General features: G+C 62.0%; 103 protein-coding genes, 2 other RNA genes and 2 pseudogenes (2 of these 107 running past the window's edge). 71 read left to right on the top strand and 36 right to left on the bottom strand.

The genetic code is table 11. The annotated features are described in order from the left end of the window. Positions 1–170, top strand: partial view of an ArsR/SmtB family transcription factor gene (locus tag J3R84_RS11270; protein WP_057211113.1) — the 3' portion only. 850 nt of this gene lie to the left of the window's left edge; the window shows 170 of its 1,020 coding nt (coding positions 851–1,020); its start codon lies off the left edge, out of view; the stop codon is at positions 168–170. Between the two features lie 2 nt (positions 171–172). Then, complete coding sequence (metF, locus tag J3R84_RS11265; RefSeq protein ID WP_025427750.1) at positions 173–1,114, top strand: methylenetetrahydrofolate reductase [NAD(P)H]; 942 nt, start codon at positions 173–175, stop codon at positions 1,112–1,114. Positions 1,115–1,626: 512 nt separating this feature from the next. Here the strand turns inward: metF and J3R84_RS11260 are convergent. The 5 genes from J3R84_RS11260 to J3R84_RS11240 all read right to left on the bottom strand — a co-directional run bounded on the left by J3R84_RS11260 (position 1,627) and on the right by J3R84_RS11240 (position 7,212). Then, a complete protein-coding gene (locus J3R84_RS11260) occupies positions 1,627–2,565 on the bottom strand; it encodes a DMT family transporter (RefSeq protein ID WP_025427749.1) in 939 nt (312 codons plus the stop codon). Between the two features lie 412 nt (positions 2,566–2,977). Continuing rightward, positions 2,978–4,171 carry a lytic murein transglycosylase gene (locus J3R84_RS11255; protein WP_025427748.1) on the bottom strand — a complete coding sequence of 398 codons (1,194 nt, stop codon included), beginning with the start codon at positions 4,169–4,171 and terminating at the stop codon, positions 2,978–2,980. 153 nt (positions 4,172–4,324) lie between these two features. Further along, positions 4,325–5,110, bottom strand: coding sequence for a glycoside hydrolase family 25 protein (locus tag J3R84_RS11250; RefSeq protein WP_025427747.1), 786 nt, complete (start codon positions 5,108–5,110; stop codon positions 4,325–4,327). A gap of 120 nt (positions 5,111–5,230) precedes the next feature. Further along, on the bottom strand, positions 5,231–5,965 hold the full coding sequence (locus tag J3R84_RS11245; RefSeq protein WP_203528242.1) for a class I SAM-dependent methyltransferase: 735 nt from the start codon (positions 5,963–5,965) through the stop codon (positions 5,231–5,233). Beyond that, on the bottom strand, positions 5,962–7,212 hold the full coding sequence (locus J3R84_RS11240; protein WP_025427745.1) for a BtaA family protein: 1,251 nt from the start codon (positions 7,210–7,212) through the stop codon (positions 5,962–5,964). Before J3R84_RS11240 ends, J3R84_RS11245 begins: the two co-directional genes overlap by 4 nt. 177 nt (positions 7,213–7,389) lie before the next feature. On the opposite strand from J3R84_RS11240, the gene J3R84_RS11235 reads away from it, so the two are divergent. Together J3R84_RS11235 and J3R84_RS11230 are read left to right on the top strand one after the other, a co-directional pair. Beyond that, a complete protein-coding gene (locus J3R84_RS11235; RefSeq protein ID WP_203528244.1) occupies positions 7,390–8,952 on the top strand; it encodes a putative bifunctional diguanylate cyclase/phosphodiesterase in 1,563 nt (520 codons plus the stop codon). Positions 8,953–9,016: 64 nt separating this feature from the next. After that, positions 9,017–10,372: a serine hydrolase domain-containing protein gene (locus J3R84_RS11230; protein WP_057211116.1), complete on the top strand. Its 1,356-nt coding sequence runs from the start codon at positions 9,017–9,019 to the stop codon at positions 10,370–10,372. A gap of 38 nt (positions 10,373–10,410) precedes the next feature. Here the strand turns inward: J3R84_RS11230 and J3R84_RS11225 are convergent, their stop codons facing one another. The 3 genes from J3R84_RS11225 to J3R84_RS11215 form a co-directional block, all read right to left on the bottom strand. Further along, positions 10,411–11,403: a lytic transglycosylase domain-containing protein gene (locus J3R84_RS11225; RefSeq protein WP_025427743.1), complete on the bottom strand. Its 993-nt coding sequence runs from the start codon at positions 11,401–11,403 to the stop codon at positions 10,411–10,413. Positions 11,404–11,519: 116 nt separating this feature from the next. Then, positions 11,520–12,155, bottom strand: coding sequence for a LysE family translocator (locus tag J3R84_RS11220; protein WP_203528246.1), 636 nt, complete (start codon positions 12,153–12,155; stop codon positions 11,520–11,522). 94 nt (positions 12,156–12,249) lie between these two features. Continuing rightward, a complete protein-coding gene (locus J3R84_RS11215) occupies positions 12,250–13,464 on the bottom strand; it encodes a pyrophosphate--fructose-6-phosphate 1-phosphotransferase (RefSeq protein ID WP_025427741.1) in 1,215 nt (404 codons plus the stop codon). A 406-nt stretch (positions 13,465–13,870) separates the two neighbouring features. On the opposite strand from J3R84_RS11215, the gene J3R84_RS11210 reads away from it, so the two are divergent. The 18 genes from J3R84_RS11210 to J3R84_RS11125 all read left to right on the top strand — a co-directional run bounded on the left by J3R84_RS11210 (position 13,871) and on the right by J3R84_RS11125 (position 33,539). Next, positions 13,871–14,578, top strand: a complete 708-nt coding sequence (locus J3R84_RS11210; protein WP_025427740.1) for a J domain-containing protein — start codon at positions 13,871–13,873, stop codon at positions 14,576–14,578. Next, a complete protein-coding gene (locus J3R84_RS11205; protein WP_025427739.1) occupies positions 14,575–15,339 on the top strand; it encodes an N-acetylmuramoyl-L-alanine amidase in 765 nt (254 codons plus the stop codon). Before J3R84_RS11210 ends, J3R84_RS11205 begins: the two co-directional genes overlap by 4 nt. 228 nt (positions 15,340–15,567) lie before the next feature. Next, on the top strand, positions 15,568–16,095 hold the full coding sequence (locus tag J3R84_RS11200) for a lytic transglycosylase domain-containing protein (RefSeq protein ID WP_025427738.1): 528 nt from the start codon (positions 15,568–15,570) through the stop codon (positions 16,093–16,095). Positions 16,096–16,426: 331 nt separating this feature from the next. Continuing rightward, positions 16,427–17,617 carry an NAD(P)/FAD-dependent oxidoreductase gene (locus J3R84_RS11195; RefSeq protein ID WP_025427737.1) on the top strand — a complete coding sequence of 397 codons (1,191 nt, stop codon included), beginning with the start codon at positions 16,427–16,429 and terminating at the stop codon, positions 17,615–17,617. A gap of 97 nt (positions 17,618–17,714) precedes the next feature. Then, positions 17,715–18,114, top strand: an RNA gene (rnpB, locus tag J3R84_RS11190) — RNase P RNA component class A. A 588-nt stretch (positions 18,115–18,702) separates the two neighbouring features. Further along, positions 18,703–19,143, top strand: coding sequence for a division/cell wall cluster transcriptional repressor MraZ (gene mraZ / locus J3R84_RS11185; protein WP_025427736.1), 441 nt, complete (start codon positions 18,703–18,705; stop codon positions 19,141–19,143). Positions 19,144–19,157: 14 nt separating this feature from the next. Next, complete coding sequence (rsmH, locus tag J3R84_RS11180) at positions 19,158–20,183, top strand: 16S rRNA (cytosine(1402)-N(4))-methyltransferase RsmH (RefSeq protein WP_025427735.1); 1,026 nt, start codon at positions 19,158–19,160, stop codon at positions 20,181–20,183. Between the two features lie 7 nt (positions 20,184–20,190). Continuing rightward, complete coding sequence (gene ftsL, locus J3R84_RS11175) at positions 20,191–20,574, top strand: cell division protein FtsL (RefSeq protein WP_025427734.1); 384 nt, start codon at positions 20,191–20,193, stop codon at positions 20,572–20,574. Continuing rightward, the gene (locus J3R84_RS11170) at positions 20,574–22,322 is read left to right on the top strand and encodes a peptidoglycan D,D-transpeptidase FtsI family protein (RefSeq protein ID WP_025427733.1); all 1,749 of its coding nucleotides are present in this window, start codon (positions 20,574–20,576) and stop codon (positions 22,320–22,322) included. The genes ftsL and J3R84_RS11170 overlap by 1 nt, the downstream gene beginning before the upstream one ends. A 67-nt stretch (positions 22,323–22,389) precedes the next feature. Next, positions 22,390–23,853 carry a UDP-N-acetylmuramoyl-L-alanyl-D-glutamate--2,6-diaminopimelate ligase gene (locus tag J3R84_RS11165; RefSeq protein ID WP_025427732.1) on the top strand — a complete coding sequence of 488 codons (1,464 nt, stop codon included), beginning with the start codon at positions 22,390–22,392 and terminating at the stop codon, positions 23,851–23,853. 1 nt (position 23,854) lies between these two features. After that, complete coding sequence (locus tag J3R84_RS11160) at positions 23,855–25,294, top strand: UDP-N-acetylmuramoylalanyl-D-glutamyl-2,6-diaminopimelate--D-alanyl-D-alanine ligase (protein ID WP_025427731.1); 1,440 nt, start codon at positions 23,855–23,857, stop codon at positions 25,292–25,294. 236 nt (positions 25,295–25,530) lie between these two features. Next, positions 25,531–26,631 carry a phospho-N-acetylmuramoyl-pentapeptide-transferase gene (mraY, locus tag J3R84_RS11155; protein WP_025427730.1) on the top strand — a complete coding sequence of 367 codons (1,101 nt, stop codon included), beginning with the start codon at positions 25,531–25,533 and terminating at the stop codon, positions 26,629–26,631. Between the two features lie 7 nt (positions 26,632–26,638). Then, complete coding sequence (murD, locus tag J3R84_RS11150) at positions 26,639–28,030, top strand: UDP-N-acetylmuramoyl-L-alanine--D-glutamate ligase (protein ID WP_025427729.1); 1,392 nt, start codon at positions 26,639–26,641, stop codon at positions 28,028–28,030. Between the two features lie 99 nt (positions 28,031–28,129). Beyond that, on the top strand, positions 28,130–29,284 hold the full coding sequence (ftsW, locus tag J3R84_RS11145) for a putative lipid II flippase FtsW (RefSeq protein ID WP_025427728.1): 1,155 nt from the start codon (positions 28,130–28,132) through the stop codon (positions 29,282–29,284). Positions 29,285–29,287: 3 nt separating this feature from the next. Further along, entirely contained in the window at positions 29,288–30,412 is a 1,125-nt protein-coding gene (gene murG, locus J3R84_RS11140; protein ID WP_203528248.1) for an undecaprenyldiphospho-muramoylpentapeptide beta-N-acetylglucosaminyltransferase, read from the top strand. Continuing rightward, a complete protein-coding gene (murC, locus tag J3R84_RS11135) occupies positions 30,409–31,818 on the top strand; it encodes a UDP-N-acetylmuramate--L-alanine ligase (protein ID WP_025427726.1) in 1,410 nt (469 codons plus the stop codon). The genes murG and murC overlap by 4 nt, the downstream gene beginning before the upstream one ends. A 2-nt stretch (positions 31,819–31,820) precedes the next feature. Further along, positions 31,821–32,795, top strand: a complete 975-nt coding sequence (gene murB, locus J3R84_RS11130) for a UDP-N-acetylmuramate dehydrogenase (RefSeq protein ID WP_025427725.1) — start codon at positions 31,821–31,823, stop codon at positions 32,793–32,795. Between the two features lie 297 nt (positions 32,796–33,092). After that, positions 33,093–33,539, top strand: coding sequence for a hypothetical protein (locus tag J3R84_RS11125; RefSeq protein WP_025427724.1), 447 nt, complete (start codon positions 33,093–33,095; stop codon positions 33,537–33,539). Positions 33,540–33,657: 118 nt separating this feature from the next. Here the strand turns inward: J3R84_RS11125 and J3R84_RS11120 are convergent, their stop codons facing one another. Continuing rightward, positions 33,658–34,968, bottom strand: a complete 1,311-nt coding sequence (locus tag J3R84_RS11120) for an MFS transporter (RefSeq protein WP_025427723.1) — start codon at positions 34,966–34,968, stop codon at positions 33,658–33,660. 323 nt (positions 34,969–35,291) lie between these two features. Here J3R84_RS11120 and aqpZ point away from each other — a divergent pair, with 323 nt between their 5' ends. The 10 genes from aqpZ to ligA all read left to right on the top strand — a co-directional run bounded on the left by aqpZ (position 35,292) and on the right by ligA (position 48,785). Further along, positions 35,292–35,978, top strand: a complete 687-nt coding sequence (gene aqpZ / locus J3R84_RS11115) for an aquaporin Z (RefSeq protein ID WP_025427722.1) — start codon at positions 35,292–35,294, stop codon at positions 35,976–35,978. 332 nt (positions 35,979–36,310) lie between these two features. Continuing rightward, a complete protein-coding gene (locus J3R84_RS11110) occupies positions 36,311–37,237 on the top strand; it encodes a D-alanine--D-alanine ligase (protein WP_025427721.1) in 927 nt (308 codons plus the stop codon). A gap of 32 nt (positions 37,238–37,269) precedes the next feature. Beyond that, a complete protein-coding gene (gene ftsQ, locus J3R84_RS11105; RefSeq protein WP_225906334.1) occupies positions 37,270–38,175 on the top strand; it encodes a cell division protein FtsQ in 906 nt (301 codons plus the stop codon). Next, positions 38,172–39,503, top strand: coding sequence for a cell division protein FtsA (gene ftsA / locus J3R84_RS11100; RefSeq protein WP_025427719.1), 1,332 nt, complete (start codon positions 38,172–38,174; stop codon positions 39,501–39,503). The genes ftsQ and ftsA overlap by 4 nt, the downstream gene beginning before the upstream one ends. A gap of 207 nt (positions 39,504–39,710) precedes the next feature. Continuing rightward, on the top strand, positions 39,711–41,480 hold the full coding sequence (ftsZ, locus tag J3R84_RS11095) for a cell division protein FtsZ (protein WP_025427718.1): 1,770 nt from the start codon (positions 39,711–39,713) through the stop codon (positions 41,478–41,480). Positions 41,481–41,817: 337 nt separating this feature from the next. Then, positions 41,818–42,771, top strand: a complete 954-nt coding sequence (gene lpxC / locus J3R84_RS11090) for a UDP-3-O-acyl-N-acetylglucosamine deacetylase (protein WP_025427717.1) — start codon at positions 41,818–41,820, stop codon at positions 42,769–42,771. Positions 42,772–42,943: 172 nt separating this feature from the next. Continuing rightward, on the top strand, positions 42,944–43,810 hold the full coding sequence (locus tag J3R84_RS11085) for an outer membrane protein assembly factor BamD (RefSeq protein WP_025427716.1): 867 nt from the start codon (positions 42,944–42,946) through the stop codon (positions 43,808–43,810). A gap of 20 nt (positions 43,811–43,830) precedes the next feature. Beyond that, positions 43,831–45,504, top strand: a complete 1,674-nt coding sequence (recN, locus tag J3R84_RS11080) for a DNA repair protein RecN (RefSeq protein WP_025427715.1) — start codon at positions 43,831–43,833, stop codon at positions 45,502–45,504. Between the two features lie 83 nt (positions 45,505–45,587). Beyond that, positions 45,588–46,550, top strand: a complete 963-nt coding sequence (locus tag J3R84_RS11075; RefSeq protein WP_203528250.1) for a hypothetical protein — start codon at positions 45,588–45,590, stop codon at positions 46,548–46,550. 81 nt (positions 46,551–46,631) lie between these two features. After that, on the top strand, positions 46,632–48,785 hold the full coding sequence (gene ligA, locus J3R84_RS11070; protein ID WP_025427713.1) for an NAD-dependent DNA ligase LigA: 2,154 nt from the start codon (positions 46,632–46,634) through the stop codon (positions 48,783–48,785). Between the two features lie 34 nt (positions 48,786–48,819). On the opposite strand, the gene J3R84_RS11065 is transcribed toward ligA, so the two are convergent. The 3 genes from J3R84_RS11065 to J3R84_RS11055 all read right to left on the bottom strand — a co-directional run bounded on the left by J3R84_RS11065 (position 48,820) and on the right by J3R84_RS11055 (position 50,411). Further along, positions 48,820–49,473: a CatB-related O-acetyltransferase gene (locus J3R84_RS11065; protein ID WP_198956844.1), complete on the bottom strand. Its 654-nt coding sequence runs from the start codon at positions 49,471–49,473 to the stop codon at positions 48,820–48,822. A 211-nt stretch (positions 49,474–49,684) separates the two neighbouring features. Next, complete coding sequence (locus tag J3R84_RS11060) at positions 49,685–50,095, bottom strand: VOC family protein (RefSeq protein WP_025427711.1); 411 nt, start codon at positions 50,093–50,095, stop codon at positions 49,685–49,687. A gap of 124 nt (positions 50,096–50,219) precedes the next feature. Beyond that, positions 50,220–50,411, bottom strand: coding sequence for a hypothetical protein (locus J3R84_RS11055; RefSeq protein ID WP_144239155.1), 192 nt, complete (start codon positions 50,409–50,411; stop codon positions 50,220–50,222). Positions 50,412–50,482: 71 nt separating this feature from the next. On the opposite strand from J3R84_RS11055, the gene J3R84_RS11050 reads away from it, so the two are divergent. The 6 genes from J3R84_RS11050 (at position 50,483) to J3R84_RS11025 (ending at position 54,689) form a co-directional block, all read left to right on the top strand. Further along, entirely contained in the window at positions 50,483–50,869 is a 387-nt protein-coding gene (locus J3R84_RS11050; protein WP_203528252.1) for a VOC family protein, read from the top strand. Between the two features lie 196 nt (positions 50,870–51,065). After that, entirely contained in the window at positions 51,066–51,941 is an 876-nt protein-coding gene (gene panC / locus J3R84_RS11045; protein WP_025427709.1) for a pantoate--beta-alanine ligase, read from the top strand. A 2-nt stretch (positions 51,942–51,943) separates the two neighbouring features. Beyond that, positions 51,944–52,765, top strand: coding sequence for a 3-methyl-2-oxobutanoate hydroxymethyltransferase (gene panB / locus J3R84_RS11040; RefSeq protein WP_025427708.1), 822 nt, complete (start codon positions 51,944–51,946; stop codon positions 52,763–52,765). 418 nt (positions 52,766–53,183) lie between these two features. Beyond that, positions 53,184–53,903 (top strand): AzlC family ABC transporter permease, encoded by a 720-nt coding sequence (locus tag J3R84_RS11035; RefSeq protein ID WP_025427707.1) that lies wholly within the window; start codon positions 53,184–53,186, stop codon positions 53,901–53,903. Between the two features lie 3 nt (positions 53,904–53,906). Then, the gene (locus J3R84_RS11030; protein WP_025427706.1) at positions 53,907–54,221 is read left to right on the top strand and encodes an AzlD family protein; all 315 of its coding nucleotides are present in this window, start codon (positions 53,907–53,909) and stop codon (positions 54,219–54,221) included. A gap of 228 nt (positions 54,222–54,449) precedes the next feature. After that, positions 54,450–54,689: a PA2433 domain-containing protein gene (locus J3R84_RS11025; RefSeq protein ID WP_203528254.1), complete on the top strand. Its 240-nt coding sequence runs from the start codon at positions 54,450–54,452 to the stop codon at positions 54,687–54,689. A gap of 259 nt (positions 54,690–54,948) precedes the next feature. Here J3R84_RS11025 and J3R84_RS11020 read toward each other — a convergent pair whose 3' ends face one another. After that, positions 54,949–56,784, bottom strand: coding sequence for an aminopeptidase P family protein (locus tag J3R84_RS11020; protein WP_203528256.1), 1,836 nt, complete (start codon positions 56,782–56,784; stop codon positions 54,949–54,951). 736 nt (positions 56,785–57,520) lie between these two features. On the opposite strand from J3R84_RS11020, the gene J3R84_RS11015 reads away from it, so the two are divergent. Continuing rightward, the gene (locus J3R84_RS11015; RefSeq protein ID WP_025427703.1) at positions 57,521–59,284 is read left to right on the top strand and encodes an adenylate/guanylate cyclase domain-containing protein; all 1,764 of its coding nucleotides are present in this window, start codon (positions 57,521–57,523) and stop codon (positions 59,282–59,284) included. Between the two features lie 66 nt (positions 59,285–59,350). On the opposite strand, the gene J3R84_RS11010 is transcribed toward J3R84_RS11015, so the two are convergent. The 4 genes from J3R84_RS11010 to J3R84_RS10995 form a co-directional block, all read right to left on the bottom strand. Beyond that, complete coding sequence (locus tag J3R84_RS11010) at positions 59,351–60,226, bottom strand: 50S ribosomal protein L11 methyltransferase (RefSeq protein ID WP_025427702.1); 876 nt, start codon at positions 60,224–60,226, stop codon at positions 59,351–59,353. A 155-nt stretch (positions 60,227–60,381) separates the two neighbouring features. Then, positions 60,382–60,981, bottom strand: a complete 600-nt coding sequence (locus J3R84_RS11005) for an SCO family protein (RefSeq protein WP_203528258.1) — start codon at positions 60,979–60,981, stop codon at positions 60,382–60,384. Positions 60,982–61,167: 186 nt separating this feature from the next. Then, a complete protein-coding gene (locus J3R84_RS11000; RefSeq protein WP_025427700.1) occupies positions 61,168–61,326 on the bottom strand; it encodes a hypothetical protein in 159 nt (52 codons plus the stop codon). A 64-nt stretch (positions 61,327–61,390) separates the two neighbouring features. Then, positions 61,391–62,590, bottom strand: a complete 1,200-nt coding sequence (locus tag J3R84_RS10995; protein WP_025427699.1) for an FAD-dependent oxidoreductase — start codon at positions 62,588–62,590, stop codon at positions 61,391–61,393. Between the two features lie 148 nt (positions 62,591–62,738). Here J3R84_RS10995 and J3R84_RS10990 point away from each other — a divergent pair, with 148 nt between their 5' ends. The 4 genes from J3R84_RS10990 (at position 62,739) to J3R84_RS10975 (ending at position 66,478) form a co-directional block, all read left to right on the top strand. Next, complete coding sequence (locus J3R84_RS10990; protein WP_309141651.1) at positions 62,739–63,152, top strand: MarR family winged helix-turn-helix transcriptional regulator; 414 nt, start codon at positions 62,739–62,741, stop codon at positions 63,150–63,152. 179 nt (positions 63,153–63,331) lie between these two features. Further along, positions 63,332–65,467, top strand: a complete 2,136-nt coding sequence (locus J3R84_RS10985; protein ID WP_225906330.1) for a methyl-accepting chemotaxis protein — start codon at positions 63,332–63,334, stop codon at positions 65,465–65,467. A 2-nt stretch (positions 65,468–65,469) separates the two neighbouring features. Beyond that, the gene (locus J3R84_RS10980; RefSeq protein ID WP_018326507.1) at positions 65,470–65,934 is read left to right on the top strand and encodes a chemotaxis protein CheW; all 465 of its coding nucleotides are present in this window, start codon (positions 65,470–65,472) and stop codon (positions 65,932–65,934) included. A gap of 247 nt (positions 65,935–66,181) precedes the next feature. Then, positions 66,182–66,478: a hypothetical protein gene (locus J3R84_RS10975; RefSeq protein WP_025427696.1), complete on the top strand. Its 297-nt coding sequence runs from the start codon at positions 66,182–66,184 to the stop codon at positions 66,476–66,478. An 82-nt stretch (positions 66,479–66,560) separates the two neighbouring features. Here the strand turns inward: J3R84_RS10975 and J3R84_RS10970 are convergent, their stop codons facing one another. After that, positions 66,561–67,061: a CreA family protein gene (locus J3R84_RS10970; RefSeq protein WP_025427695.1), complete on the bottom strand. Its 501-nt coding sequence runs from the start codon at positions 67,059–67,061 to the stop codon at positions 66,561–66,563. 107 nt (positions 67,062–67,168) lie between these two features. Then, complete coding sequence (locus J3R84_RS10965) at positions 67,169–68,413, bottom strand: GGDEF domain-containing protein (RefSeq protein ID WP_025427694.1); 1,245 nt, start codon at positions 68,411–68,413, stop codon at positions 67,169–67,171. Positions 68,414–68,661: 248 nt separating this feature from the next. Between J3R84_RS10965 and J3R84_RS10960 the strand changes: the two genes are divergently transcribed. The 4 genes from J3R84_RS10960 to J3R84_RS10945 all read left to right on the top strand — a co-directional run bounded on the left by J3R84_RS10960 (position 68,662) and on the right by J3R84_RS10945 (position 71,258). After that, positions 68,662–69,336, top strand: coding sequence for a phosphoribosyltransferase (locus tag J3R84_RS10960; protein WP_025427693.1), 675 nt, complete (start codon positions 68,662–68,664; stop codon positions 69,334–69,336). A gap of 130 nt (positions 69,337–69,466) precedes the next feature. Further along, positions 69,467–70,108, top strand: coding sequence for a cysteine hydrolase family protein (locus J3R84_RS10955; protein ID WP_225906331.1), 642 nt, complete (start codon positions 69,467–69,469; stop codon positions 70,106–70,108). 190 nt (positions 70,109–70,298) lie between these two features. Beyond that, a complete protein-coding gene (locus J3R84_RS10950) occupies positions 70,299–70,760 on the top strand; it encodes a GNAT family N-acetyltransferase (protein WP_025427691.1) in 462 nt (153 codons plus the stop codon). Between the two features lie 51 nt (positions 70,761–70,811). After that, entirely contained in the window at positions 70,812–71,258 is a 447-nt protein-coding gene (locus tag J3R84_RS10945) for a DUF488 domain-containing protein (protein WP_025427690.1), read from the top strand. Positions 71,259–71,292: 34 nt separating this feature from the next. Here the strand turns inward: J3R84_RS10945 and J3R84_RS10940 are convergent, their stop codons facing one another. The 4 genes from J3R84_RS10940 to J3R84_RS10925 form a co-directional block, all read right to left on the bottom strand. Further along, positions 71,293–71,595 carry a hypothetical protein gene (locus tag J3R84_RS10940; RefSeq protein ID WP_128090488.1) on the bottom strand — a complete coding sequence of 101 codons (303 nt, stop codon included), beginning with the start codon at positions 71,593–71,595 and terminating at the stop codon, positions 71,293–71,295. Between the two features lie 382 nt (positions 71,596–71,977). After that, positions 71,978–74,422: an ATP-dependent helicase gene (locus tag J3R84_RS10935; RefSeq protein ID WP_203528262.1), complete on the bottom strand. Its 2,445-nt coding sequence runs from the start codon at positions 74,420–74,422 to the stop codon at positions 71,978–71,980. Positions 74,423–74,557: 135 nt separating this feature from the next. Further along, positions 74,558–74,962: a carboxymuconolactone decarboxylase family protein gene (locus tag J3R84_RS10930; RefSeq protein ID WP_025427687.1), complete on the bottom strand. Its 405-nt coding sequence runs from the start codon at positions 74,960–74,962 to the stop codon at positions 74,558–74,560. A 133-nt stretch (positions 74,963–75,095) separates the two neighbouring features. Further along, entirely contained in the window at positions 75,096–75,917 is an 822-nt protein-coding gene (locus J3R84_RS10925) for a cyclase family protein (protein ID WP_025427686.1), read from the bottom strand. Positions 75,918–76,233: 316 nt separating this feature from the next. On the opposite strand from J3R84_RS10925, the gene J3R84_RS10920 reads away from it, so the two are divergent. After that, entirely contained in the window at positions 76,234–77,418 is a 1,185-nt protein-coding gene (locus J3R84_RS10920; RefSeq protein WP_025427685.1) for an efflux RND transporter periplasmic adaptor subunit, read from the top strand. Then, a complete protein-coding gene (locus J3R84_RS10915; RefSeq protein ID WP_025427684.1) occupies positions 77,415–80,555 on the top strand; it encodes an efflux RND transporter permease subunit in 3,141 nt (1,046 codons plus the stop codon). The genes J3R84_RS10920 and J3R84_RS10915 overlap by 4 nt, the downstream gene beginning before the upstream one ends. A 76-nt stretch (positions 80,556–80,631) precedes the next feature. Here J3R84_RS10915 and J3R84_RS10910 read toward each other — a convergent pair. Further along, a pseudogene (locus J3R84_RS10910) lies at positions 80,632–81,068 on the bottom strand (anthrone oxygenase family protein). A 320-nt stretch (positions 81,069–81,388) separates the two neighbouring features. Here J3R84_RS10910 and J3R84_RS10905 point away from each other — a divergent pair. Then, complete coding sequence (locus tag J3R84_RS10905; RefSeq protein WP_203528264.1) at positions 81,389–82,795, top strand: FAD-binding oxidoreductase; 1,407 nt, start codon at positions 81,389–81,391, stop codon at positions 82,793–82,795. Between the two features lie 167 nt (positions 82,796–82,962). Further along, positions 82,963–86,700, top strand: coding sequence for an AsmA family protein (locus tag J3R84_RS10900; RefSeq protein ID WP_025427682.1), 3,738 nt, complete (start codon positions 82,963–82,965; stop codon positions 86,698–86,700). Between the two features lie 389 nt (positions 86,701–87,089). Here the strand turns inward: J3R84_RS10900 and J3R84_RS10895 are convergent, their stop codons facing one another. After that, positions 87,090–87,881, bottom strand: coding sequence for a hypothetical protein (locus tag J3R84_RS10895; protein WP_025427681.1), 792 nt, complete (start codon positions 87,879–87,881; stop codon positions 87,090–87,092). A gap of 401 nt (positions 87,882–88,282) precedes the next feature. Between J3R84_RS10895 and J3R84_RS10890 the strand changes: the two genes are divergently transcribed. Next, the gene (locus tag J3R84_RS10890; protein ID WP_025427680.1) at positions 88,283–89,167 is read left to right on the top strand and encodes a GGDEF domain-containing protein; all 885 of its coding nucleotides are present in this window, start codon (positions 88,283–88,285) and stop codon (positions 89,165–89,167) included. On the opposite strand, the gene J3R84_RS10885 is transcribed toward J3R84_RS10890, so the two are convergent. From J3R84_RS10885 to ssrA, 4 genes are all read right to left on the bottom strand, one after another. After that, complete coding sequence (locus J3R84_RS10885) at positions 89,147–89,383, bottom strand: ribbon-helix-helix domain-containing protein (RefSeq protein ID WP_025427679.1); 237 nt, start codon at positions 89,381–89,383, stop codon at positions 89,147–89,149. The two genes, J3R84_RS10890 and J3R84_RS10885, sit on opposite strands and share 21 nt — an antisense overlap. Positions 89,384–89,595: 212 nt before the next feature. After that, complete coding sequence (locus J3R84_RS10880; RefSeq protein WP_025427678.1) at positions 89,596–89,805, bottom strand: DUF4169 family protein; 210 nt, start codon at positions 89,803–89,805, stop codon at positions 89,596–89,598. 20 nt (positions 89,806–89,825) lie between these two features. Next, on the bottom strand, positions 89,826–90,341 hold the full coding sequence (locus J3R84_RS10875) for an SspB family protein (protein ID WP_025427677.1): 516 nt from the start codon (positions 90,339–90,341) through the stop codon (positions 89,826–89,828). A 111-nt stretch (positions 90,342–90,452) separates the two neighbouring features. After that, positions 90,453–90,816: a transfer-messenger RNA gene (gene ssrA / locus J3R84_RS10870) on the bottom strand. A gap of 144 nt (positions 90,817–90,960) precedes the next feature. On the opposite strand from ssrA, the gene J3R84_RS10865 reads away from it, so the two are divergent. From J3R84_RS10865 to thyA, 3 genes and pseudogenes are all read left to right on the top strand, one after another. Further along, entirely contained in the window at positions 90,961–91,269 is a 309-nt protein-coding gene (locus tag J3R84_RS10865; protein ID WP_025427676.1) for a DUF2853 family protein, read from the top strand. 163 nt (positions 91,270–91,432) lie between these two features. Further along, positions 91,433–91,954: pseudogene (locus J3R84_RS10860) on the top strand (thymidylate synthase); the annotation flags it as partial. 132 nt (positions 91,955–92,086) lie between these two features. Then, positions 92,087–92,998, top strand: coding sequence for a thymidylate synthase (gene thyA, locus J3R84_RS10855; RefSeq protein WP_203528266.1), 912 nt, complete (start codon positions 92,087–92,089; stop codon positions 92,996–92,998). A gap of 60 nt (positions 92,999–93,058) precedes the next feature. Here the strand turns inward: thyA and J3R84_RS10850 are convergent, their stop codons facing one another. Next, complete coding sequence (locus J3R84_RS10850) at positions 93,059–93,466, bottom strand: helix-turn-helix domain-containing protein (protein ID WP_203528268.1); 408 nt, start codon at positions 93,464–93,466, stop codon at positions 93,059–93,061. 622 nt (positions 93,467–94,088) lie between these two features. Here J3R84_RS10850 and J3R84_RS10845 point away from each other — a divergent pair. From J3R84_RS10845 to J3R84_RS10835, 3 genes are read left to right on the top strand one after another with little or no spacing between them, the layout of a single operon-like run. After that, entirely contained in the window at positions 94,089–94,877 is a 789-nt protein-coding gene (locus J3R84_RS10845) for a metallophosphoesterase (protein WP_203528270.1), read from the top strand. Beyond that, on the top strand, positions 94,870–96,801 hold the full coding sequence (locus J3R84_RS10840) for an AAA family ATPase (RefSeq protein WP_225906332.1): 1,932 nt from the start codon (positions 94,870–94,872) through the stop codon (positions 96,799–96,801). The genes J3R84_RS10845 and J3R84_RS10840 overlap by 8 nt, the downstream gene beginning before the upstream one ends. Positions 96,802–96,803: 2 nt before the next feature. After that, entirely contained in the window at positions 96,804–97,178 is a 375-nt protein-coding gene (locus J3R84_RS10835) for a hypothetical protein (protein ID WP_203528272.1), read from the top strand. Between the two features lie 160 nt (positions 97,179–97,338). Here J3R84_RS10835 and J3R84_RS10830 read toward each other — a convergent pair whose 3' ends face one another. The 4 genes from J3R84_RS10830 to J3R84_RS10815 form a co-directional block, all read right to left on the bottom strand. Continuing rightward, the gene (locus J3R84_RS10830; protein ID WP_239637556.1) at positions 97,339–97,827 is read right to left on the bottom strand and encodes an NADPH-dependent FMN reductase; all 489 of its coding nucleotides are present in this window, start codon (positions 97,825–97,827) and stop codon (positions 97,339–97,341) included. Positions 97,828–98,035: 208 nt separating this feature from the next. Next, positions 98,036–98,920 carry a beta-keto acid cleavage family enzyme gene (locus J3R84_RS10825; RefSeq protein ID WP_203528275.1) on the bottom strand — a complete coding sequence of 295 codons (885 nt, stop codon included), beginning with the start codon at positions 98,918–98,920 and terminating at the stop codon, positions 98,036–98,038. A gap of 22 nt (positions 98,921–98,942) precedes the next feature. Beyond that, positions 98,943–99,665, bottom strand: coding sequence for an SDR family NAD(P)-dependent oxidoreductase (locus J3R84_RS10820; RefSeq protein ID WP_203528276.1), 723 nt, complete (start codon positions 99,663–99,665; stop codon positions 98,943–98,945). A gap of 125 nt (positions 99,666–99,790) precedes the next feature. Further along, complete coding sequence (locus J3R84_RS10815) at positions 99,791–100,705, bottom strand: LysR family transcriptional regulator (RefSeq protein ID WP_203528277.1); 915 nt, start codon at positions 100,703–100,705, stop codon at positions 99,791–99,793. Positions 100,706–100,841: 136 nt separating this feature from the next. Between J3R84_RS10815 and J3R84_RS10810 the strand changes: the two genes are divergently transcribed. The 11 genes from J3R84_RS10810 (at position 100,842) to J3R84_RS10760 (ending at position 111,192) form a co-directional block, all read left to right on the top strand. Next, the gene (locus J3R84_RS10810) at positions 100,842–101,915 is read left to right on the top strand and encodes a 2,3-butanediol dehydrogenase (RefSeq protein WP_203528278.1); all 1,074 of its coding nucleotides are present in this window, start codon (positions 100,842–100,844) and stop codon (positions 101,913–101,915) included. A gap of 313 nt (positions 101,916–102,228) precedes the next feature. Then, positions 102,229–102,528 carry a Dabb family protein gene (locus tag J3R84_RS10805; protein ID WP_203528280.1) on the top strand — a complete coding sequence of 100 codons (300 nt, stop codon included), beginning with the start codon at positions 102,229–102,231 and terminating at the stop codon, positions 102,526–102,528. Positions 102,529–102,551: 23 nt separating this feature from the next. After that, positions 102,552–104,090 carry a sugar ABC transporter ATP-binding protein gene (locus J3R84_RS10800; protein WP_203528282.1) on the top strand — a complete coding sequence of 513 codons (1,539 nt, stop codon included), beginning with the start codon at positions 102,552–102,554 and terminating at the stop codon, positions 104,088–104,090. 2 nt (positions 104,091–104,092) lie between these two features. Further along, positions 104,093–105,097: an ABC transporter permease gene (locus J3R84_RS10795; protein ID WP_225906335.1), complete on the top strand. Its 1,005-nt coding sequence runs from the start codon at positions 104,093–104,095 to the stop codon at positions 105,095–105,097. Continuing rightward, the gene (locus J3R84_RS10790) at positions 105,094–106,095 is read left to right on the top strand and encodes an ABC transporter permease (protein WP_203528286.1); all 1,002 of its coding nucleotides are present in this window, start codon (positions 105,094–105,096) and stop codon (positions 106,093–106,095) included. Before J3R84_RS10795 ends, J3R84_RS10790 begins: the two co-directional genes overlap by 4 nt. A 73-nt stretch (positions 106,096–106,168) precedes the next feature. Continuing rightward, positions 106,169–107,152 (top strand): sugar ABC transporter substrate-binding protein, encoded by a 984-nt coding sequence (locus J3R84_RS10785; protein WP_225906333.1) that lies wholly within the window; start codon positions 106,169–106,171, stop codon positions 107,150–107,152. 59 nt (positions 107,153–107,211) lie between these two features. Further along, positions 107,212–107,502 (top strand): YciI family protein, encoded by a 291-nt coding sequence (locus tag J3R84_RS10780; protein WP_203528287.1) that lies wholly within the window; start codon positions 107,212–107,214, stop codon positions 107,500–107,502. A 44-nt stretch (positions 107,503–107,546) separates the two neighbouring features. Then, on the top strand, positions 107,547–108,617 hold the full coding sequence (locus J3R84_RS10775) for a maleylacetate reductase (RefSeq protein ID WP_203528288.1): 1,071 nt from the start codon (positions 107,547–107,549) through the stop codon (positions 108,615–108,617). Positions 108,618–108,638: 21 nt separating this feature from the next. Continuing rightward, entirely contained in the window at positions 108,639–109,553 is a 915-nt protein-coding gene (locus tag J3R84_RS10770) for an intradiol ring-cleavage dioxygenase (RefSeq protein WP_203528289.1), read from the top strand. A 12-nt stretch (positions 109,554–109,565) separates the two neighbouring features. Continuing rightward, on the top strand, positions 109,566–110,363 hold the full coding sequence (locus J3R84_RS10765) for an SDR family NAD(P)-dependent oxidoreductase (protein ID WP_203528290.1): 798 nt from the start codon (positions 109,566–109,568) through the stop codon (positions 110,361–110,363). Positions 110,364–110,394: 31 nt separating this feature from the next. Continuing rightward, the gene (locus J3R84_RS10760) at positions 110,395–111,192 is read left to right on the top strand and encodes an SDR family NAD(P)-dependent oxidoreductase (RefSeq protein ID WP_203528291.1); all 798 of its coding nucleotides are present in this window, start codon (positions 110,395–110,397) and stop codon (positions 111,190–111,192) included. A 42-nt stretch (positions 111,193–111,234) separates the two neighbouring features. Here J3R84_RS10760 and J3R84_RS10755 read toward each other — a convergent pair whose 3' ends face one another. Next, positions 111,235–112,143, bottom strand: a complete 909-nt coding sequence (locus J3R84_RS10755; RefSeq protein WP_203528292.1) for a LysR family transcriptional regulator — start codon at positions 112,141–112,143, stop codon at positions 111,235–111,237. A 160-nt stretch (positions 112,144–112,303) separates the two neighbouring features. Between J3R84_RS10755 and J3R84_RS10750 the strand changes: the two genes are divergently transcribed. Next, positions 112,304–113,188, top strand: coding sequence for a sugar phosphate isomerase/epimerase family protein (locus tag J3R84_RS10750; RefSeq protein WP_203528293.1), 885 nt, complete (start codon positions 112,304–112,306; stop codon positions 113,186–113,188). A gap of 252 nt (positions 113,189–113,440) precedes the next feature. Here the strand turns inward: J3R84_RS10750 and J3R84_RS10745 are convergent, their stop codons facing one another. After that, entirely contained in the window at positions 113,441–114,346 is a 906-nt protein-coding gene (locus tag J3R84_RS10745) for a LysR family transcriptional regulator (protein ID WP_203528295.1), read from the bottom strand. 107 nt (positions 114,347–114,453) lie between these two features. On the opposite strand from J3R84_RS10745, the gene J3R84_RS10740 reads away from it, so the two are divergent. After that, positions 114,454–115,343, top strand: partial view of an NADP-dependent oxidoreductase gene (locus tag J3R84_RS10740; protein ID WP_203528297.1) — the 5' portion only. The gene runs 115 nt beyond the window's last position; the window shows 890 of its 1,005 coding nt (coding positions 1–890); its start codon is at positions 114,454–114,456; its stop codon lies beyond the right edge, outside the window.

Below are 115,343 nucleotides of genomic sequence, written 5' to 3'. Positions count from 1 at the left end.
TGACCGACTGGCTGGCAAAGGCCGGGCTCGCCCTGGAAAAGACGACCGATCTGTCGCCGGAAGGCACGGACGGAGGAAAACTGACGGTGACGATCTGGCTTGCGCGCGATCAGCGGGCCGTCGAGGAGAGCGAAGCGCCACATCAGCGCATGCAAGCAGGGGGAATTTGAGAATGACGGCACAGACGCTTTATCCCGCCGAGCGCGGCAATCTGCGGCTTTCCTTCGAATATTTCCCCCCCAAGACCGACGAGATGGAAGCACAGCTCTTTCAGACTGCGGAAGATCTCTCGGTCTTTTGTCCCGCCTTCGTCACTGTCACCTATGGGGCCGGCGGTTCGACCAAGGCGCGGTCTCTGACAACAGTCAGACGGATGATCGAGGAGAAGGGCTTTGCCAACACGGCCGCGCACCTGACCTGCGTCGGCGCGCCGAAGGCCGAGGTGGACACTGTTATCGACGAATTTCTCGCTTTCGGCGTTCGGCACTTCGTCGCATTGCGCGGCGATCCGCAGGGCGGCATCGGCAGCACCTATCAGCCCTTTCCCGGTGGTTACGAGAGCAGCTCCGACCTCGTGCGGGCGCTTCGCGATCGTGGTGACGTCGAAATCTCTGTGTCGTCCTATCCGGAAAAGCACCCGGAAAGCCCTGATGTGGCGGCTGACATCGACATGCTGAAGCGCAAGGTGGATGCGGGCGCGACGCGGGCGCTTACCCAGTTCTTCTTCGACAACGACGATTTCGAGCGCTACCTCGAGCGCGTCCGCCGGACCGGCATCGAGATCCCGATCGTGCCCGGCATCCTGCCGATCAACAATCTCGGTCAGGTGCAGAAGTTCGCCGGTCTTTGCGGCGCCAGCGTGCCGGAGGTGATCGTCACCCGCCTTTCGCATCTGGAAGGCCAGCCGGCCGAGCGCTTCAAGGAGGCGACGCATATTGCTGCCGAGCAGATCGTCGATCTTGCCCGCCGCGGCGTCAGGGACTTCCACCTCTATACGATGAACCGTTCGCCGCTGATCACGGCCGTCTGCGATCTCGTCGGGTTCGAGCGTGCGGACGAGGCGTCGCGGGGCGAGGATATCTCGCTGAAGGCGTTTGCCGGTGCGGCGGCGTAGAACGCAAAACAATCCGAAAAAGCGAAAGCGCATGAAGGTGTCCTTCATGCGCTTTCTTTTTTCCTGCAGCGTCGGGGCAGATTGCTCTTGTCGATCTAGCCCAAAAATTTCTGCCGCAAATTGGATTTCCGGAAAATTAAAGTCCCTATTTCGGTTTGGACTCTCAGCGGCCTGACTTCAGATGAAGAGCATTGTGGCCACGAATACGAACGCTGCACTAATCATGAGGACATTCAACGAATGTGTAAGTCCCATCGAAGACCCTCCTTGCGCTGACGGTTAAAACATAGGGCGAATTAACGGCGCTTGAAAGGGAAACTTGTGCTGCAGTGCGAAAACGCGTGATCACAATTGCCTTGTCAACAGGGCTAATGTTTTGAAATTAAATCGCATTTTATGCCGCCACATTTTTTTCACAATCACTGCCGGAAGGTTAATGTAAACGCTTGTAACCGTGCGTGAGTGCTTCTAAAGGGCACGCTTTCTGCCGTATCCGGCTTGTTCGATTCCTCTTATGCGGCGCGCTTCATCCGCAAGATCCTGCCGTCCAAAACGGCAAGGCCGGCGGCAATCAGCGCCATACCGCCCACATCCGCTGGCTGCAGCGTCTCACCCAGAAAGAGATAGCCGAGCAGGATTGCGCTTGGCGGGACGAGAAGCGTGACCAGCGAGGCGTTGGTGGCGCCGGCTTCGCCCATGATGCGGAAGAACAGGATGTAGCCATAGGCGGTGGAGACGAGCGCCAGCGCCAGGATGGCAAGCGTCGCGTCAAGCGGCGGCATCGGCAGGGCCCAGGGCGTATCGACGAGGGCTGCGACCGGCAGCATCATCAGCGTCGAGGCGGTCAACTGGCCGGCCGCGGTGACCGGCGGGGCAAGGCCGCGAAAGCGCTTGCCATAGGTTGCCGCCAGGCCATAGCTGACGGCGGCAAGCACCGGCAGCATCAGCGCCCAGAGCGGCACGCTGCTGGCGTTGCCGAAAAGCCCGGCGATGGCGCTTGGCCCGATGAGCACGATGGTGCCGGCGAGGCCGAGCAAACAGCCGCCGATCTTGGCGGAGCTGAGTTTCTCGTCGTCGGTCGCCATGTTGGCGATGATCACGGTCCAGACCGGCGTGGTTGCATTCAGGATCGCCGCCAAGCCGGCGCCGATCTGGGTTTGCCCGAGAAAGATGAAGGCATGTGGGATGGCGTTGTTGATCAGGCCCATCAGCAGGAATTCGCGCCAGCGGCTGGCGAGCGCCTGATAGATGCCGAAACGCCTGCGGATGTAGAGATGCAGCGCCAGGGCGGCGAGGCCGAGCCTCAGGAACACCAGGGTGAACGGCGGCACGTGCGCGACGGCGACACGGGCAAAGAAGAACGATCCGCCCCAGATGAGCCCAAGCAGGGCGAGAAGCGCCCAGGTCCGCATCGTCATCTGCTGGCTGCCGGTCTGTCCTAGTGCGTTCATGGGTCTGCTCGCGCTTTCTGCGCGGCCGCTGTCGGTCAAATCGACCAGTCGGGATGCGCAATCGAATTGGGCGCTTTCTCCGCTGCATGCCTCCGGCGTCTGAAAGGCTGCATGAAAAGGCGTCACACAGATCTAGCGCGGCGCGTTGAAGTGCACCACCCACTTCTTGCCATCCGCGGTGCGCGAAAGCGCCAAGCATCGATGTCTACTGCATGTTTCCTTAAATCCTATTCGATTTAAGGACAAAGACATGCAGCAATTCAAAGTGCGACAGCGACCTTTGCGCGTCCAATAAGACGCGCGGCGCTGTAGGATCGTTCGATAAGGGAGAACGTCTGTCCACTTCGGCCGGTTTCGATCGAAGCGGACAGACGAATGGTCGCCCGGCCAAAATCCGGCCGGAAGATCGCGTTTACAGCGAGTTCAGCAGTTCCAGGGTTGCCCAGCCGTCGGCGGGACGGCCGAGACGCAGCTGTTCCTTCTGCAATGCTGCGCGGGTGCCCGAGCCGAGGATGCCGTCGACCTTGCCGACGTCGTGGCCAAGGGTCTGCAGCTTGGCCTGCAGCGCCTTCATGCCGGTGTCGTCGAGGCCCGGTTCCGGATTGCCGCCCTCATAGGTCGGGGCGCCGCCAAGGCGGGTCGCGAAATAGGCAGCCGAAGTCGTGTAGATGAACGACTGGTTCCACTCGAGATAGACGTTGAAGTTGGGGTAGGTGAGGAAGGCGACGCCCTTGCGGCCCTGCGGCAGCACCAGAGAGGCTTCGAGATTGCCGAAGGCGGTGTCACCGTTGCGCGGCTTGACGCCGAGCGCGAACCAGTCGCTCGCCTTCATGCCCGGCTGCAGGCCGGTCTTTTCCCAAGGCAACTGCTCGGGAACGCTGACTTCCTGGATCGCCGGCTGGCCGGCCTTGAAGCCAAGGCTCTGGATGAACTTTGCGGCGGTCAGGATTGCGTCCGGCGAGCTCTTCTTGAGATTGACGTGGCCGTCGCGATCGCCATCGACGCCATAGGCGATGATATCTTCGGGCAGCATCTGCACCTGGCCGATTTCGCCGGCCCAGGCGCCTGTCGTCGTTGCCGGGTCGAGGTCGCCGTGCTGAACCATCTCGATGGCGGCGATGAGCTGCGGGCGGAACATTTCCGGCCGGCGGCAGTCATGGGCAAGGGTCACCAGCGCATTGCGGGTGTTAAAGTCGCCCTGAACGGCGCCGAAGTCCGTCTCCATCGCCCAGAAGGCGGTGATGACGGGGGCCGGCACGCCGTATTCCTTTTCGGCACGGGCGAAGACGTCGGCATATTCCTTCATCTTCTGCGCGCCGATATCGAGCCGCGACTTGCTGACGGTGCGTTTGGAGAATTCGGTGAAGGTCTGCTTGAACACGCCCTGGGCGCGGTCGCGGCTCAGCACTTTCTGGTCGATGGCGGCACCGGCGAGCGCACGGTCGACGACGTCGGCCGGAACGCCCTTGGCGACCGCCTCCGCCTTGACGCCTTGCAGGAAGGCGCCAAGATCGCCGCCGCATGCCGGCGCTTGCGCGAGAACGGGGGAGGCTGTCAGCGCGAGGAGCGCGACGGATGCAAGAGCATGCCGGGCTTTGAGGATCATCATAATTCCTTTCTGTCGCCGCAGGGCGCGAAGCGCCGCCGCTGGCGGTCAATGTACCAAAGATGCAATCTGCTGCTGCTCTCTCAGAGCATTATGACGGAAAGAAGAAAATGGGTCGGTTTGCCGCGCTTCTGCACAGAACCGTGGCTGTCGTCATCCCGGCTTGGAAACGGCGGCGACCCAATTCTTCCAGTTCTTGGCCGAGCCGGCAAAGACGTTGATATCGGTGGTGCCGTCAATGCCCGGTATCACGCCGGTGCTGGTATATTGCCAGAATGCCCAGCGGCGCTCGACATAGACTTCGCCCGGATGCTTGGCGACGGAGCGAACCCAGAAGTGGTGCTCCTTGAACTGGTCGACGAGATTGTCGCGGTGGAAATCCACAGAGGTATAGATGATCGGCCGCTTGCCGTAATGGGCCTCCAGCCGGTCCATGAAGCGCTTCATCTCGACGCGGACCTCGTCCGGCGATGGGCGGTGGCGGCAGGTCTTGGATTCGCCGTTCCACTCGACGTCGAGGACCGGTGGCAGGTAGACGGCGCTCTTCGGCACATTGGCGATGAACCAGTTGGCCTGGGCATCCGCGGTCGAGCAGAAATAGTAGAAGTGATAGGGCGCATAGGGAATGCCGGCGGCGCGAGCGCGCTGCCAATATTCGTTGAAGCGCGTATCCACCCTGTCCTTGCCTTCCGTCGCCTTGATGAAGGCGAACGAGACGCCGGAATTCTTCACCTTCATCCAGTCGATATCGCCGTTCCATTTGGAGATGTCGATGCCGTGGATGTTGTGGTGGTGCGGCGTGCGGCCACCGAAATCCTGCGGGTCGGTATCGCTGAAGCGCGGCGGGATCGATGCGGTCTGCAACAGATCGTAGTCGGTCGACGAACAGGCGGAAAGGAGAGTGGCAATGGGCAGCAGTGCCAGAAGAAGCCGGCGCATGGAGGTCCTGTTTCGAAACGAACGACGATCCTGCCTCACACGATGGCTTTCATGATGGTGATGTCCCCCAGTGAGGCGTGAACCTCATTTTCACCATATCATCGTAAAAATTGAGTTAGCTCAAGCGGGAATTGCGGCAGCACTTCGGTCGCCAAGCCGTGCAGCGGCCGGATTTGTCACTGACGCCGCTGTTACGGCCGGGCGGTGGTAGACCGCAAGCCAGGCATAACCCCGGCCGATGGCCCGGCGCTCGAGCTGTGCGCCGTCGCGTCTTGCCCGCTCTCCCAGCACCTCGAACAGTGTTTCGCGCGGGGTCACATGGAAGCGCGTCAGCCAGCCGCGCAGCAGGCGGCGGAAGCTTGCCGGCAGCCGCTCCTGCTGGCCGAAATCGGCAATATGCAGCGAGCCGCCGGGGTTCAGCGCGTCGATCGCCGCTTCGATCGCGCCCTGCCAGTCCGGTATCATTGACAGGGAGTAGGAGATGACAATCCGGTCGAAACCGGTTTCGCCGAAAAGCTGGGGCTGGAAGCTGGTGGCGTCGGCGATGCGCAGCGTGGCCGCCGAACTGCCGCGGCGGCTGAGCTTGGTTTCCGCCGAGGCCAGCATCTCCGCGGAGACGTCGAGGCCGAAGAGCCGGGCCTTGGGAAAGCACGTTCCGATGAGCGCGAGGTTGCGCCCCGTGCCGCACCCGACTTCGAGCACGGAGGCGCCCGCGCCCGCGTTCAGCTCGCGGATCAGCGTGTCGCGGCCGAAGAGATAATACTTCCGCGTCAGATCGTAGACGTGCCTTTGATAGCGATACATTTGGTCCATGCGCCGCTGGTGGCTGATCTCGGCGTGCTCCACCCCGCTCATGCTTTCTTCCGGTAGATGTGGAAGCCGCCATAGATGGCCGAGCGATCGGCGTTGCCGAGCTTCAGCGATGTCTCGGCATCATAGTGCCACTGCTCCATCAAAGCCGTGGAGAGGCGGCCGGGAAGGATGCTCTCTTCAGCGGCCGTGCGGAAGATCACTGTCGCGGCTGCGTCTGCGGTGCGGGTGATCTCGGTCCAGAGATCGTTCAACTGCTGGTCGTTCATCCAGTCCTGGGCGTCGAGCAGCACGTAGCGGTCGACCGATCCTGCCGGCTTCTTCGCCAGAAGCTCGGTGAAATTGGCGTGGTGGACCTCGACGCATTCGGCACGATCGCGGACCGTCTCGTAGTTGCCGGCATGCAGGTAGGCCGGAAGCTCGCCTTCGTGCGGCAGGGGATAGCGGCGTGCGAAGGCCTGCCAGGCGAAGTAGTTTTCCTTGAGCGGGAAATGACAGGTCAGCTTTTCCAGGCGGTGGCGAAGCACGGAGGCAAGCGACTTGTCGTTGCTCAGGCTCGCCAGCTCGTCGAACTGCTGCGGCGGGATGCCGAGGCCGAACAGCGAGCTCTTCTGGCTGGTGATCCAGCGAATGAACGGGCGCTCGAACAGCGGCGCCAGTCGCGTGTCGAAGAACTGGCGCTGCTCGCGCATGGAGCTGGCCTGGACGAACTCTTCCGGATTGACGCCATGCAGTCGCGCCAGGATGTGGCTTGCGGCGATGAAGCGGCCAAGCAGGCCGGTGCGATAGATGTTGCGGCCGAAGACGCCGATGCGCCGGCGCCCGGTGACGCTGCGGCCGTTCCAGTAGCTGCGGGTGGCCTGATCGACCTTCGGGGCGATGAACAGGTCGAAGGCCTGCACGTTCGATGGCGTGCCCTGCGTTGCCAGGAACCGGATAACGTCCTTGTGAGCAGGCAGATGGCGGAAGGCGGCAAGCTTCAGCCGGTTGAGCGCGATGTGGTGCGGATTGAGATCGACCACGTCGATGCGACCAGGGCCGGCGGACAGGTAGGTCAGCATGTTGCAGCCGCCGGAACCGATGGTGACGATGCGGTGTCCAGGGCGAAGCTGCATTGCTTCCATGTCGACGATTGGGTCTTCCCAGATCTGCGGATAGACGAGGCCGGAGAAGAGCAGGCCAAACAGGCGCTCGGACAGGCCGGCAAGCGAAAGGGTCTTGTGTTGCAGGAGGGCGTTTTTTAGCTTGGGATTTTTTCTGCCAAAGCCGACGTCAGGGGCAAGTTCGGTCATCTCTGCCGCTCATCCAGTTGAAACTTAGCCGCTTCTAAAGTGACTCGGCTACACTTTGATGACGGGTTTTTTCACAGCTGCTGCGCCGCACAAAAAATGCCGACTACGATTTTTCACCCATAAGAATTCATTAAACCCTGGCGTGCTAGCTCCTCCCTATATTCGGGGGGCGTCGACATGATGTTAAGAACGTTTCTGCCGAAGCCCGAGCAGCGATTTGCAGCTGCCGGCACGGCACTGGGGGCACTGTTTCCAGCGATCTGGCTGACCACGGAAACGTTGTTCACGGATGGATCCTTTACACATTGGAATTTTTCCGGAGCACTTGCGGCGGGCGTCATGCCCTTCGTCGCCGGTGCCTCTTTCTACCGCTGGTCCTATTCACGACGGCTGGAGCGCGAGTTGCGCGCCGCGCGCCGCGCCGAGCGGCGGCTGCGCAACGAGGTTCACCGCGACCGGTTGACCGAGCTTGAAAACCGCTCGGCGCTGGAGGCCGATGTGCTTCGCGCGCTTCGCTCCGATGGCACGGCATTCGAGCGCAGGCCGCTGCTGCTCATCGACCTCGACCGGTTCAAGGCGGTCAACGACACGATGGGCCATGATGCCGGTGACCGGTTGCTGAGCGGCATCGGCACTCGGCTGCGGCGGGCGTTTTCCGGCGAGGCGACGGTCTATCGGCTCGGTGGCGACGAATTCGTGCTGCTTGGTCCGGGTTCTCCGTCGGATGCCGAGGTCGCGGCGCTTGCCGGCCGGGTGAAGGCGCTGTTCGACGCGCCGTTCGATCTTTCGGACGGCCAAGTGGCATCCGGCTGCAGCATCGGCGTTACGTTCCTGGAACCAGGCGACCTGTCGACCGGCTCCGTGTTGAAGCGGGCGGACCTGGCGCTCTACGAAGCCAAGGAAATGCGCGGTAACAGCCATGTCATCTACGCGCCGCACCTTGCGCGAGCCGCGGAAATGCGCGCCGAGGCCGAGCGCGACCTTGCCCGCGCGGTCGCCCAGCGGGAATTCTTTCTGGAATACATGCCGATCGCCGGTGCAGCGAGCGGCGCCATCCGCGGCTTCGAAGCATTGCTGCGCTGGCTGCACCCGGTCCGCGGCGTCATCGACATGGAGGCTTTTGTTGAGCCGCTCGAACAGGGAGCACTGGCACTCTCGGTCGGCAACTGGGCCCTTCGGCAGGCCTGCAGGCAGGCGGCGAGCTGGCCATCGCCGGTCGGCCTGACGGTGGCACCCCTCGCGCTGCAACTGCGGGATCGCGATTTCCTCGGCCATATCAAGGCGTGCCTGGACGAGGCGGGACTGGCGCCCGGCCGGCTGACGATCGAGGTGGCAGAAGCGTCCTCGACCGGCGATATGGGGCTGATCAGTGAAAATCTGCACGGTCTGCGTGCGCTCGGCGTGCGCATCGCGCTGAGCGGTGGCGCTGCTGCCTCGCTGCCGCTCAACCTTGTCGGGGAGCTTAAGCCGGACCAACTGACTGTGGATTTGCCGGCGATCCGCAGGTCGCATGGCAGCGAGCGCAGCGTCGCGCTGCTCGCCTGCCTCGTCAAGACAGGGCAGGTGCTGCGGCTGCCGATGGCGGTGCGCGGCATCGCCAGGGAAAGCGAAATGGACTGCGCCCGCACCGCAGGCGCTGTAGAAGCCTGGGGGCCATGGATATCCCCGGCATTGCCCGCGCGCGACCTCTCAGCCCTGTTGCGCGATAGGGACGGCGAAGACGCCCGTCGGCTCGCATAAAGGCAAGGGCTTTTCCTTTCGTTCAAATGCTGCTTCTCTCTCTCGCGTCAGACGGGAGAATGCGATGGCACGCGTATTGAAAACTGTCGGGGCTGCTGTTGTCGTGGCCATTGCCTGCGTCGGTGGGTGGCTGGCCGTGGCGCCGCCGGGGCTGCTGAAGGTCGGCGATGGCTACGCCGCCAAGATCGTCTGCTCGAATGTCTTCATCGCCGGGCGTGACGGGCAGGCGGTGCTTGCCGACGACGTCCAGGCGCCGGGCCATCCGTTGTTGAAATTCATCAGCGTCTCGGTCGACCGGGAGAAGCGGCTGGTGTCTGCCCGCATCTTCGGCTTTGCCGCCCCGGCCCATGCGGTCTATCGCCCAGGGCTCGGCTGCGCCAACGTTTCCGACGACGATCTCGCTGCCCTGGCTCCAGCGGTGGAGCCGTCGACGCCTGACATCGCCCGATCGGCCGATGTCTCCTGGCCGGACGGCGACAAGGCGGATATCGATCCGGCCGTTCAGGCATTGATCGAGGATGGCAACCTTGCCGGTCCTGGCATGCGCGCGATCTCGGTGGTGCGCGACGGACATCTGATTGCCGAGACCTACGGCGCGGGCTTTAATCGCTCGACGCCGCTTCTCGGCTGGTCGATGACCAAATCGGTGACATCAGCGCTGATCGGCATGCGCGTCGCCGAAGGGCACATGGACGTGACGCGCGCCGGCCTGCTGCCGGAATGGAGCGGCGACGCGCGCGCCAAGATCAGGCTTGCCGACCTCATGGGAATGGAGAGCGGCCTCGAGTTCAACGAGGGCTACGGCAATGTCAGCGATGTAACGCGCATGCTCTATCTCGAAAGGGACATGGCGGGCTTCGCCGCAGCCAAGCCGGCGACATCGAAGCCGGGCTCGACCTTCAGCTATTCCAGCGGCACGAGCACGCTGTTGTCGCGGCTCTGGATGCAAAGCTTCGACGACCCCGCCGCAGCGCTTGCCTATCCGCGCGATGCCCTGTTCCTGCCGCTCGGGATGACGAGTGCGGTGCTCGAGACCGATGCCAGCGGCACCTTTGTCGGATCGTCCTACATGTATGCAACGGCGCGCGACTGGGCGCGTTTTGCGCAATTCCTGCTTCAGGACGGCAACTGGAAGGGTAGGGGGCTGTTGCCTAGGGATTATGTCGCTTTCATGCGGACGCCGACCAAGGCATCCGGCGGCGAATATGGCGCGGGCCAGGTGTGGCTGCAGGAGAATGGGGTTCGCGCCGGCACAGGCGTCTTTCCTGCCGATGCCTTCTGGATGCTCGGGCATGACGGGCAGGCGATCTTGCTGGTGCCTTCGCTTCGCCTTGCGGTCGTGCGCCTGGGGCTGACGCCGTCACGCGGTGGTTACGACGTGCAGCAGCTCAACGCCAAAATAATAGAGGCGCTCGATTGAGCGCCTCCTGAAACGTTCACCAAAACGATCCGGCGTCGTTATTTCATGCCGAGTTCTTCGAGCAGGCCCTTGCGCTTGGCGTGGTAGTAATAGCCGCTGGCATAGAGCTTGACCGCGCCGTCGTGCTTGTTGTCGGCAACCATCCAGGCGCCGTGCAGGTACTTGGTCGCATACATCAGGTTGGTTTCCGCATCGAACAGGCCTTCGGCCGGGCCTTCGTAGCCGAGCCCCTTGGCGGTGTTGTAGCGGATCTGCATCAGACCGTAATTGCCCTTGCTGTAGGCGCGCGGGTTGTAGTTGCTCTCGCGCTTGACGACGCGGTGCACGAGCTCGACGGGAATGCCGTTGAGGTCGGCGTAATGCTTGATGAGCTTGTCGAGTTCCGGGCGCGAGCTGGTCGGCGCCTTGGTCAGCTTCATCGAATCGGGAATGACGCTGGCAACGGCGGCGACGCTCGAACCGATCACGCCCATCTTCGGCTTTTCGGTGGGCACGATCATGCGGTTGGCGACGAGCGTTTCGAGGCCGACGGGCTCGCCGGTGTCGAAGTCCGATTCCATCGCGGCAGCAACGGCAAGCGTCGAAACGGGAAGATCCTGGACGCGGCTCGTCTTCGGCGAGACGAGGGCGGATGCGCTTTCCGGCAGGACAGCGGCATTGGCAGAAGCTGCTACCGGCGTCGCCATGGCGACGGCCTGCGCTGCGCCCGGCTTGCCGCCGGGAACGGCGACGACCGTCGGTGCCGGACCGGCGGCCTGCGCGAGATCAGTGCCGACGGGAAAGGTGGTTGCCATGCCGGCCGTTTGTGCCGACAGGGCAGCGGATGCCGCGGTTGCCGCGCCATCCGGTGTCGGAAGGGCATAGGCCGTCATTTCGCTGCCGGGTTTTGCAAGCGGGGTGACCGTCTGCACGGCCGTAAGCTCTTCCACCGAGGTATGCTCGACAGTCGAGCACCCGGAGACGAGTGTCGCCGACAGAATAGCTGCCACGCCAAACGTCTGTTTTGAAAGGGAAATACGGAATTTCGGCATGCTGTCACTTTCGTGCTTCTGGGCCCCGCAGCCCCGGCAAATCAACGGCGATTAGCCGCCATGCGTGAATCTCCATTAACCCATGGGGCGTCGCGCAGCAAGCGCACGAGCGAATTTCAGGCCGACGCCCGCTTCATGGTTGCCGTCAGAAGCCCGGCGCCGATGAGCAGCGAGCCGCCCGTGCGGTTGACGATCCGCCTGATATTCGGCTTCGAAATCGTGCTTTTGGCGGCGGTCGCAAGCGCTGCATAGAGGCTTGCGTTGAGGATGGCGAGCGTCAGGAACGTTACCTCGAAAATCGCCATCTGGGTAAAGAGCGGCTGCGACAGATCGAGGAACTGCGGCAGGAAGGCGACGAAGAAGACGATGCTCTTCGGGTTGAGTGCGGTGACGGCATAGGCATGGAAAAAGATGCGCAGCGGCCGTTCCTTGGCGGGCACATGCTCACCGGTACCTTCGCTTCCGGCAACCGGTGCCCGCCAGAGCTGGATGCCGAGCCAGACGAGATAGGCGGCCCCCACCCATTTCAACACGGTGAAGACCGCAGCGGAGGTGGCGAGCAGTGCGCCGAGCCCGAGCATCGATGCGGTCATGGCGGTGAAATCACCGAGCGCCACGCCGGCAACCGTCGCGCCCGCCGTCTTGCGGCCATGGCCGAGCGCATAGGAAATGACGAGCAATATGGTCGGGCTGGGAATGGCGAGCAGCACTGCAGAGGCAGCGGCAAAGGCAAACCAGTGTTCGAACGACATGAAAAAGGCTCCGCGCTTGAGGGCTTTCCGAGACTGATCTCGGGAGGGAGCCACCAAGGCGCGGAGCCGTCAACTGTTAATCAGAGATCTCTGATCAGTCTTCCGCCTGCCACTTCTGGCCAATGACATCCATGACGTTGCCGAACCACTTCGTCGAGGTGTCGAAGTGCTTGCCGCCCTTGATGCGCGGGAACTCGATGGTGCGCAGCTTGCCGCCCTGATCCTCGTCGTGGCCGGTGACGCCGGAGACCTTGTTAAGCGCGCTTTCGACCGCCAGGTCGACCATGCTCTGGATCAGGCGGAGATCGTCGACGTTTGCCGGCGCGGAGCGGGCGTAGTAGCCCGACTTCTGCACCATCGACCGCTCGGCGCCGAGAAGGGCCGCGAACTGCTTGGAGAACCAGTTGCCGACATTGATGGTGTCGATCTTCACGTGGCCGAAGGCGTCGCGCTTGACGGTTTCGCCGGCAGCTTCCCGCTCAGCGACGATCGCGTCGAGGCAGGCGCCTTCGCTGACGAACAGCGTGACGAAGCCCGAGTGGTTCATGACGGCGCGCAGCCGCTCGGCCTCGGCCTCGAGGTCGAACTTGATCTCGGGCAGGTAGAGGCCGTCGATGTTCTTCAGCTGCTTGTTCATCATGAAGCCGTCGACGAACTGCTTGTCCTCAGTCATCTGGACATAGGAGCGGGCGGTTGCCGCCGTCAGCCAGCCGCAGTGACGGCCCATGACTTCATGGACGACGAGCGTGCGCGGGGCAGCGCTCTGTTCGTTGCTGACATGATCGAAGAAGCGGGCGCCATGTTCGGCGGCCGTCCAGGCGCCGAGTGACTGGCGGATCGGCACCACGTCGTTGTCGACCGTCTTCGGCAGGCCGACGACCGTCAGGTCGTAGCCATTGGCGCCGAGATAGGCGGCAAGGTCGGCGGCGGTGGTGTTGGTGTCGTCGCCACCGATCGTGTGCAGGATGCCGATGCCGTCGGAGGCGAGGCGCTCGGCAGCGACGCGCAGCGGGTTTTCACCCTCCTTGACCAGGCCGCGCTTGACGCAGTCGGCAGCGTTGGTGAGCTTGACGCGGCTGTTGCCGATCGGTGAGCCGCCGTGGCGGTGCAGGATATGCGCATTTTCGCGCATGTCCCTGGTGATCTCGATGCGGTCGCCAAGCAGCACGCCCTGGTAGCCGGAGCGGTAGGCCACCAGCTCGTAGTCGGGCGCGATGTCGGTGTAGCGTTCGATCAGGCCACCAACGGCGGATGACAGGCAAGGCGCCAGCCCGCCGGCCGTCAGCATTGCGACTTTCTTCTTGGCCATGTTTCCTCCTCGGGATTCGGCATGCAATTGGTGGGGCCTCTCTAGCGTAAATCCGATGGAAGTTAAATGACAGGTCTGTGGATGTCCGGTCGGCAAGTGCTTGGGTTTTGTCGCCTCGGTCTCGAAAACGACCGTGGACATGATGCCGCGCAAACCGCGGCGGCAAGAGGCAGGCTCGGCGCCAACCCGCTGTGGGGCAGGGGGTTGAGCCTCTTCCCGAAGGTGCTGACCTGTTCCCCAGGGAACAGATGGGAACCCTCGCGCTGGCGCAACGTTACCGCAACGGATTGACAATAGTGAGGGGCCATCACAAATTCGTCATTCCCGTGGTTCGCCGCAGGCCACCGCTTGCAATTTGCCACCACAATAGTCCATGCTATAGGCTGGAGAGACAGGAAAATCGTGCATGTCATTCTGGGATAGCCTCCTCAAAATCGTCACCGCCACCGGCAACGCACTTGCCGGTGTGGTCGAGGCCGTGCGCACACTGTTCGAAGGCGACCCGGAAACCCGGCGCAAGGTGGCTTTCTCCGTGGCGATGATCGCGCTTTCGGCCAAGATGGCGAAGGCCGACGGCGTCGTGACCGAGGCGGAGGTCTCGGCCTTTCGCGATATCTTCGAGTTTCCCGCCGATCAGGCCCAGAATGTTGCCCGTCTCTATAACCTCGCGCGCCAGGACGTCGCCGGTTTCGAAGCCTATGCCGAGAAGATGGCGTCGCTCTGCTCGTCCTGCGAGAGCAATTGCCCGATCCTGGAAGACATCATCGACGGGTTGTTCCACATCGCCAAGTCCGACGGCGCGGTGCATGAAAAGGAACTGGCCTTCCTGATGCGGGTCGCCGAGATCTTCCACATGGACGAAGCGCATTTCGAACGGATCATGGCGCGCCACGTGCACAGCGACGGCCGCGATCCCTATCAGGTGCTCGGCGTTTCGCCCAAGGACGACTTTGCTAAGATCCGCAAGCACTACCGCGTGCTGGTGTCCGAGAACCATCCGGACATGCTGGTTGCGCGTGGCGTGCCGCAAGAGTTCCATGCGATCGCCAATGACCGCATGGCCGCGCTGAACGCCGCCTATGAGGCGATCGAGAGAGAACGCCGCGCCGCATGACGTCGAAATACTGCGACTACTCGGGTGCACGTTTCATGCCGTCGCCCAACTTCGGCGACCGTGCGGATGCGCGGGTGCCCGATATGATCGTGCTTCACTACACTGGGATGCCGACGGCGAAATCTGCGCTCGAATGGCTGTGCCGCCAGGAAAGCCAGGTTTCGAGCCACTATTTCGTCCACGAGGACGGTCGCGTCGACCAGCTCGTGCCGGAGACGCTGCGGGCCTGGCATGCGGGCAAAAGCTTCTGGAAGGGCGAGACGGACATCAATTCCTGCTCGATCGGCATCGAGATCGCCAACGCCGGTCACCCCGGCGGGCTACCGGATTTTCCCGAAAAACAGATCGCTGCGGTCGTCGAATTGTGTCGGGACTGTGGCGAACGGTGGTCGATCGCCCCGGAACGGGTCCTCGCACACAGCGATATTGCGCCAATTCGCAAGGTCGATCCGGGTGAAAAATTTCCGTGGGATCGCCTGCATCGCGAGGGCGTCGGGCACTGGGTGGAGCCGGCGCCGATCGGCGGCGGTCGCTTTTTTCAGCGCGGCGATCACGGCCAACCGGTCGAGGCGATCCAGTCCATGCTGTCGCTCTATGGTTACGGCATTGAAGTCACTGGCGAATTCTGCGAAAAAACCGAGGGCGCCGTCGCCGCCTTCCAACGGCATTTTCGCCAGGAAAGGGTCGACGGCATCGCCGATATCTCGACCCTCGATACGTTGCACCGTCTGCTTGCGGGACTACCGCAGTTTGGTGCCTGACGCGCAAAATTTTTGCGTGCTAAATTAGCTTTCCCGGTCTTTTGTCGCACAAATTTGCTGCGTTGCCACATGTTTACCATGATGCGGCATTCATTTGCCGCTGATTGGAACTGCAGGGAACGTCAGGGCGCAACGCTCATTTCCTGTCAATGAAACGATCGGGAAGTGAGGCTTGAACGGCGGGGTGCGCCGTGCCGCCCATTCCCCAGACCGGAGACTTCAAACTACATGAGAATATCGTCTGTTGCTGCGGTGGCGGCATGCTTTGGCATGTTCTTCGCCGGGATTGGTACGTCGTATGCGGGGAATATCGACAAGACCATCAAGACCTCATCCCTCAAGTCAGTTACACGGACGACAGGTTACCCGAAACCGGAAATCTTAGAAGGCACGCAGTACACAATCCTGATCCAGTCCTACGCCAAGCAGTACGGCGTTCCGGCGGACCTGGCCCATGCGGTGGTCAAGGTCGAAAGCAATTTCAATGCCATGGCGCGCGGCAGTGCCGGCGAAATCGGCCTGATGCAGATCAAGCCGGCGACGGCGCGCATGATGGGCTATTCCGGCTCCTCCAAGGGTCTCTACGATCCCGAAACGAACATCAAGTTCGGCATGAAGTATCTTGCTGTGGCGCATGAGCTTTCCGGCGGCACCACCTGCGGCACCATCCTGAAGTACAATGCCGGCCACGCTGCCAAGCGCATGAACCCGGTCTCCAAGCGTTACTGCGGCAAGGTCCAGAGCATCATCGACTAAGTGATGCCGTCCGTATGGCGCGCACCAGGTCGTGCGCGCAAAGCATGTTTTACAGCGCCGCGCGTCTTATTAGACGCGCAAAGGTCGCTGTAGCACTTTAAACTTGCTGCATAATTTCGTCCTTAATCGGATCCGATTTAAGGAATTATGCAGTAAGGGGCATTGTATTCTATCGAATACCGAGCATCATCCGCTGACCGTCCTTGAGCGGTGGCAGATGCTCCAGCCGGACAGGTCTCGCGTTCCGGCGATCTTCGAAATGTGATGCCCCCGCAGTGTCATAACTGCACTGACATGCTATCTCCGCCTGATCGAGATGATGGGGACGGACATGTCGGAAAGCTTTGATTTCATCATTGTCGGCAAGGGCATGATGGGGGCGGCCGCAGCACGGTACCTGGCGCTTTCCGGCGCACGGGTGGCCTTGGTCGGGCCGGACGAGCCCAGCGACTGGGCCAATCACGGCGGCGTCTTTTCCAGCCATTACGACAATGCCCGAATCACCCGCACGATCGACGACGATCCCGTCTGGGCGCGTCTCGCCAAGCGTTCCATCGACCGTTACAGAGAGATCGCCGGGCAAAGCGGCATCGATTTCTATGCGGAAGTCGGCTGCCTGATCGCCGGCCCGGCGCCGGGCGGAAGCTACGACTATATCGAGAAGGTCGCCAAGGCTCGCGACGCGCTCGGCGTCGAGGCGCCGCTTCTGGACGAAGATGCACTGTCCGAACGCTTTGCCTGGTTCCGTTTCCCCCAGGGCTTTGCCGGCATCCACGAGGCGCAAGGGGCCGGCTACATCAATCCACATGCGCTCGTTCTGGCGCAGACGATCTGTGCGGAAAAGGCCGGCGCCCGGATTGTCCGCAGCGAAGTGGCGTCCGTATCCGAGGCCGGCGACCGCGTCGTCGTCACGACGACAGAGGGCGCAACACTCACTGCGGGACGCGTGATCGTTGCCGCCGGCGGGTTTTCCCTTTCCGACACGCTTCTTCCCCGACCGATCGACCTCGTCGTCAAGGCGCGCACCGTGTTCTTCGCGGAGGTCGCGGCTGACGATCTGCCAACCTATGACCATATGCCATCGCTGATCGGTGCGTCGCCGGAGCAGGCGAAGAGCTACTACCTGCTGCCGCCGGTCGCCTATGCCGACGGCAAGCATTACATCAAGATCGGCGGCGATCCGACCGACCGCATTCTCAAGAGCGAGCCCGAGGTGCGGGCGTGGTTCCGGGGCAGCGCCGGCGCCGGAGCAGCGGAACACATGGGCGGATTGCTCGCCGAGGTGATGCCCGGCTTCAAGCCCGCTTCGACGCATTTCCGCCCCTGCGTGACGTCGTTCACCCGCCACGGCTTTCCCTATATCGGCTTTGCCGGCGGCGATCGTATTGCCGTCGTCACGGGTGGTAACGGCCAGGCGGCGAAAAGCTCCGACGAGATCGGTCGGCTTGGCGCCAAGCTGGTGATGGATGGTCGGATCGACGATCCGGCCTATGAAACGGATTTCGCCGTCTCGTTCCGCTAAGCACTGAAGTAAAAGTGTGGCGGCGTGCCAAAGCCGAAACGTCGAGATCGCCGTTTTTCTCTGGCGCTCGGCTTCCCGGTCGGTTAAGGACCGCCTGCCAGTTGGCCGGGCAGCCGCGCTCCGCAAGTGCCGAAAGGCCGCGGGGGGAGGAAAGTCCGGGCTCCACGGAAATACGGTGCCGGATAACGTCCGGCGAGGGCGACCTCAGGGAAAGTGCCACAGAAAGCAAACCGCTCCGCTTGCGGAGTAAGGGTGAAAGGGTGGGGTAAGAGCCCACCGCGGACATGGCGACATGGACGGCACGGCAAACCCCACCGGGAGCAAGACCGAATAGGGATGACGCGGGCGCGCAAGCGTCCAGCCTGTTTCCGGGCCAGTCATCCGGGTGGGTTGCAAGAGGCTGCGTGCAAACGTAGTCCCAGATGAATGGCTGCCACGTTCCGTTGTCTTCGGGCAATGGGGCCATACAGAACCCGGCTTACAGGCCAACTGGCGATTTCTTCCTTCTATAGCGCCGCGCGTCTTGTTAGACGCGCAAAGGTCGCGGTAGCACTTCGAATTGCTGCATGTATCCTTAAATCGAATACGATTTAAGGATACATGCAGTAGACGGCGATGCTCTTAGCAGCAGCGAGGCTTTGGGCAGCGCAAGTTCGGCTGACGTCCTTTGCTCTTTGTGCCAGCTAGGACGCGAAAACCATGGCCGCAGCGCCGTCCGCCCGCTTGGCTGCAATCTTGCTGATATTCCGATTTCCCAACGATTTGAAGCCGTTTGGCCGTCGCATTGCGAGGCATCGGGGGTGCTTTCGTAACCCTTCGTTAAACTTAACAACCTATCAATATTTGATCAGCTACCCAGCTGTTCAAGAGCCAATCCCATTGACGCCCATATGGTCCCATGATATCCCATAATGGTACTGCGCAAGGGCCGCGTCGTGGCCCGTCATCGCAAAATTCCAGTGTCTCCCGGCTTCGGGAGATGGGCGGACATGTTGGTGTCCGGCGGGGGCGTTTTGTGGGTGTGGTCGAGTGTTCCCGCGGGTCGATGATAATGGCCCGTCAGTCTTGGGCGGCCGTTTCGCGTCATGAACCGCTTCTTGTCAAATGCTACCAATCGGATCGATGCAAAGGGGCGGGTGTCCGTGCCTTCGGCGTTTCGTTCCGTGCTGTCGGATGGAGGCGTTCGAGAGCTATACTGCTTCCAGGATTTCGTCTTTCCGGCGATCAGCGTCGGTGGGCCGGAGCTCCTGGATCGGTTCGAGAGGCAGATGGCGGCCGAGGATCCTTTTTCTCCGGCGGCCAACGAGATGTCGCTGCTCGTTCACGGGGGCGGGGTCTTCGTCAAGCTCGATCCGGAAGGTCGGTTGATGGTGACGGATTTCATCCGCGACTTCACCGGTATCTCGACCGACGTGATGTTCGTCGGGCGGGGCGATTATTTTCAGCTCTGGGAGCCGCAGGCCTTTGCAAAGGCGCAAGCGGCGGCCCGGGAAGGGCGCAAATCACGGGGGTTGCGTCCGGAATAGAATGGAGAGGCGGAATGGTGACGGAACAAGGCGGAGGAACTTCTGAAGCCGATGGCGGACCGGTCCGTCACATTCCCGTCCTCCTGAGCGAGGTTCTCGCGGCGCTCGATCCGGCCCCCGGCAAGGTCATTCTCGACGGCACGTTTGGTGCCGGCGGTTATGCATCCGCCATCCTCGATGCTGGCGCCGATGTGATCGCGCTCGATCGCGATCCGACGGCGATCGCCGCGGGCCAGTCGATGGCTGCGGCCGCGGGTGGTAAGCTCAAGCTCATTCACTCCCGTTTTTCGCAGCTCGCCGAGCATGCGCCCGCCGGCAGTCTCGACGGCGTGGTGCTCGATATCGGCGTGTCGTCGATGCAGATCGACGAGGCCGAGCGCGGCTTCTCCTTCCAGAAGAAGGGCCCGCTCGACATGCGCATGTCGGCAGCCGGCGTTTCTGCCGCCGACGTCGTCAACCGGGCCAAGGTTTCCGATCTCATCCGCATCTTCGGTTTCCTCGGCGAGGAAAAGCAGTCGGGCCGCATCGCCCGCGCCATCGAAAAGCGCCGGGCCGAAACGCCGTTCGAAACCACCCGCGATCTCGCCGGGTTGATCGAAATCGTCACTCCGCGCAAGGCCAAGGACAAGATCCATCCGGCAACCCGCGTCTTCCAGGCGCTGCGCATCTTCGTCAACGATGAACTCGGCGAACTCGCCCAGGCGCTTTTTGCCGCCGAGCGGGCGCTGAAGCCGGGCGGCCGTCTCGTGGTCGTCACCTTCCATTCGCTCGAAGACCGGATCGTCAAGGCTTTCTTCCAGGATCGCTCGGGCAAGGCTGCGGGTTCGCGCCATCTGCCACTGGTGACCGCGCGTGCGGCAACCTTCACACCAGTTGGAAAGCCTATGGTGGCCGCCAGCGAGGAAGAAGCGTCCCTCAATCCGCGCGCCCGGTCTGCCAAGCTCAGAGCCGGTATCCGCACGGAAGCGCCATCGCCGGGAAACGATCTATCCATTTTCAATCTGCCGGAACTGGCGAGCCTTGCACGGTTGGGGGGCTGAGAGAGATATGCTGCGAACACTCGACATAGTCCTGATCGTCGTCATGACGGCAGCCGCCACGGTCACCTACACGATCAAGCATCGTGCCGAAAACAAGCTGGAAGAGGTGCGCAGGCTCGATGCCGCCATCAAGCTGGAAGAAGACACGATCGACCTTCTGCGCGCCGACTGGGCGCTGCTGACGCAGCCGAACCGGCTGGAACGTCTGGTTGGCGCCTTCGGCGCTGATCTGCAACTGGCACCGACGCCGTCGACGCAACTCGTGCGCCCGCAGGAGCTGCCGATGCTGAAGGCCGACGTGCCGCCGACGGAAGAAGAAAAGAAGCTCGCCGCCGCCAAGGCGTCGGAGAAAAAGACCGATAATATCGCAACAGGTTCGGTGGCGCGCTGATGTCGTTTCTCTCCCGCATCATGGTCTTGAAGAGCAAGGCGCATTTCTCCGCAGGCGGCAACAACCTGCCGGCCGAGGCCAAGCTCAACGTCACCTTCCAGGGCACACGCAAGAAGACCACCAATCAGGCGAAGAACCGCGTGGCGATCATCATCGCCAGCTTCGGCATCGTCTATGCGGTCATCGGTGGCCGCCTGGTGCAATACGGCATGGCGCAGCCGGAGACGGTTTCGAGTATCGGCCGCGCCGACAATCTGATGGCCTCGCGCCCGGATATTCTCGACCGCAACGGCGAGATCCTCGCCACCGACATCCGCACGGTCTCTCTCTATGCCGAGCCGCACAAGATCGTCGATGCGGATGAGGCGGTCGAGCGGCTTGCAACCGTGCTGCCCGATCTCAACGCCCGCGACATCTACAACAAGCTGAAGTCGAAATCGCGCTTCCAGTGGCTGCGCCGCCAATTGACCCCGAAGCAGCAGAGCGAAATCCTGGCGCTCGGCATTCCCGGCGTCGGTTTCCGGCCGGAAAAGCGCCGCTTCTATCCGGGCGGCCCGACCGCCGCCCATGTTCTCGGCCACGTCAACATCGACAACCGCGGTGTTGCCGGCATGGAGCGCTACATCGACGGGCAGGGGCTCGCCGATCTCGCCGCCATCGGCATGACCAGCGATGCCAAGCTCGAGCCGGTCAAGCTGTCGATCGACGTTCGGGTGCAGAACATCGTGCGCGACGTCATCGATGCCGGCATGAAGAACTACCAGGCGCTGGCCGCCGGGGCCGTGGTGCTCGACGTCAATACCGGCGAAGTGCTGGCGTTGGCGTCGGTCCCCGATTACGACCCGAACAAGCCGGCCGAAGGTGCCGAAGAGGGCTGGATGAACCGCATGTCGAACGGCACGTTCGAGATGGGCTCCACCTTCAAGACGTTCACGATCGCCATGGGTCTCGATTCCGGCAAGGTAACGCTCAACGACAGCTTCGACGCCTCGGCACCGATCCGCATCGGCGGCTTCACCATCAAGGACTTCCACGGCAAGCGCCGGGTGCTGACCGTTCCGGAAATCTTCCAGTATTCGTCGAACATCGGCACCGCCAAGATCGCCGACCTGATCGGCATTCCCGGCCACAAGGAATTTCTGACCCGGATCGGCCTGCTGTCGAAGCTGCCGACCGAGCTGCCGGAAGTCAAATCCCCGAGCCAGCCGCGCGAATGGAAGAAGATCAACTCGATCACCATCTCCTTCGGCCACGGCGTTTCGACGACGCCGCTGCAGACGGCTGTCGCAGGTGCCGCGCTCGTCAACGGCGGCAAGCTGATCCCGCCGACCTTCCTGCCACGCTCGCAGGAGCAGGCCGATGAACTGGCGACGACGGTCGTCAAGAAAAGCACCAGCGACGACATGCGCTTTCTGCTTCGCTGGAACGGCATCGCCGGTTCGGGCAAGCGCGCGCAGGTGCCGGGCTTCAACGTCGGCGGCAAGACCGGCACGGCCGACAAGGTCGTCAACGGCCGCTATGCCAGCGACCAGAACTTCAACGCCTTTCTCGCAGCGTTTCCGATCGACAATCCGAAGTACATCGTGCTGACTTTCATTGACGCGCCGAAGACCGGCGAAGGCGGCGGACGGACCGCCGGCTCGAATGCCGCGCCCATGGTTCGCGACATCATCAGCCGCTCCGCACCGCTTCTCGGCGTCGAACCGAAGTTCGGAGAAGATGGTTCTGCCATGCTTGTGTCTTATTAGGCATGAAATGAGAATGCGGACGATTCGCGATTCCGGCGAATTGAGAGCGATGTGAGACGTGCGGTTCATGAAGATAAAAGACCTGGCGGGAACGAGCTTCCCTGAACTTTCTGCGCAACTGGATGGCGCTTCCTCGCAGATCGAGGTTGCCGGCATTACGGCCGACAGCCGGCATGTGCAGCCAGGAGATCTTTTCGTCGCCGTCTCCGGCACCAAGGCAAACGGCACCAGCTATATCGTCGACGCGCTTGCGCGCGGCGCCGTTGCCGTCGTCGCTGAATCCGGCGTCAAGCCTGATGGATCCTCCGCACCCGTTCTTTCGCTCGGCAACCCGCGCGCCTTTCTCGCGCGCGCCGCCGCCGCGTTCTACGGTCGCCAGCCTGAGACGATGGTTGCGGTGACGGGCACGGCCGGCAAGACCTCGGTCGCCTCCTTCACCCGGCAGATCTGGGCGCATTCGGGCCTTGCTGCCGCGATGATCGGCACGACAGGCGTGGTGGCGCCCGGCCGCAACGACTACGGTTCTCTCACCACGCCCGATCCGGTTTCCCTGCACAAGCTTCTTGCCGAACTCGCAGATGCCGGCGTCACCCATGCGGCGATGGAGGCTTCCAGCCACGGCCTCGACCAGAGCCGGCTCGACGGCGTCAAGCTTTCGGCTGCGGCCTTTACCAATCTCGGCCGCGACCACATGGACTACCATCCGACGGTCGAGCACTATATGGCGTCCAAGATGCGGCTGTTCGAAGCGTTACTGCCGAAGGGCGCGCCCGCGGTTGTCTTTGCCGACGACCAGTGGTCGGAACAGGCGATTGCGGCTGCCCGCAAGGCCAAGCTCGACGTGCGCACCGTCGGCCGCAAGGGCGAATTCATCTCGCTGAAGCGGGTCGAACATTTCCGCCACAAGCAGTCGGCCGAAGTGCATGTCGGCGACGACATCTTCGAAATCCATATTCCGCTTGCCGGCGATTTCCAGGTTGCCAACGCGCTTGTCGCGGCGGGACTTGCGATCTCCACCGGCATCAGCGCCAAGGCGGCGTTCTCCGCGCTTGAAAAGCTGCAGGGTGCCTCCGGCCGCCTCGAACTGGTCGGCCAGACCAGGGACGGCGCGCTTGCCTATGTCGACTATGCCCACAAGCCCGATGCGCTCGAAAATGTGCTGGCCTCGGTGCGGCCGTTCACGACGGGCCGCGTTATCGTGGTCTTCGGCTGCGGCGGCGACCGCGACAAGGGCAAGCGACCGATCATGGGCGAGATCGCCACGCGGCTTGCCGACGTCGTGATCGTCACGGATGACAATCCGCGCTCGGAAGTGCCTGAGGTGATCCGCTCGGAAATCATGGCTGCGGCTCCAGGTGCAACCGAAATCGGCGACCGCGCCGAAGCGATCCGTGCCGCCGTCGGCATGTTGACAAGCGGCGACACGCTGATCGTCGCCGGCAAGGGACATGAGGAAGGCCAGACGGTCGGTTCCGTCACGCTGCCGTTCTCGGATCATGCGGAAGTCCGCAAGGCATTGGGAGGTCTGTGATTTGAACTGGCTCTGGACAAGCAGCGATCTTCTGGCCGCAATGAACGGCCGTCCGGTTGGAAACCTGCCCGAAGGAGTAAGCGGCATATCGATCGACAGCCGCTCGGTCGGCAAGGGCGAAGCCTTCTTCGCGATCAAGGGCGACCGGGTCGATGGCCACGACTATGCGGGCCTTGCGCTCGCCAATGGCGCCGCACTCCTCGTTGTCAGCGAAGGCAAACTGCCGGCGCTCGGCCGCCTCAGCGCGCCACTGATCGTCGTCGACGACGTGCTTGAAGCGATGATTCGGCTCGGTTGCGCGGCGCGCGACCGCAGTGCTGCGAAGATCATCGCCGTCACCGGTTCCGTCGGCAAGACCACCACCAAGGAGATGCTGCGGCACGTGCTGGTGCCGCAAGGGCGCGTGCACGCCTCCGTGGCCTCGTTCAACAATCATTGGGGCGTGCCGCTGACGCTTGCGCGCATGCCCGAGGCCACCGATTTCGGCATCTTCGAAATCGGCATGAACCATCCGGGCGAGATCCGGCCGCTGACGAAGATGGTCCGCCCGCATGTGGCAATCGTCACCAGCATCGCTGCCGCTCATCTCGGAAACTTCGACAGCCTGGACCAGATCGCCGAGGCCAAGGCCGAGATCTTCGAGGGCGTCGTCAATGGCGGCCACGCGGTCATCAACCACGACAGTGCCCAGTACAAGCTGCTCGAAAAGGCCGCGGGTACGGCTGGCGTCAGCTATATCCACTCCTTCGGCGTCAACCCGAAGGCGGAGTTCCGCCTCGTCGAGTTTGCCGGTGCGGCGGACGGTTCAGTGCTTTGGGCCGCCCTTGGCGGCCGGACGATGGAAATCACCATCGGCGCTCCTGGACGTCATATCGCCGAGAACGCGCTGGCCGTGCTCGCGGCGGTGAAGCTGGTCGGCGCCGATGTCGACTACGCCGCCTCGTCGCTGGCGACGATGCAGGCCGAAACGGGCAGGGGCCGCCGGCACCAACTGTTGATCGGCGCGGGCACACTGACGCTGATCGACGAGAGCTACAACGCCAATCCGAGCTCGATGCGCGCGGCGATTTCGCTGCTGCAGGATTCAGCACCGGCGCCGGGCGGGCGCCGCATCGCCGTGCTCGGCGACATGCTGGAGATGGGCGAACACGCCGCCGGCGTTCATGCCGCGCTCGCCAAACCTCTCGTCGAAGCCGGCATCACCGATGTCTGGCTTGCCGGGCCGTTGATGGCCCACCTGCGCGACGCGTTGCCGCCGGAAATCTCCGTCGTCTACCGCGAAACGGTGGACGAACTGAAGGCCTATGCACTCGGCGCGGTTGCGACCGGCGACGTGGTGATGATCAAGTCTTCGAAGGGCACGGGCTGCGGCAAGATCGTGCATGCGCTGATCGAAGCCTATCCGGAGCCCGAGGCCGAGGGGGACGAAGCAACTGCGTGATTGCCGGACTGCAAGCGGTTCAGCGGCAATGATGCAGTCGACCAAATGACGACAACGATCTTCGCGTGCCTCAAGCGGCGCGCTGCGTTGTAGTGGTCGTCGCCGATGCTGGCGGCGGTGGATACAGCCTTGGGTTAGGCAGCGCGGCCTAACACTTTCGCATACAAGCGCGTATCGTTTTTCAGATGATTCTGTTGGACGGTGTCCGATTTTAAACCTTTGGGGAAAGGTCCCTTATGCTCATCTGGCTCGTGGAACTGGCGGACCACTTTCAGTTTTTCAATCTCTTTCGCTACATCACGTTCCGTACCGGTGCAGCGCTTTTCACTTCGGCCTTGATCGTTTTCCTTTTCGGTCCGCGCATGATTGCCTCCCTCCGCATCCGTCAGGGCAAGGGTCAGCCTATCCGCGCCGATGGTCCGCAGACGCATTTCAAGAAGGCCGGCACGCCGACGATGGGCGGGTTGATGATCCTTGCGGGCATCGTCGTGTCATCGCTTCTGTGGGCCGATCTTTCCAGCGTCTATGTGGTCTCGACCCTTCTCGTCACGCTCGGTTTCGGCGCCATCGGCTTTTATGACGACTATCTCAAGGTCACCAAGCAGTCGGACAAAGGCTTTTCCGGCAAGGCGCGTCTCGGCTTCGAGTTCATCATCGCCGCGATTGCCGTGTTCTTCATGATGCAGGCGTCGCTTTCGGGCGGTGCTGCCGGCTCGACCTTCGGCTCCTCGGTCACCTTCCCGTTCTTCAAGGACCTCGTGATCAATCTCGGCTATTTCTTCGTGCTGTTCGGTGGCTTCGTCATCGTCGGCGCCGGCAATGCCGTGAACCTGACGGATGGTCTCGATGGGCTTGCCATCGTGCCCGTCATGATCGCGGCGGCCGCCTTCGGCCTCATCGCCTATCTCGCCGGTAACGCCGTTTTCGCCAATTACCTGCAGATCCATTTCGTGCCCGGCACGGGCGAGCTCGCCGTCATCCTCGGCGCCGTCATCGGCGCCGGCCTCGGCTTCCTCTGGTTCAACGCGCCGCCCGCCGCCATCTTCATGGGTGATACCGGTTCGCTGGCGCTCGGCGGCCTGATCGGCACCGTTGCCGTCGCGGTCAAGCATGAATTTGTCATGATCATCATCGGTGGCCTGTTCGTCATGGAAACGCTGTCGGTGATCATCCAGGTGTTCTGGTTCAAGCGCACCGGGCGCCGCGTCTTCCTGATGGCGCCGATCCACCACCACTTCGAAAAGAAGGGCTGGACGGAAAGCCAGGTCGTGATCCGCTTCTGGATCATCGCCGTCATCCTTGCGATGGTCGGCCTGTCCACCCTCAAGCTGCGGTGAGCGGACGATGATCGCGGTCAGCACATTCAGGGGCAAGAAGGTCGCTCTTTTCGGGCTTGGTGGTTCGGGGCTGGCGACTGCGCAGGCGCTCGTCGCCGGCGGCGCCGAGGTGACGGCCTGGGACGACAATCCCGACAGCGTCGCCAAGGCCGGCGAGGCGGGTGTGCCGACAGCGAACCTGCACGGCATCGACTGGCGTGCCTTTGCCGCCTTCGTGCTTTCGCCCGGCGTGCCGCTGACCCATCCGAAGCCGCATTGGACCGTCGACCTCGCGCATGCCGCTGGCGTCGAGATCATCGGCGATGTCGAGCTTTTCGTGCGCGAGCGCCGGGCGCAGGCGCCCGATGCCCCGTTCATCGCCATTACCGGCACCAACGGCAAATCGACGACCACGGCGCTGATCGCCCATATCCTGAGGGAAAGCGGCCGTGACACCCAGCTCGGCGGCAATATCGGCACGGCCGTACTGACGCTTGAGCCCCCGAAGGCCGGCCGCTTCTATGTGGTCGAGTGCTCGTCCTACCAGATCGATCTGGCGCCGACGCTCAACCCGACGGCCGGTATCCTGCTCAATCTCACGCCCGATCATCTCGATCGGCACGGCACCATGCAGCACTATGCCGATATCAAGGAGCGGCTGGTGGCCGGCAGCGGCACGGCGATCGTCGGTGTCGACGACAGCTTCTGCGCACTGATTGCCGATCGCGTCGAGCGGGCGGGCACCAAGGTGGTTCGCATCTCGCGCCGGCATGTTCTGGCCGACGGGATCTATGCCGAAGGCTCGCGCGTCCTTGAGGCGCACGGCGGAACGTCGCGGCTCTTCGTAGATCTCGATGGCATCCAGACGCTGCGCGGCGGCCATAATGCGCAGAATGCTGCCGCGGCAATCGCCGCATGCCTTGCCGTCGATGTCAGCGAAGACGAGATACGCCAGGGGCTGAAAAGCTTCCCCGGCTTGAAGCATCGCATGCAGCCGGTCGGCCGCAAGGGTGCTGTCGTATTCGTCAACGACAGCAAGGCGACCAATGCGGATGCAGCGGCCCCGGCGCTGTCGAGCTACGAGCGCATCTACTGGATCGCCGGCGGCCTTCCGAAGGAGGGCGGCATCACTTCGCTGTCGCCGTTCTTCCCGAAGATCGTCAAGGCCTACCTGATCGGTGAGGCCGCACCGGCCTTTGCCGCAACGCTCGGCGAGGCGGTGCCCTTCGAGATTTCAGGCACGCTGGAAAAGGCCGTGGCGCATGCCGCAGCAGATGCCGAGCACGATGACAAAGGCGCGTCGGCGGTGATGTTATCCCCGGCTTGCGCAAGTTTCGACCAGTATAAGAACTTTGAAATACGCGGCGATGCCTTCGTGACGCACGTCAAGGCATTGCAGGGCGTGACGATGCTGATCTGACGCTCGCCGTCCGCGCGCCCATCCGGCGCGCGACGGGTGGCGGTGATGCCGGGGTTTCGGACGTTTGGCGCAGGCGCGCCTGATAAAGGGGACTGACAGATGGTAAGCCGAGCCGAACGTGGCCCTGTGGCCGACTGGTTCTGGACGATCGACAGGTTCTTCCTGGCGACCTTCATCCTGTTGATGGGCGTGGGCTTCATGCTGTCGTTTGCGGCAAGCCCGGCGGTCGCCGAGCGCATCGGCCTCGACAGCTTCCACTTCGTCAAGCGCCACGCCGTCTTCCTCTTGCCGTCGCTGGTGGTGATGGTCGCCATCTCCTTCCTGTCGCCGAGGCAGGTGCGCCGCGCCGCGATCATCCTGCTCGGCGTGTCGCTCGCGATGATGGTGCTGGTGCTGTTCATCGGCCAGGAGGTCAAGGGCTCGATGCGCTGGATCTCAATCGCCGGCATTTCCATCCAGCCCTCGGAATTCATGAAGCCAGCCTTCGTGGTCGTCTGCGCCTGGTTGTTTTCGGAACATGCGCGCCAGCCGGAAATTCCCGGCAATCTCTTTGCCATCCTGCTCTTCGGCATTGTCGGCGCGCTGCTCGTCGCCCAGCCCGACCTTGGCCAGACGATCCTGACGACCGCGGTCTGGGGCGGCATGTTCTTCATGGCCGGCATGCCGTGGCTGTGGATCATCGTGCTCGCCGGCGCTGCCTTCGGCGGCTTCTTCGTCGCCTATACCATGCTGCCGCACGTGGCCGGCCGTATCGACAAATTCCTGACCGGGGAGGGCGATACCTTCCAGATGGACACGGCGCGCGAGGCGATCATCCGCGGCGACTGGTTCGGCCGCGGTCCGGGCGAAGGCATCGTCAAGCGCATCATTCCCGATAGCCACACCGACTTCGTGTTCTCGGTGGCGGCTGAAGAATTCGGCATCGTCTTCTGCATGCTGATCGTGATGATCTTCGCCTTCCTGGTGCTGCGCGGCCTCAACCACGCCTTCCGCGAGCGCAACGACTTCAACCGCTTCGCCGTTGCCGGCCTCGTGCTGCAGATCGGCATCCAGTCGATGATCAACATCGGCGTGAACCTCGAACTGCTTCCGGCCAAGGGCATGACCCTGCCGCTGATCTCCTATGGCGGCTCGTCCATGGTGGCGATCTGCGTCACCGCCGGCTTCATCCTGGCGCTCACGCGCCATCGCCCAGAGAAGCGCGCCGTGGAGCGTAGCCTGTTTCGGTCCGGCATTGGCGTGCCGGCGGAGTAAAGAATGACCAAAGGCATTATCCTTCTTGCCGCCGGGGGTACCGGCGGCCATCTGTTCCCGGCCGAGGCGCTCGCCCATGAGCTGAAGGCCAACGGCTATTCGGTGCATCTGGTGACCGACAGTCGCGCCGAGCGTTTCGCCGGCAAGTTCCCGGCAGACGAGGTGCATGTGGTGCCGTCGGCAACCATCGGCTCGAAGAACCCCATTCATGTCGTGCGCTCGCTGTGGACGCTCTGGACCGGCATGCGTGCCGCGCGCCAGCTGATCGCCCGGCTGCGGCCGAAGGCCGTCGTCGGTTTCGGCGGCTACCCGACCGTGCCGCCGCTGCTGGCGGCAACCGGCATGGGCGTGCCGTCGATGATCCATGAACAGAACGCTGTCATGGGTCGTGCCAACAAGGCGCTCGCCTCCCGCGTCAAGGCGATCGCCGGCGGCTTCCTGCCCGAGGGCACCGGTACCTTTGCCGCCAAGACGGTGACGACGGGCAACCCGGTGCGTCCGGCCGTGCTCGATGCTGCCAAGGTGCCTTATGTCGCGGCGGCGGGCGAAGCGCCGTTCCATCTCGTCGTCTTCGGCGGTAGCCAGGGCGCGCAATATTTCTCGAAGGCGATCCCCCAGGCGATCTGCCGTCTCGACGACGCACTTCGCCAGCGGCTGACGGTGACGCAGCAGGCGCGTCCGGAAGATCGCGACGGCGTCATCGCCACCTATGAGAAGCTCGGCGTTCCCGCCGAGGTCTCGCCGTTCTTCACCGATATGGCCGAGCGCATCGCCGGCGCCCAGCTGGTCATCTGCCGCTCGGGCGCCTCGACGGTTTCCGAGCTTGCGGTCATCGGCCGGCCGGCGATCCTCGTTCCCTATCCTTATGCGCTCGATCACGATCAGGCGGCCAATGCCGCGGCGATTGCCGCCAAGGGCGGCGCAAAGGTGATCGCCCAGGCGGAGCTGACCGCCGAGCGCCTTGCCGGCATTCTTGCTGAGGCCATGGCCAATCCACAATCGCTGGCGCAGATGGCCGCCAATGCGCGCGAAACCGGAAAGCCGGACGCCGCGCGCTTGCTTGCATCGATGGTAGAGGCTATTGCCAGCGGTTTGACAGTCGAGACATTCAAGGAAAAGCGCTCATGAAAATGCCGAAGACGATCGGTCTGGTTCATTTTATCGGTATCGGCGGTATCGGCATGAGCGGTATTGCCGAGGTGCTGCACAATCTCGGTCACCGGGTGCAGGGCTCCGATCAGTCTGATAGCGCCAATGTCCAGCGGCTGCGCGAAAAGGGCATCGAGGTCTACGTCGGCCACAAGGCCGAGAACATCGGCGATGCCGAAGTGGTCGTCGTGTCGACCGCGATCAAGAAGGACAATCCCGAACTGATCGCCGCCCGTGAAAAACTGCTGCCGGTCGTGCGCCGCGCCGAGATGCTGGCCGAGCTGATGCGCTTCCGCAATGCGATCGCCATCGGCGGCACCCACGGCAAGACGACGACGACCTCGATGGTTGCTGCCCTTCTCGATGCCGGTGGGCTCGACCCGACCGTCATCAACGGCGGCATCATCAATGCCTACGGCACCAATGCCCGCATGGGTGAGGGCAAGTGGATGGTGGTCGAGGCCGACGAGTCCGACGGGACCTTCCTCAAGCTGCCTGCCGATGTCGCCGTCGTCACCAACATCGACCCTGAGCATCTCGACCACTACGGCAATTTCGACGCCGTGCGCGCCGCGTTCCGCCAGTTCGTCGAGAACGTGCCATTCTACGGTTTCGGCGTGCTCTGCCTCGATCACCCCGAAGTGCAGACCATGGTCAGCAAGATCGAGGACCGCAAGGTCATCACCTACGGCGAAAACCCGCAGGCCGACGTTCGTTTCCTCAACATCCGCATGGACGGTGCCACTTCCGTCTTCGATATCGAGATCCGCCGTCGCCGCACCGGCCAGGTGATCTCGATGAAGGATCTGCGCCTGCCGATGCCCGGCCGCCACAATGTGTCGAACGCCACGGCCGCGATCGCGGTCGCCCAGCGCCTCGGCGTCAGCCCCGAGGCGATCGCCAAGGGGCTTGCCTCCTTCGGCGGCGTCAAGCGGCGCTTCACCTTTACCGGCGACTGGAACGGCGTGCGCATCTATGACGACTACGGCCACCATCCGGTCGAGATCAAGGCCGTGCTCAAGGCGGCGCGCGAGGCATGCCAGGGCCGCATCATCGCCGTGCACCAGCCGCACCGCTACTCGCGCCTTGCGAGCCTGTTCGAAGATTTTTCAGCCTGCTTCAACGACGCCGACACGGTTCTGATCGCGCCTGTCTATGCGGCCGGGGAGGAAGCGATCGACGGCGTCAACGCCGAAGAGCTCGTCAACCGCATCAAGGCCGGCGGTCATCGCGACGCCCGGCATGTGGTCGGACCCGAAACAATCGCGCCGGTTGTCAGCAAGATTGCGCAGCCGGGTGATTTTGTGGTTCTCTTGGGGGCTGGCAGCATCACCTACTGGGCCGCTGCCCTGCCACGGGAACTCGCAGACATTTCAGGAAATTGAGCATGAAACAGGTCAACGGTCAGAAACTACTCGAAGCACTCGGAAGCGGAGTCAGCGCCGTTCGCGGCCGCATCACGCCCGATGCGCCGATGGATCGCGTGACCTGGTTCCGCGCCGGCGGTCTTGCCGAGCTGATGTTCCAGCCGCACGACACTGACGATCTCATCACCTTCCTGAAGCTGGTTCCGGCTGATGTACCCGTCATGGTCATGGGTGTCGGCTCGAACCTTTTGGTTCGTGACGGTGGCATTCCTGGTGTCGTCATCCGGCTTTCGGCCAAGGGTTTTGGCGATCTCGAACTCGTCGGCGAGAACCGCATCAAGGCCGGCGCGATCTGCCCGGACAAGAACATTGCGGCGATGGCGCTCGATAACGGCATCGGCGGCTTCTATTTCTACTACGGCATTCCTGGCGCGATCGGCGGCGCATTGCGCATGAACGCCGGCGCCAACGGCTCGGAGACCCGCGAGCGCGTCGTCGAGGTGCACGCGGTCGATCGTCAGGGCAATACGCATGTGCTGTCGAATGCCGACATGGGCTATGGCTATCGCCATTCCGCGGCGGCTAAGGACCTAATCTTCACGCACGCCATCTTCGAAGGTTATCCCGAGGACAAGAACAAGATCCGCACCGACATGGACGCCGTGCGCCAGCACCGCGAAACCGTGCAGCCGATTCGCGAAAAGACGGGGGGATCGACCTTCAAGAACCCGGAGGGACATTCGGCCTGGAAGCTGATCGACGAAGCGGGTTGCCGCGGCATGATGATTGGCAGCGCGCAGATGTCGCCGCTGCATTGCAACTTCATGATCAACACCGGTCAGGCGACGGGCTACGAGCTCGAATATCTCGGCGAAACCGTGCGGAACCGCGTGCTCGAACATTCCGGTGTTCGGCTGGAGTGGGAAATCAAGCGCATCGGTACCTTCATGCCGGGCTACGAGATCAAGGAATTCCTCGGCCGCGGCATCGCCTGAGGCTTATGGGAATAGTTTTATGAAGGGCCGCAGCGGCAACGCTGCGGCCCTTTTCGCTTTTCTGGCGTCCTCAGCCGGAGTCTCTTTCTCTCGCCGTCATGCTTGGGCTTGATCCTCGCATCCACGGGTCCAGGTCGGCATCTTTGCGCGGAGGCTGGATCCAGGAAATTGGATTCAGGGAGACAAGATCAGAGCTTGCTGGCAACGAGGGTCGCGGGCTAAAGCCAACTTGTCATGACGTGCCGCAACCAAGCTGGCACCTGCTAACTTCCGCATACTCTAACGTCTGGACTAACAATGGATCAGGGAACTCTGGGAAAAATCGCTGCCATTTTGAATGCTGGTTCAACAAATTATTCCGTTTTTCTGAAGTTGTACGAGGTGCAACTGGGGAGCCAGATAGATTCAACTGCAATTGTTCAGATGGTGTTGGGGACAGGAGCTGTGTTGGGCGGAATAGAAGAAGTACAAAGTGGGTCGGTGTGGCCGGAGGTTATGGAAGCCGTGCTGTATGTTGGTGACTCTAGCGCTGGTCCATCAAGTACAGCACTTAAATCCGGACAATTCACTTCCTTAGTTGAGCTGCTCAAGGCGCAGGTCGACACGATGGTCAAGACATCAGCAACAATCGAGACCTTCTGGCTTAGCAACGGGCATCCCGCCTATCCCGTGTTTTGGGACTTCGCGTTTCTCTTCAGAACGGATGCAACTGCAACTATCTTCATCGGAGCAAGTTCGGACTAGGCAACTGGTCGGAGACTTGGCTACCAGAACTGGCCCACGGAAAGAGCCGCAGCGTTGTCGCTGCGGCTCTTTCGTTTTTTGTGGAACAGGCCGCGTGTGTGGCGAGGCGCAACAGAAATCAGGCCGAAACCTCTTCTTCCGTCGACAGCACCAGGCAAACGAGCGTGATCGCAGCGGCCCCCAGCAGATAGTAGCCGACATGGTCGAGGCTGTAGTTGGTCGCAAGCCAGGTGGCGATGTAGGGCGCGAGCGACGCGCCGAAGATGCCGGCGAGGTTGAAGGTCATCGACGCGCCGGTATAACGCACCGAGGTCGGGAAGGGGGCGGCGAGTGCTGCGCCAATCGGACCATAGGTGAGCCCCATCAGGCCGAGGCCGAGGATGGAGAACAGGAAGGCGCCGCCGAGACCGCCGGCCATGAGCGGTGCCATGACCAGGCCGAAGGCGCCGATGCCGATGGTGGTGATGATCAGCACCAGGCGGCGGCCGTAGCGGTCCGACAGGATGCCCGAGACCGGGATCATCAGGCCGAAGAAGACGACACCGGTCATCTGCACGACGAGGAACTGCTCACGCGAATAGCCGAGCTTGGCCGTGCCCCAGGACAAAGAGAACACCGTCATCAGGTAGAACAAGACGAAGGTGGCAAGCGCCACGAAGGTGCCGAGCACGAGGCTGCGCTTGTGGAACCGGAAGATCTGCGCGATCGGAACCTGGACGCGCTCGTGCTTGTCGATCGCCTTCTGGAATTCCGGCGTCTCGGTGATCTTCAGGCGGACATAGAGGCCGACGATAACCAGCAGGATGCTGGCAATGAAGGGCACGCGCCATCCCCAGGCGAGGAAGGCCTCATCTGTCATGACTTCGCCGAGGATGAGGAAGGTACCGGCCGACAGGATGAAGCCGATCGGGGCGCCGAGCTGCGGGAACATGGCATACCATGTGCGCTTGCCCTCGGGCGCGTTCTCGGTTGCGAGCAGCACGGCGCCGCCCCATTCGCCACCGAGGCCGAGGCCCTGGCCGAAGCGGCAAAGGGCGAGCAAGAGCGGGGCCGCGACGCCGATCGACGCGTAGGTCGGCAAGAGGCCAATGACGACGGTGGAAATGCCCATGGTCATCAGCGCTGCGACCAGCGTCGCCTTGCGGCCGACCTTGTCGCCGAAATGGCCGAAGATCACTGCGCCGAACGGGCGGGCGAAGAAGGCGATGGAGAAGGTGGCGAAGGATTGCAGCATGGCCGATGTCGGGTCGGACGTCGGAAAGAAGAGATGCGGGAATACGAGCACCGCTGCGGTGGCGTAAACGTAGAAGTCGAAGAATTCGATGGTGGTGCCGACGAGGCTGGCGAACAGCACCCGGGCAGGGGAGTTCACTGCCGGCGTCTGCAACGCGCTATCCTTCGGCGACAGGGAGGTTGTCGCGTCTGTCATTGTTGTCGTTCCTGATATGGATGTCATGCCGTCTTGGGAGGCGGTCGGGGCGTCTTAACGCAAGTTTCCGCATGTTGAAACCCTGAATTCGTAAGAAATGCGAACGAATCCGAGGGGTGGCGCAGCATTATTCCGAGGGTGCATGGCTCGCGCGAATCATAGGCACGGCTGCTCCTAAAATAGGCAGACAAGTGAAGGCCCGGCGTGCGGTTTCGTGTTTTGCGGGCGATGACATCCCTGTCACAACCGGGGTTGACCGGAATCAAAATGTGGCAAACTCTGGGCGATTGAAGCGATCAGCTTCGGTTTTCGGGAGCGAATGCATGTTCAAGAAGCTTTCTGCGGAATTTCTCGGTACATTCTGGCTCGTTTTCGGCGGCTGCGGCAGTGCGGTGCTGGCGGCTGCGTTTCCGGCTGTTGGGATCGGCCTGCTCGGCGTTTCCTTCGCCTTCGGCCTCACCGTTCTCACCATGGCCTATGCCGTCGGCGGCATTTCCGGCGGCCATTTCAACCCGGCCGTTTCTGTTGGTCTGACCGTTGCCGGCAAGTTCCCAGCCTCCAGCCTCATCGGCTACATCATCGCCCAGGTGCTGGGCGCGATCGTCGCTGCAGCCGTGCTCTACGTCGTCGCCAGCGGCAAGGCGGACTTCCAGCTCGGCGACTTTGCCGCCAATGGCTATGGCGAACATTCGCCCGGCGGCTATTCGCTGACGGCCGCGCTGGTGATGGAAGTGGTGATGACCTTCTTCTTCCTGTTCATCATTCTCGGTGCCACCCATGGCCGCGTGCCCTCAGGCTTTGCGCCGATCGCCATCGGCCTGGCGTTGACGCTGATCCATCTGGTGTCGATCCCGGTCACCAACACATCGGTCAATCCGGCCCGCTCCACAGGGCAGGCGCTATTCGTTGGAGACTGGGCGCTTTCGCAGCTTTGGCTCTTCTGGCTGGCTCCGATCGTCGGCGCCGCGATCGCGGGAATCGTCTGGAAAATCGTCGGTGAAGACGATTAATCGCTTCGGCAAAAACGACTGATCGTTAAGCCGAAAATACCGCCAATCGTTAAGGCCTCGCACCGAATTGGTGCGGGGCCTTCATTTTTTAGCGGTTTGTGTTTTGTGTAAACAGGCCGCGCCAACGCGCTGATTTCGTGCCAGAAAGCGTTGTAATCGCAACGTTTTCGAGCACGGCTGCCGATCGTTTCCCGACTAAGGTTAATAAAAGTAAACGGTTCATTAACTATAATGCCGTTCTAGTGCCTCCGATGGCCACCGGTGACTCGCGTTGCCGGATTCAGCCAGGCGCAAGCAAGCGTTGCGATAGTGACGTATTTTCGGGGGTATGAATGAACGGCAAGCATGTAGCTGTCCTTATGGGCGGATTTTCTTCGGAGCGACCGGTGAGCCTGTCGTCCGGGGCTGCATGCGCCGATGCTCTGGAAGCGGAAGGTTTCCGCGTTACGCGTGTAGACGTCGCGCGCGATGTCGCTTCGGTTCTGGCCGCGCTGCGCCCGGACGTCGCCTTCAACGCCCTTCACGGTCCGTTCGGCGAGGATGGCACGATCCAGGGCATTCTTGAATATCTGGAAATTCCCTACACCCATTCTGGCGTTCTGGCCTCCGCACTCGCCATGGACAAGGCGCAGGCCAAGCACGTGGCCGCCGCCGCCGGTGTTCCGGTTGCCGAAGCGCTGGTGATGGATCGCCGGGGCTTTGGTCCGAAACATCCGATGCGCCCGCCATACGTCGTCAAGCCCGTCAGCGAAGGCTCGAGCTTCGGCGTCGTCATCGTCAAGGAAGATCAGTCGCATCCGCCGCAGGTCGTTACCTCGAGCGAGTGGCGTTATGGCGACCGAATCATGGTCGAACGTTATGTCGCCGGCCGCGAACTCACCTGCGGCGTCATGGGCGATAAGGCGCTTGGCGTCACCGAAATCATCCCGCAGGGCCACGCCTTCTACGATTATGATTCCAAATACGTAAAAGGTGGCTCGCAACACGTCATTCCGGCACAGGTTTCACCAAATATTTACCAAAAAATACAAACACTCGCATTGAAGGCGCATCAGGCAATCGGTTGCCGGGGCGTCAGCCGATCCGACTTTCGCTTCGACGACCGTACCTCCGGTGAAGGCGAATTGATCTGGCTGGAAATCAACACCCAGCCCGGCATGACCCCAACCTCCCTGGTGCCCGAGATGGCTCAGCATGCTGGCCTTGGTTTTGGCGAGTTTCTGACTTGGATGGTGGAGGACGCTTCGTGCTTGCGGTAAGGGGCAAAAGGGGCAAGAGAGTTCGTGACCCGCTGGGCGCAGTTGCTGCCGAGGCGGATGGCGCACGCGTTCTGCCGCGGCCGCTTCGCAAGGCCGTTCGCTTCCTGGTCAGCCTCGGCAGCGGCCGCGTCCGCTTTCCAGCCCATACCGGCACGATCGCTGCCGTCGCGTTTTTCGCCGCCACCGGCTTTTACGGCATGTCGCTCGGCGGCCATACACAGAACGTCGCGCAGGCATCGACGACGGCGGCCGGCTTTGCCATCGAGGACGTGCGCGTCTCCGGCAACGAGCAGACCTCCGAGATCGATATCCTGCAGCAGCTCGGCCTTGACGGCACGACGTCGCTGGTGGCGCTCGACATCATCGAAGCGCGCAAGCTGATCGCCGAACTGCCCTGGGTGCAGGGCGTTACGGTTCGCAAGGTCTATCCGAGCACGATCGAAGTCACGCTCACCGAGCGCAAGGCCTTTGGCATCTGGCAGCACGGCTCCGACCTGTCGCTGATCGAGCGCAGCGGCAGCGCGATTGCGCCGCTGCGCGACAACAAGTTTGCAGCCCTGCCGCTGTTCGTCGGCCGCGACGCCGAGACGGCAGCGGCCGATTTCTACGACGAGTTTTCCCGCTGGCCGGAGATTCGCTCGCGGGTGAGGGCCTTCGTGCGCGTCGCCGGCCGTCGCTGGGATCTGCGCCTCGACAACGGCATCGTCGTCAAGCTGCCGGAACACGATGTCGCCCGTGCGATGAAGGTTCTGTCGGAGATGGAAAGCGAGCACCAGCTGCTCGAGCGCGACATCGCCGCAGTCGATCTGCGGCTGGAAGATCGAACCACAGTTCAATTGACGCCGGATGCGGTCACCCGGCGCGAAGTTGCCTTGAAGGCGAGGGACAAGATGCTGAAGGCGCAGGAGACGGAGAGAAAGAAAGAGGGGCGGATATGAGTTTGTTCGGTTCCTCCAGCTTTGGCCTGCCGCGCCTGAAGCCGCTTTCTTCGAAGCGGTCTCATGTCGTCTCGGTGCTGGATATCGGCTCGACGAAGATCGTGTGCATGATCGGCCGGCTGACGCCGCGCGCCGAAAGCCAGATCCTGCCGAACCGCACGCATAGCGTCGAGATCATCGGCATCGGCCACCAGAAATCCCGCGGCGTGAAGAACGGCGTCGTCGCCGATCTCGATGCGGTCGAAAGCGTCGTGCGGCTCGCCGTCGATGCGGCCGAGCGCATGGCCGGCCTCACCATCGACAGCCTCATCGTCAACATTTCCGCAGGCCGCCTGCAGAGCGACGTCTATACCGCGACCATCGACCTCGGTGGCCAGGAAGTCGATGCCAGCGACCTGAAGAGAGTGCTGTCGGCCGCCGGCCAGCAATCGCTGCGTTCCGACCGCGCCATCCTGCATTCGCTGCCGACTGGCTTCTCGCTCGACGGCGAGCGCGGCATCCGCGATCCGCTCGCCATGTTCGGCGACGTGCTCGGCGTCGACATGCACGTGCTGACCGCGGAGCGGGCGGCGCTGAAGAATCTCGAACTTTGCGTCAACCGAGCGCATCTCTCGGTCGAGGGCATCGTTGCGACGCCCTATGCCAGCGGTCTGGCGGCTCTTGTCGATGACGAAGTCGAACTCGGCTGCGCCGCGATCGACATGGGTGGCGGCACGACGACGATCTCGGTCTTTGCCGAGGGCAAGCTGGTTCACGCCGACGCGGTCAGCCTCGGCGGCCACCATGTGACGACGGACCTGGCGCGCGGTCTTTCGACCCGCATCGAAGACGCCGAACGGCTGAAGGTCGTGCACGGCTCGGCCCTGCCCAACAGCGCCGACGAGCGCGACATCGTCTCGGTCCCGCCGATCGGCGAGGACGACCGCGACCAGCCGACCCACGTGCCGCGCGCTCTGGTGTCGCGGATCGTACGCGCCCGCATCGAGGAAACGCTGGAGCTCATCCGCGACCGCATCCAGCGCTCGGGCTTCAGCCCGATCGTCGGCAAGCGCATCGTGCTGACGGGTGGCGCCAGCCAGTTGACCGGCCTGCCGGAAGCGGCACGCCGCATCCTGGCGCGCAATGTTCGTATCGGCCGTCCGCTCGGAGTTTCCGGGCTGCCGGCTGCTGCCAAGGGACCGGCGTTCTCCACGGCCGTCGGTCTGATGATCTATCCGCAGGTCGCCGACCTCGAAACGCATGCGGCCCAGGGCGGCATGTTCTCGTCGATCGGCAACGGCAACGGCCGCATCGCCCGCATGGGCCAGTGGCTGAAGGAAAGTTTTTAGAGCGCCGCGCGTCCGGATGGACGTGCAAAGCGCGCTCTAAGGTTTGTGACGTGCATAAGCCTTTCCGAAAATCGCAGACGATTTTCGGGGTTATGCGCGGAGTACGGCCGGCACCGAACAGGGACGATGCCGGACGAAGACAAAGTTGGAATTTCAAGGATTTGGTCGGCTCGGCAAGGCGGCCAGAAAACAGAAGGAACGGGTACTATGACTATCAACTTGCAGAAGCCGGATATCACGGAGCTGAAGCCCCGCATCACCGTCTTTGGTGTTGGCGGCGGCGGCGGCAATGCCGTCAACAACATGATCACAGCGGGTCTTGAAGGCGTCGACTTCGTCGTTGCCAACACCGACGCGCAGGCGCTGACCATGACCAAGGCAGAACGGGTCATCCAGATGGGTGTCGCCGTGACCGAGGGTCTGGGCGCCGGCTCGCAGCCGGAAGTCGGCCGCGCGGCTGCTGAAGAGTGCATTGATGAGATCATCGATCACCTGCATGGCACCCACATGTGCTTCGTCACCGCCGGCATGGGCGGCGGCACCGGCACCGGTGCAGCCCCGATCGTCGCGCAGGCCGCCCGCAACAAGGGCATCCTGACTGTCGGCGTCGTCACCAAGCCTTTCCATTTCGAAGGCCAGCGCCGCATGCGGCTCGCCGACCAGGGCATCGCCGAACTGCAGAAGTCGGTCGACACCCTGATCGTCATCCCGAACCAGAACCTCTTCCGCATCGCCAATGACCGCACGACGTTTGCCGATGCGTTCGCGATGGCCGACCAGGTCCTCTATTCGGGTGTTGCCTGCATCACCGACCTCATGGTCAAGGAAGGCCTCATCAACCTCGACTTCGCCGACGTCCGCTCGGTGATGCGCGAAATGGGTCGCGCCATGATGGGCACCGGCGAAGCCTCGGGCGAGGGCCGCGCAATGGCCGCTGCCGAAGCTGCGATCGCCAACCCGCTGCTCGACGAAACCTCGATGAAGGGCGCACAGGGCCTCTTGATCTCGATCACCGGTGGTCGCGACCTGACCCTGTTCGAACTCGACGAAGCTGCGACCCGCATCCGCGAAGAAGTCGATCCGGACGCCAACATCATCCTCGGCGCCACGTTCGACGAAGAACTTGAAGGCCTGATCCGCGTATCGGTCGTTGCCACCGGTATCGATCGCACGGCCGCGGAGGTAGCCGGTCGTTCGGCCGACTTTCGTTCGGTAGCAGCGCAGAAGCCGATCATCCGTCCGTCCGCAGCCATTCCGGCACAGCAGCCGGCGGTTGCCCAGCACCAGCCCGCTCCGGTCCAGCAGCCGGTCGCCCAGCCGGTGCAGCAGCAGAACTCCGTCGACCAGATCGCGCTTGCGATCCGCGAAGCGGAAATGGAACGCGAACTCGACATCGCAACCCGCGCCGCCACCCAGGCTCCGGCTCCGATGCAGCAGGCTCACGACGACTTTCGTCCCCAGAGCAAGCTCTTTGCCGGTGCCGCACCGGTAGAAGCCGCTCCGGTCATGCGCCAGCCGGCTCCAGTTCAGCGTCCGGTCGAAATGCCGGTTCACGCACAGGTCCAGCCGCAGCCGGTTCAGCGCCAGGAGCCGATCGCTCCGGTGGTGCGCCAGCAGGCCGAGCCGGTTCGCATGCCGAAGGTCGAGGACTTCCCGCCCGTCGTAAAGGCCGAGATGGACCAGCGCGCCCAGCCGGCGCCGCAGTTGCAGGAAGAGCGCGGCCCGATGGGTCTTCTCAACCGCATCACCAGCTCGCTCGGCCTGCGCGAAAGGGAAAGCCCCAGCGTCAACGCCGACATGACGGCCGGTGCGCCGAGTGCGGCTTCCCAGCAGCGCCGTCCGCTTTCGCCGGAGGCCAGCCTCTATGCGCCGCGTCGCGGCCAGCTTGACGATCACGGTCGCGCCGCACCGCAGGCGCGCTCGCACGAAGATGATCAGCTCGAGATCCCGGCGTTCCTGCGCCGTCAATCGAACTGATTTGAAGGCCCGTTCCTTCACCTTGCCGAATGCCCGGGCTACCGCCCGGGCATTTTTGTATTTCTAGCATTCTTTCAATAGGTTGCCGGCGTCGAACGGCGTGTTACAGATGCGTAACAAAACGAAACGAACAGTGATTTGGAATGGTGCCTCAGAACCACTATTTTCAAGCTCGGAATTGGGGATGCATGCGATTCGATCACGCGCTGTCTGTTCGAAACGCAGAGTTCCGGCCTTTGGGCCGAAACTCTCGGGCGCCTTTCTTGCGCCCTGAAAACCGCTGCATCCGCCTGATGTTTGGGCCTTATGGCCATAGGTATTGAAAGTGACGACGAGAATGGGAATCGAACTGCTCGGATTTCAGACCACGATTGCTAGCCCGGTAACGCTCAAGGGAATTGGCGTTCATTCGGGCGCCGAGGTGGAAATCACCTTTCATCCGGCCGAAGCCGATGCGGGCATCGTTTTCCAGCGCGTTCTCGCCAACGGCCGCCTGAGCGAGTTCAAGGCGGTTTCCTCGCAGGTCGGCAACACCGATCTCTGCACCGTTCTCGGCATGTCGCCGGCCACCTCGATCGCAACCATCGAGCATGTGATGGCCGCCATCTACGCGCTCGGCCTCGACAACCTCACCATCGAGGTTCATGGCGCCGAGATGCCGATCATGGACGGCAGCTCCGAACCCTTCATCGATGCGATCGAGCAGGTGGGCGTTCGCGCGCTGGCGGTCAAGCGTCGTTACATCCGCGTGATCAAGCCGGTGCGGATCGAATCAGGTGCGTCCTGGTCGGAATTCACGCCCTATGACGGCATGCGCTTCGAGGTCGAGATCGATTTCGACTGCCCGCTGATCGGTCGCCAGGCCTGGAAGGGCGACATGACGCCTTCGGTGTTCAAGCGCGAACTGTCGCGTGCCCGCACCTTCGGCTTCATGCGCGACGTCGAGCGCCTCTGGGCTGCCGGCTACGCGCTGGGCTCGTCGCTGGAAAACTCGGTCGTGATCTCCGATGACGATTCGGTCATCAATGTCGAAGGCCTTCGCTATACGGACGAATTCGTGCGCCACAAGACGCTCGACGCCGTTGGCGACCTTTCGCTTGCCGGCGCACCGTTTATCGGCTGCTACCGTTCTTATCGCGGTGGTCACAAGATGAACGCAAATGTGCTCAAGGCTCTGCTCAGTGATCCCTCGGCCTACGAGGTCGTCGAAACCGCCACGCCACGTCAGCGCACCCGTGCGCGCGACATGGTTGCGGTTGCAGTTCCGGGCTTCGCGCCCTGGTCCGCATAACAACAAAAAGACACTCTCCTCCAGTCGCCGGCCGAAAGGCCGGCATTTTCATGTCGGCGCCGCCATAAATTTGCATGAATCACCGATCATGACGTTGCGGCATTGAGGCAACTTGCTCTAAAAGCGCATGTCTGGCGGGGTCGATGCCCGCAGAATGGAACGGGAATATCCGATGGTTCTTGCAGTTTCTGTTGATTTGAAAAAGTCAGCGCGTGTGTTCGCCGTGGTAGTCGCGGCCGTTGCCGGCAGCGCCCTGATTACCGCCTGCCAGAACGATCCCGATATCGACATCACCAAGCTGACGGCCGAGACCGATCCGCCGGAGGTGCTGTACAACCAGGGTCTCGCCAACCTCAATGCCGGCAAGACCACGGAAGCGGCGCGCAAGTTCGAAGCGCTCGACCGGCAGCATCCTTTCTCCGAATACGCGCGCAAGGCGCTCGTGATGAACGCCTTCGTCAGCTATCGCAACGGCCAGTACCAGGAGGCGATCAATTCCACCGGGCGCTACCTGAACCTCTATCCGCAGTCGGAAGATGCGGCCTATGCGCAGTACATTCAGGGGCTTGCCTATACCAAGCAGATCCCGGGCGTGACGCAGGACCAGAAGCCGGCCTTTAAGGCGATCGAGGCGATGCAGGCCGTCGTCGACAAGTATCCGGACTCGCAATATGTCGAGGATGCCCAGGCGAAGATCCGCTTTGCCCGCGACCAGCTCGCCGGCAAGGAAATGCAGGTCGGCCGCTATTATCTCGAGCGCAAGGAATACCTCGCCGCCGTGTCGCGTTTCCGCACCGTCGTCGAGAAGTATCCCAATACCAACCAGGTCGAAGAAGCACTGGCCCGTCTGGTCGAAGCCTATTACGCAATGGGCGTGGCCTCCGAAGCGCAGACCGCTGCCGCCGTTCTCGGACACAACTATCCGGACAGCCAGTGGTATGGTGATTCCTTCAAGCTGTTGCAGTCGGGTGGCCTCGAGCCTCGCGAAAGCGGCAATTCCTGGATTGCGCGCGCAGGCAAGAAGCTGATCGGCGCCTGACACGGAAGATTTGACCCCGGATGCTCGCCCAGATCTCGATCCGCGATATCGTCCTGATTGAACGGCTTGATCTGGCGTTCGAGGCCGGCCTGTCCGTGTTGACCGGTGAGACAGGTGCCGGAAAATCGATCCTGCTCGACAGCCTGTCGCTGGCCCTTGGCGGGCGCGGCGACGGCTCGCTCGTGCGTCACGGCTCGGACAAGGGCCAGGTGACGGCGGTCTTCGACGTGCCGATGGGGCACTCGGCACGGCTGATGCTGCGTGACAACGGCGTCGACGATGATGGCGATCTGATTTTCCGTCGCGTGCAGTCGGCCGATGGCCGCACCAAGGCTTTCGTCAACGATCAGCCGGTCAGCGTTCAATTGATGCGGCAACTTGGCCAGACACTGGTCGAAATCCACGGGCAGCATGACGACCGCGCGCTTGTCGATATCGACGCGCACCGCACGCTTCTCGACGCCTTTGGCGGCACGACCGACGAGGCAGAGCAGGTCTCCGGCCTCTACCGCGCCTGGAAAGATGCCGAACGCGGACTGAAGAAGCATCGCGAGCGCGTCGAGGCGGCAGCACGCGAAGCGGACTATCTGCGCTCCTCTGTCGAAGAACTGGAAAAGCTCAGCCCGCGCGATGGCGAAGAGGACGAGCTTGCCGAAAAGCGCGCGCGGATGATGAAGTCCGAGCGGATCGCCGGCGACATCAACGAAGCCTCCGAATTTCTCAACGGCAACGGCTCGCCGGTTCCATTGATTGCCTCGCTGGTGCGCCGGCTGGAGCGCAAGAGCCATGAGGCGCCGGGGCTGCTGGAAGAAACCGTCGAGCTCTTGGATGCCGCGCTGAACCAGCTTTCGGATGCGCAAATGGCCGTCGAGCGAGCGCTGCGCAACACCGAATTCGACCCGAAGGAATTGGAGCGGGTGGAGGAGCGCCTGTTTGCGCTTCGTGGCGCCAGCCGAAAATATTCCGTGCCGGTCGCCGAGCTTCCGGCGCTGGCGGTGCGGATGATTTCCGACCTGGCCGACCTCGATGCCGGCGAGGAGAAGCTGAAGCAACTCGACATGCAGGTTGTTGCGGCACGGGTGGCTTTCGACGCTGCGGCGCGCACCTTGTCCGACAAGCGACAGAACACGGCGTCGGCGCTGTCTGCTGCAGTCATGGCCGAGCTGCCGGCGCTGAAGCTCGAACGTGCCCGCTTCATGGTCGAAGTGCAGAGCGATGCGGCCCAGCCGACCGTCGACGGCATCGATCTGGTCGAATTCCATGTCCAGACCAATCCGGGCACCCGGCCGGGGCCGATCATGAAGGTGGCTTCGGGCGGCGAACTTTCGCGCTTCCTGCTGGCGCTGAAGGTGGCGCTTGCCGACCGCGGCTCGGCGCCGACCCTCGTCTTCGACGAAATCGACACCGGAGTCGGTGGCGCGGTCGCGGATGCCATCGGCCAGCGACTGAAGCGCCTTTCCGGCACGGTGCAGGTGCTTTCGGTCACCCATGCGCCGCAGGTTGCCGCACGCGCGGCGACGCATCTGCTGATCTCCAAGGGACCATCGACCGAAAAGGCCGAGATGATCTCGACCCGCGTCGCCCGAATGGACGACAAGGCCCGCACCGAGGAAATCGCCCGCATGCTCGCCGGTGCCTCGATCACCGAAGAGGCGAGGGCGGCCGCCGCCCGATTGCTTTCCGGCAACGGTTAGTGCCCGCTACGCCTTCTCGCCAAGTTGTCTCCCGGTCGAGCGCGTGTCTTTATTAGGCGTTGCGCGGATATGCGAGCTTTGGCATGTGGGAACAGCTCCAGCAGCGAATTCAGCTTCGACTGGACCAGATGCGCAAGCATCCGGAACTGATCCTGCTCTATTCTCTCGCCTTCGTCGGCTACATCCTGACGATGAAGGAAGCCAACAAACAGCTGGGGGTGATCGGCATCCTGGCGGTGGTGGCCGGCACGGCGCTCATCCCCTATCTGGTCGCGCGACTTCGCGGCGCGCGCAGCATCGAACTGCCGGACGAGAAGGACGATGGCGCCGCACCGCTCGGGTTTCTGCGCTCCAGCGCTGAGGATGACCGCCCGTACCTGGTGCGTGTCCCGCCATCGACGGCGGTTGCCTATGATGTCATCCGCAAGGCGCAGGACGTCTTTCAGAGCGACGCGATCGATCCGGAGGAGGATATGAAAGCCTTCTTCTCCGATCCCTACAGCCTGATCTGCCTGCAGGACTCCGACGACAATATCTACGGTTTCACCGACTACTACGCCTTCGAGAAGAAGCACTTCAAGCTGTTCCTGCAAGGTGACTATGGCTTCGACGACCTGCTTGCCAACGGGTTGCTTGTCCATCCGAAGGCGCGCAAGGCCAAGGTGGTCTATCTCGCTACCATCCTCAATCTCAGCTACCTGCTCGATTCCATGCGCAGCGAACGCCGGCGGCAGAACGGCATCCTCGTCTGGGCGACGGTGTCGGCGATCCTGGAGTACCAGGAGTTTCCGCCCGAAGGTATCGACCTCTATGGCATCGGCTGGTACAAGGGCGGCGCCGCCATCCTGAAAATGTTCGGCCTCGATCCGGTTGGTCGCGTCATGCGCGGCCTTGCGGAAGGCAAATGGATCTACACCAGACGCGGCGTCCACCGGCAGGATTTGGAAGGGATACGCGCGCGCTACCAGAAGCGATACGAGCGCTGGTGTGAGTTGGAGATCCGCCGCTGCGCCCACGTCGAGCCAAGTGTCGCTCCGGCCGGATGATCAGGGGAGACCGATAACGGCCGCTCTTTTCTTTCCCGACAGTTGCTCTAAAAAACGACTCCCAATCCGGAGTCGTCGCGCATGTCCAGTGAACTGAAACCCGTCGAGAAGCTGAACGAAACGGAAGCCGCCGAGGAGCTGGCCTTTCTCGCCTCCGAGCTTGCCCGGCACGACGCGCTCTATCATGGCAACGACGCGCCGGAGATCACGGATGCGGACTATGACGCGCTGAAGCGGCGCAACGATGCGATCGAGGCGCAGTTTCCGGCGCTTGCGCGCGAGGACAGCCCATCGAAGAAGGTGGGGGCAGCGCCATCCGTTACCTTCCAGCCGGTCGTTCATGCCCGGCCGATGCTGTCGCTCGACAACACGTTTTCCGACGAGGACGCCCGCGATTTCGTCGCCTCGGTCTACCGCTTCCTCGGGCAGCTGCCGGATAATTCGATCGCCTTTACCGCCGAGCCGAAGATCGACGGCCTCTCGATGTCGCTGCGCTACGAGAACCGGCGGCTGGTGACGGCGGCGACCCGTGGCGACGGCACAACAGGTGAAAACGTCACCGCCAATATCCGCACCATCGGCATGATCCCGCAGACGCTGCCGGCCGGCGCTCCTGAGATCGTCGAGGTGCGCGGCGAAATCTACATGGCGAAGTCCGACTTTGCCGCACTCAACGCCGAGATGGCAGCGCTCGGCAAGCCGCTCTACGTCAACCCGCGCAACACCGCTTCCGGGTCGCTCCGCCAGCTCGACGCCAAGGTGACTGCCAGCCGCAAGCTGCGCTTCTTTGCCTATGCCTGGGGCGAAATGTCGGAAATGCCTGCCGATACCCAATTCGGCATGGTCGAGGCATTCAAGGCCTGGGGTTTCCCGGTCAATCCACTGATGCAGCGGATTTCGTCGGCCGACGAGCTGCTGACGCATTACCACCATATCGAGCGCGAACGGCCTGATCTCGACTATGATATCGACGGCGTCGTCTACAAGGTCGACCGGCTCGACCTGCAGGCGCGGCTCGGTTTCCGCTCGCGCTCGCCCCGCTGGGCGACGGCGCACAAGTTCCCGGCCGAGCAGGCATTTACGCGGCTGACGGCCATAGACATCCAGGTGGGGCGCACCGGCGCGCTGACGCCGGTGGCACGGCTGGAGCCGATCACCGTCGGCGGCGTCGTCGTGACCAATGCGACGCTGCACAACGAGGATTACATCAAGGGGCTCGGCAACAGCGGCGAACCGATCCGCGAGGGTCGCGACATCCGTATCGGCGACATGGTGATCGTCCAGCGGGCGGGCGACGTCATCCCGCAGATCGTCGACGTGGTGATGGACGAGCGCAAGGAGGGGAGCGAGCCCTATCGTTTTCCGACGACATGCCCGGTCTGCGGCAGCCATGCGGTGCGCGACATCAACGAGAAGTCCGGCAAGGTGGATGCAGTGCGCCGCTGCACCGGCGGCTTCGTCTGCCGGGCGCAGGCGGTCGAGCATCTCAAGCATTTCGTCTCGCGCAATGCCTATGACATCGAAGGCCTCGGCTCCAAGCAGATCGAGTTCTTCTTCGAGAGCGAGGATCCGACGCTGTCGATCCGCACGGCGGCCGACATCTTCACGCTGGAAAAGCGCCAGGAGACGTCGCTGACAAAGCTCGAAAACATCGACGGCTTCGGCCGCGTCAGCGTGCGCAAGCTCTATGACGCGATCAACACCCGCCGCTCGATCGCGCTGCATCGCTTCATCTACGCGCTTGGCATCCGCCATGTCGGGGAGACCACGGCCAAGCTGCTCGCGCGCTCCTACGGCACCTACGAGGCCTTCGGCGCAGCCATGAGCGAAGCCGGCACCTTTACGGGTGATGCCTGGAACGAACTCAACAGTATCGACGGCATCGGCGAAGTCGTCGCCCGCGCCATCGTCGAGTTCTACAAGGAGCCGAGGAACCTTGAAGTGGTGACGCGACTGCTTGCCGAAGTGACGCCCGAAGGGGCGGAGATACCGGTTGCGAGCGACAGCCCGGTCGCCGGCAAGACCGTGGTCTTCACCGGTTCGCTCGAAAAGATGACGCGCGATGAGGCCAAGGCCAAGGCGGAAAGCCTCGGCGCCAAGGTGGCAGGTTCCGTGTCGAAGAAGACCGATATCGTCGTCGCCGGCCCGGGAGCGGGCTCCAAGCTCGACAAGGCGCGCGAACTCGGCGTGCAGACGATGGACGAGGACGAGTGGCTGGCGCTGATCGGGGGCTGATGCCCACGATCAGGGGCGCTGGCAGGCGTTGTCGTTATGCCTGTTCCGCGTCGTAGGCTTCGGATGCTGCCTTCAGCGCGGCGATGTCGTCGGCGCAGATGACATTGCGCAGCGCGTCGAACTTCGACCTCTCCCATCGGTAGATGCCGAGTGAGAGCAACGTCTCGATGTCTGCTTCGGGAAAGCGCTGGCGAACGGGGCGGGCCGGATTGCCGGCAACGATGGTGTAAGCCGACACGTCTCTGGTGACGATCGCGCCCGAAGCGATGACGGCGCCTTCACCAAGGGTGACTCCCGGCATGATCATGGCGCGCATGCCGATCCAGGCGCCGTCGCCGATGATCGTGTCGCCCTTGCCGATATAGGCTTCGCCAATCATATCGATGAACGGATAGAGGCTGACCCAATCGGTGCGGTGGGTGTGGTTGCCACCCATCAGGATTACCGCCTCGGCACCGATCGCGACGTAGTCTCCGATCCGCAACTGGTCGATCGGCCATTGCGGCTCCCAGGCCTTGAGGCTGTAGTCGTCGCCATAGAGGTAGCGAACGACGCTCTCCTCGAAGGAACCCGTCCAAGCGTTGCTGTAGTAGCTGTTGGTGCCGCGCACATGGATATTCGGGTTGCGCACGGTCTCGTGCAAAAGCTCGACCTTGGACCAATGCTTGGCTTCGACATTCATGGACATGGGGCTTCCTCATTCTGCTCATTGCAAGCGTCAGCGACGGCTCACTCGCCTTCTCGACGTATGGGTTCCCCAACTATCCGGTTTTTCGGGCAATTTCTCCCCAAAACCTCTGCGGCCGATAGCCTCGCTCATAGTTGCGTGCACCGGATCAGACAAAAAAAAGCGCCCGCCGCGAAACGCGGCGGGCGCAAGGCAAGGGGATTGCGTCAGATCAGGAGGCCTGCTGCTGGGCGGCTTCCATGTCCATCCACATGAATTCCCAGACGTGGCCGTCGAGATCCTGGAAGCTGATGCCGTACATGAAGCCGTAGTCGAGTGCCGGCTTCCAGGGCTTGGCACCGGCAGCGAGTGCCTTGGCGAGCATGTCGTCGCATTCGGCGCGGCTCGAGGCGGAAAGGGCGGTGATGACCTCGGTGCCCTTGCTGGCATCGCTGATCTCGCCGGTGATGAAGCCGCGGAACTTCGGTTCGGTCAAAAGCATGACGAAAATATTGTCCGAGATCACCGTGCAGGCGGCCGTGTCGTCGGAGAACTGCTCGTTGAAGGTATAGCCGAGTGCCGCGAAAAAGGCCCGGGACGCCTTCAGGTCCTTGACGGGCAGGTTTACAAAAATCATGCGCATGGAATGCTCCTCGTAGGGATTTTCTTGATTGAACATAACTAGGACGTTCGGCGTGACACGCAGCCGACAGCCGTTCAGACATTTTTTGAGAAATGCGAAGTGTCCCCGCTGATGTGGTGTGCAATCATAGGTTTTCAAGCATTTCCGGTTCACCCGAGATTACTGGCAATTCGCTCGGCAAGGTGCCGGCGGCGCGCTCGAAATGGGCGAGCACATCTGGAACGGCGGCGAGTGCCACACGAGGCCGATCAGAGTTTGGCGGTCCATGCTGAATCCGCATCGTTTGCACCTCGCACATTTCTGGCGGATGTTCCATGGTCTCCGGACCTCGTGAAGAGGTGCGGCGAGCAACGATGACTGTCGGCGCCCGGGATGTGAGGAGACACGATGCGTTTGAACCAGGTGACGGTGACGATGCCCGATCTCGATGCGGGGTGGGAGTTCTACCGCACGCTCGGGCTGCAGCCGATCGTCGATGCGCGGCCGCATTATGTGCGCTTCGTCTGCCCGGATGGCGGCAGTTCGTTTTCGCTGCATCAGGGCGAGGCGGGCGGCAGCGGCACAACCGTCTACTTCGAGTGCGACGATCTGGATCTGACCGTCAGCCGGCTGATCGAGGCCGGTATCCTGTTTGCGAGCAGTCCCGCCGACAAGAGCTGGCTGTGGCGGGAAGCCGAAATCTTTGATCTCGCCGGCAACCGCATCGTACTTTATTTCGCAGGCGCCAACAGGCTCGATCCGCCCTGGCGGGTGCCGAGTTCCGCCCACAGCTGAGCTTGCCCGCCCGGACCGTGCGATAATTGGCTTGGCTCTATTCGCAGCGGCACCAATTCCGTTTGTCTTTTTGCGCTGCACAAGATAGAGGTTTGCAGCCAAATTTTGTGCAATTGCCTTTTCGCGGAGCGGGCCAAGAGCCACAGGCCGCGGGGCGGGGCGCTAGCGGCGCCTTCGCGGATTGGAGGGTCCGGATTTGAAGACCATCACCACCATCACCGAGCTGCGCGCAGCCCTTGCCGAATACCGGCGGGCAGGCAAGACGGTCGGGCTCGTGCCGACCATGGGCTATCTGCATGTCGGCCATATGGAGCTTGTGCGCCGTGCGCGCGGGCAAAATGACGTCGTCGTTGCCAGCATCTTCGTCAATCCGCTGCAGTTCGGCCCCAACGAAGACTTGAGCAAATATCCGCGCGATCTCGCCCGCGATCAGGCGATGCTGGAAGAGGGCGGCGTCGACTTCCTGTTTTCGCCAGGGGTGTCCGACATGTATCCGCGACCGATGGAAACGGTGGTCGACGTGCCGAAGCTCGGCTCCGAGCTTGAAGGTTCCGTGCGTCCCGGCCACTTTGCCGGCGTTGCGACTGTCGTCACCAAGCTGTTCAACATCGTGCAGCCGGACCGCGCCTATTTCGGCGAGAAGGATTTCCAGCAGCTGCAGATCATTCGCCGTATGGTCGATGATCTCGCCCAGCCGGTGGAGATCATCGGCGTGCCGACGGTGCGCGAGGCCGATGGGCTCGCCTGTTCGTCGCGCAATGTCTACCTCAGCGCCGCTGAGCGTGAAGCGGCTGCCATCGTGCCGAAGGCACTTGCCGAGGCCGAGCGGCTGGTCGCGTCCGGGATCACCGATGCCGTCGAAGTGGAAAGGGCCGTGACGGCTTTTCTTTCCGCCGAACCGCTGGCTCGACCCGAAGTCGTGGCGCTGCGCGATCCTGGCACGCTCGAAACAATTCAAGAGATCGGTGACAAGCCGGTGCTGCTGCTGCTCTTCGTGCGCTTCGGCACGACGAAGCTGCTCGACAACCGCGTGATTGCCGCCAAATCCGCCCATTTTGCAAAGGTTGCCTGAGAATGAGCGTACAATCTGCCAGACGCCGCCTGAGCCCTGCCAATATCGAGGCGCTGAAGGGCGAGCGCCCGATCGTCAGCCTGACGGCCTATACGACACCGATTGCCCGGCTGCTCGATCCGCATGTCGATTTCCTGTTGGTCGGCGATTCGCTCGGCATGGTGCTCTACGGTCTCGACACCACCGTCGGCGTCACGCTCGAGATGATGATCGCCCATGGCCAGGCGGTCATGCGCGGCTCGGAGCGCTCCTGCATTGTCATCGACCTGCCGTTCGGCTCCTACCAGGAATCCAAGGAACAGGCCTTCCGAAGTGCTGCACGCGTTTTGAAGGAAACCGGCTGTAGCGCCGTGAAGCTCGAGGGCGGCGCCGAGATGGCCGAGACGGTCGAGTTCCTCGTCAGCCGCGGCATTCCGGTTCTCGGCCATGTCGGGCTGATGCCGCAGCTCGTCAACACCACCGGCGGCTATCGCTCGGTCGGTCGCAACGAGAAGGAAGTGGCCAAGATCCGCCGCGACGCCAAGGCGATCGACGATGCCGGCGCTTTTGCGATCGTCGTCGAAGGCACCGTCGAGCCGGTTGCGCGCGAGATCACCGGGGAATTGCGCTCGCCGACCATCGGCATCGGCGCATCGCCGGCCTGCGACGGCCAGATCCTCGTCTCTGACGATATGCTGGGCCTGTTCAACGACTTCAAGCCCCGCTTCGTCAAACATTTTGCCGAACTGGCGCCGGCGATCTCGAAGGCTGCGGAGGAATACGCCAACGAGGTCAAGGCGCGCACGTTCCCGGGTGTCGAGCATACGTTCCAGGTCAAGCGCTGACACATCTCTTTGCACGACCTGGCCGCGCCAACGAGCACACGGCGACTTTGAACAGGAGGGCGCAGGTCATGCGGCTTGCGCCCTATCCCACTGGGGGAGCGATCTTCGGATAAATGCCCCACCGCCAGGTGGTCGGTGGCGAGGCGGCGGTGAAAAAACGGCGATCGCTTATCGACCCGTGCGCATTTCGTTCAAGCCTGCCGCGGTCAGGCATCATAAAATTCAATCATTGTATAAGCGCAATTGAATTGTTGGTCGGGGCGGGAACGCCTATCTGTCCGGCACAGGACGACAGCCGCGCGCGCCTTGAGGTGCACAGTCGCTGTCGCAGTTTTGAAATGCTGCATGTGGCCTTGATCGATCCCGATTAAAGACGGCATGCCGCGGGCGCCCATTGCCGGCGCCGCGGGAGGATTCCATGAGAAAAGACGAATTCTGGGAAGGCGTGCGCGGCGGCTTCCCGATCATGCTAGCGGCGTCACCCTTTGGCGCGCTGTTCGGTGCGCTTGCGGTCGACAATGGTTTTACCATCGCCGATACCGTGTTCATGAGCGCGACGGTTTATGCCGGCGCCAGCCAGATGGTCGGCATCGAGCTGTTCGGCAACCATGTCCAGCCATGGCTGGTGGTGCTTTCGGTCTTCGCCGTCAACTTCCGCCACGTGCTCTATTCCGCCTCGATCGCCAAATACATCCGGCATTTCACCCCGGTCCAGAAGTTCTTTGCCTTCTTCCTGCTGGTCGATCCGCAATATGCCGAGACCGAGAAGCGCGGCGAGCGTGGCCTGCCGGTGACCTTCCCCTGGTATCTCGGCTTCGGCCTGGTGATCTATTTCCCCTGGATCTTCAACACGCTGCTTGGCGCGATCTTCGGTCAGTTGATCGGCGATCCCAAGGCCATCGGCCTCGACGTGCTCTTGCCGATCTACTTCCTCGGCCTGGTGATGGGTTTTCGCAAGCGTGACCGCTTTTTGCCGATCGTTGCGGTTTCTGCCGTGGCGTCGGTTGCCGGCATGCATCTCGTCGGCTCGCCCTGGCATGTCAGCATCGGGGCGCTGGCGGGCGTGCTGCTCGCCGCCTGCCTGCCGCCGACCGAGACGGTTTCGGCACCGCCCGTCGCCATCGAGAAGGAGGCCTGAGCCATGGACCCGCAACACCTCAATCTCATCTATCTGATCATCGCGGCGGCCGTTGCGACCTTCATCACCCGCATCGGTGGCTATGTGCTCATCACCCAGATGAAGCAGATCCCGCCGCGGCTCGAATCGGCATTGAACGCCGTTCCGGCGGCGGTGCTGACGACGCTGGTGGCGCCGGCCTTCGTCTATGGCGGCTTCGACGTCGCGGTCTCGATGTTCGTCGCCTTCGCCATTGCGCTCGGGCTTAATCTCTCCACCTTGCGCATGCTCGTCATCGGCTGGGTGGTGGTGATGCTGATCCGGCATCTCGTCCTGTAGGTTCCTCACCGCCTTTGTGCGGGCAATCCCTGTCGCTGGTCGTGTCGTCGAAGACGGCGCGGGCAGGGCAGGGTGCGCTGAACGCTCCGGCGTTGGCTTCGGGCGCGTCCTGGATTATCATCCTCTGATTGCCGGAGAGGTACGGCTGCGCCGCGCGCCCTGTCTGACGCGCAAAGGTCGCGGTTGCACTTTGACTTGCTGCAGCCTCCCGGTGGTGGAGGAGCGACCATGATTACCAGGATCTCGATTGCCCTTTTTCTCGCGCTTGCGCCTGCGACGGCCTTTGCCAACCAGTGCCCCACCATGATGGCTGCGATCGATGCGGCCATCCCGACGGCCTCTCTTTCCGAGGCCGACATGGCGAAGGTCACGGCGCTGCGCAAGCAGGGCGAAGACCAGCACAAGGCCGGCGATCACGCCGCGTCGGAGGCAACGCTCGGCCAGGCCAAGAAACTGTTGGGAATCTGAAAGGAAAAGCCGGGGCTTCCCCCAAGCCTTTGTGCTTCTTCTTGAAAGCCGGCGTCAGAGCGGGATGAGGAAAACTGCGTGCGGTTTTCCGGCCGCATCCCGCCCCAATTTGCTACAGCGCCGGGCGCTCTCCCGGATTCGCTTGTTGCGCTTTAAGCTCTTGTTTTTGCGCATGTCGTTATCGCAAAACCACTGCGCACCTTTGCGCGACATGCTTTGGGGACTGGAAACGCGCTTCAGCCCCTTCGCAATGCCCCACTCAGCGTGTGATGGCTTTCGTCGCGGTCTTCAGCCAGTTGCGGGTCTCGTCGCCCACCAACAGCGGCATCAGCTTTTCGCGCGTCTCGGCGTGGTAGGCGTTGAACCAGCCCAGTTCCTCGTCGGTCAGCAACGCCGGCAGCACCAGGCGGCTGTCGATCGGGCAATAGGTGATCGTGTCGAAGCCGAGCATCGCCAGGTCGCCGCCGGCGATCTCTTCGGCCGGTTGCACCACGATGAGGTTTTCGATGCGGATGCCGAAGGCGCCGGGGCGGTAATAGCCGGGCTCGTTCGACAGGATCATGCCGGGCAGCAGTTCCTGGGTTGAAAGCCGGGCGATGCGCTGCGGTCCCTCATGCACCGAGAGGTAGGAGCCGACGCCGTGGCCGGTGCCATGGGCGTAGTCGGCGCCAGCCTTCCACAGCGCGATGCGGGCCAAGGGGTCAAGGTCGACACCGCGCGAGCCCTTGGGGAAACGCGCGGTGCTGATGGCGATCATGCCCTTCAGCACCAGCGTGAAGAAGCGCTTCTGCTCTTCCGGAACCGCGCCGACCGCCACCGTGCGGGTGATGTCGGTGGTGCCGTTGATGTATTGCGCGCCGGAATCGATCAGGAACATGGTGCCTGCTTCGATCGCGCGGTCGGTTTCGGTCGTCACGCGGTAGTGCATGATCGCCGCATGCGAGCCGGCACCGGAGATGGTGTCGAAGGAAATGTCCTTGAGTGGGTTTTGCATGCGCTCGCCGACGGTGGCACGGGCGGCTTCCAGCTGGTTGGCAGCGCCGATCTCGGTGACGGTGCCGGGCTCGGCCTTGTCGAGCCAGGCGAGGAATTCGACCATCGCGGCGCCATCCTGCAGATGCGCGCGGGTCGAGCCCTCGATCTCGGCCCTGTTCTTCTGGGCGCGGGGCAGGCGGGCTGGGTCGACGGCCTCGACGATCTTGCCGCCCTTGGAGCGGATCAGCTCGGAAATGGCGAAGGAGGCAAGGTCCGGGTCGAGCATGACGGCAGCACCCGCAGTACTGAGCGTCGACAGGCGGTCGTCGAAGGTCGAGGGTGCTGCGATCTCGGCGATCTGGGTGAGATAGGCTTCCTGCTCGATGCCGGTCTTGCGCTTGTCGAGGAAGATCTCGGCGCGGCCGTCGGCATGGATGATGGCGCGGGCGAGCGGATGCGGCGTGTGCGGCACGTCGGTACCGCGGATATTGAAGGTCCAGGCGACGGAGGAGGGGTCGGTCAAAACCACGGCGCTGGCACCGGCCTTTTCGAGGCCGCCAGCGATGGTCGCGATCTTGTCCTTGGCAAGCTCGCCGGCCTGCTCGATCGGCTGGATGGAGACGCGGCCGAGCGGGGCTGCCGGGCGACCGGTCCAGATGCGGTCGAGCGGGTTGTGGTCGAGGAAGACGAGCGAGCCGCCGAGGACGGCAAGCGCCTTTTCCAGCCGGCGCACTTCAGCGCCTGTGTGCAGCCACGGGTCGATGCCGAGCCTGAAGCCCTTGGTGCCGTTATTTTCCAGCCAGAGATGCGGCGGCTCGCCGATGAGATCGCCGCCGATAAAGACCTGGCCGTCGACCTGTTCCTTCAGCTGGGTCACGTAACGTCCATCGACGAAAACGACAGCCTGACGCTGCGTAATGAGGGCGACGCCGGCGGAACCGGTAAAGCCGGTGAGCCAGGAAAGCCGCTCCGACGATGCCGGCACATACTCGCCCTGGAACTCGTCGGCACGGGGTACGAGAAACCCGTCGATGCCGAGGGCGGCGAAGGTGGCGCGCAAGGCTTCTGTGCGCTCCTTGCCGAACTGGGGCGTGGAGGTGACTTCAAAGGACTGAAACATGAGGGATTTCCGGTAAATTGGGCGGAGAACCGCGGGAAAGATGCGCGATCTTAGCGGAAACGTCCATGGGGAGGAAAGAGGCGAGATCCCGCCGGGCATGCCGGCGGCAGGACGTGCACAGAATCAGAGCATTTCCAGGAAAAGTGCGAAGCGGTTTTCCGTCAGGAAATGTGTAAAAACAAAGAGATAGAGCGTTTTTGCGATTCCGCATAAATCGGAAATGCTTTAGAGGGCAATTGCTCATTTACCATACATATGCGCTTTCTGCATGGCTCCTATGCCAAGAAGCTGCTATCTCTATCGGAATAATAGTTTATAAGCCGCCTCAACGAACACGGACGAACATCCGGTGGTTCAAAAGCCTGCAGTTCCGAGAATAGTTGATCACTCTGTTCTCCTCCTCCCTCAAGGGTGGTCAATTTCGGAACGGTAGACGCCCGCTCGAGCGCTCCTCCTCCTCAGGCTCGCGGGCATGGTTCGGTCTCAAGCCGAACCAGCAGGCGATGCCCCTGGCATCGCCTTTGTTTCGAAGGGCCGCCCGTCATGAAAGACGTGGCGGCCTTTTCGTTTTTCTTCGGCTTGGCTTTTTGGCGCTGGCACCCTGACATCAACGGCTCTTTCGTGCGCCGTTATGGAGCACGTGCCACAAGATGATTTTGCACAAGGTCACAATCCCGATATTGTGGACGAGTTCGGTTTCCCAACAGAGTGCGCCACCCGAAGGAGACGTGGGAGCGTGGTCGAGAAATCAATCCACCGCCGCCTTGTTGCGATCCTCGTCGCCGATGTGGTCGGCTATTCCCGCATGATGGAAGCCGATGAAGCCGGGACGTATGAGACGCTGAAGGAGCGGCGAAGTCATGTGCTCTACCCGGTGGTGCGCGCCCATGGAGGACGCATCGTCAAGCTGATGGGCGACGGCGTGCTGGTCGAATTCGCCAGCGCGATTGACGTCGTCGAGGCCGCGCTCGAGCTTCAGCGGAAGATGGCGGAGGCGAATGCCGGTGTTCCAGAACCCAGCGAGATCCTGCTCCGCATCGGCATCAACATCGGCGATGTCATCGGCGAGGGTTCAGACATTTATGGCGAGGGGGTCAACATCGCAGCGCGACTGGAAGCGCTGGCCGAGCCGGGTGGCATCTGCATGTCCGAGAAGGTGCACAATGAAGTCCGAGGCAAGATCCCCGTCGTGATGAAAGACCTCGGACTGGTGCAGCTCAAGAACATTGCTGCGCCGGTCAGGATCTTCGGAATGGAGACGGCCCGGGCACTGCTCCAAACGACACTTTCTCGCGGCAGGGAATTTACCACCATCGCCGTTCTGCCTCTCACGAACATGTCGGGAAGCACAGAGCAGGACTACTTCGCCGACGGCCTCACCGAGGACATCATCACCGAGCTGAGCCGCTTCCGGAATCTCTCCGTCGTCGCCAGAAACACCACGTTCAGCTACAGGGGCCAATCGGTGAACGTGGCGGAGGTGGGCCGGCAGCTCGGTGCGGAATTCGTCCTCGAAGGCAGTGTCCGGCTGGCTGGCCAGCGCCTGCGCGCCTCGGTGCAATTGATCGACACACAGACAGGGGCGCATGTCTTTGCCGAGAGATTCGATCGCGAAATGGCGGACATCTTCGCGGTCCAGGATCAAATCGTCGATGCGATCATAGGTCGCCTGTTTTTCAATCTTCAAGAGGTGGCCGGGGCCGTTCGCGCAAGGAGTTCGACGACGGATATCTCCGCCTATAGGTCCTGGCTCCGGGCAGGGGCTGCCTGGCGCAACGGTGACGAACAGGGTGCACGCGGGCACATGCAGGAGGCGATCCGCGTCGACCCGACCTATGCGCCCGCTCTCGCCTCGCTAGGATTGCTCTACGCATACTGGCGGTTCAGTGAGCCTGATGCTGCGACAGATGCCGGGCTTGAGGTTGAGTGCCAGGAATATGCCGCGCGGGCGATCGCTGCCGACAGAAACGATCCATTCGTCCTCACCAGCGTTGCTGCATGCTTTCTGTTGGTCGGGAAAATTGACGAGGCCCTGCGCTACTCCGACATTGCGATCTCGATGAGCCCGCGCGACATGAACGTCCTTGTCGCCCGAGGCATGATCCTTTCCTATGCGGGAATGCATGAAGAAGGCTTGGCGCTTGTCGAACGGGGCTGCAAGTTCGAGCCGCTCCTGCCGCCGGCGTTCCTCTCCAGTCTCGGGGACTGCTACTATCTCGCGCGCAGGTTCGATGCGGCATTGACCGCCTACGGAACCCTGATCGATCCGCCATATTTCTTCCGATTGAACCAGGCGGCCTGTCTCGCCCAGCTCGGCAGGGCGGAGGAGGCGGCAATCATAACGCGCGCGATGCCCGCGGCGTTCGATGCAGACGTCTACGCCCGAAACACCGCGAAGATTTGCTCCTTGTCAGAGGATGCAGAGCTCTGGCTGAACGGCTTCCGCAAAGCCGGCATATCCATCGCTCAGTTCTCCCACCGCCGTCCGGCGAAGGGATAGGCTGCAAACCGAGACCAGGTCAGGCTTTGCGAAGAAACCCTGCGGCTGTCGCTCCGGACGCGTGCCTCACTTCTCCAGGTGGATCGTCACCCAGCCGTTGCGCCAGATGGTGCGGACATGGCGCAGGTGCTGCCCGTTATAGGCGGCAAGCACCTTCCAGCGCTGCTCGGCAAGAATGCCCGAGAGGATCACCGAGCCGCCGGGGGCGAGGTTGGCGGTCAGTTGCGCTGCCATCTTCATCAGCGGACGGGCGAGGATGTTGGCGATGATCAGGTCGAAGGGGCCGTTGCCGCTGAAGGCGGTGGAGTGAAAGCCGGGGGCCGTCGCAAAGGTCATGCCGGTGACGACGCCGTTGCGGCGGGCATTTTCCTCGGCAACGCGGGTGGCAATCGGGTCGATGTCGGTGGCGAGCACCGTCACATGCAGGAGCTTCCAGGCAGCGATCGCCAGCACGCCGCTGCCGGTGCCGAGGTCGAGCACGTTGCGCACCGTGCGGGTGCGCGCCACGGTCGCCAGCACTTCGAGGCAGCCGGCGGTCGTGCCATGGTGGCCGGTGCCGAAGGCCTGGCCGGCCTCGATCTCGATGGCGATCTCACCGGTGCGGACCTTGTCGCGGTCATGGGAGCCATGCACGACGAAACGGCCGGCGCGCACGGGCGCCAGCCCCTCGAGCGACTTGGCGATCCAGTCGATATCCGGCAGCACTTCGCGTTCGATGGCAAGATGGGAAAAGTCGTCGGCAAGCGCCTCCGTCAGCCGCTCGTTGACGCTCTCCTCGTCGGCCGCCATCATGTAGATCGAGGCTTCCCAGACGTCGCGCTTTTCGTCGACTTCCGTCGTGCCGATGGCAAAATCCTCTTCGCCGAAGACCTCGCTCATGCGGTCGAGCACGGCTTCCGCCTGCTTCTCGGTGGTGGTGACGAAAAGTCTGATCTCGCTCAAGGCTCTGTCCTTCGGCTGGCTCTGCATAATCGCCGCACGCCCTATCCGACGTGCGCCGCTGCAAGCCCCCGCCGCTAGCATGAAAGCTTGGCAAACGCAAAGCGCCGGGCGATGCCGGCGCTAGCAAAGATGTTCGATTGGGGCAGGAGCGGTCCTCAACCCTTGGTGAGGTTCTCGAGCTTCTTGATCGCGGTTTCGGGGTTTTCCCCGTAGGCGATGGTGCCGGAGAAGCTGCCGTCGGCGTCGAGCAGGAACACCGAGGCGGTATGGTCCATGGTGTAGTCGCCGTCAGGCTTTTCGGCGTCGAGCGGCACCTTTTTGGCGTAAACGCGGTAGCCCTTGACCATCTCCAGCACCTTGTCGGCCGGACCGGAAATGCCGGTGATGCGCTTGGACACGTTGGAGACGTACTGGCCGAGAATTTCAGGCGTGTCGCGCTCAGGGTCGACGGTGATGAAATAGGCCTGCAGCTTGTTGCCTTCCGGGTCGACCTTTTCCAGCCAGCCGTTCAGCTCGAACAACGTCGTCGGGCAGACCTCCGGGCAATGGGTGAAGCCGAAGAACAGCGCGGTCGGTTTGCCGGAGAAAGCCTTCTCGGTGATCTCCTTGCCATCCTGCGCCACCAGCGTGAAGGGCACGCCGAAGGGGCCGGAGGCGCCCTGCTGCTTCGACTGGGTCATCTCGCAGGTCAGCCAGCCGAGAACGCCGGCCATGACGACGACGGCGGCCCAAAGGGCGATGCGAATGGTTTTCATGCGTGCTACCGATTTAGTTGGGGCCTTGGCCGGCCATATCAGGTTGATCGGCTTTTGATACCGTCTCCGCCGCAGCCACGCAAATGGGACAATTGCCGCAGGCAATCTCTTTGTGTTGAAGCATTTCCGGACGGAAAACCGCTTCGCACTTTTCCTGGAAATCCTCCGGCAGTAATGCCCGTCAGCTCAGATGCACCAGGCAAGGCCGGACTGGGCGAGCGCCAGGAAGATATCGGCGCCGTTCGCCATCCAGCCGCGGAAGGCGAGAAGCGTCACGACGGCAAGCGCCATCGCAAGACCCGCAAGCAGCGGAAGCCGGATCGATCTCTGCGTTCTCGTGTTCATGACCCTATCATAGCATCCGGAGCGCCAAGGGGAAGGGATCTCCGGCCGGGCCGGAGATCGGCGTTCAGGCGGCCGGCAACACCAGCGGGTCGAGATCGGCGCGGTAGCGCTGGACGGCCTGGGTCGTTTTCGCGTCGAAGGGCAACAGAAGCGGCAGGAGAAGATCGCGCAGGAACAGTGCGACCGGGCCCTTTGCCTGCTTCTTGGCGCCACGGCGGCGGCTGATGCGGACGATGTGTTCCACCCGGTCGCGCCGGAGCGTCTCATAGGCCCTGAAGGCCCGGCTCGGCGCGCCATAGGCGGTGAGGCAGGCGGCGAGCACGACGGCATCCTCGATCGCCATCGAGGCGCCCTGGCCGGCATGGGGAGAGACCGCATGGGCGGCATCGCCAAGCAGCACGACGCGATCGTCGAACCAGCGCGGCAGGTGGCCCATGTCGAAGACCGGATAGGCGCGCGGCACCGAGGTGACGGCCGCGGCGATGTCGCGGACCGGGGCGGCGTCGCCGGCGTGCTGGGCGCGGGTGCGGGCGGCAAGGGCTGCCGGATCCGGCCGGCCGATCGCCGTCTCCTCGTCGAGCGTGAAGGAATCGAACCAGAACACCGGCCCTTCCTGCGCCTTGATGTAGCCGAAGAAGGCGCTTTCGCCGAACATCAGGCGCAGCACGCCGCCGCTCGACGGCACGTGAGGACAATCGAGAAAGCCGCCGGTGCCTGTCAACCCGGTATAGAGCGGCTCGGGCGAGGCGGGCAATGCGAGGCGCCGCGTGCGCGACCAGACCCCGTCGCAGCCGGCGAGCCAATGCGCATGCGCACTCTCGCCGTTGCCGAAGCGCAAGGTCACGCCGTCCGCTTTCCGCTCGATGTCGATGAGCGCGTGGTCATAGCGAATGTCGACGCCCTGCGCCGACGCTGTCTGGCGTAGCGCCTCCAGCAGGTCGGCGCGACGCAGGGTGATGCTCGCGGCGCCCGCCTGCCGTTGGGCTTCCCGCTCATCGAGCAATGCCAGCCGTCGGCCAGCGGCGTTGAGGATTTCAATGCCGGTCGTCGGGATGCCGAGGGAAGAGACACGCTCGGCAAGGCCGAGCGCGCGCAGCGCATTGATGCCGTTCGGCGCCAGCGTCAGGAAGGCGCCTTCGCCGGACGCCTCCCGCGGCCGCGCCTCGAAGATCTGGACTGAGTGGCCGGTCTGGCGCAGGCGAATGGCGAGGGACAGGCCGGCAATGCCGGCGCCTGTTATCGCGATGGAATTCTGCTTTGGCATATGCGTCTCCAAGGCTTGCGTCCGCTGCAAGCGAAGTTCATATTGTTGCGATGAATGAAAAGTACGATGGATTAATATTTAGATGATCGAAGTAAATTCGTCAAGCCCGGCGCCGGACGGGCTCGTCCGAGCAATTGGCGGCGCCGTGATGCGCTGGCAGGATGCGACCCAAGCCTATGACGAGGCGGTGGGCGAGCGGCTGCAGCTCAATGCCGCCGAGCGCCGCTGCCTCGCGTTCTTGCATGCCGGCCCGCGACCGGCCGGCGCGATTGCCGAGGAGACGGGACTGACGCCAGCGGCGGTGACGGCGCTGATCGACCGGATGGAGGCACGCGGCCTCTTGCAGCGGACGCGCAGCGCCGAAGACCGGCGCAAGGTGATGGTGGAAAACACCGATGCAGTGGAGATGCTGACGGCGCCCTATTACCGGCCGATCGCCGAGGAAGGTGCCGGCTTCCTCGCGACCTTTTCAGCCGAGGAGCAGGCGGTTCTGCTGCGCTTTCTCGAAGGGGCGACCGCGCTCCAGCAAAAGCATCTCGCCGCGCTGCGTTTCTCCCCATGATTCGGGGGTCGGCTTAGCGAATGCTTAAGGTCTGTTTGCCAGTGTTTTGCCAACGCGGGTGAAGTGCTTCACCTCTACATGACATGACGTCATCCGGTTTGATCGAGCCCGGCTTTCCGCATCGATTTTAACGGAGGACTTCGCCTGGTTTTGGCAGGTCCGTGACCATGGACTGCCCTATGACCGCAACGTCTGCGCCCCTGAAAAAGAACCTCACCGTCAGCCAGCGGCTTGCCACGCTCGCCGGTGCCGCCTTCGTTGGCTTCGGCTCCGTGCTCGGCGTCGGCTGGTATGAGGACATGCGCTCGAACGAGGCGCTGAACGGGGCGATCACCGCGCAGCGCGGCCTGACCGCCGTCGACGAGATGCGGCTTGCCACCACCAACCTCGTGCTCAACGCCATGGATACCATCGTCGACCGTAACGAAGGCGTGATCCATCCGGAGCGCGCCGCAGGCATCGCAACCACGCTTAGCCTTCTCGAAGCCAGCAAGGCGGATATCAAGACGCTGGCGACGCTGCTCGGCCGGACTGACGCGCTTTCGACCTTCGACGCGGATCTCACCGAACTTCGCCAGGCAATCGGCGTCGACCTGAAGACGCTGGTCGAAGGCAAGGCTTCGACGGAAGAATTCGGCAAGATCGACGACGCGATCGACGGTGCCGGCGAACGGCTTGGTAAAGCACTTTCGCAGCTCTCCGAGGCTGCGACACAACTGGTTCAGACGCGGGTCGACGAAGCGCGCGCCGTTTCGGCCGATGCGCTTCTGCTGCAGACTATAGCCGGTCTCGTCGCCATGGCGACCTTGCTCGGCCTGCTCTGGTTTCACGGGGCGACGTTGCGCCGCGGCATCCTCGGGCTTCGCGACAGCATGCAGCGCATCCAGAAGGGCGAGCTCGGCTCCAAGGTCGAGGCGCTTGACCGTGGCGACGAGATCGGCGTCATGGCCCGCTCCGTCGATCTCTTCCGTGCCTCGGCCATAGAAAAGCAATCGCTCGAGCAGAATGCGGCGGCAAGCCGCCGCGAAATCGAGAAGGAACGCGAACAGCAGCAAAGCGAGCGCGACGAAGCGGTTCGCCGCATCCAGGCTGCGGTCGACAGCCTCGGCCTGGCACTGACGCAGCTTGCCGAAGGCGATCTCGCCGTCACCATCGACCGCCCCTTCGATGGCAAGCTCGATACGCTGCGCCGCAATTTCAACCAGACGGTCGAGCGCCTGCGTGACGTGCTCTTCAACGTCAAGGAAAACGCGCTCTCGATCGAGACGAATGGCCGCCAGATGCGCACCGCCGCCGACGACCTGGCGCGCCGCACCGAAAAGCAGGCCGCATCGCTGGAGCAGACATCCGCCGCCCTCGACGAGATCACGGTGACCGTGCGCACCGCGACCCAGCGCGCCGAAGAGGCGAGCCGCATGGTCGACGAGACCCGCACCAATGCGCAGGAATCCGGCCGCATCGTCGGCGAGGCGATCAGCGCCATGGCCCGCATCGAGGATGCCTCGAACGAGATCGGCACGATCATCAACGTCATCGACGAGATTGCCTTTCAGACCATCCTTCTGGCGCTGAACGCCGGCGTCGAGGCAGCGCGGGCAGGGGAAGCCGGCAAGGGTTTTGCCGTCGTGGCGCAGGAAGTGCGCGCGCTGGCGCAGCGCGCCGCAGGCGCCGCCAAGGATATCAAGACGCTCGTCGGCCGCTCGGGCAACGAGGTCGGCACCGGTGTCCGGCTGGTGCAGGCGACGGGCGAGGCGCTCGGTCGCATCGGCGCCGATGTCGCGCGGATCAACGAGCACATGAGTTCCATCGTCATGGCGGCGCGTGAGCAGTCGACCGGGCTCAACGAAATCAGCACGGCGGTCGGCCAGCTCGACCAGATGACGCAGCAGAACGCCGCGATGGTCGAACAGACCAACGCCTCCAGCCACACGCTGGCGCAGGACGCGGAAAAGCTGACGCAACTCGTCGGCCAGTTCCACGAGGGCCGGACCGTCCAAGCATTGATGCGCTCCAACGCACCGTCGCAGACGACCGCGAGCGTGAAGCCAGTTACGACCGTGAAGCCGGCAGCGCCTGTCCAGACGCGGGCTTCAACGCAGATCGCAGCCGCAACGACGCCTGCAGCTGCAAGGCTCGTACCCAGGGGCACGCACAAGGCGGTGCCTTTGCACAACCTTGCCTCGGCAAAATCGACCTCGCGTCCAGCTCCATCCCCCGCCAAGGCCCTGATGGGCAAGCTAGCGGGCGCATTCGGCAACCAACCGGGCTCCGTGCCATCGACGTCGGCCTCCGGTGAGAATTGGGAAGAATTCTGATCATGTCCAACGCAATCAAGCAGTCCGGTGCCTATCTCGAAATCGTTTCGTTTCATCTGGGCGACCAGGAATTCTGCATCGACATCATGGCGATCCGCGAAATCCGCGGCTGGGCGCCGGTGACGCCGATGCCGCACACGCCGCCCTACGTGCTCGGCCTCATCAACCTGCGCGGCGCGGTGATCCCGGTCATCGACATGGCCTGCCGTCTCGGCATGAAGATGACCGAACCGTCGGAACGTTCGGCGATCATCGTCACCGACATTGCCGGCAAGCTGGTCGGCCTGCTCGTCGAGCAGGTATCCGACATGATGACCATCAAGAGCGAAGATCTGCAGCCGGCGCCGGAGATCATTCCGGAAGCGCAACGTGCCTTCTGCCGCGGCATTGTCGCGCTGGAAAAGACCATGGTCTGCTTCCTCAACCTCGACACGGTGATTGCCGACGAGCTGGCGCAGGCCGCCTGACCACCTTCGAGCCGCGGATTGGCGATGCGCCCTGGGGCTTTCCCGGGGCGTTTCGCGTTTTGCGCGTGGCACGTTGGTCAGAAAGCCCGCAGGTCAAGTTAAACTTGCGTCATGATTTTCACGCTTGGGCGAGGCTATCGTGACAAAACGTCATGAGCGCTGACGGAACAGTTGTACTACTTTAGCGTTGTCGCAGCGTACCTGTTCGGAGGCCGGGTACCGTATTTTTGAAACAGGAGTTGAACCTATGACCATGTCTGTAAGGAAACTCATTGCCGCGCTCTCCGTAACAACGCTCATTGCCGGCGCCGCCGGGCCAGTTCTGGCTGACAGCTACTATCAGGGCATCGACGCGAACAATCCTCCCGGAACACAGTATCGCGCCAGGGTCGCCCCGATGCGCACCACCGTTGCTCCAGTCGATAGGATGTCGACAGGCAGTATCTACAGAACCGTTCCGCGTGCCTACCAGCAGCCGTTAACTGATCGCTATCAGGGTGGTGACGGCGACTACTACCAGGGTATCGTCCCGCCTACCTATTGAGCATCGATGGCCTGACGCCAGTTGTGGGGACTGGCCGGTGACAAAGCCCTCCTGGAACACTCTTCCGGGAGGGTTCGTTTTGTCAGGGCTTCGGCTTGCCTTCCTGCCAGTTGACGGTCTGCCCGTAGAGCGGGATCGTCGTGATCGACATCTTGGCCGAGCCGTCGGTCAGTTCGCGCGAGTGGGCAAGATAGATCAGCGTGTCGTTCTTGCGGTCATAGATCCGGGTGACGAGCAGGTCTTTCCAGATCAAGGACAAGCCGGAGCGGAACACTTCCTCGCCTTCTTTCGAAAGGTCGATGTCGCCGATCTCGATCGGGCCGGTCTGGCGGCATGCGATCGAGTTGTTGGATGGATCCTCGAACCAGTTGCCGTTTTTCAGCCTATCGATGACGCCGCGATCGAAATAGGTGACGTGACAGGTCACACCCTTGACCTTGGGATCGCTGACCGCGTCGACGATGATGTCGTTGCCGAGCCAGTCGACGCCGACTTCGCCGACGGTTTCGGCCCGGGCGGGAGAGACTGTCGTTACGAAAGCGGCAAGGCTGGCTAGCATCAAGACGCGGAACGAACGGGACATGAATTTCCTCCGGTGGTTTGCACCGTTCACATAGGTTCTGCCCCAATCAATGCAAGATGGCCAGCGCAAGGTGGACACGTGAACCGGGCTGAGCGGAGGTTCCCGGATCAGCCGGTGTCGCGCAGCAGTTGCGGTGCGAGCGAATAGGCCTCGGCAGCGCGAAGCTGTGCGGCGGCAGCGGCAAGCACGCGACCGCTGGCGTCTGGCTGCAGCCTCCCGGCGATGGTGCAGCGGTCGCGTCCGTCGGCCTTGGAGGCGTAGAGTGCCATGTCCGCCCGGATCATCACGTCGGTCATGGTATCGCCAAGGCCCGCGCTGGCAATGCCGATGCTGACAGTCAATCGGATCGGCTGGCCGAAACGTCCGACGGGGGTGACGCGGACCGTACGGCCGATCTCCTCGGCCAGCAGAAACGCTTCGCCTTCGGTATGGTCAGACAGCACCACGCCGAATTCCTCGCCGCCGATGCGGCCGAATGTGCCGCGTCCGGCAAGGCAGGCGGTGACCGTGTCGGCGAAATGGCCGAGCGCGGCATCGCCGGCCGCATGGCCATAGCGGTCGTTGATCTGCTTGAAATAGTCGAGGTCGAGCAGCAGGAAGGCGGCGGGGCGCGCGTGCGCCGTGCACGAGGCAAAGATGCGTTCGCCAAGTTCGATGAAGGCGCGCCGCGACAGCGCTCCTGTCAACTCGTCGCGGGCAATCGTGGTCTTGAGATCGGCGATGACGCGGTCATGAGTCATCAGGATGACGCCGAGAAACAGGATGGGCATGTAGAGCAGCCACATCGCAGCCAGCAGAAAGTTCCAAGCAACAAGGGGAGCCGGGCCCGCCTCGTTCACGGGGGAAGGGGGCGAGATCGCGGCGATCTGCAGGAGCGTGACGCTGGCAATGGCGGCACCGATGACGATTGCCTTCCGTGTTGTCGGGTCGCTCGCTGTGCGCAGCCTCAGGACGGAAATGGAGGCGACCACGAAGACGGCGGCGGCGATGCCGAGCGTGATCAGCGCCCGAGCCGCGGTACTCTCAGCGCCGAACGCAGCCAGAACCGAGATGGTTGCAACCATCGTTGCGCCGAGCGGCAGGATTGCCGGCCTCCAGCTGGGTAGAGCGAAGAACGAGCGGAACCCGGCGAGTACGAAGAGACAGGCGATGGCAAGAAACGCAAAGCCGACAAGCAGCAGCGGCCGGAGAGACTGGATCTCGGCCAGCATCACCAGTGTCATGGCAATGGCTGTCATGGCACAGCCGGAAGCGAACTCCGCAGCGCCTGGCATCGATGATTTCTGCAGCGAAAGCAGTACCGGCAGCATCACCAGTAGGCATATGATCGATAGGGCGGGGAGAAAGCTCATTTCGAAACGGCCTGTCGTGCTAAAATCGAGGAAGGCGGCTTACGTCAATGCCAAATATGCAGGGGTCAATTGGTAGCTTTGGCGCCTTAACGAAACCCGGCGGAAATCGCTGCAATTTTAGCGACTGCCGAAATTGACACGGTTGTCCACCGATGCGGAGTGACAACTGCCGGATGGTCAGGCGTTTCGTCGGCGGTGACGCGGTGCCAGGCGGTTCAAGCGGCCTTCTGCGGGCCGGGAGAGGCGACATGTTCACGGGACCGGTGTTCTTCGAAAACAGGGCCGACGCCGGCCGCAGGCTGGCGCAGGCGGTGGCCGTCGAGGCGCCGCCGGAGCCCCTGGTCATGGCGCTGCCGCGCGGCGGCGTTCCGGTTGCCTTCGAGATTGCCACGTATCTCCGCGCACCGCTTGAGGTGCTGATCGTGCGCAAGATCGGCGCGCCGGGTCATCAGGAATTCGGGCTTGGCGCACTGGTCGATGGCGAAGAGGCGGAACTGGTGCTGAACCGCGAGGCCGTGCGCCTGGTGCGGCCGCCGCGCGGCTACATCGCCGCCGAAGCCGAGCGCCAACGCGCGGAAATCGCAAGACGGCGGGTGCTCTATCTCGGCGATCGCGAGCCGCATTCGCCGAGGGATCGCAATGTGGTGCTCGTCGACGACGGCATTGCCACCGGCGGCACGATCCGCGCGGCGATCCAGGCGCTGCGCCGGACCGGTGTGCGTAGCCTGCTGTTGGCGGTTCCCGTTGCGCCGGCGAGCGCGCTCGCAAGCCTGCGGCCGTCGGTCGACGGCATCGTCTGTCTCTCCACCCCCGCCTTCTTCCGCGCCGTCGGCCTGCATTACCGCGACTTCGAGCAGACCTCGGATGCCGAGGTCATGACCTTGATCAGCAGGGCGAGGGCAGGCGGGTGCGATGACGCTTGAGACGGAGGTTGTTACCGCCAACATCTGCCTCCGGCCGTATTGAAACCTTGGAACCGCCGCGCCACATTCCCGGTGCTTGATTGAAGCGTGAGGACGGCCGCCGGAGGAGGTGGGCCGGAAGAGGGGAATGATGGCAGTTTCACTGGACATTGGGAAAACGCTTGCCGATTTTTGCCGACCGGACCGGATGGCGCTGGTGGTTTATGACATGCAGGCGGGGATCACCAATCAGGTCAAGAATGGCCCGGCGATCCTGGCTGAGGTGCTGAAGGTTCTGGAGGCCGCGCGCGCCGGCGGCTATCCCATCATCTTTCTGCGGCATCTGTCGATGCCGAAGCCGCTGATGGGCGCGTTCCAGATGCGCCAGGCGATGGCCTGGCAGCGCACGGACGATCCCGATGCCGTCAAGCCCTGGTTCCTGCGCGGCACGCCGGGCTTCGAGCTGGTGGCGGAACTGGCGCCGCGCGACGATGAGGCCATTCTCGACAAGATCACGTTCTCGGCCTTCGAGGGCACGCCCCTTGCCATCATCCTGCGCGATCTCGGACTGACCTCGTTTGCCATCTGCGGCATTGCAACCGAAATCGGTATCGATCCGACGGTGCGCCATGGCGCCGATCTTGGGCTGGTGCCGATCGTCATCCGCGATGCCTGCGGCGCCGGCCACCACGAGGCCGGCGAGCGCTCGATGGACAACATCGCCTTCATGGGCGACGCGATCCTGACCGGCGTGGACGAGATCATCGGGGCGATGGCCAAGGGCCGAATGTAGCGGCAGTCTTTGTCGCTGGTCCGCTCCAGCTCGGGCTGTTTCAGTGGGTGCACGGTCCTCGCAATCGCGAAGACCGTGGCGCCTTCGCCCCTTGAGGGCTGAGCACGCCTTGCGCAGGCAGGCTATGAATGGAAAGACATCACGCCATCATCCCCATAGTTCATTCGCATCGATCCAGCAGGATAGAGATATGACCGACGCAGTTCGCATCCGCCCGATTGTCCGCAGCGATTACCAGCAATGGCTGCCGCTCTGGGATGGTTACAACGCCTTTTATGGAAGGTCGGGTGCAACGGCGCTCGATCCTGATATCACCGCAATGACCTGGTCGCGATTCTTCGATGCTTACGAGCCGATGCACGCGCTGGTGGCCGAAAACGAGGGACGGCTGGTCGGGCTCACCCACTACCTCTTTCACCGCAGCACGACGTCCATCGGGCCGAACTGCTATCTCCAGGATCTCTTCACCAGCGAAGCTGCGCGCGGCAAGGGCGTTGGCGCGGCATTGATCGAAGGCGTCTACGAGGCCGCCCGCACGGCCGGCTCGCCGCGGGTTTACTGGCAGACACATGAGACCAATGCCACAGCGATGGCACTTTACGACAAGGTGGCGGAGCGTTCAGGCTTTCTCGTCTACCGCAAGATGATCTAGGCTTTAGCTTGGCTGAAGGCTGTGTGACAGCGGGCAACTGGGGTGGACGCGATGGACAACGTGCAGGTTTCTACGATCGGCTTCACAAAATCATCGGCGGAAGATTTTTTCGATCGCCTGCAGAAGGCCGGCGTCAAGACGATCGTCGATGTCCGGCTGCACAATACCTCGCAGCTTGCCGGCTTCGCCAAGGCCAATGACCTTGCGTTCTTCCTGAAGAAGATCGGCGGTATCGACTATGTGCACCAGCCGCTTTTTGCGCCCACCGAGGCGATCATGAAGGCCTACAAGACCGACAAGGGCGACTGGAAGACCTTTTCGCGGGACTTTCTCGACCTGATGGCGGAGCGCAAGGTCGAGCAGCACGTGAAGCCGGAGGCGCTGCAGGGCGCCTGCCTGCTCTGCGCCGAGGACAAACCGCACCGCTGCCACCGCACCCTCGTCTGCGAATATCTCAACGATCGTTGGGGAGGCCGCCTTCGCGTCGAGCATCTGTAGGACCTGACAGTCGCCAGCAGCTGTGCCGTCTCCTTCAACCGTCACGCTCTTGATGAACGCTCCCGTACTCGCAAGCTGTTTGAACAACATCAGCCTTGTGGCCATGGTCGCGATGGTAGGCAAGGAGTAGTGAATGTAGCTCGGCAAAAGTAATGGCAAGGCCGTGCGAGACCACTAGGAGCCCTTTGGGTGTTCCAAACATGCCGCTTCGCCGAATCTTCGCGCCAATTTTCTTATGTAGGCGGCCGATCGTGTTCGGATCGAGTGTCAACACAATCATTTTTTGTTTGTGATACTCGATCGGATTGAGGCCGACGATCGCGGGCCAGGGGATCATGCTCGGAGCCAGTCGAGCATCGCTAAACCCCTGAGGGGACAACATGATAACGCTGCGTCGCATCGGAACGTAGAGGACGAGTACACCCAGGAATGCAGCGGGCCAAGCTATCGAGCCGAGATAGCGGGCGAACAACAAGCGACCAGAACCTGCTTCTACACCCAGTTCAGTACAGTTGTTAGGGAAGCCGCCGACAGTGCTGCGGCGGCGGCGAGGATTCCTATCAATTGGGGCCAGGATTTTTTGACTTCGACGGTGCGGGAGGTGTCAATCATATTGGCCGTTCCGCCTGGGCGATTTAGAATCCGATGCCGGCAATCCAAATCGTCCGTTGTCCCAACTGGTTGCCACCTGATGTGCCAGCCTAGCAGACTCGTTGCGCTCACGCTTTCTCGACAAATCCATCCAGCACGCGCTTCTGCCCGGCCTTGTCGAAGTCGATCGTCAGCTTGTTGCCTTCGATCGCTGAAATGTTGCCGTTGCCGAACTTCATGTGGAAGACGCGGTCGCCGACGGTGAAGCGCGAGGGCTCGGTGCTGGTGGATTTCGCCACCAGTTCGCCATCGATGGTGCGGCTGCGCGGGCCGCTTTCGCCGTAGCCGATGCGCTCGACGGCGTGGCCGGAGCGCGAGCCCCAGTTGTCGCGCGTCGCATCCGAGCGGTTCTGCTGGGCGCGCTTCCAGCCGGGGGTGGAGTAGTTGTTCTGGAAGGGATCGGCCTTGTCGAAGCGCGACTGGCCATAGCCGCCGCGGCCGTACCCGCCATAGGACTGCTCGGTCTCGGCCACCTCCACATGGGTATTCGGCAACTCGTCGAGGAAGCGCGAGGGCAGGGTGGACTGCCACAGCCCGTGGATGCGGCGGTTGGAGACGAACCAGATGTGGCAGCGGTGCTTTGCCCGGGTGATGCCGACATAGGCAAGACGGCGTTCTTCCTCGAGGCCGGAGCGGCCGCCCTCGTCAAGCGCGCGCTGGTGCGGAAACAGGCCTTCCTCCCAGCCGGGCAGGAACACGGTGTCGAACTCCAGCCCCTTGGCCGAATGCAGCGTCATGATCGAGACGGCATCGAGGTTTTCGTTCTGCTCGGCGTCCATCACCAGCGCGACGTGTTCGAGGAAGCCGCGCAGGCTCTCGAAGGCTTCCATCGAGCGGATCAGTTCCTTGAGGTTTTCGAGCCGGCCCGGCGCTTCGGCCGATTTGTCGTTCTGCCACATAGCCGTGTAGCCGCTCTCGTCGAGGATCTGCTCGGCAAGTTCGGTGTGCGGCGTGGTTTCGAGCAGGCTCTGCCAGCGGCGGAAATCGGCGACGACATCGAACAGCCCCTTGCGGGCCTTGGCCTTCAGTTCGTCGGTCTCGATGATGTCAGTCGCAGCCGCAAGCATCGGCACGTCGCGGGCGCGGGCATAGTCGTGCAGGGTGCGAATGGTGGTGTCGCCAAGGCCGCGCTTCGGCGTGTTGACGATGCGCTCGAAGGCAAGGTCGTCGGCCGGCTGGCAGACGAGCCGGAAATAGGCCATGGCGTCGCGGATCTCGAGCCGCTCGTAAAAGCGCGGGCCGCCGATGACGCGGTAGTTCAGGCCGAGCGTGACGAAGCGGTCTTCGAATTCGCGCATCTGGAACGAGGCGCGCACCAGGATCGCCATGTCGTTGAGCTTGTGGCTCTTGCGCTGCAGTTGTTCGATTTCCTCGCCGACGGCGCGGGCTTCCTCTTCGGAGTCCCAGGCGGCGTGCACCTGCACCTTCTCGTCATCCGGGTCGGTGCGTTCGGTAAACAGCGTCTTGCCGAGGCGCCCCTCGTTGTGGGCGATCAGATGCGCGGCGGCGCCGAGAATATGCTCGGTCGAGCGGTAGTTGCGCTCGAGCTTGATGACCTTGGCGCCGGGGAAATCCTTTTCGAAGCGCAGGATGTTGTCCACTTCCGCGCCGCGCCAGCCATAGATCGACTGGTCGTCGTCGCCGACGCAGCAAACGTTCTGCGGCACGCCCTTGGCGCGCTGCGCCAGAAGCCGCAGCCACATGTACTGCGCGGTGTTGGTGTCCTGATATTCGTCGACGAGGATGTAGCGGAACTTGTCGTGGTATTCCTTCAGCACATCCGGATTGCTGCGGAACATGCGGATCGGGTGCAGCAGCAGATCGCCGAAGTCGCAGGCGTTCAGCGTGCGCAGCCGGTTCTGGTAGGCGGCGTAGAGCTCGCGGCCCTTGCCGTTGGCAAAGGCGCGGGCATCGCCCTCGGGGATCTGCGCCGGGTCGAGGTCCTTGTTCTTCCAGCCGTCGATCATGCCGGCGAACTGCTTGGCCGGCCAGCGCTTGTCGTCGAGGCCCTCGGCCTGGATGATCTGCTTGATCAATCTGACGACGTCGTCGGTGTCGAGAATGGTGAAGTCGGAGCGCAGGCCCACCAGCTCGGCGTGGCGGCGCAACAGCTTGACGCCGATCGAGTGGAAGGTGCCGAGCCAGGGCATGCCCTCGACCGCATGGCCGACGAGCACGCCGACGCGCTCCTTCATCTCGCGCGCCGCCTTGTTGGTGAAGGTCACCGCAAGGATCTGCGAGGGGAAGGCGCGGCCGGTGGAAAGAATATGGGCGATGCGGGTGGTGAGAACCCGGGTCTTGCCGGTGCCGGCGCCGGCGAGAACCAGCACCGGGCCATCCAGAGATTCGACCGCTTCGGCCTGTTCCGGATTGAGGCCGGAGAGATAATCCGGGCGCTGCTGGCGGTCGCGGGCAGCCATGGCGCGCGCGGCGATGCCGCCCGTTGCTGGCGGCTGCTTGCGCGGGGCCGGCTCTTCGTCGAAGAAGGGAATGTCGTCGAAACCACTCATCATGCGGCTCAATGTAGTGATTCGGAGGCGAAAGGCCAGAAAGGATGTTCTTCTTTTATTCCGTTTTCTGCGCCACCCGCACCAAGCCTGTGGAAAGACAGGCGATTTCGAAGCCGCTTATTCTCGCGCTCACCGCCGTCAGGCCGTCCTGTCGAAGGCAGCGTCCACCGGCACCTGCAAGGCGGTCGCCAGCTGGTTGGTTCTGGCGGCAAGTGAGATCACGCGCAAGAGATCGGCATGTTCGGCGTCGCTCATGCCCTTGGCTCTCGCGGCAGCCGTATGCGAATGGGCGCAGTAGCCGCAGCCATTGCTGACGGAAACGGCGATGTAGAGCATTTCCTTGACCAGCGGATCGAGCGCGGAGGGCGTTGCCATCACCGCCTTGACGTCGCGCCAGGTCTGCTCCAGCAGGTCGGCATCGAAGGCGAGCCACAGCCACATATTGTTGATGAAATCCGATTTGCGGGTGGCGCGAATGTCGTCGAACACGGCTTTTACGCGCGCGTCGGATTCCGGATCGGCAGGCGGGGCGATGGTGCTCATGACGTCTCCTGGTCATAGGGTCAATCGGGGGGGCGTCCGGCGGCGGACGCCGCCGGATCGGCAGGTTGGTATCCCTCTTTGCTTGTACGCATTTCCTCACGGAAAACCGCTTCGCATTTTTCCTGGGTATGCTCTAGACGAGCGCAAACACGCGCGCCGGACCGCCGGTGCCGCCGCGGTGTTTGGGCGCGCCAAGCACGAGGGTCGCGCCCTTGACGGGCACCTTGTCGAGGTTGGCGGCCGCCTCCAGTCCCCAGCGGCCTTCCGGCAGCCAGGCATAGTGGGTGGCGAAATCAGGCGAGGGGCCATGGTCGAGCGAAAGCGTGTCGACGGCGATGCCGGCCGCCTTGGTCTCGTCGAGCAGGTATTTCGCCGCCTCGGCGTGGAAACCGGGAAAGTGCATCTTGCCGTTTGCATCGGCATTGCGGAACTTGTCAGTGCCAAGGTGCGCTCCCCAACCGGAAAGCATGGCGACGCAGGCGTTTTCCGGAATGTCGCCATTGGCGGCGACCCAGGCCTTGATGTCGTCGGGTGTTATTTGCGCATCGGCATCGGCGGACGCCTTCTCGCGGATGTCGACGACGCAGAGTGGCACGACGAGCTTTTCAACCGGCAGCTCGGCGACCGACAGACCATCGGCGGAGAAATGCAGCGGCGCGTCGACATGGGTGCCGGTGTGTTCGTTCACCCGGAGCTCGAACAGGTTGAACTTGTCCTTGGCGTAGCTGAACTTTTGCTCGCGGAAGAACTGCTGCTGGCCGAAGAAGGTCGGGAACTCCTCGTAGAGTTCGTGGGTGAGGTCGGTGACGCCGGTGTGTCCCTGGGCGAGCGCCGGCGGGGCGATACCGGCGCTCGCGGCGGCGATGCCCGCTGTGCCGACGGCTGCTGCCTTGAAGAAGCTGCGGCGGGACAACATTTTCTGCTTTACGGATTCCACGACGCACGCATCGCACATGTCTTTGCTTCCCTCTCAAGAAGCGGTCGAAACCTGATGGCAATGGCTGCCAGCGGTTGCAGGATACCTCAGAGGAAATCGCTGTAAACGGTCTTTGTCCCGTGCGTTTTGATGGAATGACACGGCGATCGCGATTGCCGGCGCACGATGGCGCTGATGTCATCATGCCGCCAACAAATACGCTTTTATTACAATTGCGTAATGATGGCATTCCGCCGTTGCCCACAAAGGTGCGAACAACGATACTCTGGGCAAATCGGAACGTTCCGCCGGCGCGTGCCGCGCAGGAGCGCGTTTTGCATATTTGGAGACATGAATGCGGGTTTGGAAACAGCTGGCGGTGAGCGCCGTTGTGCTTTTGGTGGGTGCCGGCGTCTGGGTGCGGTTCGTGCCCGGAGCAGGCGAAACGCTGGCCGCGATCGGTGTCTCGCATCCGCTGATCGATGCCATCTCCAAGCAGAGCGGTGCCGCTGGGGGCGAGGGCGGCCAAGGCAGCGGCGGACGCAGGCAGGGCGGCAACGACGCCATCCTCGTCATGGTTCGCCCTTCGGCAACGTCTGTCGTCAATGACCGGCTGAACGCGATCGGCAACGGCGAGGCGATCCACTCCGTCACCGTGACGCCGACGGCCACCGGCAACCTCACCGAAATTCTCGTGCGCTCCGGCGAAAAGGTGGCGCAGGGGCAGGTGATCGCCAAGCTCGATAGCGACGACCAGAAGATTGCTGCCGACCAGGCGCGGCTGACGCGCGACAGTGCCCGCGAAAAACTGGAGCGCTATCGCAACCTCAGCACAGCGCGCGCGGTGACCGCCGTCGACGTGCGCGACGCCGAAATCGCCATGCAGGCCGCGGAGCTTGCGCTCAAGACCGCCGAGCTCGACCTCAAGCGCCGCGATATCGTTGCGCCGTCGCAGGGCGTTGTCGGCATCATCACCGTCAATGTCGGCGACTACGTCACCACGACGACGCCGATCGCCGTGGTCGACGACCGCTCGGAAATCCTCGTCGACTTCTGGGTGCCGGAGCGTTTTGCGAGCAAGATCGTCGTCGGCCAGCCGGTGACAGCGCACGCCATTGCCCAGCCGGGCAGCCAACTCGAGGGCGTCATTCACGCCATCGACAACCGCCTGGACCAGGCAAGCCGGACGCTGCGCGTGCGGGCGCGGCTGGAAAATCCTGACGACACGTTGCGGGCGGGCATGTCCTTCTCGGTGACCATGGCATTCGATGGCGACACCTATCCGACCGTCGATCCGCTCGCGATCCAGTGGAGCTCCGAAGGCTCCTATGTCTGGCGTGTCAGCGCCGACAAGAGCGAGCGGGTTCCGGTCAAGATCATCCAGCGCAACCCCGACAAGGTGCTGGTTGATGCGGCCTTGAGCGAAGGCGACGAAGTCGTCACCGAAGGTGTGCAGCGGCTGCGCGACGGCGGCGACGTGCGCATTGCCGGGCGCGAGCGCCGCGATGCCGCGCAGAAGGTCGCGGAGGACGGGAAGTGAGCGGCGCGAAGGAACCCGGCCACCAGACCGCGCGCGAGGCCGGCAAGACCGGCTTCACCGCGCTTTTCATCCGCCGGCCGATCTTCGCCCTGGTCGTCAACACGCTGATCGTCGTCGCCGGCCTTGCGGCCTGGAACGGCATCGAGATCCGCGAACTGCCGCAGGTCGACCAGCCGGTCGTCTCCGTGACGACGACGCTCGACGGTGCAGCACCCGAGACCATGGACCGCGAGGTGACATCGGTCGTCGAAGGTGCGGTCTCGCGCGTGCAGGGCATCCGCGACATCTCCTCGACCTCGTCCTTCGGCCGCAGCCGCGTGACGCTGCAATTCTCCGACACCACCGACATCGGCCAGGCGGCCAACGATATCCGCGATGCGCTGGGGCGCGTTCGCAACCAGCTGCCCGACCAGGCGGACGAGCCGAGCATCGTCAAGGCGGACGCCGACAGCCAACCGATCATGCGCCTGGCGCTGACCTCCGATACCATGTCGATGGAAGACATGACGCTGCTCGTCGAAAACGAGATCAGCGACCGGCTGGCCGCCGTCGAGGGCGTCGCCGACGTTGCCGTCTATGGCGACCAGGAAAAAATCTTTCGCATCGACCTCGACCAAGCCAAGCTTGCCGGGCGCGGCGTGACGGTGGCAGACCTCAGGACGGCCCTTGCCAACGCCTCCTATGACGTGCCGGCCGGCAAGCTCACGAGCGCCAGCCAGGACATTTCGGTGCGCGCCACCGCCGACCTGCAGACGCCGGAGCAATTCGAAAACCTCATCCTCGTCAACAATGTGCGGCTGCGCGACATCGGCACGGTGACGCTCGGACCCGATTCAGGCACCACGGCGCTGCGCTCCAACGGCCGCCAGGGCATCGGCCTCGGCATCATCCGCCAGGCGCAATCCAATACCGTCGATATTTCCGAGGGCGTGCGCAAGGTCGTCGAGACGATCCAGACGCAGATTCTTCCCGAGGGCACGCAGCTCAGGATCACCAGCGACGACGCCGTCTTCATCAACGGCGCCATCCACGAGGTCGAGATTGCGCTGGGCGTGGCGATCTTCATCGTCACGCTCGTCATCTACATGTTCCTGCTCGACTGGCGCGCAACGCTGATCCCGACCATCACCATGCCGATCGCGCTGATCGGGACGGTGGCGGCGATCTACATGGCCGGCTTCTCGATCAACATCCTGACGCTGCTGGCGATCGTGCTCGCCACGGGGCTCGTGGTCGATGATGCGATCGTGGTTCTGGAAAACATCGTGCGACGGCGGGCCGAAGGGCTGGGCCCAAGGGCCGCGGCCGTGCACGGCACGCTCGAAGTGTTCTTCGCGGTGCTGGCGACGACCGCGACGCTTGCGGCCGTGTTCGTGCCGCTGTCCTTCCTGCCGGGCCAGACAGGCGGGCTCTTCCGCGAGTTCGGCTTCGTGCTCGCCTTCTCGATCCTGCTTTCGTCCTTCGTGTCGCTGACGCTCTGCCCGATGCTGGCATCGCGCATGCTGACAAAGGAGGCCCACAACGAGAAGCCGGGGCCGATGCGCCGGTTCGGGGCACGGGCTTCGGAATTCTACCGGGTCACGTTGCGCGGTTGCCTCAATGCGCCGCTGATCGTCTTCGTCGTTGCCGCCTTCTTCACCGCCATGGGCGGCATCGGCTTCATGACGCTGAAATCGGAACTGACACCGAGCGAGGACCGCTCGCAGGTGATGATGCGCATCAACGCGCCGCAGGGCGTGTCGCTGGAATATGCGCAGGCGCAGATGCGCCGGATCGAGGACGGGCTGCAGCCGCTGGTCAAATCCGGCGAGATCGACAACATCTTCTCGATCTCCGGCCAGGGTGGTTCGGCCAATAGCGGCTTCATGGTGCTGACGCTTGCCCCCTGGGACAAGCGCGACCGCAGCCAGCAGCAGATCGTCTCCGACATCAACAAGGTGACGGCGCGCATCCCCTCGGTGCGGGTGTTTGCGATGCAGCCCAACAGCCTCGGCATTCGCGGCGCCGGCAGCGGCCTGCAGGTGGCGCTTGTTGGTAACGACTACACCAAGCTCGGCGATGCCGCGGCAAAGCTGGTGCGCCAGATGGAAGACACCGGGCGCTTCGAGAATGTGCGGCTGAACTATGAGGCCAACCAGGCGCAGCTTTCGATCACCATCGACCGCGAGCGGGCATCCGACATGGGCGTCGATATCGGCGGCCTTGCCTGGGCGCTGCAGGCGATGCTCGACGGCAACAGCGTCGTCGATGTCTATGTCGACGGCGAATCCTACCCGGTCAAGCTCCTGTCCTCGACCAATCCGGTCAACGACCCGACCGACCTGCAGAACATCTTTCTGAAAGCCGGCGACGGCAAGATCGTGCCGATGTCGACGATCGCCAGCGTCGAGGAAACCGCCGTGGCGCCGCAGCTCTCGCGCGAATCGCAGCTTCGCGCCGTGTCGCTGTCGGCCGGGCTCAAGTCCGACCTGGCGCTCGGTGAGGCGCTGACCATGGTCGAGCAGATGGCCGAGCCGCTGCTGCCGCCGGGCTCGCGCATCATGCCGCTGGCCGAGGCTGCCACCCTCAACGAGAACGCCAACGGCCTCGTCATCACCTTCGGCTTTGCCCTCGTCATCATCTTCCTGGTGCTGGCGGCGCAGTTCGAAAGCTTCATCAGCGGCTTCATCATCATGGCGACGGTGCCGCTCGGGCTTGCCTGCGCGATCTTTGCGATGATCATGACCGGCAACACGCTTAACATCTACAGCCAGATCGGCCTGGTCATGCTTGTCGGCATCATGGCGAAGAACGGCATCCTGATCGTCGAATTCGCCAACCAGCTGCGTGATCGCGGCCAGGATGTGCGCACGGCGATCGAGAACGCCGCCAACATTCGCCTCAGGCCGGTGATGATGACGATGATCGCCACCATCGTCGGCGCGGTGCCGCTGGTGCTGGCAAGCGGTGCCGGTGCCGAGGCGCGCATTGCGCTCGGCTGGGTGCTGGTCGGCGGGCTCGGCCTTGCCGTGGTCGTGACGCTCTATCTCACGCCGGTCGCCTATCTCGTCATTGCTGGGCTCACGAAGCCGCATGCGGACGAGGAGCGCAAGCTGCACGAGGAAATGGAAGCGGCGGCCGCGCTCGAAACGAAATAGCGGCGGGCTCTCAGCGTCGGCAGCGAAGATGTCAACGCTGACCGCCTGTCGCGCTGCTCCCTGGCTCTAAAAAGCGCTAACCCTGAAGTTCAAGCCAGGCGGCGATCAGAAAGACCACCGCTGCGATCGCGCCCAGCGCACTCCTGCCGGCGTGGAGCCTCGCCCAGCGGCGGAGAAGCGCGCGGGTTTCCTCGCTCGCCTCATCCGGCCGCGTTGCCTCGAGGCGTCGGTTGATCGGCATGATGACGAGGATCGTGTAGGGCCAGTTCAGAATGATGATTGCTGCCCCTAGGCCCCAAAGTGCATTGTCACTCTGCCACCATGCGGCAGCGCCGAGCAGGCCCGAGATGATTGCGAGCGAGGCTTGCATCTCGAAACCTCGCCGGTAGGCCGGCACCCATTGGGCGAGGGCCGCTCATCGAGGTGAAGCCTTGCCGGGTGTTCGGCGACGTTGATGTAGACGGCGGCGCCGAAGAATACCGCTGCGGTAAACAAAGCGAGCAGACCGAGCAGACCGAGCATTTGACCTTCTCCTCTCTCCCTTCAGTATATACCGTCAGGGGCTGCACAACGATAGGTGTCGTCGTTGGGCGCAGAGCTGCCGGCTCAAGGGCAGATCCGGGAGGGAATTCTGATCGACGTTATCCGTCGCAATGCGAAAGCTTTGTGACACTCAGGTCTCACCAGCGGCGTTTTCACGCGATAGTCTGCCGGAGACTGCGTGAACGTCTGGACAAAGTGATTCCGATTTGCACAGTAGCGCCTTGAAATGAAAGCGCTTCCCCTATGTCGGAATGGGGCAGCGCGAATGGCATGAAGAAGGGACGTTTTCCGTGGCATTGAAGGCGATCAGAGCTGGCTCGAGAAACGAAACCGGGATCGAAACCGCAAAGGGGCAGCTTGCTGCCCGATTCGGCGATCGGTTCCAGACGGGCGAAGCGATCCGTGCCCAGCATGCCCACACCACCACCTACATCCCGGCGCAGCTTCCCGATGGCGTCGTCTTCCCCGAGAGTGCCGACGAGGTGCGCGAGATCGTTGCGATCGCAGCCGCAAATGCCGTGCCGCTCATTCCCTTTGGCACCGGATCCTCGCTCGAGGGCCACGTCAACGCGCCGAACGGTGGCATTTCCGTCGACATGATGCGGATGAACCGGGTGCTCGAGGTCAACGCGGAAGACTTGGATTGCCGGGTCGAGCCCGGCATCACCCGCGAGGAGCTGAACACCTATCTGCGCGACACCGGCCTGTTCTTCCCGATCGATCCCGGCGCCAACGCCTCGATCGGCGGCATGGCCTCGACGCGGGCGTCCGGCACCAACGCGGTGCGCTACGGCACGATGAAGGACAATGTGCTGGCGCTGACGGTGGTGACATCAGACGGGCGCGAGGTGCGCACCGCGCATCGGGCACGCAAGTCGTCTGCCGGCTATGACCTGACCCGGCTCTTCGTCGGGGCCGAGGGCACGCTCGGCGTCATCACCTCGATCACGCTCCGGCTGCAGGGCATTCCCGAGGTCATCTCCGGCGGCGTCTGCCCGTTCCCGACGATTGCCGATGCCTGCAACGCGGTGATCCTGACGATCCAGTCCGGCATTCCGGTCGCCCGCATCGAGCTGTTGGACGCTTTGCAGATGAAGGCGTGCAACGGCTACTCCGGCCTTTCCTATGAGGAAACGCCGACGCTTTTTGTCGAATTCCATGGGAACAGCGAGAGCGTCGAGATGCAATCGCGGCACTTTGCCGAAATTGCGTCGGAATTCGGCTCTAGCGGCTTCATCTGGACGACCAACCCGGAAGAGCGGGCGCGGCTGTGGAAGGCGCGGCACAACGCCTACTGGGCCCAGAAGAGCCTGATCCCCGGGGCTGCAATTCTCTCCACCGATGTCTGTGTGCCGATCTCGCGGCTGGCCGATTGCGTTGCGGCGACCCATGACGACATCGCCCAGCACGGTCTGACGGCACCGATCGTCGGCCACGCGGGCGACGGCAACTTCCACGTCGGCCTGCTGTTTGACGACAAGGACGCCGCCGACGTGGCGCGGGCCGAGGCCTTCGTCGAGCGGCTGAATGCGCGGGCGCTGTCGATGGACGGGACCTGCACCGGCGAACACGGCATCGGTCAGGGCAAGATGCCGTTCCTCGAAGCCGAACTCGGCGACGCGCTGGATCTGATGCGGCAGGTCAAGCGTTCTCTCGACCCGCAGAATATCTTCAACCCCGGCAAGATCTTCGCCTGACGCGAGACGACGGGCGAGGGGACACGCGGCCGCGCGGCCACTACCCCTTTGGGGCAAAGGCGGGCGCGCCCGCGCAATTGTAATGGACGGAAACGTCCCTTTGGCGTTCATATGGACGCAGACGGCGTCGACAGGCGCCCCGAGAACTTGATGGGAATGTAGGCACGGTGCTTTCGCGAATTCTGGTTGCCATCGGCGGTCTTGTGGTTGTTGCGCTCTTTGCGGCGCTGATCGCCCCGTGGTTCATCGACTGGACGGGTTTCCGCAAGGAATTCGAGCGCGAGGCTAGCCGCATCATGGGCAAACCCGTCGTCGTGCACGGCCGCGTCGACGCACGCCTGATCCCGTTCCCGACCGTGACGCTCAACGACGTGCGTGTCGGCGGCAGCGATGCGCGCGAACCGCTGATCCAGGTCGAACAATTCTCGATGAGCGCGGAGCTTGCGCCGTTCCTGAGTGGCGAAGCGCTAATCTTCGACATGCGCCTCGACCGGCCCAAGGCCAAGGTCCGGCTGCTTTCCGACGGTACGCTCGACTGGGCGCGTGGTACGCGCACGGCGATCCCCGCCAAGACGGTGGTGCTTGAAAACGTAGAGATCACCCAGGGCGAGATCGAATTCATCGACGAGCAGACCGGCCGCACCCGGCGCGTGACCGACCTTGCCGCCGATCTTTCGGCCCGGTCGCTGGCCGGCCCCTGGAAGGTCGAAGGTCGTGCGGCATTGGACGGCGAGGCCGGCAGTTTTGCCTTTGCCAGTAACAAGGTGGACGAGGCGGGCGCGCTCAGCCTCAAGGCGCGGGTGACGCCGGACAAGCGTCCATTCGGCGTCGAGCTCGATGGCGCGCTGAAGATCGTCGACTTCAAGCCGCTTTACGGCGGCCGCTTCACGCTGACCGAAAACCGCCCGCAGGGCGAGGCCAAAGAAGTCGACGACCATGCGCCGCTGCGCATCAACGGCGATTTCCAGCTGACCAATGAGAGCATCCGTGTGCCGGAGTATCGCTTCGAGGTCGGTCCTTCGGATGATCCTTACGTGGTGACCGGCGAGGCGACGCTCGACACCGGCAAGGAGCAGAAGTTCCTGCTAATTGCCGACGGCCAGCAGATCGACGTCAGCCGCATCGGCAATTCCGGCAGCAACGGCAAGACCGGGCGCGACCCGGCGATCTCCATGCGCCAGCGGCTGGAAGCGATGCTGGCGATCGCTGCCGACATTCCCATTCCGCAGGTGCCGGGCAGGGCCAGTTTGAAGCTGCCGGCGATCGTCATCGGCGATACGACGGTGCGCGACGTGCGCATCGACGTACAGCCTGATGGCGCCGGATGGGTAATCGACAATGTCGTGGCGCTTCTGCCCGGTCGCACCCAGCTCGAGGCCAAGGGACGGCTCAACCTCAAGGGTCAGCGCTCCTTCCGCGGCGACCTGCTGCTCGCGTCCAACCAGCCGTCGGGGCTGGCGAGCTGGCTGGCCGGCTCTGTCGACCCGGCCATCCGCAAGCTGAAGACCGCGGGTTTTTCGGCAACCGTCAACCTGACCGACACGCTGCAGCAGTTCGAAAACCTTGAAGTCGCGGCCGGCGATGCCAGCCTCAAGGGGCGGCTCGAGCGCCAGTCCTTCGCCGAGCAGCAGCCGAACCTTTCGCTGCAGCTAAACGGCAACCGCATCGATCTCGAAGCCTTGCAGGCGCTGGCTGGCCTCGTCGCCGGCGATGCCTCGACCTCGACATTGATGCAGCACGCGATCGCTGCCGACCTTTCGGCCGACGAGTTCTCCGCCTTCGGCGAAGATGCCCGCGACGTTCAGGCGGTGGTGACGCTCAAGAACGGCCAGCTACAGGCCGAGCGCGTGGCGATCGGCTCGCTTGCCGGCGCGCAGCTTGCCTTTTCCGGCCGCGCCAGCGGCGATCTCGCAAAGCCCGTCATTTCGGCCAAGATGAAGCTCGCGGCCAACGATCTGACGCCGTTCCTGGAAATGATCGGCCGGCACGCCGTCGATCATCCGGCCCTTCGTCGGCTGACCAAGGCTGGCCCGTACTACACGGACGCCGCCTTCGACGTGACGCTGACCGCCGGCAACAAGGAAGGCAACGCGCCCGCGACCTTCGGCATCTTCGGCACGGCCAACGGCACCAAGATCGCCGCCAGCTATCAGGCGCCCGACATGGCCCAGGCGCTTGCCGGCAAGGGCATGCTGCTCGAAGCGACGCTCGAAAACCCGCAGACGCTGTTGCTGCTCGGCCAGGCCGGGTTCGATCCGCTGCCATTCGATGCGGACGCCAACGGCATCCTCTCGGTCAAGCTGCAGAGCACCGATGGCTCCAACGCCAATGGCACGGTGACCTTTACCACTGAGAAGACGGCGCTTGCCGCCAAGGGCAGCTTCGATCTTTCGCGCGACCATTTCCTCGAGGGCCAGGCCAAGCTGACGCTGCAGACGGAAGACCTCGAACCTTATCTGCTGCAGCAGGGCATCGCCCTGCCACAGACGGGCAGTGGCCTGCCGATCTCTGTTTCGGCCGACGTGGCGACGACACCGGAGGCGATCGCCCTTACAACGGTCGAAGGCAAGGCGGATAACAACGGCTTTGCAGGCGCGCTGACGATCGACCGCAAGGTGCCGGGCAAGGCGGAGGGCCAGATCAACCTTGCAACGCTCGATCTCGCCTGGCTCGCCGAGGGCATCCTCGGCCAGGTTCAGGACATGTCGACCGGCGCGCTGTCGAAAACGCCGGTCGCCCAGGCGGCCTGGACCGGCCTCAACGTGGCCCTGGATGTGCAGGCGGCCAATTTCTGGCCGGGCTTCTACGGCGCCGTTGGAAATTTTGTCGGCAAGATGGAATGGAAGGGCGACGAGATCGCCTTCACCGACGCGACCGGCGACTGGCTCGGCGGCAAACTTGAGGGCCGGGTGCAGATCGGCAATGCCAACGGTTCCGGCTTCCTGCGCTCGCGTCTCGACGTCAAGGGCGGCGATCTGGCGCAGGCGGGCTGGATGCGGGCAGGCGCGCCGGTTGCCACCGGCACCTTCGACCTGTCCGTGGCGCTGGAGGCATCGGGCGCGAACGCGCAAGCCATGGCGCATTCGGCAAGCGGCTCGGGCACTGCGACCTTCAACGGCGTGACACTCAACGGCATCAACAGCGCCGCCCTGCCGCAGTTGATGGCGACTGCCGATGCGCTGAAGATGGAGATTTCAGCTGACGCGATCCGCCAGGCGGCGGAGGCGACGGTGTTTTCGGGCCAGTCGGTCGTCGGTGTGGTCAAGGTGCCCTTCAGCATCGCCGGCGGCGTGCTGCGGGCACAGAACGTGACGGCCGCCGACGGCAACGCAGCTTTTGCCGGCGAGGCGTCGCTCGACCTTGCGGCAGAACGCATCGATGCCGGCATCGACATGACTTTCCGTCCGGGTGACGAGGCGCTTGCTGGCGCTGAGCCGCGCGTGCGGCTCGGCTTCGCGGGACTGCTGGCATCGCCAGGCGTCAGCCTCGATGTTGCCGATCTCTCGAATTTCCTCTCGCTTCGGGCCTTCGAGCGCGAGCGCCGGCGCGTCGAGACGCTGCAGGCCAACGTGCTTGAGAAGCAGCGGCTGCGCCGCGAGGTGCAGCTCTACAAGGCAAAGGCGCAGCAGCGTGAAGTCGAGCGCCTGCGGGCGATCGCCGAAGAACGGCGCCGCGCCGCTGCGGCAGTCGAGGCGGAGCGGGTGAAGGCGGATCTCGCCGCCCGCGCCGAGGCGGCCCGCAAGGCGGCGGAAGAGGCTGCTCAGGCCGAACGCGAACGCCAGCAGCAACAGCAGCTGGGCGCGCCAGCGCAGGCGCAGCCGAATACAGGTACCGTCGAAGGCCCGCAGAAACCGGGCGGCCAGGGGCTGAATTTCGACGTCTTGCCCGACATTACCGTGCAATAGTCTTGCCGGCATCGCGGTTGCGCGCCGCATAGGCGTTGGCCTACTGCATGGTTCCTTAAATCCTATTCGATTTAAGGATAACAACAGGCAGCAATTCAAAGTGCTACAGCGACCTTTGCCCGTCTAATAAGACGCGCAAAGGTCGCTGTAGCTGTGCGTGCCGTCGGGCGTGCAGCTGTGCGGTTTGTCGCCCGCGTGCTCACACCGGACGATCACGCTTGGATCGTTTCCAGTTTAAGCGGAGTCGCAGAAATGCTCTGTCTCTTTGTTCTTACGCATTTCCTGACGGAAAACCGCCTCGCACTTTTCCTGGAAATGCTTGGGTCTCCAGCTCGCATTGGAGCATAGAATCTTTCGGCCAGGATTGCGAAGCGTCGCCGCGTCCCGGTTCAGAAGTGGATGGCAACGCCGAGGATCGGTCCGTGTTGCACGGCGTCGAACTTGAAGCCGTCGTCGCTGTAGTCGACGCCGAGTGCGCGGTAGCCGGCGACGACTGAGATCGTATCCGTGAACTTGTAGCCGAGACCGAGCGCTGCATCCCAGTCGAGATCCGCGCCGCCCGCACCGACCAGCCCCCAGCCGGTCATATAGAACTCGGGCGTGAAGTAATAGGCGCCGCGCAAGCCCGCGACCGCATCGACCCATGTCGCACTGTCTTCGCGTTTCCTACCGTTGAGCAGGCCGCCTGAGAACGAAAGCGTCGAATCAACCGACCAGACTTTCAGGCCGCCGACGAAATCCAGGTTGGACGATTGATCTTCGTAGATCGCATAACCGACGCCAAGCAATCCGGCAAAGGTCTTCGATTTCACATCGACGCTATTGGCAAGAATGCCGTTCGGCGTGTGGCCGTCGGCGGAAAGGTCGGTATAGATCACGTCGCCGAAGATGCTGTAGGGCCCGTTGCGGGCTTCGCCCGTCGCCATGAAAGCGAAATCGAGATGGTCCCAGATATCTCCGAAGCTTGAATCGATGTGCACCTCAGGGAGACCGAACTGGGCGGTGTCGCCCGTCAGGCCCGCCATCCAGAAGTAGGGTGCAACGGTGAACTTCCAGCCGCTCTCCGTCTCCTGCTGTTGGGCTGTGGGTGCAAGAAGGGGTGCGATATCGGCGGCGCTGGCGATGGCGGCCGATGACAAAGTCAAACACGTGGCCAGACCGATACGAGCATAGAGCTTCATGGGTTCCTCCCTCTCCTGTCCAGCCAGCGACTCTCATGCGCTGGCAACTGTATGATTGTTTGAAATTAGTGCAGTCTAAACAAGCCCATTCGCGTTTATTGCCGGATCAAGCGTTACCGAAATGCCCGAGCTGTGGCGCCAAGCACACAGAAACCGGTGGGATGGGCCACAGTTGCAATCTCAAGTCTATGTTTCTGTCGGCGTGTGCTTCAAATTTTCCCGGATTGGTGTGTTCAGGGACGGGTGCTGAGGCATGCATCTGGTTTGTGAAGGCAATCCCGCTCCTGCGCCGAATGCCTGCTTTTGCGCGCTGAAATGGGGAGACCCCTAAAATCCTAATGGATTGATTGAGCAGGAGTTAGCATCCTGCCTTCACAGTGAGGCCTGCAACGGGGGGTGGCATGAAGTCGCTGGAGCAGGGCCTTGATCGCCGCGCGATCATCTGGATCATGAACTGGACGTTTTCAGGCACTGCCGGCTGCACGGCCGTTGCCCTTCTCATCACTTATTACTACATCGTCCCGTTCGGCGGCGAGCTGATGGCGACCTCAATGCGCCTTGCGCTGTTCATTCCGCTGCTGCTGGCCATCCCGCTTTTCGCCTTCATCGGCATCAAGCTCCAACAGTTGGCACTTGCCAACGATCTTCTGACGCTGGCCAGTCGCTATGACGGCCTGACGGGCTGTCTCAACCGTGCCGCCTTCACATCGGATGTCACCGCATTCTTTGCCGATCAGGACCTCGAGCCGTTTCCGCCGACGTCGGCGCTGATGGTGCTGGACGCCGACCACTTCAAACGCATCAACGATTGCCACGGCCATCTGGCCGGCGATCAGGCATTGGTGGCGATAGCAACCGAGATGCGCCAGGCAGTGGACGGTAGCGGCCTGACGGGGCGCCTCGGCGGAGAGGAATTCGGCGTTTTCGTTCCCTATGCCCGTCCCGAAACGATAGGGGCGATGGCGGAGCGAATTCGGTTGGCGGTGGCCGAGCGCGGGCAGGCGATCGCGCCGGGCGCAGAGCCAGTCACTGTCAGCGTCGGTGTGGCGCTGTTCAGCTATCCCGCCCACTATGAGGATGTCTTCAAGATCGCCGACGACCAGCTCTATCTCGCCAAGAATACCGGGCGCAACCGGGTTTGCCTGGTCGAGTATTTGCGTCGGCCGGGCGGCATCAGGGCGATGGCAAACCAGCTGCGCGAGGGGCTTGCAGGCGTCTTCACCGAGACATTCGGAAGCGGCCGCGATGAGCCAGGCGAAGAGCCGTCAAGTGTCGCTGGCCGCTGACAGCTCTATATTCGCCTTGATCCAGTCGAGAACGTAGACGCGGAGCGCCGAAGACAGGTTGCTGTCGGCGCCACGCGCATCGTCGATCTCGACGATCAGTTGGGCGATCGGCATGGCGCGGGCGGCCGCGATCGTCTTCAGCTCCAACCAGAACGGATCTTCCAGCGAGAAGCTGGTGCGGTGGCCGTGCAAGGTGGCGGAGTGTTTTCGGATCATCGCCGGAGCTCGCAAATTGATTCAAGTCGTTGGCGGTTTGATTCGGGACGTTGCTGCAAGTCATTGAAGCGGAATCGCTTTTTTGCAGGTCGTGCGCCGGGTTCGACGTTCTAAAGCGCGTCGCGATCTCTACAGCGCCGCGCGTCTTATTAGACGCGCAAAGGTCGCTGTAACGCTTTAAACGTTCCGCAGCCGTTCGTGCGCGCGGCGCTTCAGTCCTCGGCCTCGTCAGGTCGATCGCCGGAAGGTTCGCGGCGCCCCTGGTCGAGGGCCTTTGCCGCCTTCGCATTCAAGGCGTCGGTCAGCGATTTCTCGGCCTTGGTGCGGCCGAACGAGATGCGGTTCTGTTCGGCCTGCTTTTCTTTTTCGGCGCGGGCATTGCGCTTGCGGAACTGGCGTAGATTGACGACGTCACCACTCATGCCGCGTCCTTTCGCTTGCCTCAGTTCTTCTTGCGGAAGGAGTCGAGCGAAACCACCGAGCCGCCGCCGTTCTTGGCGTCGCCGGATTTTTCCGGGTCCTTGGGCGGCACTTCGCCATCGGTTTCAGGAACGGGATAGGCGGTGATCTCCGCCGATTCGGCCTCTTCCTCTTCGGCCGTCGCCACGTCGAATTCGAGTTCGAAATTGACCGAGGGGTCGTAGAAGCCGCGAATGGCATTGAACGGAATGACCAGCCGCTCCGGCGTATCGGAGAAGGACAGGCCGATTTCGAAGCCGGCCTCGGAAACCTTGAGTTCCCAGAACTGGTGCTGCACGACGATGGTCATCTGCTCGGGATACTTGGATTTCAGGTGCTGCGAGATGCGAACACCCGGCGCGCCGGTCAGGAAGGTGATGAAGAAATGGTGCTCGCCGGGCAGGTGGCCGGTGGCCGCAACCTCGGTCAGCACCTTGCGGATGACGCCGCGAAGCGCGTCCTGCGCCAGAATGTCGTAGCGAATGTGGTCCTGGCCCATGAGATTCCCGTCTTTCTCGAACTCAATTCTACTGTCGGCTTTCCATTGCCCGTCTCGATATGACGAGTCAATTATTCAAGCATCTATAGACCATTTCGAAGCGGGGGAGAAGGTGAAGGCTTCTGTTGCCAGGTGCCTTCGGACCCCGCCTTACGGTGCTACCCGGAAGGACTTGATTTGAAGTGTCGCACCGCCGTTAGGCAGCGAGACGTGCTTCAGCATAGTTGTCGTTTGCAACTATAAGTTTAGCCCGATAACGGTGGTACAATGCCGAGCAAAAAGTCGATCTTTACGCCCTTGTCGATCCTATTTCGCCCCCATCAAAAGCCGGTCATCGAAATCTCGACCGGTTTTTGGTGGAGGCGCCGGGTACCGCCCCCGGGTCCAATGGGTTTATTTCACCGCCCGTTTATTGCCATAGCCGCCCGAAGACGGCATCTGTCATATAGGTCTTTCCGGCGCTGAAGAAAAGGGGAAAGCACGGATATATCGCAGCTTTTCCAAAACCCCTGACATGCCAAACGCCTTGACATGAATGGCAGCCGTGAAAAACTCCGGCTGCTGCACGCGGCCTGCAAGGGCGCTGCGGTTTATCGAGCAAGATCAATCTGGAGGCATCATGACTGACTATCTCGCAGATGTGCAGAAGTATGACAGCGGCGCCGACGAAGCTGTTGTGAACAAGATCGTGCGCCATCTCGGCATTGCACTGCGCAACAAGGATTCCTCGCTCGTGTCGGCCACGGACCCCAAGGAACTCGATCGCGTTAGGGAAAAATGGTGCGAGAAGAAGCTCGGCGTCGTGGGTGCGGAAGCGGATGCGGCCATTTCGGCGACGACGAAGGCGATGTCGGCAGATCGATCCAAGTCACGCGTGACCTTCTATTATCTGGTGGCCAAGAACCTCGGTAAGCTGCAAACGCTGTAGATCACGTTCATTGTGAAGGCGGGATGCAGGCGGAAAACCGCGCGCACTTTCCTTGATCCCGCTTTGAGCGCGGCTGAATATGCGGGATAAACACCCCCGGGACATTGGTTTGCCGCCGGCTTCACCCTAAATTTGGGACAACACGAATCGGCGGCGCCAGACCATGCAGCAATATCTCGACTTCCTCGACCATGTGATGACCAGCGGAACCGACCGGGGTGACCGGACGGGAACGGGGACGCGCTCGGTCTTCGGCTACCAGATGCGTTTCGATCTTTCGCAAGGCTTCCCGGTGCTGACCACCAAGAAGCTGCACCTGCGCTCGATCATCCACGAACTGCTGTGGTTCCTGAAGGGCGAGACCAATATCGCCTATCTCAAGGAAAACGGCGTCAGCATTTGGGACGAATGGGCGGACGAAAACGGCGATCTCGGGCCCGTCTACGGCTACCAGTGGCGCTCCTGGCCGGCGCCGGACGGGCGGCATATCGACCAGATCGCCGGTCTTGTCGAAAGCCTGAAGACCAATCCGAACTCGCGCCGTCATATCGTTTCCGCCTGGAACCCGGCGCTGGTCGACGAGATGGCCCTGCCGCCGTGCCATTGCCTGTTCCAGTTCTATGTCGCCGACGGCAAGCTTTCCTGCCAGCTCTATCAGCGTTCGGCCGACATCTTCCTCGGCGTGCAATTGTTTTCCGACATCACTATGGTACCTTCGATGTTAAGTACGCGATTTCATTGAGTGATACTCGAAATGGTACCGGTACCTTCACGTGCCGTGTTTTGCGAAACGAATTCGATGACATTTGGAATGGCCATGACCAGACACCCCGAGTTTCAATATCTGGATTTGATGACGCGGCTTCTCGAAAACGGAGACCGACGGATCGACCGCACTGGCGTCGGAACGCTCGCTACGTTCGGGGCTATGATGCGCTTCGATCTCTCAGATGGAACCTTTCCCGTCTACACCACGAAAAGGGTGTATTGGAAAACCGCCGTCAAAGAGATGTTATGGTTTTTGACCGGCCAGACGAATATTCGATCTCTTCTCAGGGAGAACGTCCGAATTTGGTCGGATTGGCCATTAGCCCGCTACCGCAAGGAAACGGGCATAGAGATAACTCAGCAGGAATTCGAGGCCCAGGTTGTGGCCGATGAGGAATTCGCTGAGGCGTGGGGCGATCTGGGGCCAGTATACGGGAAGCAATGGCGACGCTGGATCGATCAGAGTGGGCGAGAACACGATCAGATCGCGACGATCATTGAGACCCTGCGAAACAATCCAAGTAGCAGGCGCATGATATTTCACGCCTGGAATGTGGGCGAACTGGACCAAATGGCGCTCCATCCGTGTCACATGGTCTATCAATTCTACGTATCTGGTCTGGACAGTGGTCAGCCTAGATTGTCGCTTATGGTCACCCAAAGATCGAGCGACCATATGCTGGGAAATCCGTTTAACATCTGCCAGCAGGCGGCCTTGCTGGCGATGATTGCGCAACAAGTGGACATCCCTGTGGGCGAGCTGGTGTGGTCCGGAGGAGACGTCCATCTTTACTTGAACCATGTGGACCAGGCTAAGGAGCAGTTGACGCGGGTGCCCCGGCCTTTCCCGAAGCTGACGCTGGCCCGCAAGCCAGCATCGATCGATGGATATCGGATCGAAGACTTCGTAGTGACTGGATACGATCCCTATCCCCCGATTGAGGCACCGGTCGCTGTCTGATCTTTTAGCTCGTCGGCTGGCCGTGATTAAACGAGTACACGACGAAGCAATGCGGTTCGCCTAGCTCGCGCTCTCTGCGGGAGTTCGTGACCACCGCACGCCCACACCGTAGAACAAGCCCGAGCCTGCGTCTCCCCAGCCAAGAAACTCCACGCCTTGGTTCACATAGAAGTCGCGCAGGATCGCGGAGGAACTTGGCCACGGCGTGCCGGTTTCCAGGGCGCTAACCGTGCTTGGCGGAAGAGATGCTCGTTCCGCAATTTCGCTTTGCTTTAGATCAAGCAAACTTCTAGCGGCAGAGAACGAAGTGCCGAACTTTTCGCTGTGGAATCCCGTTCGATCGCTTGCGTCGGCAAACAGATCGCCGGGGGCCTTCCATCGGGCACCAGAACGCCCCACGTCTTTTCCAAACGAAAGATCGCCCACAAATTCGATGCCTTCAGCCTCGTAGAACTGAATGAGCTGCACGTTGTGCTCCAGAACCTTGGACGTCCCAGACTCCGCGGCCGCAATTGCCTTCCGCATTATCCCTACACGCGGGGAGAGTTCTCGAATCGAGATTCCGAAAAGCGCTCGCGCGACCCGGAGTGCATCGGATGTGGTTGGTGTCTTCATGTCGGCGAAAAGCGGGCTCGACAAATTGGTTGTCAATAACTGTGTTTTGGAGTCTTTATTTTGCCCATAGATCGTTTATAAGCATGTCTATGGAGTCAAAAAAGCGCCAATGGGCTTGGAGGCATCGAGTGCAGAACAGTGATTCGCTTTTCCGGGAGTGGTATGGAATGCCAAAAGCCTCGTTAGTAGACTGCCTTAGGCGTCTCGCTGACGACCTCGAAAACGTCGATCGATGTGTTGAGGCGCTGGCCCCGGGAGCGTCGATGAACAGCTGGGCGCTGGGAAGGCGGTCTGTGCCTTGCCTGATCGGACGTCCGCTCGGTCACCCCACCATACTGGACGGCAAGCCAGCATGCTCGAGCGAACTTTTCTATTTCGATCCCGAGCGCGGGATCGCGCGGACCATGTCCCGTTGGTATCGTCTCGGGACAAGGGTCGACCCTGACTACTGGAGCGAACGCCTCGCGGGTCGGTCATGAAGGCTTGGGTTTTCTCCGATCTCCACACCGAGTTCGACGAAAAGGTCGCTCCCCTGACAGTGCCTGAGGCTGATGTCTGTATCTGCGCCGGCGACATCTGCGATGGAGGACCTGCGAGGACGGTCCGCTATCTCGGCGAACACGTCTCGCGGTCGATGCCGGTAATTCTGGTCCCCGGCAATCACGAGTACTATCGCAGTTCGATCATCGAGGGCTTAAAGGAGGCGCTGGACACGGCTTCAGAACGCTACCCGAACGTCCACGTGTTGAGCCGCCGTGCGGTCACTCTGGGCGGCTATCGGTTCGTCGGCGCGACGCTGTGGAGCGACTTCAACCTCTACGGCAACATGACGTGGGCGATGCGCAGTGCGCAGACCGAGCTCAACGACTATCGCAAAATCAAGGTTTCGAAGGAGCCATTTCGACGGTTCACGTCAGGCCATGCGAGCGGCTTCAATCAGATGGACAAGCACTTCATCCGATGCACCCTTGACGAGCAATACGTGGGCCCGACGGTCGTCGTGACCCACCACGCACCCAGTGTTCTTTCTCTTGCCCCGGAATTCGTCGGCGCTCCGCTGACACCGAGCTTCGTCTCAAATCTCGAGCCGGACATCGCCAAATACCAACCGGTCGCGTGGGTTCATGGTCATCTGCACAATCGAAGTGACTACACCATCGTCGACACCCGGGTGATCTGCAACCCACGAGGCTACCCCGACGAACCAGTCCTGGATTTCGACCCGAGGCTTGTAATCGACCTGGGAGATCACACAGTTGGCTAGACGTTCTGACAAGCGGTTTCGCTGCCCATGGAGGCTGTCAAAACCAAACGACGATCCGTTTGTTACCCTGCCAGTTTACATGGCCTATTGCACGATCGCGGCGGCGCTTCGCTCCCGGAATCGGAAGAACTCGAAGTTCATTGCGATCCTGCAAGTTCAAGGCGACTGCTACTTGCCGATTTACTCCCAAGCCGCCGAAGTATTCCTGATGGGGCTCTGGGAGGAGCGGGATTACAATCCCTGTATCGCCGCTTGGGATGAGCACCGCCATAGGGACCAAATCGTGGCCCTGAACAAGGACCAGGCGATTTTCTTCGCAGGGCCCGACCGACAGCTCGACACCGAGGCGTGGCTGCTCGCCGATGTCGTGGTGAGCGTCATGTCTCCGATGAGAAGGCAGGCAGAGGCGGCGCTGCGACGTTTCGGCATTCCTGTGTCCGAGAGGGACGTCGAAATTCTGTTGTCCGAGACATGGTCACGACTGCATCAGGCTTTCCAAACCCGTCGCCAGCCGGCTTCCGCGATGGAGCGGCTACGCCAGTATCCCCGTGCTTCGACCATTGCCGTAAATAAAGACCCCGAAGGGCCGTCGCTTGACGAAATGCACGGGTTCGGAGCGCTTCTGAAGTGGGGGCACGACCTCGCGATCGACTTGGCAGATTACAAGGCGGAACGTATCCAGTGGGAGGAGGTCGACGCCGGGGTGTTGATTTCCGGGCCGCCTGGTTCGGGAAAAACCATGTTCGCCGGTGCTCTGGCCAAGACCTGCGACGTTCCTTTGATCTACGGCTCTGTTTCCGCCTGGCAGATGGCGGGTTCCCTCGATGACCATTTGAAAGCCATGCGTGCCTCTTTTGATGAAGCCAAAGCACAGGCTCCGGCGATTCTGTTCATCGATGAGGTCGACACTTTCGGAGACCGAAGCGCAACTGACCGCAACCGTGGCTACATGCGCGGCGCAATCGCCGGTTTCCTTGAATTGCTGGACGGCTTCAAACGGCGCAAAGGGGTTGTCGTCGTCTCGGCGTGTAACAACCCGGATCACCTCGACCCGGCAATCCGCCGGTCAGGCAGGCTTGGACAGCATTTTGAAGTGACGCTGCCTGATGAAAATGCCCGACGTTCAATTCTGAAGTATCACATCGGCATCGACCTCGATCCGAACCAGGCCGAGCAGTTCACCCTTGCGACCGAGGGCTATTCCGGAGCCGATATCGGGCAGCTCGTGCGGTTTGCAAAACGAACGGCGCGACGACGAAAGGCAAGCTTCGGCGGCGCGCACATTGTCGGAGAATTGCCGCCGGCACCCGAGCTTCCGGCCGATTACCTTCATTCCGTCGCGGTCCACGAGGCCGGACACGCCATTGTCGCCGTTGAGCTCGGGTTCGGTGAACTGGTGAGCGTCAAAATTGCCAGGTACGCCATCCCTGGGAACGGCAATCAGGTCGGCGGTGCGACCTACGCGATGCCGCCGCACATGCGCAGGACCAGAGCTGCGTACCTCGACGATATCGCCGTGACTTTGGGAGGCATCGCTGCCGAAACCGTGGTGTTCGAGGCATTCTTCGACGGCGCGGCAGGTTCCCATAATGCCGATCTGAATTCGGTGACCAGAACCGCGACCCTACTGGAGGCCGCTCTGGGAATGGGACACACGTTGGTGGTCGCGGACAATGCGCCGAGCCGCCTCGAGGCACTCCGCGCCAGCGACCCCGGATTGCGGAAACGTGTGCACGACGTCATCGCCAACGAGTTCGAGCGAGCCAAGGAGATTATTCGGGGCCGACGCTCCGCGCTGGATGAGATCGCCGGACGCTTGATCGAAGCGAGATCGCTGTCCGGCGACGAGGTCCGGGAGATCGTCGAAAGACACCGTCGGCCGACGGTCAGCCTTGCAAAGCTTCCGCGCAGCATGGGAGCGTAGACATGAAAAAGAAACGTCGCTCCCGAAAGGGGCGGGGCTCTCGGCCAGGCGGGTCAAAACCAGGAGCGGAACAACGCCCCCAAGGCCGCTCTTTTGGGTCTGGTCTCGACGAGATCGGATTTCGTCCACTCGGACGACGTATCTTGGTCTCCAAACGATCGGGCGGTGAGCCGGCAAAAACGGCGTCGGAGGCCGAAACGGAGCCGTCGGCTTCGAAAGACGCCTTCATGCGGGCGACCGATGACCCGTTGGGGTACGATACCCGCGATCCATCGTGGGTTCGAAAAGCAGCCGAAGATGCGTTGTCAGGTGCGGACAAAGACGCGATTGAGAAGGAAGTCGATGCGGCGCTGCGGCGATGGAGGTTTCGCGACTAATATAGAATGCCCCACGCTCCCACCGCTGCCGCAGCCGGAAAATGACGATGGTCTTCGTTTCGACGTAGCAGCGCGGGGCCCAGCGCACATTCAGGAAGAACGATGAAGCGCAAGCCGTTTGCTCCCACAGCCGCATCCTGGCGGTAGGAGCCATCGAGCATCACAATCGAGAAAATCGCTTCACGAAACTGGCAAAGGCATTCAGGTGATTGGCCACAAAGGTTCGGGTCGCCTCGTCCGTTATCACTCCGGCGTCAACGTCGACCTTCGTGTTGATGCCCCCGACCATCACCTCTGGCTTCGTGAACACGAGGGCGTCGAGGAAGACCATGATCTGGCGGAGGTGATATTGAGCGCGGGCTCCGGCAATTGGTCCTGGCGATCCGGTCATCAGTGACACTGGCTTGCCCCCGAACGGCGCTTCTGGAAGCCGCGACAGCCAATCGAGTGCGTTTTTGAGGACGCCCGGGACTGAGTAGTTGTATTCGGGGGTGACCACAATCACTCCGTCCGCTGAGCGGATCGCATGGGCCATTTCGGTTACGGCCGCCGGGAACCCTTCCGCTTGAAGGTCGGCGTCATAGTGAGGAATATCGCCGACCGATCCGAGCAACGTGATTTGGGTGTCGGGTGGGACCAGTCCTTCCAAGGACCTCGCCAGCGCCGCATGGGTAGATCGTTTTCGTAGGCTCCCAACCAGGACCACTAGGTGAAGTTTTTGGGCGTCGTGCATACATATACCTCAATTTGGAGTCCGGATTGCGCGCCCGAGCGAGCCGGGGACGTAGGATGTGCTCCGCGTCCGGCAGGGAATGCGGACGCGGAGCACGGAGGTGCCTTGGGAGGCAACTATTCGTTCATAGCGAGAGCATCGTCCGCGCTTCATCGGTGGTAGCTGGCCGCGCGCCGAGGTTTCGGATCAGTTCGACTGCGCGTTCTACCAACTGCGAGTTCCGCTCGGCCAGAACCCCCTTCGACAGGTAGATGTTGTCTTCCATTCCCACGCGAACGTGCCCACCGAGAAGCCACGACTGGGCGACCATCGGGAATTCGTGCCGACCTATGCCAAAACCGGTCCAGATTGCACCGGAAGGAAGCAGGCTGCGCGCATACATCATGGCATCAGGTGACGCCTCGAACCCGTACTTCACGCCAAGCACGAGCGAGAAAAGACCGGGACCAGCGAGCGTCTGATCCCGAATAAGGTCGCGCGCAAGATGGCAGTCACCTGAATCGAAAAGCTCGATCTCGGGCACAACGCCGGCTCTGCGGATGCGCTCCGCCATGATCCGAATGTTTCGGGGCGGGTTGATGACGACTTCACCGCCAGAGACCATCGTATTGAGGTCGAGCGTGCAAATGTCAGGGCGTAGCTCCTCGATATGACGTACCCGTTGTTCTGGAGGAAGCAGAGTGGTGCCGGGTCCAGCGATCTTCGGGTCGCCCTCGGACGGGACGAAGCGTCCGCCGGGACCGGTGGTGAGATTGACCAGGAGGTCGGGCCTATGCTTCCTTATTCGTTGCATTACATCGCGGTAGAGATCGATCGACATTGACGGCGCGCCGGTCTCTGGGTCACGGACGTGAATGTGAACGATTGCCGCTCCCGCTTCGCCGGCTTCCAATGCACTTGTAGCGATTTGTTCCGGCGTGATCGGCAGGAACGGCGTTTGGTCCGGGCGGGTCAAGTTGCCGGTCACCGCGCACGTGATGATCACGCGTTCTTGAGGAACATAAGACATTCTTCGAAGACCTTGATGGAAACTACGGTGCCGTGTACCCGCCGTCGATGACCAATTCCGCGCCGGTCATGTAGCTGGACTCGTCGGAGGCAAGGAATAGCGCTCCGAACGCGATCTCTTCCGGTCGTCCCAGGCGCTTCATGGGCGTGATGTCAACGATCGACTGAGTGATGCCCGCGTCCTGGGCTTCAATCATCGGTGTACCGATGATGCCGGGATGGATAGAGTTCACCCTTATGTTGTCACCGACATAGGTGAGCGCCGCATTCTTGCTCATGTGGCGAACGGCAGCCTTGGAGGCCGTGTATGCAGAAACACCCGCAGCACCGGCTATGCCCCAGATTGAAGACGTGTTGATTATCGATCCGCCGCCCAACGCCCGCATGTGCGGAATGACAGTCTTCATTCCGTAGAAGGGGCCGGTCTGGTTGATAGCGATGACTTTGTTCCAATCCTCAATGGAAATCTCGGCGATACCGTCGTAGGAGTGGACGGTGCCAGCGTTGTTGAAGAGGACATCAATCCGACCGTCGATTGCGAGGACGTCTTTGACTACCTGTTCCCAGTTGGCGAAGTCGGTAACATCGAGCTTATGCTTCTGGATACCGCTGCCCTGGAACTCCTCTCGAAAACTAATGTCGCAAGCATGGACCTTTGCGCCTTCCTTTGCGAAGAGCTCGACCGTCGCGCGTCCGATTCCGCGTGCGCCACCTGTTACGATGCAAACCTTGTCTTTTAGACGCATGATCTCCTCCAACGCGCTCGATGCCGTGCCGCCTCCTTGCGACTACGCGTTGGCAACTATTTAACACCTCCGCATCGGCAAAAAGCCCACACAATGAGAAACATCTTCCCGTTGAGCGGGATAATTCATTGAGTCCAAATGGATTCGTAGGCTCGTTCCCGGAAGGTTTTCACGAGGTAGTCGACAAACAGCCTTGTTCTAGCCGGCAGATGGGCGCGCGTGGGGAAGGCAATGTTCATCGTGAGGCGAGGGAGGTCCCAGTCATCGAGAACTCGCACCAAACGCCCAGCCTCTAGGTGCTCTTGGATGATGTACGTAGGCTGGGCCATGATCCCGAGACCGTCCAGACCCGCTTTGACGATGATCTGGCCGTCGTTCGAATTGATCATACCCGTCACCGGAACGGTCACCGTCTCATTCCCTTGCCTAAAGGTCAGTTCGTTCCAATTGTCGGCGAGGGTGTAAAGGATAAGGTCGTGCGCCTTTAGATCGTCTGGTACCTGGGGGACACCTCTGCGCTCGAGGTATGTAGGCGACGCCGCCAAGAGACGCCGGGTTTCGGCAAGTCGACGGATGGTGATGGATGAATCAGCCTCGACCCGGCGGGTTCGAATAGCGACGTCCACGCCATTTTCGATGATATCGTAGTAGCGGTTCGACGAGACGACGTCGAAGGTGACTTTGGGATAGAGCTTGGTGAACTCGGCGATGATCGGGTTCAGGTGAAGCAAGCAGAAGGACAGGGAGGCGCTAATGCGAAGCAATCCTGTCGGATTAAGGGCCACCTCCGAGATGGTCTGCTCGGCCTCTTTCATGCCCTGTAAGAAGTCTTTGCTTCTGCCGTAGAATTTTTCGCCCTCTACCGTCAGGTAGAGCTGGCGGGTTGTGCGTTGGATGAGGCGGACGTTGAGGCGCTCCTCCAAAGAAATCAGGTGGCGGCTAGTGGCCGACACCGACATTCCAAGAGCCTCCGCTGCCTTGCTGACGCTGCCAAGTTCAGCAACGTGCGTGAAGACTTCTATCTCGTTCCATTTATCCATGTGAATGACTTTTGCGGCAAGTGGGAAAGTGTTTCTCAACTATCAATCTTTTTCCCGTGGGGCTCAAGCCTATTGTCGCGATACGCTCGCCGCAAAACGTGGTGCGGAGTAACGGCACAGCCACAGGAGGAGACCAATGAAAGCCGCGCGCTTGTACGATAAGCACGACGTTCGCGTTGAACGAATTCCAGAGCCGACAGAAATAGTGCATGGGCAGGTCCTCGTCGGCCCGACCTTTTGCGGTATCTGCGGCACCGATTTGCACGAGTACGAGAGCGGTCCGATCTTCACGCCGAAAACGCCGAACGTTTACAGCGGTGCGGTGCTGCCGCAGATTCTGGGGCACGAGTTCGCCGCGAAAGTCGTCGCGGTGGGCGAGGGCGTGGAATCGGTCAAGCCAGGTGACCGTGTCTCGATCCAGCCGCAGATAGGACCTCGTTATGACTATTACGGTCGGCAAAACCTTTCGTTTCTTGGGCCTAAAGCGTCTGTCGTCGGTCTGAGTTGGCCTTGGGGAGGCATGGCGGAGCGCGCCATCGTTAATGAGTATAACGCGATCAAAATGCCGGACTACATCACCGATCAACAAGGCGCACTCATTGAACCCGCCGCGGTTGCTGTCCACGCGATCGACCGTTCCGGTATCGGGCCGGGGGGTAGTATTCTGATTACCGGGGCGGGTCCCATCGGAGCGCTCATGGTTCTGGCGGCTCGGGCTGCTGGAGCAAGTCGGATATTCGTTAGTGAGCCCAATGTAAATCGTCGAAAGCGGCTCTCCAAGATTTCGTCTGATGCGATACTCCTGGACCCCACGGCCGCCGGCTTCATGGGCGAGATCAAAGCCAACACGGAAGAAGGAGTTGGCGTTGATGCTGCGGTCGAATGTGCGGGCAATCCACGGGCGCTGCAGTCGTGCATAGCGGCGGTACGAGCACAGGGGATCGTTGTTCAGGTTGGCTTGATGGGCGTCAAGGCAGAGATAGACCCCTTCGACCTGACGATGCGGGACATCACGCTCCGCGGGTCACTGAACTACCCCCTTACGATCTGGCCGCGCGTGTTCGAGATGATGAAGTCTGGCTTGTTTCCGGCAGAACGGATTGTTGATGACGAGATTTCGCTGGAAGAGGTCGTAGAGCGTGGCTTCAAGCCGCTTCTCGACCCTGCGGGTGGAAAAATGAAAATCCTCGTTTCAACGCGGTCGGTCTGATCCGGGAGCGAAGTTCGGCCCCATTTGATTGAAGACAATCCCATCAGGCGGCTGTTTCATCGACAGCCGCCTTTTATTTTGCCGCAGTTCGCAGCCGACTGTCCCGTCAATTGGGAAAGACATTCCCGACTGCGGCACTTTTTCCCGGTCCCCTATTTCGTATTCTAGTTTCAATCGTGTGGAGGCGCGACGTTGTGGAGGTTCAGACAGCAGTTCAGATCGAGGGCGAGAGGCAAGGCCTAGTTCGCCGCGTGCCTCTTCGCTGAGCCGTTTCGCCCCTCAAATAATAGCAGCCTATTCAAAGGAATTATCCATGATCAAACACATTGTGATGTGGAACGTGCAGGGGGAAGATGTCGAGCAGAAGCTCTCAGCAGCAGCCGACGTCAAAGCACGGTTCGAAGGGCTGATTGGGCGGGTTCCCGGCCTTCGCAGCCTTGAGGTCGGTATCGACGTCAGTCGCGTTTCCTATGCATGTGATGTGGTTCTCTACACTGAGTTCGAGGACGAGGCTGCGCTAGCAGCATATGCCGAGCATCCTGCGCACCTCGAGGTCCGCCGGCAGCTAGAGGGTGTACGGACGGCCCGGTACCAGGTGGACTACACGGTCTAAGGACCAAGCTTTGGGAGGAGCGCATGTCAGCTGAAACATCCGTCAATGACAGCACCATTCTTGATGTTCGTGGTCTGCGGAAGACGTACGGTGGCGTTGTCGCCATCAAAAACATCGACTTCGAGCTTCAGGCCGGAGAAATACACGGTCTCTGCGGCGAGAACGGCGCTGGCAAGAGCACCTTGGTCAAGACTCTCGGCGGCCTCGTTGCTCCGACCGAAGGCGAGATCACCGTCGGCGGGGTCCAACTCAAGGCCGGAAAGAGGACCGACCCCCGACTGATTTCCATCGTCCACCAAGAACTGTCGATCATTCCGGACCTGACGGTTCTCGACAATGTGCTGATCGGCGATCCGGCAGCCGGCGAATTCCTGCGCCGAACGGCCCACGCCAAGGCGGTTCGACGCCAGCTGGACGAAATCGGGTTGGCACACGTTGACCTGAACGCACCTGCCCGGAAGTTGAGCCTGGCGGAACAACAGCTTGTCGAAATCGCACGCGGCGTAGTTCGTGGGGCGAAAATTCTTATGCTGGACGAGCCCACCGCGACGCTGTCCGACAGCGAAATCCGCCGGGTTTTCAAGGCAGTGCGTTTGCTCAAGGAACGAGGTTCAACGATCGTCTTCATCAGTCACCGGTTGCCCGAGGTATTCGAGCTTACCGACCGCATCACCGTGTTCCGGAACGGCGAAAGGGTAACGACGAGACCTACGACGGAATTCACAACAGAGCAGTTGGTACAGGCCATGATCGGTCGCGAAGTGGGCAGCCGACATGCACTCGCCGAGGCCGTGTCAGTTACCGCGAGTAAGTCGCGGCTGAAGCTTCGAGACTTCGCAGTCCCCGGCCGCTTCAAGAAACTGTCTGTGGAAGTTGGTGAAGGGGAGGTCCTGGCCGTAGTCGGACAGCTCGGTTCCGGTGCAGATGCTGTCGTGGAAGCGATCGCTGGTCTGAGGCCAGGTTACGCTGGCGTGATCGAACTGGATGGGTCGGTGGTGGAAGTCCGCTCGATCGCGGATGCGATAAAGGCGTCAATCGCTTACGTATCCGAAGACCGGGCCGGTAAAGGCGTCTTCCTGGAAGCTCCGATCGAGACAAACATCTATTCGTCGATCCTCGACCGCGTAAGCCACTTTGGACTCGTTCGACGTTCGGAGGCCCGCGAGCGTGCCCGTAACCTGGCGGCTCAGTTCCAGATTGATGCCAGACGTCTTCCCCACGACGTTTCGACCCTCAGTGGTGGTAATCAGCAAAAGGTCTCTCTCGCAAAGGCAGTCGCTCTCGAACCGCGGGTTCTCATTCTTAACGAACCGACCCGCGGCGTCGATATCGGTGCCAGAACGGAAATCTACAAACAGCTTCGCGAACTCGCCCGGAGGGGGATGTCGTTGGTGTTTTTCACCACCGACATCGAGGAGGTTCACGAGCTCGCCGATCGAGTGATCACGATTTTTCGAGGCTCAGTCGTCTCTGACAGGCTTACCGCGGAAGTGTCGATGGACGATGTCCTGCGCGACATTCTGCACGGTCCGGAGTCCAGCACACAGGAGGTTGCGGCTTGACCATGATCACTTCTCCGACAACTTCGAAGGATGCAACTGCGCGAAGCACCTTCGTAGGCGATCTTGTAAAAGACGCCTTCCGCCCCGAAAGGGTTCAGGCGACAGCTGTCAAGCTGGTCACACTTGGCTTGCTGATCTGGGGTTGGGCGTCGATCGACAACTTCCTGTCTGCGACCAACATCAACGCCATCATGTATTCGATGGCAGCGGTAGGGATCGCCGCTGTGGGCATGGCGTTCATTACCCTGAGCGGCAACCTCTTCATGTTGTCCATGGGCGCAACGGCCGCCATTTCGACGGTATTGTTCGCCTCCATCCTTCACATCGGTTTGGCCGCGACGGTCCCTGTCGTTATGCTCGTTGGCGCGGGGATCGGCCTCGTCCAAGGTGTGGTGGTCGGTATCGCAGGGGCGAACCCGATCATTGCGACGATCGCTATTTCCTCGATCGTCATGGGCTTCGGTGCTTGGTACTCGGGTGGCCTGACTATAGTTGGCGAAGGTGACGCGAGTTGGCTTGCTGTCGGCAAGTTTCTTTCCTTCCTGCCCAATCAGGTCGTGTTGTTCTTCCTCATAGCTTTTGCCGCGGACTTCATTGTCCAAAGATCGAGATTTGGACGCGAGCTCAGACTCATCGGCCTGAACAGGGACGCGGCAATGGTTGCCGGCCTGAGGATTGCTCGATCGCTGGTCATCGCTTTCGTGATAGCCGGCATGCTGGCAGCTCTATCCGGTGCACTTTTCGCATCGCAGGCCGCTCAGGGGAACCTCAAGCTCGGCGCGGGAATCGACTTCGATGCGATTGCGGCAGTCCTGGTGGGCGGCGTCTCCATCCGCGGCGGCCATGGGAGAATCCTCGATGCGGCGTTCGGCGCGGCCTTCCTTGCGGTCGTCGGCAACATCCTGCTCGTGGAGGGGCTCCCGATCGAGGTCCAGCTTGCGGTCAAAGGCATGGTCGTAATTCTCGCCGTCGTGTTCGGCGCTCTCGTCGGAGGTAAAAAGCGATGAGTGGTTCTAGCAACTTCATCCGTTCTATCGGCGGTGCTTCCGGTGCGGGAAGGGCGCTGCTGCTCGCCGCTCTTATAGTGGCGTTCATTGCATTCGTTCCGAATTTCACGAGCAGCAACAACATTTACGCCCTGTTCCAAACATTCGCTCTTCTCGGGCTGGTAACGCTGGGGCTTTCACTCACGATGATCTCAGGCGAGTTCGACCTAAGCGTCGGGGCGATGGTAGCGGTGGGCGGATTGATCACTCTGAAAATGGGCGAATCCAGTGCGCTGACAGGGGTGCTCTTTGCGGTGTCCTTTGGCGCGGTCATCGGTTTCCTCAATGCGGCGATCTTCTGGCGGCTGAATATTTCGTCCCTCGTCGTCACCGTCGGCACGATGATGGCCCTTTCCGGTCTCGCCTACTGGCTTGCCGATGGGCGAGTGGTTAGCTCGGATAATTTCGATGCCGGCGAATTCCTTGACGACCCGGTCTTCGCCATCCTCTCAGTGCGCAGTATCATTACCTTTGTCGCGTTTGCTTTGGTTTTTGCCCTGTTACGCTACACCCGCAGCGGGCGGGACATCATCGTGACCGGCAGCAAACGCCGCGTCGCGGTCGCGGCAGGTGCACGCGTAGGGCTCTCTCTGGGCATCGTGTTTTGCCTCTCGGGCATCTGCGCCGCGTTGGCTGGCTCACTGCTTTCGCTGAGCCTGGCGACGGCGTCAGCCCAGATGGGAGCCAATATCATGATCCAGGCGGCATCCGCCGCAATCCTCGGCGGAGTTGCCTTGGCCGGGGGTGTCGGCGGAGCCGGAGGCGTTCTTGTGGGCGTATTCATTCTCGCCACTCTCAACAACGGCATGAGCCTCCTCGGTGCGAACGCCGCCGCGATCCTTCTAACGAATGGGTTGGTGCTTCTCGCCGTTGTTCTTGCGGACGGTCATCTCGTCCGGAGGCTTCTCGCCGACGCGAAGGATCGGAGAGCTCGTCAACTTTACGCTTCAGGTTCGTGATCTGTGCTGGGCAGACCACAGCGACACGCTGGCCAGTATCGGCCGCACGCTTCAACCCCAGGGAGGAATGGAAATGCACAAGTTTCTAAAGATGTGCGCGGCTGCAACGTTCTTGGCGACGGTTTCAAGCCCGATATTGCCAACTGTTGAGAGCTTCGCAGCGGCAAAGGGATCAAAGGTAATCCTGCTGACGGTTTCGGAAGAATGCTCCTATTGCTCAATCCATCAGACCGCGTTCAAGGAAGAGGCCGCCAAGCTCGGCCTGGACATTGAGGTCAAGATCACGAACTTCGATCCGGCGGAACAAGCATCGCAGGTCGATCAGGCAATCGGACAAAAGCCGGACGCGATCGTACTCTGGGCGGCCGACGCCAGCGCAATTGTTCCTTCGCTTCGCAAGATCAAGAACGCGGGCATTCCGCTGGTTTTGACCAACTCGATGCCCGACCAGAAGTACGAGAAGTACTGGGATGTGTTTACCGGCCCCAACGACACCGGCAACGGGGAAAGCGCCGCCAAGGCCATGGAGCAGGGCTTCAAGGAACGGGGCATCGAAAGCGGTGACGTCTTTGTCATCGTAGGCCAGCCGGGTACGCCGCCACAAATCCAGCGCCTCGACGGTTTCTCCAAGACCCTCGAAGCGAACAAGTCGCCTATCAAGATCGCGGGTTCACAGCCCGGAAACTGGGATCAGACGAAGGCCACGGAGGCGGCTTCGTCGCTGTTCACGCAGTATGGCGACAAGATCAAGGGCGTCTACGCCCAGGCGGATAACATGCTCGCTGGCGTGATCGTCGCCGCCCAGCGCGCGAACATCGATCCCGCCAAACTCGTGCTCGTCGGCTCCAACTGCAGCATCGAAGGCATAACGGCGATCGAAGCCGGCACCCAGTACGCCAGCGTTCTGCAGTCGCCGATCGACGATGGCCAGTACGCCGCCAAGGCTGTCGCCGACGTTCTCGACGGCAAGATGGGTGAGAAGACCCGCTATCTGCCTCATGAAGTCATCACGAAGGCAAACGTCAAGGATTGCTACGCCGCGGCCGGCAAGAAGTAATTCTATTGAATGGCGGTCGGACAAACGCCGACCGCCATCGACATCGTGGGAGGGCTTTCATGCGTTTTGTAGTTCACTGCATCGATCACGAAGACGGCCTGCCGATGAGGCTCGCGAATTACGATGCGCATAAGGCCTACCTCGGTGCACCGGGGGCGGTGAGCACGGTGATCTCGGGCCCTTTGGTCGCGGACGACGGCGAGACCATGATCGGCTCCATGTTCGTGTTCGAGGCCGCCACGAAGCAGGATGTCGTCGACTTCAACGCGAACGACCCTTTCAGCAAGGCGAACGTCTGGGCTGAAGTCCGCATCCACCCTTTCCTTATGCGCGTGGACAATCGCGCATAGGGGGCGTTCATCGCTCGGCAACATCGCAACCAACGGATTTGGAAATGCTGTCTTTTACATACAACGGACAACCGGCTCGGGTGATATTCGGATCAGGCACACTCGCGCAGCTTCCGGCGGAAGTTGAACGGCTCGGACTCAACAACGTTCTCGTTCTGGCAACTCCTCCGCAGGAAGAAGACGCAAAGAGGCTGGCTGAGCTCATCGGCGATCGCTGCGCCGGAATCTTCGCAGGCGCGGTAATGCACACACCCGTTTCGGTGACCGAAACCGCTTTGCAGGTCGTGAAAGACAAAGGCATCGATGGACTGGTCGCAGTTGGCGGTGGATCAACGACGGGGCTGGCCAAGGCTCTGGCCCTTCGAACCGACCTTCCTCAGATCGTCGCGCCTACCACCTACGCAGGATCGGAGATGACCCCGATCCTCGGCGAAACGAAAGACGGCAACAAGGTCACGCAGAGCAGCCCGAAAATCCTCCCGGAGGTGGTGATCTACGACGTCGATCTGACGCTGACGCTGCCCGCGGGTCTGTCAGGGACGAGCGGCATGAATGCTATCGCCCATGCGGTTGAGGCACTCTACGCGAGGGAAACCAATCCCATCATCTCGATGATGGCTTTGGAGGCCATCGGGGCTCTCTATGAGGCGCTGCCGATCATCGCGGACGACCCAAAGAATTCGGATGCGCGGGCAAAGGCGCTCTATGGCGCATGGCTCTGCGGTATTTGCCTTGGGTCGGTCGGCATGGCGTTGCACCACAAGCTGTGCCACACGATTGGCGGAACCTTTGATCTGCCGCACGCCGAGACCCATACAATCGTGTTGCCGCATGCACTTGCCTACAATGCGCCGGCGATCCCTGACGTCATGAAGAGCTTGTCGGATCGTCTCAAGACCGACGACCCCGCTCGTGCGCTCTACGATTTGGCTGGACGTATCGGCGCGAAGCGCGCCCTCGCTGACCTCGGCATGCCGGAATCCGGGATCGATACCGCTACCGACCGGGCACTTACCAACCCCTATTGGAATCCCCAGCCTTTGGAGCAGGCCGCCCTGCGCGGGCTGATCAGCCGGGCCTATGCAGGTGACGCCCCTGCCACGGACCGCAGCTAAGCAGACATCAGGAGGAACGAAATGTCGGGAGAAGGACACGTCAAGGCGAAAGCCCCCCAATACCCGTACTTCACGGAGGAGGCCTCGGCGGAGGTGGTTAACGCGCGGATGGGGCAGGAAGCTGACCCACGCCTGCGCGAGGTCATGGGAACAATCGTCAAACACCTTCACGCTGCTGTAAAAGAAATCGAGCCGACGCATGAAGAGTGGCTCACAGCGATCAAGTTCCTTACCGCAGTAGGGCAGATGTGCACGGACTGGCGACAGGAATACATCTTGCTGTCCGATGTCCTTGGCGTTTCAATGCTGGTCGATTCGATCAACCACCGCCGTCCGAGCGGAGCCACCGAGAACACCATTCTCGGGCCGTTCTATGTTCCCGAAGCTCCTCGCTACGATCACGGCACAAACATCTGCCTTGATGGAAAAGGCGAACCTCTTGTCGTAACGGGCAGGGTCCTCGACACGGATGGGAAGCCAATTGCCGGGGCGCTGGTCGACGTTTGGCAGACCAACGACGACGGTTTCTATGACGTCCAGCAAAAGGGCGTTCAGCCGGACTGGAACCTTCGCGGCGTGTTCACGACAAATGAGGCCGGCGAATACTGGTACCGATCCTCGAAGCCCCGGTTCTATCCGATCCCGGATGACGGCCCTGTCGGGAAGCTCTTGGGTGCGCTCGGCCGGCACCCAAATCGCGCGGCGCATATCCATTTCATCGTCAGCGCCGAAGGATACGACCCGGTCATCACCCACATCTTCTCGCCGGATTGCGAGTATCTCGACCAGGACGCCGTGTTCGGCGTGAAGGATTCGCTGATCGCCAAATTCGAGCGGGTCACGGACGCGGACCGAGCCCAAGCGCTCGAGTTCGATGAACCGTTCTGGTCGGTGAACTGGGAATTCGTTCTCGCCAGTAAAAAAGACACCAAGTAAGGAGCCAAGCTCGTGACCTCTCCAGTCGTTCAGTTTTCACTTCCCCAGACGGTCGTCGTGACCGGCGCGTCGTCCGGTCTCGGACATGAGCTGTGCCGCCTCCTGCTTCAGAATGGGGTCGCCACAGTCGGCGTGGATGTCGCCGGTGCCCAGGAAAACCTCTCATCGCACGCGGCCTACACCCACATCGCAGGCGACGTCGGCGCACAGGCAACCTGGGACAAGGTCGTCGATCATTTGCGAACCGAAAACGCATCGTCGCTGGGCCTGGTGACATCGGCCGCCATTCTCGACGTCTGCGATGTGACTGAGGTGACCGCGGACATCCTGGCGCGCGCAATGCACGTGAATATCACCGGCACGGTGTTGGCCATGAAGTCATTGGTCCCGCTTATGGTTGAAAAGAAAAACGGTGCGATCGTGGCCGTCGCCAGCGTCAACGCGACCCTCGCTGAACAACAGCTTGCCATCTACAATGCGACAAAGGCGGCGGTTCGTCAGCTCGCACGGACCGTCGCCGTCGATCATGCCCGGGATGGCGTGCGCACCAACGTCCTAAGCCCTGGCCCGATGCTTGCTGGCCTCTTCAAGCGTCATCTGGAATCGGCAACCGACAGCAAGCAGTTCCTGGCAACACGGTCTGCTCGTCAGCCGGAAGGTCGAATCCTCGAAGCGGCCGAGGTCGCCCAATCGGCGATGTTCCTGCTCTCCAGTGGCGCAACCGCGCTCCGGGGTGCGGAAATCGTCGCTGACGGCGGCCTGACCACGAGTTTCGATTATCGGACCGGTGCCGAAGGCGCGTCGGTCTAACCATAAAACACAGACAAAAGTGGAGGAACACATGGAAAGCGGTTTGAAAGGTAAGGTCGTCTTCATCACCGGTGCTGCGGAGGGCATCGGCAGGGCCACCGCTGTGGCTTTTGCGAAGGAGGGGGCAACCGTTGGCCTGCTCGATATCAACGAGTCGCAACTTCGCGAAGTCGCAACGGAAATTTCCTCAACCGGCGGAAAGGCGATCACGGTCAAAGCCGACCTGATGACGGGAGAAGGCGTGAAGTCGGGCCTGGAGCAGTTGCTCGACTCCACCGGCGGCATCGTCGATGTCTTGGTGAACAACGTCGGTTCCGGCGCGATCCGCACATTCGAACAACTATCGGACGACGATTGGGACAAGACGTTCCAGCTCAATTTCATGAGCTACGTGCGCGCCACCCGGCATCTTCTCCCCATTCTCCGCGAGCGCAAGGGGTGCATCGTCAACAACGGCTCGGACCTAGCTCGCCAGCCGGAACCGGTTCCGATCGACTATTCGGCATCCAAGGCCGCAGTGTTGGCACTAACCAAGGGGCTCGCACGTGCCGAAGGGGCGAACGTTCGCGTGAACGCTGTCGCACCCGGCCCGATTTGGACGCCGTTTTGGACGAAGCCCGGTGGCTTCGCTGAAACCATGGGTAAGCACTACAACATGGAGCCGCAGGCGGCCGTTGAGCATGAAATGAAGCTCCGACAACTCCCGCTTGCTCGTCTCGGTACCCCGGAAGAAGTCGCCAACGTGATTGTTTTCCTGGCATCCGACCTGGCTTCGTTCGTTACGTCTGCTGTTTGGGGCGTCGACGGCGGCAGCATCAGGGCCATTTGACCGACTTTGAACCGAAGCACACCCGGCCGGCCCCGGGCGTGCTTAGTCCAGACCACCGGTGGAGGCAATTTCCACCAAGCGATCCACCACATGTCTGATCTTTGGGCTGAGATGCGAGGTCCGTGGCCAGACGGCATGGATGTCCACGTCGCATGTCGAGAACTTTTCGAGGACAGGAACGAGCGCGCCATGTTGGATTTGGCTCCGCACCAGCGACAGGGGAAACTGGCAGATGCCAAACCCACCCGTGGCAGCGTCGATTATCGCGTCCCCGTCGCCGAACTCGAATGTTGCGGGCGGCTGGAATCGGCGCTTTGCGCCATAAAGGTCCATCCACCAAGTCAACGGCCGTCCACGTCGATATCCAACGATGCAGGCGTGGTCTCCGAGATCGTCAACGGTTTGCGGCGTGCCGTGTTTTTCGAGGTAGCCGGGAGACGCGCAGGTCACCAGACGCTGCGACGAAAGCTTCCGGGCGATCAGCCCGTCGCAATCGTCCAGGTCGCCGAAGCGGATGACAAGATCGATGCCCTCAGCGATCGGATCAACCACGTGGTCGGTGAAGGTCAACGTGAGTTGGAGACGCGGATAGGGGCGGGTGATGTCCAACAGGATCGGCAGCATGATGCGGCGTCCGAACGATACAGGCATGTCAATCCGCAGCCGACCGGTGAGGTTGTGCCTGCTTGTCGTGAGAGCTGCCTCGACGCCAAGGATGTTGTCCAGCGAACTTGCGCATGTTTCGAAGTAGGCCTGGCCGTCGTCGGTCAACACCATTTTCCGAGTGGTCCGATTGAACAGTTGCATGCCGAGGCGATCCTCGAGACGGGCGATGCTCTTCCCGATGGCGGATTTCGAGACGCCGAGCTTTTCCGCGGCAGCGGTGAAGCTTCCGGCTCGAGCTGCGGTGACGAAGGCGGCAACACTGCCCAGGTGGTCGAACTCATTCATTCGCACGTCTCTCACGGAGATGATTGTAGACTTGCAGGAAACGGTCCTCGCCAGAAGACTACCTTTATCGCTCGAAAAAATACAGTACCTTTGAGCTGAGCGCTATGGCGCGACCACAAGACCGTCGGAAAATTGCGATGGCCGAATGAAGGAGAAGAGAATGAGCAAAGAAGTGCCGGACCTACTGGCGTCCTATTTTACCCTCGCAGGAGACATTTATCCCTTCGGGCCCACCGAAATCAGCCCCATTCCGTTTCGCGAGCGCGTCGAAGCTGCCGCGAATGCGGGTTGGAAAGGCGTTGGCCTCATCCATGCGGACGTTAAGGCCACGGCCGAAAAGATCGGCTATTCAGAGATGAGGAAGATTGTCGAGGGAGCCGGAATCAAGCATCTCGAAATCGAGTTCCTCGGCGACTGGTACAAAGACGGCGAACGTCGCGTTGCATCGGACAAGATGCGTCGCGAACTGTTTCAAATGGCGGAAGAACTCAAAATCCGCGACATCAAGATTGCTCCCGGCCTCGGGGCCGACCTTTACAATCCGACCAGGGAAGAGATGACGCCCGACGTACCGCGCATGGCTGAAGCCTTCGCGCAGGTCAGTCGAGAGGCCGCCGAGCACGGGACAGGTATTGCTCTGGAAGTCATGCCGTTCAGCAACGTACGGACGTTGGATGTTGCCTTGGAGATCGTGAAGCAGGCCGACCAGCCAAATTGCGGCCTCTTGCTGGATATCTGGCATATGGCGCGCGGGGGCATCTCGTATGGTGAAGTTGCCAAGATTCCGCTTCGTCATGTCAGCTCTATCGAGCTCGACGATGCCGATCAGGAGGTCGTCGGTCTGCTTTGGGAAGACACGATCTACCACCGCAAGCTTCCAGGAGAAGGCGTTCTGAATCCCCCGGCATTCATCGATGCCGTGAAAAAAATCGGGTATCAGGGCCCATGGGGCGTCGAAATTCTCAGTGAGAAGCTTCGCAAGCTTCCGGTCCAAGAGATGGCCAAGCGTACCTTTGAAGCAACCGCCGCCCAATTTTCGAAATGAGTCCGATACCCCCGCGTCCCAAGGAGCGTGGGGGCCTGGACCAAGTCAGAAGAGTGCCTTTCCGACGGCTTTGCGGCAGAAGGCGTGCATAGAAGTACGCTTTGAGCCACACGCGGTCGGCCGGTCGCTACAAGTGTCGGATGTTCGTTTTGGGCCTATGATCGGGTGCCAACAAAGACACAAATAATCCTCGCCGCCGAATGACCGCTTAGCGCGACACCCGCCTTGGCAGGATCGCGCTACTGGGAGAGATCATCCGAGTGCCAGCGCATTTTTCGGATTGAACGCCTCGATTAAATAGTCGACGAACACTCTGACCTTCTCAGGGGTGTATTGCCGCTGGGCGTAGAAGGCGAGGATCGGCTGCTCGACAGGTTCATGATCCGGTAGAAGGTGCACCAGACGGTGTTCCTCGATATCGTTGGCGACCATGAAGTCGGGCAGCAAAGAATAGCCCCAGCCTGTGATGCAGGCATTCCTTACCGCTCTCGCCGAGTTCATCGACACATGCTGCGGCACCTCGAAGTCAACGATCTTTCCGTGATGAGAGAACCGATGCGTACGCCCCCACTCGCCGCTGACTTGAGTGACCGATGGTAAGGAGCCGAGCTCATCGACTGTCTTTGGGGTTCCGTACCTCTGGCAGAAGGAAGGTGCTGCAACAAACACGATCCGCTGCGCAGATATCTTTTGGGCAATTAACGATGAATCCCTCAGAGGTCCGACCCTGACTGCGACGTCGAAGTGATCGCGGATGAGATCGACGAACCGATTGCCGATGTCGATCGAAATGTCGAGTTCTGGGTACCGACGGGAGAATTCTGGCATTGCAGGTGCAAGGCACTCATTGCCAAACGCCGTCACGCAAGAGATGCGGAGTTGACCGCGTGGGGCTGCGTTGCGGTCTCGGATCGCACCCCGCATGTGATCGAGTTCCTCCAGAAGCCCCGCACTCTTCTGTACGAACTCCATCCCCGCATCGGTCAAACTAAGCTGCCTGGTCGTGCGGTTAAAAAGCCGGACGCCCAGGTCAGCCTCCAGGTCAGCAACGATCCGGCTCACTGATGGGGCGGAAAGGTCCAAATCACGGCTCGCAGAAATGAAGCTCTTGCGCTGCGCAACTGAGACGGCGACCCTCATGGCTTCAACCAAGTCCATTTGGCATTCTTCCGAATTTCAAAACAATGTTTCTTACGCGGACCTAATTATCATGCGGTGCGAATTTATGCATCTGTTACAGCACCGGATGATATAAGGAGAACGTAATGGCCACCAACCCGAGCTGGATACTTCGGAGCTACCCTTCCGGAATGCCGAGGGCAGAGAATTGGATTCTGGAAGACCGCCCCATTCCTTCGGCGGCGGGGGGAGCGCTTTTGGTGAAAACGTTGTGGCTCTCGGTGGACCCCTATATGCGCGGCCGCATCAGCCCGGCAAAGAACTACGCCGCTGGTTTCCAAGTCGGCGACATGATGCGAGGCGGCGGAATCGGCGAGGTTGTGACGTCGGAATCCGCGGAATTTATGCCCGGCGACCTCGTGATGAGCGACTACTTCGGTTGGCAGCCATACAGCGTTATCGACGCCACCTCAGCAAAGCTGGTGACGACTACTGACGCTCCGATGCAGTCGGCGCTCAGCTATCTCGGCATGCCGGGTCTCACTGCGTATTTCGCACTACTGAAGACGGGGCATCCTAAACCAGGTGAAACAGTGTTGATCTCTGCCGCCTCCGGGGCGGTGGGGCAGATCGCGGGACAAATCGCGCGGATCAAAGGATTTGACCCCGTCGCTGTCGCCGGTTCCGATGAGAAGCTGGCGTGGTGCAAGGAGTTGGGATACCGAACAGGCGTCAATCACAGGGCCTCTACCAATCTCGTTGCGGATGTTGCCGGCGCTTGTCCCAAAGGCGTGGATGTCTTCATTGACAACACCGCTGGGCCCATCCACGACGCGGCAATGTTGAATCTAAACACCTTCGGCAGAGTAGTGGTTGTCGGAACCATGGCCTTGGCCGACCGACTCGAGCAACCTGATATCGGCCTGAGGCATTTAAGGAGGACGCTCATTACCCGGGCACGCATAAGCGGCTTCCTGCTAGACGACCATGACAGTGAATACGCAACCGCGTTAGGCGACCTGCTGTTGTGGTATAA

Origin of the sequence: Ensifer canadensis (assembly GCF_017488845.2) — a bacterium.
Taxonomy (GTDB): domain Bacteria; phylum Pseudomonadota; class Alphaproteobacteria; order Rhizobiales; family Rhizobiaceae; genus Ensifer; species Ensifer canadensis.
Note: the sequence above shows the minus strand (reverse complement) of the source record. Positions and strands in the feature narration are given on the sequence as shown.

Coding starts and splice junctions, on each gene's coding strand:
- metF (WP_025427750.1), top strand. CDS start 173: ATGACGGCACAGACGCTTTATCCCGCCGAGCGCGGCAATCTGCGGCTT.
- J3R84_RS11260 (WP_025427749.1), bottom strand. CDS start 2,565: ATGAACGCACTAGGACAGACCGGCAGCCAGCAGATGACGATGCGGACC.
- J3R84_RS11255 (WP_025427748.1), bottom strand. CDS start 4,171: ATGATCCTCAAAGCCCGGCATGCTCTTGCATCCGTCGCGCTCCTCGCG.
- J3R84_RS11250 (WP_025427747.1), bottom strand. CDS start 5,110: ATGCGCCGGCTTCTTCTGGCACTGCTGCCCATTGCCACTCTCCTTTCC.
- J3R84_RS11245 (WP_203528242.1), bottom strand. CDS start 5,965: ATGAGCGGGGTGGAGCACGCCGAGATCAGCCACCAGCGGCGCATGGAC.
- J3R84_RS11240 (WP_025427745.1), bottom strand. CDS start 7,212: ATGACCGAACTTGCCCCTGACGTCGGCTTTGGCAGAAAAAATCCCAAG.
- J3R84_RS11235 (WP_203528244.1), top strand. CDS start 7,390: ATGATGTTAAGAACGTTTCTGCCGAAGCCCGAGCAGCGATTTGCAGCT.
- J3R84_RS11230 (WP_057211116.1), top strand. CDS start 9,017: ATGGCACGCGTATTGAAAACTGTCGGGGCTGCTGTTGTCGTGGCCATT.
- J3R84_RS11225 (WP_025427743.1), bottom strand. CDS start 11,403: ATGCCGAAATTCCGTATTTCCCTTTCAAAACAGACGTTTGGCGTGGCA.
- J3R84_RS11220 (WP_203528246.1), bottom strand. CDS start 12,155: ATGTCGTTCGAACACTGGTTTGCCTTTGCCGCTGCCTCTGCAGTGCTG.
- J3R84_RS11215 (WP_025427741.1), bottom strand. CDS start 13,464: ATGGCCAAGAAGAAAGTCGCAATGCTGACGGCCGGCGGGCTGGCGCCT.
- J3R84_RS11210 (WP_025427740.1), top strand. CDS start 13,871: ATGTCATTCTGGGATAGCCTCCTCAAAATCGTCACCGCCACCGGCAAC.
- J3R84_RS11205 (WP_025427739.1), top strand. CDS start 14,575: ATGACGTCGAAATACTGCGACTACTCGGGTGCACGTTTCATGCCGTCG.
- J3R84_RS11200 (WP_025427738.1), top strand. CDS start 15,568: ATGAGAATATCGTCTGTTGCTGCGGTGGCGGCATGCTTTGGCATGTTC.
- J3R84_RS11195 (WP_025427737.1), top strand. CDS start 16,427: ATGTCGGAAAGCTTTGATTTCATCATTGTCGGCAAGGGCATGATGGGG.
- mraZ (WP_025427736.1), top strand. CDS start 18,703: ATGAACCGCTTCTTGTCAAATGCTACCAATCGGATCGATGCAAAGGGG.
- rsmH (WP_025427735.1), top strand. CDS start 19,158: ATGGTGACGGAACAAGGCGGAGGAACTTCTGAAGCCGATGGCGGACCG.
- ftsL (WP_025427734.1), top strand. CDS start 20,191: ATGCTGCGAACACTCGACATAGTCCTGATCGTCGTCATGACGGCAGCC.
- J3R84_RS11170 (WP_025427733.1), top strand. CDS start 20,574: ATGTCGTTTCTCTCCCGCATCATGGTCTTGAAGAGCAAGGCGCATTTC.
- J3R84_RS11165 (WP_025427732.1), top strand. CDS start 22,390: ATGAAGATAAAAGACCTGGCGGGAACGAGCTTCCCTGAACTTTCTGCG.
- mraY (WP_025427730.1), top strand. CDS start 25,531: ATGCTCATCTGGCTCGTGGAACTGGCGGACCACTTTCAGTTTTTCAAT.
- murD (WP_025427729.1), top strand. CDS start 26,639: ATGATCGCGGTCAGCACATTCAGGGGCAAGAAGGTCGCTCTTTTCGGG.
- ftsW (WP_025427728.1), top strand. CDS start 28,130: ATGGTAAGCCGAGCCGAACGTGGCCCTGTGGCCGACTGGTTCTGGACG.
- murG (WP_203528248.1), top strand. CDS start 29,288: ATGACCAAAGGCATTATCCTTCTTGCCGCCGGGGGTACCGGCGGCCAT.
- murC (WP_025427726.1), top strand. CDS start 30,409: ATGAAAATGCCGAAGACGATCGGTCTGGTTCATTTTATCGGTATCGGC.
- murB (WP_025427725.1), top strand. CDS start 31,821: ATGAAACAGGTCAACGGTCAGAAACTACTCGAAGCACTCGGAAGCGGA.
- J3R84_RS11125 (WP_025427724.1), top strand. CDS start 33,093: ATGGATCAGGGAACTCTGGGAAAAATCGCTGCCATTTTGAATGCTGGT.
- J3R84_RS11120 (WP_025427723.1), bottom strand. CDS start 34,968: ATGACAGACGCGACAACCTCCCTGTCGCCGAAGGATAGCGCGTTGCAG.
- aqpZ (WP_025427722.1), top strand. CDS start 35,292: ATGTTCAAGAAGCTTTCTGCGGAATTTCTCGGTACATTCTGGCTCGTT.
- J3R84_RS11110 (WP_025427721.1), top strand. CDS start 36,311: ATGAACGGCAAGCATGTAGCTGTCCTTATGGGCGGATTTTCTTCGGAG.
- ftsA (WP_025427719.1), top strand. CDS start 38,172: ATGAGTTTGTTCGGTTCCTCCAGCTTTGGCCTGCCGCGCCTGAAGCCG.
- ftsZ (WP_025427718.1), top strand. CDS start 39,711: ATGACTATCAACTTGCAGAAGCCGGATATCACGGAGCTGAAGCCCCGC.
- lpxC (WP_025427717.1), top strand. CDS start 41,818: ATGGGAATCGAACTGCTCGGATTTCAGACCACGATTGCTAGCCCGGTA.
- J3R84_RS11085 (WP_025427716.1), top strand. CDS start 42,944: ATGGTTCTTGCAGTTTCTGTTGATTTGAAAAAGTCAGCGCGTGTGTTC.
- recN (WP_025427715.1), top strand. CDS start 43,831: ATGCTCGCCCAGATCTCGATCCGCGATATCGTCCTGATTGAACGGCTT.
- J3R84_RS11075 (WP_203528250.1), top strand. CDS start 45,588: ATGTGGGAACAGCTCCAGCAGCGAATTCAGCTTCGACTGGACCAGATG.
- ligA (WP_025427713.1), top strand. CDS start 46,632: ATGTCCAGTGAACTGAAACCCGTCGAGAAGCTGAACGAAACGGAAGCC.
- J3R84_RS11065 (WP_198956844.1), bottom strand. CDS start 49,473: ATGTCCATGAATGTCGAAGCCAAGCATTGGTCCAAGGTCGAGCTTTTG.
- J3R84_RS11060 (WP_025427711.1), bottom strand. CDS start 50,095: ATGCGCATGATTTTTGTAAACCTGCCCGTCAAGGACCTGAAGGCGTCC.
- J3R84_RS11055 (WP_144239155.1), bottom strand. CDS start 50,411: ATGGAACATCCGCCAGAAATGTGCGAGGTGCAAACGATGCGGATTCAG.
- J3R84_RS11050 (WP_203528252.1), top strand. CDS start 50,483: ATGCGTTTGAACCAGGTGACGGTGACGATGCCCGATCTCGATGCGGGG.
- panB (WP_025427708.1), top strand. CDS start 51,944: ATGAGCGTACAATCTGCCAGACGCCGCCTGAGCCCTGCCAATATCGAG.
- J3R84_RS11035 (WP_025427707.1), top strand. CDS start 53,184: ATGAGAAAAGACGAATTCTGGGAAGGCGTGCGCGGCGGCTTCCCGATC.
- J3R84_RS11030 (WP_025427706.1), top strand. CDS start 53,907: ATGGACCCGCAACACCTCAATCTCATCTATCTGATCATCGCGGCGGCC.
- J3R84_RS11025 (WP_203528254.1), top strand. CDS start 54,450: ATGATTACCAGGATCTCGATTGCCCTTTTTCTCGCGCTTGCGCCTGCG.
- J3R84_RS11020 (WP_203528256.1), bottom strand. CDS start 56,784: ATGTTTCAGTCCTTTGAAGTCACCTCCACGCCCCAGTTCGGCAAGGAG.
- J3R84_RS11005 (WP_203528258.1), bottom strand. CDS start 60,981: ATGAAAACCATTCGCATCGCCCTTTGGGCCGCCGTCGTCGTCATGGCC.
- J3R84_RS11000 (WP_025427700.1), bottom strand. CDS start 61,326: ATGAACACGAGAACGCAGAGATCGATCCGGCTTCCGCTGCTTGCGGGT.
- J3R84_RS10995 (WP_025427699.1), bottom strand. CDS start 62,590: ATGCCAAAGCAGAATTCCATCGCGATAACAGGCGCCGGCATTGCCGGC.
- J3R84_RS10990 (WP_309141651.1), top strand. CDS start 62,739: ATGCGCTGGCAGGATGCGACCCAAGCCTATGACGAGGCGGTGGGCGAG.
- J3R84_RS10985 (WP_225906330.1), top strand. CDS start 63,332: ATGACCGCAACGTCTGCGCCCCTGAAAAAGAACCTCACCGTCAGCCAG.
- J3R84_RS10980 (WP_018326507.1), top strand. CDS start 65,470: ATGTCCAACGCAATCAAGCAGTCCGGTGCCTATCTCGAAATCGTTTCG.
- J3R84_RS10975 (WP_025427696.1), top strand. CDS start 66,182: ATGACCATGTCTGTAAGGAAACTCATTGCCGCGCTCTCCGTAACAACG.
- J3R84_RS10970 (WP_025427695.1), bottom strand. CDS start 67,061: ATGTCCCGTTCGTTCCGCGTCTTGATGCTAGCCAGCCTTGCCGCTTTC.
- J3R84_RS10965 (WP_025427694.1), bottom strand. CDS start 68,413: ATGAGCTTTCTCCCCGCCCTATCGATCATATGCCTACTGGTGATGCTG.
- J3R84_RS10960 (WP_025427693.1), top strand. CDS start 68,662: ATGTTCACGGGACCGGTGTTCTTCGAAAACAGGGCCGACGCCGGCCGC.
- J3R84_RS10955 (WP_225906331.1), top strand. CDS start 69,467: ATGGCAGTTTCACTGGACATTGGGAAAACGCTTGCCGATTTTTGCCGA.
- J3R84_RS10950 (WP_025427691.1), top strand. CDS start 70,299: ATGACCGACGCAGTTCGCATCCGCCCGATTGTCCGCAGCGATTACCAG.
- J3R84_RS10945 (WP_025427690.1), top strand. CDS start 70,812: ATGGACAACGTGCAGGTTTCTACGATCGGCTTCACAAAATCATCGGCG.
- J3R84_RS10940 (WP_128090488.1), bottom strand. CDS start 71,595: ATGATCCCCTGGCCCGCGATCGTCGGCCTCAATCCGATCGAGTATCAC.
- J3R84_RS10935 (WP_203528262.1), bottom strand. CDS start 74,422: ATGATGAGTGGTTTCGACGACATTCCCTTCTTCGACGAAGAGCCGGCC.
- J3R84_RS10930 (WP_025427687.1), bottom strand. CDS start 74,962: ATGAGCACCATCGCCCCGCCTGCCGATCCGGAATCCGACGCGCGCGTA.
- J3R84_RS10925 (WP_025427686.1), bottom strand. CDS start 75,917: ATGTGCGATGCGTGCGTCGTGGAATCCGTAAAGCAGAAAATGTTGTCC.
- J3R84_RS10920 (WP_025427685.1), top strand. CDS start 76,234: ATGCGGGTTTGGAAACAGCTGGCGGTGAGCGCCGTTGTGCTTTTGGTG.
- J3R84_RS10895 (WP_025427681.1), bottom strand. CDS start 87,881: ATGAAGCTCTATGCTCGTATCGGTCTGGCCACGTGTTTGACTTTGTCA.
- J3R84_RS10890 (WP_025427680.1), top strand. CDS start 88,283: ATGAAGTCGCTGGAGCAGGGCCTTGATCGCCGCGCGATCATCTGGATC.
- J3R84_RS10885 (WP_025427679.1), bottom strand. CDS start 89,383: ATGATCCGAAAACACTCCGCCACCTTGCACGGCCACCGCACCAGCTTC.
- J3R84_RS10880 (WP_025427678.1), bottom strand. CDS start 89,805: ATGAGTGGTGACGTCGTCAATCTACGCCAGTTCCGCAAGCGCAATGCC.
- J3R84_RS10875 (WP_025427677.1), bottom strand. CDS start 90,341: ATGGGCCAGGACCACATTCGCTACGACATTCTGGCGCAGGACGCGCTT.
- J3R84_RS10865 (WP_025427676.1), top strand. CDS start 90,961: ATGACTGACTATCTCGCAGATGTGCAGAAGTATGACAGCGGCGCCGAC.
- thyA (WP_203528266.1), top strand. CDS start 92,087: ATGACCAGACACCCCGAGTTTCAATATCTGGATTTGATGACGCGGCTT.
- J3R84_RS10845 (WP_203528270.1), top strand. CDS start 94,089: ATGAAGGCTTGGGTTTTCTCCGATCTCCACACCGAGTTCGACGAAAAG.
- J3R84_RS10835 (WP_203528272.1), top strand. CDS start 96,804: ATGAAAAAGAAACGTCGCTCCCGAAAGGGGCGGGGCTCTCGGCCAGGC.
- J3R84_RS10825 (WP_203528275.1), bottom strand. CDS start 98,920: ATGTCTTATGTTCCTCAAGAACGCGTGATCATCACGTGCGCGGTGACC.
- J3R84_RS10820 (WP_203528276.1), bottom strand. CDS start 99,665: ATGCGTCTAAAAGACAAGGTTTGCATCGTAACAGGTGGCGCACGCGGA.
- J3R84_RS10815 (WP_203528277.1), bottom strand. CDS start 100,705: ATGGATAAATGGAACGAGATAGAAGTCTTCACGCACGTTGCTGAACTT.
- J3R84_RS10810 (WP_203528278.1), top strand. CDS start 100,842: ATGAAAGCCGCGCGCTTGTACGATAAGCACGACGTTCGCGTTGAACGA.
- J3R84_RS10805 (WP_203528280.1), top strand. CDS start 102,229: ATGATCAAACACATTGTGATGTGGAACGTGCAGGGGGAAGATGTCGAG.
- J3R84_RS10800 (WP_203528282.1), top strand. CDS start 102,552: ATGTCAGCTGAAACATCCGTCAATGACAGCACCATTCTTGATGTTCGT.
- J3R84_RS10795 (WP_225906335.1), top strand. CDS start 104,093: ATGATCACTTCTCCGACAACTTCGAAGGATGCAACTGCGCGAAGCACC.
- J3R84_RS10790 (WP_203528286.1), top strand. CDS start 105,094: ATGAGTGGTTCTAGCAACTTCATCCGTTCTATCGGCGGTGCTTCCGGT.
- J3R84_RS10785 (WP_225906333.1), top strand. CDS start 106,169: ATGCACAAGTTTCTAAAGATGTGCGCGGCTGCAACGTTCTTGGCGACG.
- J3R84_RS10780 (WP_203528287.1), top strand. CDS start 107,212: ATGCGTTTTGTAGTTCACTGCATCGATCACGAAGACGGCCTGCCGATG.
- J3R84_RS10775 (WP_203528288.1), top strand. CDS start 107,547: ATGCTGTCTTTTACATACAACGGACAACCGGCTCGGGTGATATTCGGA.
- J3R84_RS10770 (WP_203528289.1), top strand. CDS start 108,639: ATGTCGGGAGAAGGACACGTCAAGGCGAAAGCCCCCCAATACCCGTAC.
- J3R84_RS10760 (WP_203528291.1), top strand. CDS start 110,395: ATGGAAAGCGGTTTGAAAGGTAAGGTCGTCTTCATCACCGGTGCTGCG.
- J3R84_RS10755 (WP_203528292.1), bottom strand. CDS start 112,143: ATGAATGAGTTCGACCACCTGGGCAGTGTTGCCGCCTTCGTCACCGCA.
- J3R84_RS10750 (WP_203528293.1), top strand. CDS start 112,304: ATGAGCAAAGAAGTGCCGGACCTACTGGCGTCCTATTTTACCCTCGCA.
- J3R84_RS10745 (WP_203528295.1), bottom strand. CDS start 114,346: ATGGACTTGGTTGAAGCCATGAGGGTCGCCGTCTCAGTTGCGCAGCGC.